This window comes from Glycomyces mayteni (assembly GCF_042428885.1).
Lineage (GTDB): Bacteria > Actinomycetota > Actinomycetes > Mycobacteriales > Micromonosporaceae > Glycomyces > Glycomyces mayteni.
Genome location: NZ_JBHMBP010000002.1, coordinates 225132 through 337439, shown reverse-complemented (window position 1 = coordinate 337439; position 112308 = coordinate 225132). Strand labels below are relative to the sequence as shown.

Annotated in this window: 106 protein-coding genes, 5 tRNA genes and 1 pseudogene (2 of these 112 running past the window's edge); 41 read left to right on the top strand and 71 right to left on the bottom strand. The window is 71.8% G+C overall.

Features of this window, described 5'->3' with window-relative positions; translation table 11 throughout:
- Positions 1-578, bottom strand: the beginning of a protein-coding gene (locus tag ACFFXY_RS08230) for a sensor histidine kinase (RefSeq protein ID WP_382348209.1). The gene continues 727 nt to the left of window position 1, outside the view; only the first 578 of its 1305 coding nucleotides appear in the window; its start codon is at positions 576-578; the stop codon falls past the left edge of the window.
- Positions 579-661: 83 nt separating this feature from the next.
- Between ACFFXY_RS08230 and ACFFXY_RS08225 the strand changes: the two genes are divergently transcribed.
- On the top strand, positions 662-1453 hold the full coding sequence (locus ACFFXY_RS08225; protein ID WP_382348207.1) for an SDR family NAD(P)-dependent oxidoreductase: 792 nt from the start codon (positions 662-664) through the stop codon (positions 1451-1453).
- A 28-nt stretch (positions 1454-1481) separates the two neighbouring features.
- Here the strand turns inward: ACFFXY_RS08225 and ACFFXY_RS08220 are convergent, their stop codons facing one another.
- The gene (locus tag ACFFXY_RS08220; protein ID WP_382348205.1) at positions 1482-3476 is read right to left on the bottom strand and encodes a glycosyl hydrolase; all 1995 of its coding nucleotides are present in this window, start codon (positions 3474-3476) and stop codon (positions 1482-1484) included.
- Between the two features lie 172 nt (positions 3477-3648).
- On the bottom strand, positions 3649-4317 hold the full coding sequence (locus tag ACFFXY_RS08215) for an O-methyltransferase (RefSeq protein ID WP_382348203.1): 669 nt from the start codon (positions 4315-4317) through the stop codon (positions 3649-3651).
- Positions 4318-4718: 401 nt separating this feature from the next.
- Between ACFFXY_RS08215 and ACFFXY_RS08210 the strand changes: the two genes are divergently transcribed.
- Positions 4719-5153, top strand: coding sequence for an SsgA family sporulation/cell division regulator (locus tag ACFFXY_RS08210; RefSeq protein WP_091043033.1), 435 nt, complete (start codon positions 4719-4721; stop codon positions 5151-5153).
- 64 nt (positions 5154-5217) lie between these two features.
- Here the strand turns inward: ACFFXY_RS08210 and ACFFXY_RS08205 are convergent, their stop codons facing one another.
- The 3 genes from ACFFXY_RS08205 to ACFFXY_RS08195 all read right to left on the bottom strand — a co-directional run bounded on the left by ACFFXY_RS08205 (position 5218) and on the right by ACFFXY_RS08195 (position 9861).
- Positions 5218-6402: an acetate/propionate family kinase gene (locus ACFFXY_RS08205; RefSeq protein WP_382348201.1), complete on the bottom strand. Its 1185-nt coding sequence runs from the start codon at positions 6400-6402 to the stop codon at positions 5218-5220.
- Positions 6403-6429: 27 nt separating this feature from the next.
- The gene (gene pta / locus ACFFXY_RS08200; protein ID WP_382348199.1) at positions 6430-8487 is read right to left on the bottom strand and encodes a phosphate acetyltransferase; all 2058 of its coding nucleotides are present in this window, start codon (positions 8485-8487) and stop codon (positions 6430-6432) included.
- Positions 8488-8715: 228 nt separating this feature from the next.
- Positions 8716-9861: a citrate/2-methylcitrate synthase gene (locus ACFFXY_RS08195; RefSeq protein ID WP_382348196.1), complete on the bottom strand. Its 1146-nt coding sequence runs from the start codon at positions 9859-9861 to the stop codon at positions 8716-8718.
- A gap of 111 nt (positions 9862-9972) precedes the next feature.
- Between ACFFXY_RS08195 and ACFFXY_RS08190 the strand changes: the two genes are divergently transcribed.
- The 4 genes from ACFFXY_RS08190 to ACFFXY_RS08175 all read left to right on the top strand — a co-directional run bounded on the left by ACFFXY_RS08190 (position 9973) and on the right by ACFFXY_RS08175 (position 14065).
- The gene (locus ACFFXY_RS08190) at positions 9973-11424 is read left to right on the top strand and encodes a serine/threonine protein kinase (protein ID WP_382348193.1); all 1452 of its coding nucleotides are present in this window, start codon (positions 9973-9975) and stop codon (positions 11422-11424) included.
- Between the two features lie 100 nt (positions 11425-11524).
- Entirely contained in the window at positions 11525-11707 is a 183-nt protein-coding gene (locus ACFFXY_RS08185) for a hypothetical protein (RefSeq protein WP_146147958.1), read from the top strand.
- A gap of 144 nt (positions 11708-11851) precedes the next feature.
- Entirely contained in the window at positions 11852-13312 is a 1461-nt protein-coding gene (locus tag ACFFXY_RS08180) for an MFS transporter (protein ID WP_382348189.1), read from the top strand.
- 108 nt (positions 13313-13420) lie between these two features.
- Entirely contained in the window at positions 13421-14065 is a 645-nt protein-coding gene (locus ACFFXY_RS08175) for a TetR/AcrR family transcriptional regulator (RefSeq protein ID WP_382348186.1), read from the top strand.
- A 40-nt stretch (positions 14066-14105) separates the two neighbouring features.
- On the opposite strand, the gene ACFFXY_RS08170 is transcribed toward ACFFXY_RS08175, so the two are convergent.
- The 3 genes from ACFFXY_RS08170 to ACFFXY_RS08160 form a co-directional block, all read right to left on the bottom strand.
- Positions 14106-14178: transfer RNA gene (locus tag ACFFXY_RS08170), tRNA-Gly, on the bottom strand.
- A gap of 89 nt (positions 14179-14267) precedes the next feature.
- Positions 14268-14927 carry a GNAT family N-acetyltransferase gene (locus ACFFXY_RS08165; RefSeq protein ID WP_382348183.1) on the bottom strand — a complete coding sequence of 220 codons (660 nt, stop codon included), beginning with the start codon at positions 14925-14927 and terminating at the stop codon, positions 14268-14270.
- A 40-nt stretch (positions 14928-14967) separates the two neighbouring features.
- Positions 14968-15615: a GNAT family N-acetyltransferase gene (locus ACFFXY_RS08160; RefSeq protein ID WP_382348180.1), complete on the bottom strand. Its 648-nt coding sequence runs from the start codon at positions 15613-15615 to the stop codon at positions 14968-14970.
- Positions 15616-15693: 78 nt separating this feature from the next.
- Between ACFFXY_RS08160 and ACFFXY_RS08155 the strand changes: the two genes are divergently transcribed.
- From ACFFXY_RS08155 to ACFFXY_RS08145, 3 genes are all read left to right on the top strand, one after another.
- The gene (locus ACFFXY_RS08155; RefSeq protein WP_382348177.1) at positions 15694-15963 is read left to right on the top strand and encodes a hypothetical protein; all 270 of its coding nucleotides are present in this window, start codon (positions 15694-15696) and stop codon (positions 15961-15963) included.
- 40 nt (positions 15964-16003) lie between these two features.
- Positions 16004-18388 (top strand): phosphoketolase family protein, encoded by a 2385-nt coding sequence (locus ACFFXY_RS08150; RefSeq protein WP_382348174.1) that lies wholly within the window; start codon positions 16004-16006, stop codon positions 18386-18388.
- 117 nt (positions 18389-18505) lie between these two features.
- The gene (locus ACFFXY_RS08145) at positions 18506-18979 is read left to right on the top strand and encodes a DUF4188 domain-containing protein (RefSeq protein WP_382348171.1); all 474 of its coding nucleotides are present in this window, start codon (positions 18506-18508) and stop codon (positions 18977-18979) included.
- Here the strand turns inward: ACFFXY_RS08145 and ACFFXY_RS08140 are convergent.
- The 4 genes from ACFFXY_RS08140 to ACFFXY_RS08125 all read right to left on the bottom strand — a co-directional run bounded on the left by ACFFXY_RS08140 (position 18976) and on the right by ACFFXY_RS08125 (position 23695).
- Complete coding sequence (locus tag ACFFXY_RS08140) at positions 18976-19953, bottom strand: phosphotransferase family protein (protein ID WP_382348168.1); 978 nt, start codon at positions 19951-19953, stop codon at positions 18976-18978. The two genes, ACFFXY_RS08145 and ACFFXY_RS08140, sit on opposite strands and share 4 nt — an antisense overlap.
- Positions 19953-20939, bottom strand: a complete 987-nt coding sequence (locus ACFFXY_RS08135; RefSeq protein ID WP_382348165.1) for a phosphotransferase family protein — start codon at positions 20937-20939, stop codon at positions 19953-19955. Before ACFFXY_RS08135 ends, ACFFXY_RS08140 begins: the two co-directional genes overlap by 1 nt.
- A 100-nt stretch (positions 20940-21039) precedes the next feature.
- Positions 21040-21753 (bottom strand): PspA/IM30 family protein, encoded by a 714-nt coding sequence (locus ACFFXY_RS08130; RefSeq protein ID WP_382348162.1) that lies wholly within the window; start codon positions 21751-21753, stop codon positions 21040-21042.
- A 52-nt stretch (positions 21754-21805) separates the two neighbouring features.
- Entirely contained in the window at positions 21806-23695 is a 1890-nt protein-coding gene (locus tag ACFFXY_RS08125; protein WP_417398522.1) for a TPM domain-containing protein, read from the bottom strand.
- On the opposite strand from ACFFXY_RS08125, the gene cas5 reads away from it, so the two are divergent.
- Together cas5 and ACFFXY_RS08115 are read left to right on the top strand one after the other, a co-directional pair.
- Positions 23613-23855, top strand: coding sequence for a CRISPR-associated protein Cas5 (gene cas5 / locus ACFFXY_RS08120; RefSeq protein ID WP_382350581.1), 243 nt, complete (start codon positions 23613-23615; stop codon positions 23853-23855). The genes ACFFXY_RS08125 and cas5 overlap by 83 nt on opposite strands.
- A 172-nt stretch (positions 23856-24027) precedes the next feature.
- Complete coding sequence (locus ACFFXY_RS08115) at positions 24028-24501, top strand: Hsp20/alpha crystallin family protein (RefSeq protein WP_382348159.1); 474 nt, start codon at positions 24028-24030, stop codon at positions 24499-24501.
- Positions 24502-24554: 53 nt separating this feature from the next.
- Here ACFFXY_RS08115 and ACFFXY_RS08110 read toward each other — a convergent pair whose 3' ends face one another.
- The 14 genes from ACFFXY_RS08110 to ACFFXY_RS08045 form a co-directional block, all read right to left on the bottom strand.
- The gene (locus ACFFXY_RS08110) at positions 24555-27161 is read right to left on the bottom strand and encodes an exo-rhamnogalacturonan lyase family protein (RefSeq protein ID WP_382348156.1); all 2607 of its coding nucleotides are present in this window, start codon (positions 27159-27161) and stop codon (positions 24555-24557) included.
- Entirely contained in the window at positions 27158-27826 is a 669-nt protein-coding gene (locus ACFFXY_RS08105) for a DUF1961 family protein (protein ID WP_382348153.1), read from the bottom strand. The genes ACFFXY_RS08110 and ACFFXY_RS08105 overlap by 4 nt, the downstream gene beginning before the upstream one ends.
- On the bottom strand, positions 27808-28509 hold the full coding sequence (locus tag ACFFXY_RS08100) for a rhamnogalacturonan acetylesterase (RefSeq protein ID WP_382348150.1): 702 nt from the start codon (positions 28507-28509) through the stop codon (positions 27808-27810). Before ACFFXY_RS08100 ends, ACFFXY_RS08105 begins: the two co-directional genes overlap by 19 nt.
- Positions 28509-29390 (bottom strand): carbohydrate ABC transporter permease, encoded by an 882-nt coding sequence (locus tag ACFFXY_RS08095; RefSeq protein ID WP_382348148.1) that lies wholly within the window; start codon positions 29388-29390, stop codon positions 28509-28511. Before ACFFXY_RS08095 ends, ACFFXY_RS08100 begins: the two co-directional genes overlap by 1 nt.
- Entirely contained in the window at positions 29390-30352 is a 963-nt protein-coding gene (locus ACFFXY_RS08090; RefSeq protein ID WP_382348145.1) for an ABC transporter permease, read from the bottom strand. The genes ACFFXY_RS08095 and ACFFXY_RS08090 overlap by 1 nt, the downstream gene beginning before the upstream one ends.
- Positions 30353-30412: 60 nt before the next feature.
- Complete coding sequence (locus ACFFXY_RS08085) at positions 30413-31933, bottom strand: extracellular solute-binding protein (RefSeq protein ID WP_382348142.1); 1521 nt, start codon at positions 31931-31933, stop codon at positions 30413-30415.
- Between the two features lie 61 nt (positions 31934-31994).
- Complete coding sequence (locus ACFFXY_RS08080; RefSeq protein WP_382348139.1) at positions 31995-32636, bottom strand: DUF624 domain-containing protein; 642 nt, start codon at positions 32634-32636, stop codon at positions 31995-31997.
- A gap of 294 nt (positions 32637-32930) precedes the next feature.
- Positions 32931-33620, bottom strand: a complete 690-nt coding sequence (locus ACFFXY_RS08075) for a glycosyl transferase (RefSeq protein ID WP_382348136.1) — start codon at positions 33618-33620, stop codon at positions 32931-32933.
- On the bottom strand, positions 33620-34516 hold the full coding sequence (locus ACFFXY_RS08070) for a carbohydrate ABC transporter permease (protein ID WP_382350578.1): 897 nt from the start codon (positions 34514-34516) through the stop codon (positions 33620-33622). Before ACFFXY_RS08070 ends, ACFFXY_RS08075 begins: the two co-directional genes overlap by 1 nt.
- Positions 34517-34539: 23 nt before the next feature.
- A complete protein-coding gene (locus ACFFXY_RS08065) occupies positions 34540-35514 on the bottom strand; it encodes an ABC transporter permease (protein WP_382348133.1) in 975 nt (324 codons plus the stop codon).
- Between the two features lie 49 nt (positions 35515-35563).
- Positions 35564-37243, bottom strand: a complete 1680-nt coding sequence (locus tag ACFFXY_RS08060; protein ID WP_382348131.1) for an ABC transporter substrate-binding protein — start codon at positions 37241-37243, stop codon at positions 35564-35566.
- A 285-nt stretch (positions 37244-37528) separates the two neighbouring features.
- Positions 37529-37602 (bottom strand) — tRNA-Cys (locus ACFFXY_RS08055).
- 49 nt (positions 37603-37651) lie between these two features.
- Positions 37652-37723: transfer RNA gene (locus ACFFXY_RS08050), tRNA-Val, on the bottom strand.
- 24 nt (positions 37724-37747) lie between these two features.
- Positions 37748-37820: transfer RNA gene (locus ACFFXY_RS08045), tRNA-Gly, on the bottom strand.
- A 134-nt stretch (positions 37821-37954) separates the two neighbouring features.
- On the opposite strand from ACFFXY_RS08045, the gene ACFFXY_RS08040 reads away from it, so the two are divergent.
- From ACFFXY_RS08040 to ACFFXY_RS08020, 5 genes are all read left to right on the top strand, one after another.
- Positions 37955-40294, top strand: coding sequence for a Tex family protein (locus ACFFXY_RS08040; RefSeq protein WP_382348128.1), 2340 nt, complete (start codon positions 37955-37957; stop codon positions 40292-40294).
- Between the two features lie 106 nt (positions 40295-40400).
- On the top strand, positions 40401-41543 hold the full coding sequence (locus ACFFXY_RS08035; RefSeq protein WP_382348125.1) for a sensor histidine kinase: 1143 nt from the start codon (positions 40401-40403) through the stop codon (positions 41541-41543).
- Entirely contained in the window at positions 41540-42211 is a 672-nt protein-coding gene (locus tag ACFFXY_RS08030) for a response regulator (RefSeq protein ID WP_382350575.1), read from the top strand. The genes ACFFXY_RS08035 and ACFFXY_RS08030 overlap by 4 nt, the downstream gene beginning before the upstream one ends.
- 107 nt (positions 42212-42318) lie before the next feature.
- Positions 42319-44433: an MMPL family transporter gene (locus ACFFXY_RS08025; RefSeq protein ID WP_382348122.1), complete on the top strand. Its 2115-nt coding sequence runs from the start codon at positions 42319-42321 to the stop codon at positions 44431-44433.
- A gap of 127 nt (positions 44434-44560) precedes the next feature.
- Complete coding sequence (locus ACFFXY_RS08020) at positions 44561-45094, top strand: HdeD family acid-resistance protein (protein ID WP_382350572.1); 534 nt, start codon at positions 44561-44563, stop codon at positions 45092-45094.
- An 86-nt stretch (positions 45095-45180) separates the two neighbouring features.
- On the opposite strand, the gene argH is transcribed toward ACFFXY_RS08020, so the two are convergent.
- The 10 genes from argH to ACFFXY_RS07970 form a co-directional block, all read right to left on the bottom strand.
- Complete coding sequence (argH, locus tag ACFFXY_RS08015; protein WP_382348119.1) at positions 45181-46581, bottom strand: argininosuccinate lyase; 1401 nt, start codon at positions 46579-46581, stop codon at positions 45181-45183.
- A complete protein-coding gene (locus tag ACFFXY_RS08010) occupies positions 46581-47792 on the bottom strand; it encodes an argininosuccinate synthase (protein WP_382348117.1) in 1212 nt (403 codons plus the stop codon). Before ACFFXY_RS08010 ends, argH begins: the two co-directional genes overlap by 1 nt.
- Entirely contained in the window at positions 47789-48346 is a 558-nt protein-coding gene (locus ACFFXY_RS08005) for an arginine repressor (RefSeq protein ID WP_382348114.1), read from the bottom strand. Before ACFFXY_RS08005 ends, ACFFXY_RS08010 begins: the two co-directional genes overlap by 4 nt.
- Entirely contained in the window at positions 48343-49266 is a 924-nt protein-coding gene (gene argF, locus ACFFXY_RS08000) for an ornithine carbamoyltransferase (RefSeq protein WP_382348111.1), read from the bottom strand. Before argF ends, ACFFXY_RS08005 begins: the two co-directional genes overlap by 4 nt.
- Complete coding sequence (locus ACFFXY_RS07995; protein WP_382348108.1) at positions 49263-50465, bottom strand: acetylornithine transaminase; 1203 nt, start codon at positions 50463-50465, stop codon at positions 49263-49265. Before ACFFXY_RS07995 ends, argF begins: the two co-directional genes overlap by 4 nt.
- Positions 50462-51364: an acetylglutamate kinase gene (argB, locus tag ACFFXY_RS07990; protein ID WP_382348105.1), complete on the bottom strand. Its 903-nt coding sequence runs from the start codon at positions 51362-51364 to the stop codon at positions 50462-50464. Before argB ends, ACFFXY_RS07995 begins: the two co-directional genes overlap by 4 nt.
- Positions 51361-52515 (bottom strand): bifunctional glutamate N-acetyltransferase/amino-acid acetyltransferase ArgJ, encoded by a 1155-nt coding sequence (gene argJ / locus ACFFXY_RS07985; protein ID WP_382348102.1) that lies wholly within the window; start codon positions 52513-52515, stop codon positions 51361-51363. Before argJ ends, argB begins: the two co-directional genes overlap by 4 nt.
- The gene (argC, locus tag ACFFXY_RS07980) at positions 52512-53525 is read right to left on the bottom strand and encodes an N-acetyl-gamma-glutamyl-phosphate reductase (RefSeq protein WP_382348099.1); all 1014 of its coding nucleotides are present in this window, start codon (positions 53523-53525) and stop codon (positions 52512-52514) included. Before argC ends, argJ begins: the two co-directional genes overlap by 4 nt.
- An 89-nt stretch (positions 53526-53614) precedes the next feature.
- Positions 53615-54265 (bottom strand): response regulator, encoded by a 651-nt coding sequence (locus tag ACFFXY_RS07975; RefSeq protein WP_382348096.1) that lies wholly within the window; start codon positions 54263-54265, stop codon positions 53615-53617.
- A complete protein-coding gene (locus tag ACFFXY_RS07970) occupies positions 54258-55424 on the bottom strand; it encodes a sensor histidine kinase (protein ID WP_382348094.1) in 1167 nt (388 codons plus the stop codon). Before ACFFXY_RS07970 ends, ACFFXY_RS07975 begins: the two co-directional genes overlap by 8 nt.
- A 115-nt stretch (positions 55425-55539) precedes the next feature.
- Here ACFFXY_RS07970 and ACFFXY_RS07965 point away from each other — a divergent pair, with 115 nt between their 5' ends.
- Entirely contained in the window at positions 55540-55947 is a 408-nt protein-coding gene (locus ACFFXY_RS07965; protein WP_382348091.1) for a YrdB family protein, read from the top strand.
- On the opposite strand, the gene ACFFXY_RS07960 is transcribed toward ACFFXY_RS07965, so the two are convergent.
- From ACFFXY_RS07960 to ACFFXY_RS07905, 12 genes and pseudogenes are all read right to left on the bottom strand, one after another.
- Positions 55925-56377, bottom strand: a complete 453-nt coding sequence (locus tag ACFFXY_RS07960) for a DUF4190 domain-containing protein (RefSeq protein WP_382348088.1) — start codon at positions 56375-56377, stop codon at positions 55925-55927. The two genes, ACFFXY_RS07965 and ACFFXY_RS07960, sit on opposite strands and share 23 nt — an antisense overlap.
- 148 nt (positions 56378-56525) lie before the next feature.
- Positions 56526-57110 (bottom strand): annotated as a pseudogene (locus ACFFXY_RS07955) (phosphatase PAP2 family protein); the annotation flags it as partial.
- Between the two features lie 31 nt (positions 57111-57141).
- Entirely contained in the window at positions 57142-58692 is a 1551-nt protein-coding gene (locus tag ACFFXY_RS07950) for a penicillin-binding transpeptidase domain-containing protein (RefSeq protein WP_382348085.1), read from the bottom strand.
- 137 nt (positions 58693-58829) lie between these two features.
- Positions 58830-61313 (bottom strand): phenylalanine--tRNA ligase subunit beta, encoded by a 2484-nt coding sequence (pheT, locus tag ACFFXY_RS07945; protein WP_382348083.1) that lies wholly within the window; start codon positions 61311-61313, stop codon positions 58830-58832.
- A 3-nt stretch (positions 61314-61316) separates the two neighbouring features.
- Positions 61317-62378 (bottom strand): phenylalanine--tRNA ligase subunit alpha, encoded by a 1062-nt coding sequence (gene pheS / locus ACFFXY_RS07940; protein ID WP_382348081.1) that lies wholly within the window; start codon positions 62376-62378, stop codon positions 61317-61319.
- Positions 62379-62409: 31 nt separating this feature from the next.
- The gene (locus ACFFXY_RS07935; RefSeq protein ID WP_382348078.1) at positions 62410-63330 is read right to left on the bottom strand and encodes a TrmH family RNA methyltransferase; all 921 of its coding nucleotides are present in this window, start codon (positions 63328-63330) and stop codon (positions 62410-62412) included.
- A 16-nt stretch (positions 63331-63346) separates the two neighbouring features.
- On the bottom strand, positions 63347-63730 hold the full coding sequence (gene rplT / locus ACFFXY_RS07930; protein ID WP_382348075.1) for a 50S ribosomal protein L20: 384 nt from the start codon (positions 63728-63730) through the stop codon (positions 63347-63349).
- 48 nt (positions 63731-63778) lie between these two features.
- Complete coding sequence (rpmI, locus tag ACFFXY_RS07925) at positions 63779-63973, bottom strand: 50S ribosomal protein L35 (RefSeq protein WP_382348072.1); 195 nt, start codon at positions 63971-63973, stop codon at positions 63779-63781.
- Positions 63974-64043: 70 nt separating this feature from the next.
- Positions 64044-64682 (bottom strand): translation initiation factor IF-3, encoded by a 639-nt coding sequence (infC, locus tag ACFFXY_RS07920; protein WP_382348069.1) that lies wholly within the window; start codon positions 64680-64682, stop codon positions 64044-64046.
- 351 nt (positions 64683-65033) lie between these two features.
- Positions 65034-65501 carry a PH domain-containing protein gene (locus ACFFXY_RS07915; RefSeq protein WP_382348066.1) on the bottom strand — a complete coding sequence of 156 codons (468 nt, stop codon included), beginning with the start codon at positions 65499-65501 and terminating at the stop codon, positions 65034-65036.
- 31 nt (positions 65502-65532) lie between these two features.
- Positions 65533-65928, bottom strand: a complete 396-nt coding sequence (locus ACFFXY_RS07910; protein ID WP_359955733.1) for a hypothetical protein — start codon at positions 65926-65928, stop codon at positions 65533-65535.
- Positions 65925-66245, bottom strand: coding sequence for a ribbon-helix-helix domain-containing protein (locus ACFFXY_RS07905; protein ID WP_382348063.1), 321 nt, complete (start codon positions 66243-66245; stop codon positions 65925-65927). The genes ACFFXY_RS07910 and ACFFXY_RS07905 overlap by 4 nt, the downstream gene beginning before the upstream one ends.
- Before the next feature lie 133 nt (positions 66246-66378).
- Here ACFFXY_RS07905 and ACFFXY_RS07900 point away from each other — a divergent pair, with 133 nt between their 5' ends.
- The 4 genes from ACFFXY_RS07900 to ACFFXY_RS07885 all read left to right on the top strand — a co-directional run bounded on the left by ACFFXY_RS07900 (position 66379) and on the right by ACFFXY_RS07885 (position 72659).
- Positions 66379-67845: an aminopeptidase P family protein gene (locus ACFFXY_RS07900; RefSeq protein WP_382348060.1), complete on the top strand. Its 1467-nt coding sequence runs from the start codon at positions 66379-66381 to the stop codon at positions 67843-67845.
- A 383-nt stretch (positions 67846-68228) separates the two neighbouring features.
- Positions 68229-70949 (top strand): aconitate hydratase AcnA, encoded by a 2721-nt coding sequence (acnA, locus tag ACFFXY_RS07895; protein ID WP_382350569.1) that lies wholly within the window; start codon positions 68229-68231, stop codon positions 70947-70949.
- 133 nt (positions 70950-71082) lie between these two features.
- Positions 71083-71538, top strand: a complete 456-nt coding sequence (locus tag ACFFXY_RS07890) for a DUF3291 domain-containing protein (protein ID WP_382348057.1) — start codon at positions 71083-71085, stop codon at positions 71536-71538.
- Positions 71539-71591: 53 nt separating this feature from the next.
- Positions 71592-72659, top strand: coding sequence for an NAD(P)-binding domain-containing protein (locus tag ACFFXY_RS07885; protein WP_382350566.1), 1068 nt, complete (start codon positions 71592-71594; stop codon positions 72657-72659).
- Here ACFFXY_RS07885 and ACFFXY_RS07880 read toward each other — a convergent pair.
- The 5 genes from ACFFXY_RS07880 to ACFFXY_RS07860 all read right to left on the bottom strand — a co-directional run bounded on the left by ACFFXY_RS07880 (position 72656) and on the right by ACFFXY_RS07860 (position 78178).
- The gene (locus tag ACFFXY_RS07880) at positions 72656-73522 is read right to left on the bottom strand and encodes an endonuclease/exonuclease/phosphatase family protein (protein WP_382348054.1); all 867 of its coding nucleotides are present in this window, start codon (positions 73520-73522) and stop codon (positions 72656-72658) included. The two genes, ACFFXY_RS07885 and ACFFXY_RS07880, sit on opposite strands and share 4 nt — an antisense overlap.
- Before the next feature lie 47 nt (positions 73523-73569).
- A complete protein-coding gene (locus tag ACFFXY_RS07875) occupies positions 73570-74496 on the bottom strand; it encodes an endonuclease/exonuclease/phosphatase family protein (RefSeq protein ID WP_382348052.1) in 927 nt (308 codons plus the stop codon).
- Between the two features lie 143 nt (positions 74497-74639).
- Positions 74640-76055 carry an FAD-dependent oxidoreductase gene (locus ACFFXY_RS07870; protein WP_382348049.1) on the bottom strand — a complete coding sequence of 472 codons (1416 nt, stop codon included), beginning with the start codon at positions 76053-76055 and terminating at the stop codon, positions 74640-74642.
- Between the two features lie 237 nt (positions 76056-76292).
- Complete coding sequence (locus tag ACFFXY_RS07865) at positions 76293-77444, bottom strand: VLRF1 family aeRF1-type release factor (protein WP_382348046.1); 1152 nt, start codon at positions 77442-77444, stop codon at positions 76293-76295.
- An 83-nt stretch (positions 77445-77527) separates the two neighbouring features.
- Complete coding sequence (locus tag ACFFXY_RS07860; RefSeq protein ID WP_382350563.1) at positions 77528-78178, bottom strand: DsbA family oxidoreductase; 651 nt, start codon at positions 78176-78178, stop codon at positions 77528-77530.
- A 161-nt stretch (positions 78179-78339) separates the two neighbouring features.
- On the opposite strand from ACFFXY_RS07860, the gene ACFFXY_RS07855 reads away from it, so the two are divergent.
- Positions 78340-78411, top strand: a tRNA-Val gene (locus ACFFXY_RS07855).
- A 90-nt stretch (positions 78412-78501) separates the two neighbouring features.
- Here the strand turns inward: ACFFXY_RS07855 and ACFFXY_RS07850 are convergent.
- Entirely contained in the window at positions 78502-78957 is a 456-nt protein-coding gene (locus tag ACFFXY_RS07850; protein WP_382348043.1) for a hypothetical protein, read from the bottom strand.
- Positions 78958-79148: 191 nt separating this feature from the next.
- Between ACFFXY_RS07850 and ACFFXY_RS07845 the strand changes: the two genes are divergently transcribed.
- The 3 genes from ACFFXY_RS07845 (at position 79149) to ACFFXY_RS07835 (ending at position 80643) form a co-directional block, all read left to right on the top strand.
- On the top strand, positions 79149-79550 hold the full coding sequence (locus ACFFXY_RS07845) for a YbaB/EbfC family nucleoid-associated protein (RefSeq protein ID WP_382348040.1): 402 nt from the start codon (positions 79149-79151) through the stop codon (positions 79548-79550).
- 8 nt (positions 79551-79558) lie between these two features.
- Positions 79559-79951, top strand: a complete 393-nt coding sequence (locus tag ACFFXY_RS07840) for a hypothetical protein (protein ID WP_382348037.1) — start codon at positions 79559-79561, stop codon at positions 79949-79951.
- Positions 79952-80142: 191 nt separating this feature from the next.
- Positions 80143-80643, top strand: a complete 501-nt coding sequence (locus ACFFXY_RS07835) for a DinB family protein (protein WP_382348034.1) — start codon at positions 80143-80145, stop codon at positions 80641-80643.
- A 39-nt stretch (positions 80644-80682) separates the two neighbouring features.
- Here the strand turns inward: ACFFXY_RS07835 and ACFFXY_RS07830 are convergent, their stop codons facing one another.
- Genes ACFFXY_RS07830 through ACFFXY_RS07820 form a run of 3 tightly spaced genes read right to left on the bottom strand, consistent with a single transcriptional unit; the run spans position 80683 to position 83380 of the window.
- Complete coding sequence (locus tag ACFFXY_RS07830; RefSeq protein WP_382348031.1) at positions 80683-81906, bottom strand: MFS transporter; 1224 nt, start codon at positions 81904-81906, stop codon at positions 80683-80685.
- A complete protein-coding gene (locus ACFFXY_RS07825) occupies positions 81903-82982 on the bottom strand; it encodes a PLP-dependent cysteine synthase family protein (protein ID WP_382348028.1) in 1080 nt (359 codons plus the stop codon). The genes ACFFXY_RS07830 and ACFFXY_RS07825 overlap by 4 nt, the downstream gene beginning before the upstream one ends.
- A gap of 56 nt (positions 82983-83038) precedes the next feature.
- The gene (locus tag ACFFXY_RS07820; protein WP_382348025.1) at positions 83039-83380 is read right to left on the bottom strand and encodes a hypothetical protein; all 342 of its coding nucleotides are present in this window, start codon (positions 83378-83380) and stop codon (positions 83039-83041) included.
- Positions 83381-83495: 115 nt separating this feature from the next.
- Here ACFFXY_RS07820 and ACFFXY_RS07815 point away from each other — a divergent pair, with 115 nt between their 5' ends.
- Together ACFFXY_RS07815 and ACFFXY_RS07810 are read left to right on the top strand one after the other, a co-directional pair.
- Positions 83496-83852 carry an ArsR/SmtB family transcription factor gene (locus ACFFXY_RS07815; RefSeq protein ID WP_382348022.1) on the top strand — a complete coding sequence of 119 codons (357 nt, stop codon included), beginning with the start codon at positions 83496-83498 and terminating at the stop codon, positions 83850-83852.
- 78 nt (positions 83853-83930) lie between these two features.
- Entirely contained in the window at positions 83931-85202 is a 1272-nt protein-coding gene (locus ACFFXY_RS07810; protein WP_382348019.1) for an MFS transporter, read from the top strand.
- Here the strand turns inward: ACFFXY_RS07810 and ACFFXY_RS07805 are convergent.
- From ACFFXY_RS07805 to ACFFXY_RS07790, 4 genes are all read right to left on the bottom strand, one after another.
- Entirely contained in the window at positions 85117-85740 is a 624-nt protein-coding gene (locus ACFFXY_RS07805; protein ID WP_382348016.1) for a copper resistance CopC family protein, read from the bottom strand. The two genes, ACFFXY_RS07810 and ACFFXY_RS07805, sit on opposite strands and share 86 nt — an antisense overlap.
- Before the next feature lie 71 nt (positions 85741-85811).
- Positions 85812-86345 carry a hypothetical protein gene (locus tag ACFFXY_RS07800; protein WP_382348013.1) on the bottom strand — a complete coding sequence of 178 codons (534 nt, stop codon included), beginning with the start codon at positions 86343-86345 and terminating at the stop codon, positions 85812-85814.
- A gap of 127 nt (positions 86346-86472) precedes the next feature.
- Entirely contained in the window at positions 86473-86784 is a 312-nt protein-coding gene (locus tag ACFFXY_RS07795; protein WP_382348011.1) for a hypothetical protein, read from the bottom strand.
- 393 nt (positions 86785-87177) lie between these two features.
- Complete coding sequence (locus ACFFXY_RS07790; protein WP_382348008.1) at positions 87178-87801, bottom strand: TetR/AcrR family transcriptional regulator; 624 nt, start codon at positions 87799-87801, stop codon at positions 87178-87180.
- A 134-nt stretch (positions 87802-87935) separates the two neighbouring features.
- Between ACFFXY_RS07790 and ACFFXY_RS07785 the strand changes: the two genes are divergently transcribed.
- The 6 genes from ACFFXY_RS07785 (at position 87936) to ACFFXY_RS07760 (ending at position 92714) form a co-directional block, all read left to right on the top strand.
- Positions 87936-88568: an NAD(P)H-dependent oxidoreductase gene (locus tag ACFFXY_RS07785; RefSeq protein ID WP_382348005.1), complete on the top strand. Its 633-nt coding sequence runs from the start codon at positions 87936-87938 to the stop codon at positions 88566-88568.
- Between the two features lie 214 nt (positions 88569-88782).
- Positions 88783-89565, top strand: coding sequence for a hypothetical protein (locus ACFFXY_RS07780; RefSeq protein ID WP_382348002.1), 783 nt, complete (start codon positions 88783-88785; stop codon positions 89563-89565).
- Between the two features lie 7 nt (positions 89566-89572).
- Positions 89573-89866 (top strand): hypothetical protein, encoded by a 294-nt coding sequence (locus tag ACFFXY_RS07775; RefSeq protein ID WP_359953863.1) that lies wholly within the window; start codon positions 89573-89575, stop codon positions 89864-89866.
- Between the two features lie 54 nt (positions 89867-89920).
- The gene (locus ACFFXY_RS07770; RefSeq protein WP_382347999.1) at positions 89921-90886 is read left to right on the top strand and encodes a hypothetical protein; all 966 of its coding nucleotides are present in this window, start codon (positions 89921-89923) and stop codon (positions 90884-90886) included.
- A gap of 2 nt (positions 90887-90888) precedes the next feature.
- A complete protein-coding gene (locus ACFFXY_RS07765) occupies positions 90889-92106 on the top strand; it encodes a hypothetical protein (protein ID WP_382347996.1) in 1218 nt (405 codons plus the stop codon).
- Positions 92107-92192: 86 nt separating this feature from the next.
- On the top strand, positions 92193-92714 hold the full coding sequence (locus ACFFXY_RS07760) for a hypothetical protein (RefSeq protein ID WP_382347993.1): 522 nt from the start codon (positions 92193-92195) through the stop codon (positions 92712-92714).
- Positions 92715-92722: 8 nt separating this feature from the next.
- Here ACFFXY_RS07760 and ACFFXY_RS07755 read toward each other — a convergent pair whose 3' ends face one another.
- Entirely contained in the window at positions 92723-93928 is a 1206-nt protein-coding gene (locus ACFFXY_RS07755; RefSeq protein WP_382347990.1) for an ROK family transcriptional regulator, read from the bottom strand.
- 173 nt (positions 93929-94101) lie between these two features.
- Between ACFFXY_RS07755 and ACFFXY_RS07750 the strand changes: the two genes are divergently transcribed.
- The gene (locus ACFFXY_RS07750; protein WP_382347988.1) at positions 94102-94473 is read left to right on the top strand and encodes a hypothetical protein; all 372 of its coding nucleotides are present in this window, start codon (positions 94102-94104) and stop codon (positions 94471-94473) included.
- Between the two features lie 5 nt (positions 94474-94478).
- Here the strand turns inward: ACFFXY_RS07750 and rocD are convergent, their stop codons facing one another.
- From rocD to ACFFXY_RS07735, 3 genes are all read right to left on the bottom strand, one after another.
- Positions 94479-95678 (bottom strand): ornithine--oxo-acid transaminase, encoded by a 1200-nt coding sequence (gene rocD / locus ACFFXY_RS07745; protein WP_382347985.1) that lies wholly within the window; start codon positions 95676-95678, stop codon positions 94479-94481.
- A gap of 14 nt (positions 95679-95692) precedes the next feature.
- Positions 95693-96061: an acyl-CoA thioesterase gene (locus ACFFXY_RS07740; protein WP_382347982.1), complete on the bottom strand. Its 369-nt coding sequence runs from the start codon at positions 96059-96061 to the stop codon at positions 95693-95695.
- 124 nt (positions 96062-96185) lie between these two features.
- Positions 96186-97028 (bottom strand): phosphotransferase, encoded by an 843-nt coding sequence (locus tag ACFFXY_RS07735; RefSeq protein ID WP_382347979.1) that lies wholly within the window; start codon positions 97026-97028, stop codon positions 96186-96188.
- Between the two features lie 53 nt (positions 97029-97081).
- Between ACFFXY_RS07735 and ACFFXY_RS07730 the strand changes: the two genes are divergently transcribed.
- Positions 97082-98221, top strand: coding sequence for a glutathione S-transferase family protein (locus tag ACFFXY_RS07730; RefSeq protein ID WP_382347976.1), 1140 nt, complete (start codon positions 97082-97084; stop codon positions 98219-98221).
- A gap of 27 nt (positions 98222-98248) precedes the next feature.
- Here the strand turns inward: ACFFXY_RS07730 and ACFFXY_RS07725 are convergent, their stop codons facing one another.
- Positions 98249-103933, bottom strand: coding sequence for an alpha/beta fold hydrolase (locus ACFFXY_RS07725; RefSeq protein ID WP_382347973.1), 5685 nt, complete (start codon positions 103931-103933; stop codon positions 98249-98251).
- A 322-nt stretch (positions 103934-104255) separates the two neighbouring features.
- Between ACFFXY_RS07725 and ACFFXY_RS07720 the strand changes: the two genes are divergently transcribed.
- Positions 104256-104870, top strand: coding sequence for a hypothetical protein (locus ACFFXY_RS07720; protein WP_382347970.1), 615 nt, complete (start codon positions 104256-104258; stop codon positions 104868-104870).
- Positions 104871-104919: 49 nt separating this feature from the next.
- On the opposite strand, the gene ACFFXY_RS07715 is transcribed toward ACFFXY_RS07720, so the two are convergent.
- Positions 104920-106122, bottom strand: coding sequence for a low temperature requirement protein A (locus ACFFXY_RS07715; RefSeq protein ID WP_382347967.1), 1203 nt, complete (start codon positions 106120-106122; stop codon positions 104920-104922).
- 189 nt (positions 106123-106311) lie between these two features.
- On the opposite strand from ACFFXY_RS07715, the gene ACFFXY_RS07710 reads away from it, so the two are divergent.
- Positions 106312-106893 (top strand): hypothetical protein, encoded by a 582-nt coding sequence (locus tag ACFFXY_RS07710; protein WP_382347964.1) that lies wholly within the window; start codon positions 106312-106314, stop codon positions 106891-106893.
- On the opposite strand, the gene ACFFXY_RS07705 is transcribed toward ACFFXY_RS07710, so the two are convergent.
- Positions 106887-107381: a GNAT family N-acetyltransferase gene (locus tag ACFFXY_RS07705; RefSeq protein ID WP_382347961.1), complete on the bottom strand. Its 495-nt coding sequence runs from the start codon at positions 107379-107381 to the stop codon at positions 106887-106889. The genes ACFFXY_RS07710 and ACFFXY_RS07705 overlap by 7 nt on opposite strands.
- 62 nt (positions 107382-107443) lie before the next feature.
- Between ACFFXY_RS07705 and ACFFXY_RS07700 the strand changes: the two genes are divergently transcribed.
- The 3 genes from ACFFXY_RS07700 to ACFFXY_RS07690 all read left to right on the top strand — a co-directional run bounded on the left by ACFFXY_RS07700 (position 107444) and on the right by ACFFXY_RS07690 (position 110880).
- On the top strand, positions 107444-107998 hold the full coding sequence (locus ACFFXY_RS07700; protein ID WP_382347958.1) for a TetR/AcrR family transcriptional regulator: 555 nt from the start codon (positions 107444-107446) through the stop codon (positions 107996-107998).
- Between the two features lie 109 nt (positions 107999-108107).
- Positions 108108-109877: an ABC transporter family substrate-binding protein gene (locus tag ACFFXY_RS07695; RefSeq protein WP_382347956.1), complete on the top strand. Its 1770-nt coding sequence runs from the start codon at positions 108108-108110 to the stop codon at positions 109875-109877.
- Between the two features lie 64 nt (positions 109878-109941).
- Complete coding sequence (locus ACFFXY_RS07690; RefSeq protein ID WP_382347953.1) at positions 109942-110880, top strand: cation diffusion facilitator family transporter; 939 nt, start codon at positions 109942-109944, stop codon at positions 110878-110880.
- A 38-nt stretch (positions 110881-110918) separates the two neighbouring features.
- Here the strand turns inward: ACFFXY_RS07690 and ACFFXY_RS07685 are convergent, their stop codons facing one another.
- Entirely contained in the window at positions 110919-111383 is a 465-nt protein-coding gene (locus ACFFXY_RS07685) for a peroxiredoxin (RefSeq protein WP_382347950.1), read from the bottom strand.
- Positions 111384-111443: 60 nt separating this feature from the next.
- On the bottom strand, positions 111444-111860 hold the full coding sequence (locus tag ACFFXY_RS07680; protein ID WP_382347947.1) for a DUF3052 family protein: 417 nt from the start codon (positions 111858-111860) through the stop codon (positions 111444-111446).
- 293 nt (positions 111861-112153) lie between these two features.
- On the opposite strand from ACFFXY_RS07680, the gene aceE reads away from it, so the two are divergent.
- On the top strand, positions 112154-112308 hold the beginning of the coding sequence (aceE, locus tag ACFFXY_RS07675; protein WP_382347944.1) for a pyruvate dehydrogenase (acetyl-transferring), homodimeric type. 2578 nt of this gene lie beyond the right edge of the window; 155 of the gene's 2733 nt are visible here — the first part of the coding sequence; it begins with the start codon at positions 112154-112156; its stop codon lies off the right edge, out of view.

The window sequence follows — 112308 nt, the reverse complement described above, 5'->3', positions numbered from 1 at the left end:
GAGTACCAGCGCAGGAACAGCTCGCCCCAGCGCCACCAGGCGACGCCGCAGCCGAGCGCGAGGGGCACGAGCATGAGGGTCTTCGCGGGGGTGTCGAAGTCGTAGAAGCCGAAGTCGTTGACGCCGGGGTTGGGCGCGGTGTGGAACAGGGTGACGAGCAGGAGCGGCTGCACGAGGTAGTAGACGGCGACGGCGAACACGCCGAGGTACAGGAGGTTGACGAGGAACCCGAGGGTCGCGTCGATGGCGAGCCACGCGAAGTCGCGCCAGGTCGCGGCCTCGCGGACGAGCAGGAGCGCCTGCTGGTCGAGGCGGGCGCGCTTGGGGCGCTCGCGGTAGGGGACGGGGATGTCGACGCCGAGCTGCTCGCCGATCATGCGCCGCTGGGAGTTGGCCCAGACGCGGATGGCGAGGAACACGCCGACGGCGACGGGGATGCCGATCCAGAAGACGACGAGGACCCCGGTGGCGATCGCGGCCGCGAGGAGCACGGCGGCGATGAGCGTGAAGCTGAACCGCAGGACCGACCAGCCGGGGAGGGCCAGTCGGCGCGTGATCGGATGTGCCGGCATCGTCATGGTGCGGCAAGCCTACCCTTACAGGGGCCGCGACCTGCGGCGCTGTCGCGGCTAGGCTGAGGCGGAGGCAGAGAGGGGTCCGGATGGGGTCGTGGGCGCTCGTCACGGGCGCGTCGTCGGGCATCGGCGCGGCGTTCGCGCGGCAGCTCGCCGCGCGGGGCATGGACGTCGCCGTGGTGGCCCGCTCGCGCGGGAGGCTGGAGGCGCTCGCGGCGGAGCTGCGGGAGGCCCACGGCGTCGAGGCGCTGGTGGTCGCCGAGGACCTCGCGGTGCCCGACGCGGCCGACCGGGTCGCCGAGGCGGTCGCGGGCATCGAGGTCGAGGTCCTGGTCAACAACGCGGGGATCGGGACGTTCGGCCGGGACGTGTCGATCGGCGCCGAGTACGGCCGCGACACCGCGATGGTGAACGTCGTGGCGGTGACGGGCCTGGTCAAGCGGTTCCTGCCGGGCATGGTCGAGCGCGGCCACGGCGCGGTCGTGAACGTCGCGTCGATGGCGGGCTTCCAGCCGCAGCCGTACATGGCGCTGTACGCGGCCACGAAGGCGTTCGTCGTGAACTACAGCCTGGGCCTGTGGGCCGAGACCCGCGGCACGGGAGTGACAGTGCTCGCGGTGTGCCCGGGGCCGGTGGACACGGGCTTCCCGATCGCGAACGGCATCAAGTACGACCGGCGCCGCCTCGGCTGGCTCCTCGCGGAGCCCGAGAAGATCGTGCGGCAGTCGCTCAAGGCCCTCGACCGCGACAAGGGGTACGTGGTCCCCGACGGGAAGAACTGGCCGGAGGCGCACCTGCTGCCGCGGCGCCCGCGCAAGCTCATGACGCGCCTGATCGGCCTGGTGCTCAAGCGGTTCGCGGACTACCAGGACCGGTGAGGCCCCGCCGGGGCGGGGCCTCGGCGGCTCACTCCGCGCGGAGGTCGTCGAAGTGGACGGTGCCGGTGGCCTGCGCGCCGCCGTACCCGAGGTACAGGTAGAACGCGGAGACCTCCGCGAGGTGCGCGGCGTCGAGGAGCTCCCCGGCGTGGCCGGTGTCCCACGGCGCGGGCCGGAAGTCCGCGAACGGCATGGCGAGGTCTTGGCCGGTCGTGTCCCCGAGGCCGGTGTTGTACTCGAAGTAGGCGCCCTTGGCGACGATCTGGAACGTCGCCCCGTTGGTGGACCCGTCGCCCCGCAGCCAGGCCTTGAACGCGGTGAACGCGGACCAGTCGGCGCCCACGGTCTTCCCGATGCCGGTGTACCCGGCGGCGGTGAAGTCGTAGGCGTACGCGAGCCCGTACCTCCCTCCCGCCTTGTGCTCGGTGGAGTGGGTGAGCGTGTTGGCGTTGACGTGGCTGTAGGCCTCCGAGAGCGAGGGGTCGTCGCCCGCGTAGGACTCGAAGTCGTCGACCCATCCGGCGGGGAGGGGCGCGACCTCGCCGAGGAGCACGTCCGCGGCGTCGGTGTAGGCGGTGCCGTCCACTTTGGCGGACACGGTGATCGCGACCTTGCGGTTGTCGAGCCAGGCCGGGTCGATGCTCCAGGTCCCGGAGTGGTAGCCGTCGGCGTCCAGGCGCAGCGCCACGGGCGTGCCGCCGTCGATCGCGTACGTGACTTTCCGCGAGGTCCCGGAGGTGAGGCGGACGCGGATCGTGGTGGAGGACCCGGTGATCCGCTGCCGGTCGGTGGGGGTGGCGAGGTGGAGGAACGGGGCGTTCGGGACCGCGGAGGTGCGGGCGTCGTACACGCCGTCGAGGTCGGACGCGAACAGCGAGTACGGGTCCTCGTGGTAGGCGACGAAGTCCGGTTCCATGGCGTGCCCGGGGAAGGGCACGTACGCGCGGTTGGTGCCGCCGAAGTTCGCCCACGTGAGCATGTGGGAGACGCGGCTCGCGGCCGGGTCGGCCTTGAGGGCGGCGAGCAGGTCGGTGAACCAGGTGAGGTCCCGTCCCTCCTCTCCGGACTCGCCGAACTCGGTGAACGCGGGGATCTTCCCGCGCTCCTCGGCGAGGCCCACGACCATCGCGAGGTCCTGGACGGTGGCGGCGAGCCACTCGGCCGAGCCGGCGGTCCCGTCGTAGGCGTCGTACCCGAGGACGTCCACGAACTCGTCGCCCGGGTAGGTCATCAGGTAGTTCGTCGGGTCGCCGCCGAACGCGGAGTTCGGGGAGTACGAGTACAGGAGGTTGCGCACGCGTTTGCGGTCGCGCAGGTACTCCACGGTGTACCGGAAGACCTCGATGAACTCCGCGGAGGTGGTGTGCCCGGCGCCCCACCAGAACCAGCCGCCGTTGTTCTCGTGGAAGGGCCGGAAGACCACGGGGATGAGCGTGCCGTCGGCGCGCTTGGCGCCCTTGACGCCCGCGGCGATCCGGTCGAGGAACGCGTTGAAGTCGGCGTGCTTGGGACCCCCGGGGAGGATCTGGCTCACCACGCGCCCGGCGGTGTCCCAGAAGTTCCCGCCGGTCACGAAGTTGTACAGGTGCGCGGAGAGGACGTTGATGCCGCCGCGCGCGTCGCTCTCCTTGAGCGCGTACGAGAGTGCGGCGATGTTCTCCTCGACGGTGCCGCCGTACACGCCGGGCTTCTGGAAGCCGTCGAGGATGAGGGTGTCCCAGCCGAACACGGCCGGGTAGTCGCCGGTGACGGCCTCCACATCGGAGGCGTACCCGTCCATCTGTCCGAACGTGAACCCGTCGGAGAGGGTGTGCTCGTGGCCGAACATGATGCCGGCGCCCTGGGTCTGGCGCAGGTACTGGAACAGGGCCCGGGTCTCGCGGGTGGCCTTGTCGTCCACGAGGTCCACGGGGGTCGGCCGGCCTGCGGCGGATGCCGGGGCCGGCAGGCCGGCCACGGCGGCCGCGGCGGCCCCCATGGCGATGACCGCGCGCCGTGGCGCGCGGGGGGAGGTGTCAGACACTTGCGTCTCCTTCTGCGGAGGGGATGGCAGGGATGTGAGCAGGCGAAACAGGCACTGAATCGGTTAAGCGACCCCATCATAGACATTGGAGTATGTCTATGTCAATGAACGGAATCGGCTCGGGCGCAGCAAAAGGGCGGCGGGAGGCCCGCCGCCCTTGGGAGTCGCAGTCCTACGCGAGGACGCGCGCGATCGACAGCCCGTCGTAGCCCTTGACGCCCACGGTCTGCACGACCGTGCCCTCCAGCCGCGGGTCCGCGGCGACCTGCTCCAGGTACGAGCGCACGCCCTGCACGTTCGGGTCGCGGCTGAGCCCGTCGGCGACGGCCCCGCCGCGCACCACGTTGTCGGCGATGATGAGGCCGCCCGGCCGGGTCAGCTTCAGCGCCCAGTCGAGGTAGACCGGGTACCCGCCCTTGTCGGCGTCGATGAACACCATGTCGAACGGCTCGCCGCCCTCCTGGGCGAGCTTCGGGAGGGTCTCGGCGGCGGCGCCGACGCGGATCTCCACGGTCCCCACGAGCCCGGCGCGCGCGACGTTGCCGCTGGCGACCTCCGCGTGCCGCGGGCTGTACTCCAGGCTCACGAGGTGCCCGTCCGCGGGCAGCGCCCGCGCCATCCAGATCGCACTGTAGCCCCCGAGCGTGCCGACCTCAAGGATGCGCTTGGCGCCCAGGGTCTTCGCGAGCAGGTAGAGGAGCTTGCCCTGCGCGGGGGAGACGGAGATCGGCGGCAGCCCGGCCCGCTGCGCGGCGGCCGTGGCCCCGGCGAGGGCGTCGTCCTCTCCCACGAGCAGCGATCCGAGGAACGCGTCGACTTCGGTCCATTGCCCCTGGCCCATTGTTCGCCCCTTCCGACGGGTCCGAGAACGTCGATGAAACGCTATCACCGCGGCCCCGCCGGACTCGCTCCGTTAAATTCGGACTTTCCAGGCGAGTAGGACGAACGCGTTATCATGTCCCAGCCTGGGGAGCGCCCGGAATGGTACCGCGAATGGGTGAAGCCTGTTGTTGTAATTACGACATTGACGGAAGATTAACGGTGGTCTTTTGTCGGATTTTGCCCCTGAATCAGCGGAACGCGCCGGGCTCGGTCTTGCCGATCGTCGTACGGCGCAACGGCTTGAATGATAGACCTGAGTCACGACTTGTTCGCGGTCGCGAAACCGGTGCTCCGGTGCGGCGGCGGGCTGGAATGACGGCCGGCTTCGGGGGAGCCGGCCGCACACTGGGGGGTAACGCTATGAGCATGGCACGATCGGCGACAGTCGATATCGGCACCACCATGCGGCTCGTCGCGCCCGATTTCGCGACGGTGAGTGTGCGCGCGAGTCTGCGATACGACCCGGACGACCCTTACGCGGTCTGCGTCATGTTCCATCCGGACGGGACGGACGCCGACCAGGTGGCCTGGTCCTTCTCCCGGGAACTGCTCGCGAAGGGACTTGAGGAGCCCACCGGCATCGGCGACGTGCGCGTCTGGCCCTGGACCACCCCGCGGGGCGAGTCGGTGGCCCTGGCGCTCTCCTCGCCCGACGGGAACGCCCTCTTCGAGATCAACCGCGGCGTGGTGCAGCGCTTCCTCCGCCGGGCGTACAGCCTGGTCCCGCGCGGCCGCGAATCGGGCTATGTGGACATGGACACCACCCTCACGAAGCTGCTCGCCGGCGGTGTGTAGCCGCCGCAGGCGAACAAGCGAAAGGGCGGACCGGGGAGACCCGGCCCGCCCTTCCGCGTCCGGGCTAGCTGCGCAGCAGCGCGGCCGTCTGGGAGGCGATCTCGCCCTCCTCGTTGGTGGGGATGACCATCACCGTGATCGGCGACTGCGGCGTCGAGATGACCGGCCCGCCCGCGGCGTTCGCGGCCTCGTCGAGGTCCACGCCGAGCGCCACCAGCGACGACAGGGCCTGCGCGCGGACCTCGGCGCTGTTCTCGCCGATCCCCGCGGTGAACGCGATCGCGTCGGCGCCGCCGAGCGCCGCGATGTACGAGCCGATGTACTTGCGGATGCGGTAGCAGTAGATCTCCAACGCCACCTGCGCCGCCCGGTCCCCCGCGGCGGCGGCCCGCTCGATCGCCCGGTTGTCCTGGTGCCCGCTCAGCGCGAGCATCCCCGACTCCTTGTTCAAGGCCGCGTCGAGGTCCGCGAAGCTCGCGCCGGTCTGGCGGTGCATGTGGAAGACGATCGCCGGGTCGATGTCGCCCGAGCGCGTCCCCATGACGAGCCCTTCGAGCGGCGTCAGCCCCATCGACGTGTCGATCGAGCGGCCCCGCTCGACCGCGGTCACCGACGCGCCGTTGCCCAGGTGCGCCACGATCACGTTGACGGCCTTGGGGCTCTTGCCGAGCATCTCCGCGGCCTTGCGCGAGACGTACGCGTGGGAGGTCCCGTGGAAGCCGTACCGGCGCACCCCGTGCTCCTCGCGCCACGCGCTCGGCACCGCGTACAGGTGCGCCCGCTCGGGCACCGTCGCGTGGAACGCGGTGTCGAACACGGCGACCTGCGGGAGCTTCGGGAAGAGCTTCCGCGCGGTGCGGATGCCCTCCAGGTTCGCGGGGTTGTGCAGGGGCGCGAGCGCCGACAGCTCGTCGATGGCGCGCTCGACCTCGTCGTCGACGACGACGGGCTGCACGAACCGCTCGCCGCCGTGGACGACGCGGTGCGCGACCGCGATCAGCCCGGCGTCCGCCAGCGGCGTCCCGGCGTCCTCGAAGGCCGCGACCATCGCCTCCAGGCCCTCGCCGTAGTCGGCGAGGCGCCCCTCCCGCACGGCCCTCTCCCCCGCGTGCCGGTGGGTGAGGACCGAATCGGACTGTCCGATGCGCTCGATCAGGCCCGAGGTCGACGCCTCCATCGTCTCGCCGTCGACCAGCTGGTACTTGATCGACGAGGAACCGGAGTTGATCACCAGGACCGGTGCGCCCATGGCACTTCCCCTCTAGAGCGCCCGCGCTCAGGCGGTCTGGCTCGCTTGGATCGCGGTGAGCGCGACCGTGTTGACGATGTCCGGCACGGTGGCGCCGCGCGACAGGTCGTTGACCGGCTTGCGCAGGCCCTGGAGCACCGGGCCGACCGCGACGGCGTTCGCCGAGCGCTGCACCGCCTTGTACAGGTTGTTGCCGGTGTTCAGGTCCGGGACGATGAAGACGGTGGCCTTCCCGGCGACCTGCGAGTCCGGGAGCTTCGTGCCTGCGACGCCGGCGTCGGCGGCGGCGTCGTACTGGATCGGTCCCTCCACCGGAAGGTCGGGTCTGCGGGCGCGGACGATCTCGGTCGCCGCCCGGACCTTGTCCACGGCTTCGCCGTGGCCGGAGGTGCCGGTCGAGTAGGAGAGCATCGCCACCCGCGGTTCCACGCCGAACTCGGCGGCGGTGCCTGCCGAGGATAGCGCGATGTCGGCGAGCTGCTCGGCATCGGGGTTCGGGTTGACCGCGCAGTCCCCGTAGACGAGGACGCGGTCTTCGAGGCACATGAAGAACACCGAGGAGACCACCGCGACCTCGGGCCGGGTCTTGATGATCTCGAACGAGGGCCGGATGGTGTGGGCCGTGGTGTGGACCGCGCCGGAGACCATCCCGTCGGCCATGCCGGTGTGGACCATCATCGTCCCGAAGTACGACACGTCGGCGACCTGGTCGTACGCGGCCTCCTCGGTGACGCCCTTGTGGGCGCGCAGCCGCGCGTACTCCTTCGCGAACCGCTCGCGGATCTCGTGGTCGCCGGGGTTGAGGATCGCGGCCCCGGCGATGTCGACGCCGAGCTGCGCGGCCTGCGAGCGGATCTCCGCCTCGGAGCCGAGGAGCGTCAGGCGGGCCACGTCGCGGCGCATGAGGATCTCGGCGGCCTTGAGGATGCGCGGCTCGGCGCCCTCGGGGAGCACGATGTGCTTGTCGAGGGCCTTGGCGCGCCCCAGCATCGAGTGCTCGAACATGATCGGCGTGACGACCGTGGGCTTGGCGAGCGCGAGCCGGTCGAGCAGGTCGTCCCCGTCGACGCCCGCGGCGAAGTCCTCCAGGGCGCGGGTGATCTTGCGCTGGCCGCCCGCGGCGAGGGAGCCGGTGACGTCGCCGACGAGGTTGGCCATGTCGAACGTGTCGTGCGGGACGAGCGCGATCGGCAGGCGCGAGTCGAGGCCGGCGACGATGTCGAGGATCTGCGGTTCGGGCCGGATGCCGCCGGTGAGGAACACCGCGGAGAGGCTCGGGGTGCCTTCGGCGAGGTGGGCGGCGATGAGGCCGAGGAGGACCTCGGAGCGGTCGCCGGGGAGGATCACGGCCTTGTCGTCGGCGAGGCGCGTGAGGAGGTTCGGGAGGGTCATGGCCGCGACGACGACGTCGCCGACGGTGCGGGTGAACACGTCGGGGTCGCCGGAGATGAGCGTGCCGTCGGCGGCCTCGATGAGCTCGCCGACGGTGGGGGCGACGAGCTCGGCGTCCTCGGCGACGACGCCGGTGCCCGGGTGGGCCTCCTTGAGGAGCGCGGCGTCGGCGGGTTCGACGCGGTTGACGACGGTGCCCAGCACCGTGGCGTGGTCGGCTTCGGCCTGCGCGGTGCCGAAGCGGAGCGCGGCGGCGATGTCGGCGGGGGTCTTGCGGTGGCCGGTGACGATGAGGAGCATCGGCGAGGCGAGGTTGACGGCGACGCGCGTGTTGTACGCGAACTCGACCGGGGAGGAGACGTCGGAGAAGTCGGAGCCGACGACGAGGACGACCTCGTGCTTGTCGGCGAGTTCGTGGTAGCGCTCGACGATCTGGGTGAGCGCGGCCTCGGCGTCGGCGCGGACGTCCGAATAGGTCACGCCGACCGAGGAGGCGTAGGAGGCGGGGAGGCGGTACTGGTCGCGGAGGAGGGTGATGATCGGGTCGCCGGCGGCCGTATGGTCGTCGCGGACGATGGGGCGGTAGACGGCGACTGAGCCGGCGCGCCTGGTGAGCAGGTCCATGACGCCGACGGCCACCGTCGATTTGCCGCTGCCGGGGTCCAGGCTGGCGAGGTAGAGACTTTGAGCCACGGCTCCAACGCTATCCACCCCGTGCGCGCCCCGCAGGCGATCTGCGCCCCGGCTCACCTGTGAGCTTCGGCGTGACCGCCCGCGGACGAGGGTGGGCGGGTGGGGACGTCCATCCCTAGCCCCCACCCGCCCGGGGAAGAGGATAGGCCCCCATCCTTCCCCCCGGGTCCGACAAGAACGGCCGCGAGCGGCCGTCTTGTCGCCCGGAAGCGGGAGCGGACGCGAGCGCTACTCGGCGAAGCCGCCTTCGGGGACCGGGACGGGCGGCGGGGTGCCGACGTAGCGGGCGCGGGGGCGGATGATCTTGGAGTCGCGGGCCTGTTCGAGGATGTTCGCGGACCAGCCGACGACGCGGCTGGTCGTGAACGTCGGGGTGAACATGGGGCGCGGGACGCCCGCGAGCTCCATGACCACGCCCGCGTAGAACTCGACGTTCGTGTAGAGCTTGCGGCCGGGCTTGACCTCGGCGAGGATCTCGACCACGCGGCGCTCCACGGTCTTCGCGAAGTCCACGATGTCGCCGCCGAACTCGTCGGCGACGTCGCGCAGGTGCAGCGAGCGCGGGTCGTCGGTCTTGTAGACGGCGTGGCCGAAGCCCATGATGCGGCGTCCGGACTCCAGTTCGCCGCGGATCCACGCGTCGATGTTGTCGGGGCCGCCGATCGCGTCGAGCGCGTCGAGGGCCCGCGCGGGGGCGCCGCCGTGGAGCGGCCCGGAGAGGGCGCCGATCGCGCCGACGAGGGCCGCGCCGGTGTCGGCGCCGGTGGAGGCGATGACGCGGGCGGTGAACGTGGAGGCGTTGAAGCCGTGGTCGATCGTGAGGATCAGGTAGTGCTCGATGGCGCGCGCGGCCTCGGGCGAGGGGACCTCGCCGGTCATCATGTACAGGTAGTTCGCGGCGTAGCCGAGGTCCTCGCGCGGGTCCAGCGGCTCCTCGCCCCGGCCGAGGCGCCACATGGCGGTGAGGATCGCGGGGGTGACGGCGCACGCGAACAGGGCGTCGTCGGCGCGGGCGGCCTCGTCGATGTCGAGGACGGGCTTCATGGGGCGGGCGGCGCACGCGGCCGACAGGGCGGTGCGCAGGCCGTCGAGGGGGGACGCGGCGGCGAGGTGCGGGAGCAGGTCGCGCAGTTGCGGGGTGAGGGTGCGGTAGGGGGCGACCTGGGCCTTGAAGGCGTCGAGCTGCGCGCGGGTGGGCAGCTCGGCGTGGGTCATGAGGTACCAGACCTGCTCGAACGAGCAGTGCTTGGCGAGCTCGACGGCGTTGTACTGGCGGTAGTGGTAGAAGCCCTCCTCGCCGCGGACGTCGCCTATCTCGGTGTCCGCGACTATGACGCGGTCGAGGCCCTTGGGGACTTCGATGAATTCGGGCATTGGGTCCTCCTCCGCTCGGTTTCGTTGCCAGCCTAGTGGATTTCGCGCCGGAAAGGCCCGAACGGCCACCCCGGACCGGCCGGCTGGCAAGCGGCCGTCAGACTGGAGCGCGTGGAACCCGGAACACTCCTCGCCGGCCGCTACCGGCTGGACCGGCCCATCGACTCAGGCGCCATGGGCGCGGTCTGGCGGGCCAGGGACGAGCGGCTCGACCGCGACGTCGCCGTGAAGATCCTCCTGCCCGGCCTCGACGGGGCCGGCGAGCGGTTCGAGCGGGAGGCGAAGACCCTCGCGAGCCTCAAGGGCCCCAACTACGTCGAGGTGTACGACTACGGCGAGGAGCTCGACGGGGACCGCACGGTGCAGTTCCTGGCGATGGAGCTGGTCGAGGGCGTCTCGCTGGCGCGGCTGCTCGCGCGCGAGGAGCGCCTGGACCCGGACCGGACGATGCGGATCATCGCCGAGGCGGCCGACGCGCTCGGCGCGGCGCACCGCCGCAAGGTGGTCCACCGGGACGTCAAGCCCGCGAACCTGCTCATCGACGCCGACGACCGGGTCCGGGTGGTGGACTTCGGGATCTCGCTGCTGGTGGACCGCTCGCGGCTGACCGACTCCAAGGAAGTGCTGGGGACCGTCCCGTACGTCTCGCCCGAGCGGCTGCGGAACCAGGACGTCACCGGCAGCTCGGACCTGTACTCGCTCGGCGCGGTCGCGTACGAGTGCCTGGCGGGGACGCCGCCGTTCCCGGCGCGCGACCCCATGGCGGTCATCCACAGCCACCTGTACGAGGAGCCCCCGGCGCTGCCGGACTCGGTGCCCGCGCCGGTCGCCTCGGTGGTCGCACGGTCGCTGCGCAAAGCCCCGGACGAGCGCTGGGAGTCGGGCGAGCAGCTCGCGGAGGCGTGCCGGGCCGCGGTGACCGGGGAGATCCCGATCCCGCCTCCCGAGGCGCCCGGGGTCCCGGCGGCTCCGGTGGACCCGGAGGAGCCCGGCAAGGGGCGGCGTCGGCGCATGGCGCTGGTGGCGGCCGCGGTCGTGCTGGCGGCGGCCGTGTTCGGGATCGTGGCGTGGAGCCCGTGGACCGGCGACGGCCCGCAGGGCGGCGAGGACGAGTCCACGGTGGAGGCCGCGGCGCACACCTCGGAGGCGGTGGAGACGACGGCCTCGCCGGACCCGACGCCGTCGGGGTCCGCATCGGAGTCCCCTGACGCGGAGGAGTCCGAGGCCGCGGGAGGCACCGAGGACGGCGGCTCCGAAGGGGACTCGGGCGAGACCAGCGGAGGCGGGGCGACCGAGGAGGAGGACGCGGACGAGCCGAAGTCCGGGACCACGGAGCTGCCCGACGTGACCGGCCGGACCACGTTCGACGCCCGCGACTACCTTGAGGGCCTTGGGTTCGGCAACGTCGTCGCCGACGTCGGCTACTACGCGATCACCCCCGAGCCCGCGCACTGCACCGTGGTGCAGCAGTTCCCGAGCGCGGGGTCCACGGTCGACTACGCCGACCAGGTCACCCTCTCGTACCACAGCCGCAACGCCGAGGGCACCTCGTGCGAGTGGTGAGCCGTTCGGGTTGACCGGCCGGGCCCCGGTCGGGATGATGGAACGGGCGACCGGTACAACAGTTCCTGCACAGTCACCCTCTGATGCGATTGGTCTGAAGATGGAAGATAATCTGGGCGCCGCTCCCGGCGTGGTCGTCGGGGTCCTGCTCATCATCGCGGCGGTCATGTGGTTCTCCCCCGGCGCGCGCCACAAGTTCCGCAAGGCGACGCTGTGGCTGGTGATCGTCGCGGTCGCGATGATCATCATCTTCGGCTACCTCAACGCCGGGCAGGAGACCTAGTTCCCGGCGTTGCAGCAGCTCGAACCCGCAGTGCGCGATCGCTGCGGGTTTTTTCGGCCCCGCTATTGGAACAGATCATTCCGCTCTGCTATAGTGGAATCAAACGTTCCGTTCCACTGAACTCGGATCAGCCGGAGGCATCCCGTGACCGTCATCGTCGAGACCCCCATCCCCGCCGCAGCGGCGGCAGCCGCGCCCGCGCGGACCTTCCCGCACCGCTGGCTCGGCCTCACCGCGATCCTCGCCGCGACCCTTCTCAACCTGCTCGACGCCTCGATCGTCAACGTCGCGGCCCCCGCGATCCGCGGCGACCTCGGCGGCACCGCCGCGACGCTCCAGTGGCTCTCGGCGGGCTACACCCTCGCCCTCGCGGTCGGCCTGCTCACCGGCGGTCGCCTCGGAGACATGTTCGGCCGCAAGCGGGTCCTCATGGTCGGCCTGGTCGGCTTCCTCGCCGCCTCGCTCGCCTGCGGCGCCGCCGGGACGATCGAGCTGCTGCTCGCCGCCCGCGTCGTCCAGGGCGAGTTCGCCGCGGTCATGGTGCCGCAGTGCTTCGGGCTCATCCGCGACATGTTCGGCCGCGACATGGGCAAGGCGTACGCGCTGTTCGGCCCCGCCATCGGGCTCGCCACGATCGCCGGGCCGGTCGTCGCCGGGGTCCTCGTCGACGCCGACCTGCTCGGCACCGGCTGGCGCTCGATCTTCCTCATCAACCTGCCGCTCGGCCTCGCCGCGATCGTCCTCGGCGCGAAGGTCCTCCCCGCCGGCGCCCCCACGGTCAAAGGCCTCAAGCTCGACCTCGGCGGCGCGCTCCTGGCCGGGGCCGGGATGTGCCTGCTGCTCGTGCCGCTCGTCGAGGGACGCGAGCTCGGCTGGCCGGCCTGGTCGGTCGCGATGCTCGTCGCCTCCGTCCCGGTCCTGGGCCTGTTCGCCTGGACCCAGGCCCGCCGCGCCCGCTCCGGCCGCACCGCGCTGGTCGAGCTGAGCGTCTTCAAGAAGCGGTCCTACACCTCGGGCATCGCCTTCGTCGTGGTCTTCTTCGGCGCCGTCACCGGGTTCTCGCTCGCGGTCGGCCTGTTCCTCCAGCTCGGCCTCGGCTTCGGCCCGCTCCAGGCGAGCCTGGCGATGGCCGCGTGGGCGGTCGGCGCGTTCGTGGGCTCGGGCTCCTCCGCGGCCCTCGCGCCGAAGCTCGGCCGCGGCGTCCTGCACCTGGGCCTCGCGACCATGACGATCGGCCTGGTCGTCCTGTGGTTCCAGTTCGGGGCCTCGGCCGCGCCCGGGACCTGGGCGCTGTCCCCGGCGCTCGGGGTCTTCGGGATCGGCATGGGCATGATCTTCGTGCCGCTGTTCGGGATCATCACCGGCGACCTGGAGGACCACGAGGTCGGCTCCGCGTCGGGCCTCCTGGAGTCCTTCCAGCAGGGCGCGTCGGCGCTGGGCGTCGCCGGGCTCGGGACGGTGTTCTTCAGCCAGTTCGCCATCGGGTCCGGCGCGGCCGAGTCGATGGGCGCCGCGCAGACGGTCACGGGCCTGACGGTCCTGCTCACGCTGGTGGCGTTCCTGGTCGCGTTCGGCCTGCCGAAGCAGGCGAAGGCCGAGCACTGACCACCTAAAGCAACCGACGCCGACCGTGCCTTCCGGCACGGTCGGCTCGGCCACGTTCGAGAGAAGCACAGCAGAATGAATTGCTCTGTTCCAGTTAGGATGCGTGCCATGACCGACAAGCCGCTCAGCGGGCGCAAGGCGCAGGCCGCCCGCAACGACAAGCTCATCCTCGAAGCCGCCCACGAGGTGTTCACCACCGACCCCGCGGCGCCGATCGCGGAGGTCGCCAAGCGCGCCGGGGTCGGCATCAGCGCGCTCTACCGGCGCTACCCGAGCAAGGAGGACCTGCTCCGCAAGCTGTGCAGCGACGGCCTGGCGCGGCACATGGAGCTGGTCCAGGAGGCGATCGACGACGACGGGGACCCCTGGGGCGCGTTCTGCGCCTTCATGAGGGCCGTCGTCGCGGCCGACACCGCGTCGATCACCGTGAAGCTCGCCGGGACCTTCACGCCCTCGCCGGAGATGTTCGCGGCCGCCGTCGAGGGCGACCGGCTCAACCACCTGCTCATGGAGAAGCTCCACGGCGCGGGCGTGCTCCGGCCCGACGCGCGGATCGGGGACCTCATCATGATCACCGAGTCGCTCGCGTCGATCAGCATCGGCGACCACGACCGGACCACCGAGCTGCGCCTCCGCAGCCTGGAGCTCCCGCTCCAGGCCCTCCGCGCCCCCGGCGGCGACCCGCTCCCCGGCAGGGCCGTCGAGGACCAGGAGATGGGCGTCCGGTGGATTCCGAAGGACGCCAAGGCATGAGAAAAGGGGCCTCCCGGACGGGAGGCCCCTTCTTCGACTGAGCGGACGACCGGGATCGAACCGGCGACCTACACCTTGGCAAGGTGTCGCGCTACCAACTGCGCTACGTCCGCATTCCGCAAGCCTTGACTTGCGGACGACCATACTGTAGCGCACCGTTCAATCGGACTTCATGGGGCCTTGGCGCCGATTGGGGCTCAGATCACGCCTGCGGAGCGCCCAGGCCGAGCATCGCGAGCGCGTCCTCGTCGAGCCCTTCGATGCGCACCTCGTGCTCGCGGTTGGCCTCCCAGTCCTCGCGCGAGAGGCGCCAGCGGTTGTCGAGGCGGCGCACGCCGCGCACCACGTGGTGCTCGATGCCGTCGGCCTTGTAACCGAGCTTGCGCGAGACCCCCGCGGACGGGCCGTTGCCGTCGAGCGAGGCGCTCGTCGCGTACTCCGCGCCGAGGCCGGTGAAGACGAACTCCAGGACGGCGGCGCGCATCTCGGTGCCGAGGCCCTTGCCGTGGTGGGCGAGGCCGAGCCACGAGCCGGTGGACGCCTCGCGGGTGAGCGCGATCTGCTCGCCATTGACCTCCTGGGTGCCGACGACCTGCCCGTCGTGGACGACGACGAACGGGAGCTGCCACTTCTCGGGCGACATCGCCGCGAGCACCCGCAGCTGCCACTGGACGGTCCCGCGGCCGCGCTGGAGCGGCTCGGCGTCCGTCCACGGCGTCAGGAACGGCATGAAGTCTGGGTCGTGCACGCCCTCGGCGGCGCGGTCGCCCAGCGCGGCGAGGTCGTCGAAGTCGGGCAGGCGCAGTTCGAGGCGTTCGGTGTGCAGCCGGATCTTGTAGACCGGCAGGTAGTCGGCGAGCATGGTCCGATTCTCGCGGGGCCGCGCCGGTGCCGCAATCGAGTTATGCGGCGCCGAGCATGGCCTCGGCGTCGCCGTCGAGCCCTTCGATGTGCACGTCGTGGCGGCGGTGCGCCTCCCAGTCGGCGCGGGTGAGGCGCCAGCGGCGGCTGGTGACGCGCTGGTCCTTGTAGACCTGGTGCTCGATGCCGTCGGGCCGGTAGCCGAGTTTCGCGGAGACGCCTTGCGAGGGGCCGTTGCCGTCGAGGGAGTCGCTGAGGGCCCATTCGGCGTCGAGGCCGTCGAAGAGGAGGGCGAGGACGGCGGCGCGCATCTCGGTGCCGAGGCCCTTGCCGTGGTGTTCGCGGCCGAGCCAGGACGAGGTGGTGGCCTCGCGGGTGAGGGCGAACTGCTTCGCGGCGAGGTCCTGCTTGCCGACGACCTGCCCGTCGTGGACGGCGACGAAGGGGAGGCACCAGCGTTCGGGGGTGATGCCGGAGAGGAGGCGGAGGTTCCAGAGGATCGCGGTGCGGCCGCGGGCGAGGGGCGCTTCCTCGGTCCAGGCGTTCTTGAAGGGCTGGAAGTCCGGGTCGTGGACGCCCTCGGCGGCCCGGTCGGCGAGGGCGGCGAGGTCGTCGAGGTCGGGGAGGCGCAGTTCGAGCCGTTCGGTGCGCAGGCGGATGCGGTACGCGGGCAGGTAGTCGGCGAGCATGTCCGCGATTGTGCCTCGGTGGTCCGACGCCGCGCGGGGCCATAGACTTTCCGGGACGTCGGACGAGGGGAGCACGGTATGAACATGGGCCAGTCGGGGATGCTGTTCGTCTTCGGGATGTCCTTGCTCGTCACGGCGATCATCATCACGGGGATCGCGTTCGCGGCGTCGGCGGCGAAGTCGCGGGCGGCGCAGGAGCGGGCCGAGGGGTACCGGGAGCTGGCGGAGAAGGCGAGCGTGGACGCGACGGAGGTCCGGGCAGCGCTGATCGAGGTCAAGGGGCGGTTGGCGGCGGTGGAGCGGCTGCTGAAGGACCGGGACCGGACCGAGCGCGAATTATTCTTGTGAATCGCGGTCAGTGGGCGGGTTTTGGGGCACGCTCTGACGCATGGACACCGCGAAGACCGATCGTTCCAGCGCGCCGCTCTCCGCTGAGGAGCTGGCGCTCGTGGACGCCTACTGGCGGGCCGCGAACTACCTGACGGTGGGGCAGATCTACCTGCTCGACAATCCGCTGCTGCGGGAGCCGCTGCGGCCGGAGCACGTGAAGCCGCGGCTGCTGGGCCACTGGGGCACGAGCCCGGGGCTGAGTCTGGTCTACGCGCACCTGAACCGGTGCATCAAGGCGCGGGGCCTGGACATGATCTACGTGTGCGGGCCGGGGCACGGGGGTCCGGCGATGGTCGCGAACACGTGGCTGGAGGGGACGTATCCGGAGCTGTACCCGTCGGTGAACCACTCCGAGGACGGGATGCGGCGGCTGTTCCGGCAGTTCTCGTTCCCCGGCGGCATCCCCTCGCATGTGGCGGCGGAGGTGCCGGGCTCGATCCACGAGGGCGGGGAGCTGGGGTACGCGCTGTCGCACGCGTACGGGGCGGCGTTCGACAACCCGGATCTGACGGTGGCGTGCGTGGTGGGCGACGGGGAGGCGGAGACGGGGCCGCTGGCAGGGTCGTGGTTCTCGAACGTGTTCCTGAACCCGGTGTCGGACGGGACGGTGCTGCCGATCCTGCATCTGAACGGGTACAAGATCGCGAACCAGACGGTGTTCGCGCGGATCTCGGACGAGGACCGGGCGAGTTTCTTCCGCGGCTGCGGGTACGAGCCGTTCCTGGTGGACGGGGACGATCCGGCAGCGGTGCACCGGGAGCTGGCGGCGGTGCTGGACGCGTGCTTCGACCGGATCGCGGAGATCCGGGCCGATGCGCGGTCCAAGGCGAACGGGTCGCCGGTGCGGCCGCGGTGGCCGATGATCGTGCTGCGCACGCCGAAGGGCTGGACGGGGCCGTCCGAGGTGGACGGGGTGCCGGTGGAGGGGACGTGGCGGGCGCACCAGGTGCCGTTGTCGGGGGTGCGGACGAACTCGGATCACCTTGCGATGCTTGAGGAGTGGATGCGCTCGTATCGGCCGGAGGAGTTGTTCGACGCGACGGGCGCGCCGGTGCCGGAGCTGCTGGGGCTGCCGCCGGAGGGCGAGGCGCGGATGAGCGCGAACCCGCACGCGAACGGGGGCCTGGTGCTGCGGGACCTGGTGCTGCCGGACTACCGGGACCACGGGGTGGCGATCGAGGGCCACGGGCGCACGGTGGGCGAGGCGACGCGGGTGCTCGGGTCCTGGCTGCGGGACGTGATGTCGGCGAACCCGGACCGGTTCCGGCTGTTCGGGCCCGACGAGGTGGAGTCGAACCGGCTGGGCTCGGTGTTCGAGGTGACGGACCGGCAGTGGCAGGCCGAGATCCTGCCGACGGACGAGCACCAGGCGCCGCACGGGCGGGTGATGGAGGTGCTCTCGGAGCACCTGTGCGAGGGCTGGCTGGAGGGGTACCTGCTCACGGGCCGGCACGGCCTGTTCACGAGCTACGAGGCGTTCATCCACATCGTGGACGCGATGTTCAACCAGCACGCGAAGTGGCTGGACTCCTCGGGGGACATCCCGTGGCGGCGGCCGATCGCGTCGCTGAACTACCTCTTGTCGAGCCACGTGTGGCGCCAGGACCACAACGGGTTCTCGCACCAGGACCCGGGCTTCATCGACCATGTGATGAACAAGAAGGCCGACATCGTGCGGGTGTACCTGCCGCCGGACGCGAACACGCTGCTGTCCACGATGGACCACTGCCTGCGCTCGCGGCAGTACGTGAACGTGGTGGTCGCCGGGAAGCAGCCCGCGCTCCAGTACACGAGCATGGAGGAGGCGGTGCGCCACTGCGAACGGGGCCTGGGCATCTGGGAGTGGGCCTCGACGGACGGCGGCGCGGAGCCGGACGTGGTGCTCGCGTGCGCCGGGGACGTGCCGACCCTGGAAGTCCTGGCGGCGGCGGACCTGCTGCGGAAGCGCCTGCCGGACTTGAAGGTCCGGGTGGTCAACGTGGTGGACCTGATGCGGCTCCAGCCGGACTCGGAGCACCCGCACGGGCTCGCCGACCGCGAGTTCGACACGGTCTTCACCGCCGACCGGCCGGTGCTGTTCGCGTTCCACGGCTACCCGACGCTCATCCACCGGCTCACGTACCGGCGCGCGAACCACGACAACATCCACGTGCGCGGGTACAAGGAGGAGGGCACCACGACCACGCCGTTCGACATGGTCATGCTCAACGACCTCGACCGGTTCCGGCTGGTCATGGACGTGGTCGACCGGGTGCCGGGGCTGGGCGCGAACGCGGCGGGCCTGCGGCAGGAGATGGTCGACGCGCGGCACGCGGCCCGGGAGTACACCCGGGAGCACGGGGAGGACATGCCGGAGGTCGCCGAGTGGAGCTGGCCGGGTTAGGTTGTCGTGCAACACAAGTGGCGCATGTCGCGGATGCGACCGCTTGACGCGTCCCGAACACGCTTCGTTAACCTGTTAGGGGAGGCTAACTACCGCTCACCCCCTGGAGGTCCTCACGTGGCGAAGGTCAGGCCCGGACGCGTCGTGGTCGACTACGGCGAGGACCTCGTGGTCTTCACCGGCGGCATGCGGATCAACCGCCTGTGGAAGGTCGGCCGGTGGCTGCCGGTCCTCATCGCGCTCCGCAAGATCCTGCGCGAGCTGGCGTCCGACCCGGAACTGGGGCTCCTGGACTCCCGGTTCGCGCTCAGCGGCCGCGTCGTCATGGTCGTCCAGTACTGGCGCAGCGGCGACCACCTGGAGGACTACGCGCACTCGCAGGAGCGCCTGCACCGCGGCTTCTGGAAGTGGTTCAACCGCACCGTGAAGGACAACGGCGACGTGGGCCTGTGGCACGAGCTGTACCAGGTGCCCGCGGGCGCGTACGAGACCTCGTACTTCAACATGCCGCCCTTCGGACTCGCGCGCGCCACCAAGGAGAAGGCCGCCGCGCGCACCGACCCCGACGACCACGGGCACCACCACCACTAGTAGCCGAGGGCCGCGAACTCCCTTTCGAGGCACCGGTACTCGCGGTCGGCGAAGAACGCCGCGTCCTCGGGCCCGTAGCCGCGCACGCCCAGCTCGCCGAGGATGAGCAGCGAGAGGTACACGCGGTACAGCGACAGGCGCCGCTCCTCCCCCGCGGTCATGGCCCGGCCCAGGAAGCCGTCCACGGTGGGCGCGAGCTCGTCGCCGGGGCTGAACTTGAGGATCACGAGCTCGGCGAGCGGGTCGCCGTAGAAGGCGCGCTCGCCGTCGATGAACGCCTCGACCCGCCAGCGCCCGTCCTCGCGGACGACGAACACGTTCCCGTCCCACAGGTCGAAGTGGACGAGGGAGGGCCGGTCCACTTCGTCGAGGAGGTCCTTCTCCCCGTTGAGTTTCGCGGTGATCGCGTCGAGGGGCAGGGGGAGCCCGGGGGTCCAGGGGCCGTCGGCGACGTCGGCGGCCGCGTCGGCGGCCATCGCGGCGAAGGCCGCGGACCAGGTGTCGGCGGCGGTGCGGCCGCTCGGGCGGCGGTAGCCGAAGTGCTCGCCGGTGGCGTCCCTGAAGCGGGCGCTGAGCGCGCCGATCTCGCGGCGCAGGCCGTGCAGCTCCTCGCGGGAGAGGGTCTCGCGGACGCTGAGGAGGGTGACCCCGGAGAGGCGGTCCATGATCATGAGGCCGCGGTCGGGGTCGCCGTGCCACAGGCGCGGCATGGGGACGCCCGCGGCGATGGCCCGCTCGAAGCAGTCGATCTCCGCGCCCATGAGGTCCGCTTCGTAGCGCTGGAGCTTGAGGCCCTTGTCGGGGGCGATCTTGACGACGAGGCGGCGCCCGTCGGCGGTGTCGAGGGCGTGGGCGGCGTTGAAGTAGCCGTCGGTGAACTCCTCGTGGGCGGTGAACTCGACGGGCCCGAGGGCGTCGCGGACGAGTCGCTCGACGCGGGCGCGGTCGAGGCGGGGGCGGACGGCGACCTCCATCAGGACCCCTGGAGCCCGAACGCGGTGAAGTCCCGTTCGAGCGTCTCGGTGGCCCACTTGAGCTGGTTGGCCTCCACTTCGGCGTCGAATCCGCGGACTTTGCACTCGGCGACCAGGATGAGCATGATGTACATCCGGTAGAGCGTGAGCCGCCGCTCCTCCCGCTCGGTCATGGGGCGGCCCAGGAAGCCGTCCACGACCTGCGGGAACTCCTCCTCGGGGACCATCCGGAGCGAGACGAGCTCGGCGAGCGGGTCGCCGTAGAACGCGCGCTCGCCGTCGATGAACGCCTCGAAGGACCAGTCGTCGCCGTCTCGCTTCACGAAGATGTTGCCGTCCCACAGGTCGAAGTGGACCAGCGCGGGCCGGGCCACCTCGTCGAGGAGGTCCCGCTCGGCCGCGAACAGCGCCCGGACGGCGGCGAGGGGGCGCGGCAGCGCGGTGTCCTGCTCCTCGATGTCGTCGAGGATGTCCTCGGTCATCGCCAGGAACGCCTCCGACCATGTCTCGGCGGCCATGCGCCCGTCCCGGTACGGGTAGCCGAAGCGTTCGCCGGTGACCGTCGCGAACTTTGCGGCCTGCGCGCCGATCTCCCTGCGGAGGGTCAGGAGCCGGTCGGTGGGGATCTCGTTGCGGGCCTTGAAGAGCGGGACGCCTTCGAGGCGGTCGATGACGAGGACCCCGGCGTCGGTGTCGGCGTGCCACACGCGCGGCATGGGGGCGCCTGCGGCGAGGCCCCGCTCGAAGCACTCGATCTCGGTGGCCATGAGGTCCACCTCGTAGCTGAGGAGCTTCAGGCCCTTGTCGGGGGCGACCTTGACGACGAGGCGGCGGCCGTCGGCCAGGTCGAGGGCGTGGGCGGCGTTGAAGAACCCGTCCTTGAACTCCTCGTGGCCGGTGAATTCGAGGTCGGCGCCGAGCGCGTCGCGGACGATCCGCTCGACGTCGGCGCGGTCGAGGCGGGGGCGGATGGCGACTTCAGACATCACGCCATTCTGGCCGCGGCGGGCCGGCGGCGCAACACGGTTCCCAGGGCGCCGAACGGCCCCGGAGCACCGCGCTCCGGGGCCGTCGGGCCGCTGGGTCTCAGCCCGCTTTGAGGGCCGCGAGGCGGGCCTCCACGTCGGCGTCGTCGCTGACGCTGTCGAGGGCCTCGAACTGGCTGTCGAGCGAGGACATGGCGAGCTCCTGGTGGCCGCGGACCTTGGCCTCCTCGCGGCGGACCTTGTCCTCGAAGCGGCTGACCTCGCTGAGCGGGTCCATGACGTCGATGGAGCCGATGGCCTCGTTGACCTTCTTCTGCGCTTCGGCGGTCTTGGCGCGGGCCGAGAGACTGGTGCGCTTGGCCTGGAGCTCTGCGAGCTTGTCCTTCATCTGGCCCAGGCCGGTCTTGAGTTTGTCCACGACCTCCTGCTGGCTCTTGATGATCGGCGCCTCGTCGGACATCTCCTTCTCGACGGCGATCTGCTTGCCGAGGGCGACCTTCGCGAGGTTGTCGAACTTGTCGGCCTCGGCGGTGTTCCCGTCCGCGCGCAGCTGGTCGGCCTTCTGGCTGGCGTTCTTGGCCTTGACGCCCCACTCGTCGGCGGCCTTCTGGTCGGCGGCGTAGTCCTCCTCCATCAGGCGCAGGTTCCCGATGGTCTCGGCGATGGCGTTCTCGGCGTCCACGATGCTGTTCTTGTAGTCGCGCTCGATCTGGGCGAGCATCTTGGCGGGGTCCTCGGCGTTGTCGATGGCGTCGTTGATGTTCGCCTTGACGAGCTGCGAGATCCTCCCGAAGATCGACTGCTTCTTCGACATGTCCACTCCTTGGTTCACAGTGCTTGCGGAAGACGGGCCTGCGGCCCGGAAGTCAGAACCGGCCCCCACCCCCTCGCCTCCCGCGGGTGCCCGATCCGCCGAACGACCCGGGTCCGCGGCGGTGGCCGCCGCCGCCCCCGCCTCCGAATCCGCCCCCGCTGAAGCCGCCGCCGCGTCCGCCGCCCCCGCCGAGGATCTGGCCCAGGAGGATGCCGCCGAGCATCGCGCCCGCGTTGCCGCCCATGGGGTTCGACCCCTTGTTCGGGTTGGACGGGGCGAGGTAGCCCTGGACGTCCTGCTGTGCGAGCTGCGCGGCGGCGTTCGCGAGCTGGTCGGCCCGCTGGGCGAGGGCGAGGGCCTGCACCGGGTCGGTGTCGGCGAGCGCGCGGGCCTGGGCGAGCTGCTGCTTGGCCTCGTTGAGGCGGGTGCGGGCCTCGGGGCCGACGGCGCCGCGGTTGGTCGTCACGTAGTCCTCGACGGCCGCGGCGGTGCTCTGCGCGCTCAGGAGCATCTGCTGGAGCTGCGCGCGGGCCTTCTGCGCGTTCTGCACGGCCCCCTGGAGGGTCCGGACCTCGTTCTCCAAGTCCAGGGAGGCCTGTTCGACGCGGCCGGTGGCCGCGAGCGGGTCGAGCGGCCCGGTCTGGGCCTCGACCTCCGCGATGACGGCCCGCAGGTTCGCGGCCTTCGCGGCGACCGCCTGGCCCCCTTGGGTTCCGGCGAGGCGCTCGGCGTCGGCGGCGTCCTGCTCGGCTTCGGCGAGGACGCCGGGGAGCTGGGCCGCGGCCGTGTCGAGCTCGGTGCCGCGGCGGACCACGGCCTGGGCCATCTGCTCGGCCTGGCCCACCGCCTCCTCGGCGGCGCGGACGAGGACCGCGGCCTTCCCGCCGTCGTCGGCGGCGACCGCGGCCTCCGCCTCGGCGAGCTGCTCCTGCGCGAAGCGGAGCCGGTCAGCGGCGTTGTCGGGGAACTCGCGGACGGTGGCAGCGGCGGTCGCGGGGTAGGCGGTCCCCATGGCGGCCAGCGCGGTCCGGGCCGCGTCGAGGTCGATGCGCCCGGCGCGGTCCTTGAGCGCACTGATGGCCTCGGGGGCGCGGCGGCCGAGGTCGCGCAGGTCGTCGAAGTCCCCGGCGACGGCGTCGAGGTCGTGGTTGGCCTTGGTGAGCCGGTCGATGATGTCGGCGAGCATCCGGCGGCGCTCGTCCTCGGTCTCGGGCTTGTCGTCGTCGAGGAGCTGACGGGTGCGGAACGACTGGGACAGCTGCTCCTTCGCGCCCTGGAGGGTGGTCGTGAAGCCGCCGGTGGCCTCGTCGCCGAACTCGGCGACGGCGAAGCCGAGCTCCTGCTCGCTGGTGCGGATGGCGTCGTCGGTCTCGACCAGGAGCCGGTTGGCCTCGCTGTTGAGGTCCTCGGTGGAGCGCTGGTCGACGGGTGTGCCGCCCTTGCCCGCGGCGCCGGGGGCGGTCTTGCGGCGGCGGCGCATCCAGACGACGGCGCCGATGACGAGCGCGGCGACGACGAGGAGGCACAGGACGACGCCGACGACGTTGGCGCCCGAGGACCCGGCTCCGGAGACGCTGTCGCCCTTGGCGGCGGCCTCGTACCCGGCGGCGGCGTCGATGGCGGCCTGCGCCCAGTCCCCGTCTTCGAGCTGCGGGGCGATGAGGGTGGAGGCGACCTCGTTGAGCTGGGAGTCCGAGAGCGGGAACGCCGAGTCGACGGACCAGGTGTAGCGGCGGTCGCCGGTGGCGACGGCGAGGAGGAGGTCGTCGGAGCCGAGCCCGGAGTCGACGGCGCTGGTGTCGGCCCAGGTCTGCGGGGAGTAGGAGTCGAAGCTGTCGATGTAGGCGACGTAGAGGCCGATGCCGGTGGAGGAGGCGAGGTCGTCGATGGCGTCCTGGACGTCGCCGGTGCGGTCGCCGAGCGCGCCGACCTGGTCGGTGATCGGGCCCGAGAGGGTGATCGGGGCGGCGGGCGCGGCGGCCGCGGGTCCGAGGAGGACGGCGGCGGCCAGCGCCGCGGCGGTCAGGGCCGCAGCCGTGCGGCTTCCCATGCGGGTCATCGCGGACCGCACCCCCGTTCGGTCGGAAACGAAGTCAGTCTAGGAGCGCGTCGTCGCAGGTCGGGCGCTTTTGGAGAACTCCTCGGGTCCCGGATGGACCCCGCGAGCCCGGTGACGCCGGTCACGGCTGAAATATTCGGCGGGGCGCGGGCGTCGTATAGGTCGTTAGCACTCAACACCCGAGAGTGCTAACGCAGAGGGCTAAGGAGACCATCATGATCGTTCGCTACCAGCACCCCTATGCGGCGTTCCGTCAGTTCGACCGCGAGTTCGAGCGTCTCGTGCGCCTGGGCTTCGGCCGCGGCGCCGTGCAGTACTCCCTGCGCGCCGACGTCTACACCGAGGGCGAGGACCTGGTCGTCCGCGCCGCGGTCCCCGGCGTCAGCGCCGAGGACGTCACGGTCGAGCTCGAAGGCCGCCGCCTGTCCATCACCGCCGAGCGCAAGGCCCGCGAGTCCGCCGAGGGCGACCGGTACCTGGTGCGCGGCCTGTCGGCCGGTTCGTTCCGCCGCGAGTTCACCCTCCCCGAGGGCGTCGCCGCCGAGCAGCTCGCCGCGGAGGTCGCCGACGGCATCCTGACGGTGCGCGTCGCCGGAGCGGTCAAGCCCGCCCCGACGGCGCAGCGCATCCCCGTCACGGGCGCGCCCGTCGAGATCGAGGCCGAGGCGAAGGACGCCGAGACCGAGTAGTACGAGTACAGCGGAAGGCCCCGGAGCGATCCGGGGCCTTCCGCGTGTCCGCTTCAGCGCAGGCGGTGCCCGATGAGGGCGAGGTTCTGGATCGTCGCGAGCCCGCACTGGGCGGCGTCGTTGGTGGAGAGGGTGCGGGCCTCGTCCACCGGGGCCAGGACCTCGGGCGGGAGGATCGGGACGGTGCGGAACGCGTCCTCCCCCATGAACTCCCCGCCCGCGAAGTAGGCGCGCCAGGCCCGGTCGGCGAGCGCGTCGTCCCCGAGGCGGTGCGCCGCGTACGCGGTGAGGCGCGAGTGGGCCTGCTCCAGGTGGATGCCGGAGGGCGCGGTGCCGAGCTCGGCGCGCTGGGCCTCGGGGTCGGCGAGGTAGAGGCGGCAGTACTGGAGCCAGGCGTCCTTGAACCCGGGGGCGTCGATCTGCCCGGCGTCGATGAGGGACACCAGTTCGCTGCACACCTCGACGAGGCCGAACACGGCGGAGAGGTGCGAGACCGAGACGCGGTCGCGGGCGGTGTCGAAGCGGCCCGCGTCGAGGTCGTACAGGGCCTCGCCGGTGAAGAAGCCCTTGGGGAGGGCGCCGATGTCGCGCATCGTGCCGACGAGGCGGTCGCGGGACCGTTCGTTCCCGGTGGTCTCCCAGTCCGCCAGCCAGGTCGCTGCGAGGGCGCTCCAGTCGGTGCCGAGGCCGACGGCGAGCGCGCCGCGCTCGGGGCGGTAGGTCGCGGCGTCGGCGCGCACTTTGCGCGTCGGGTCGAGCGCGAGGAACGTGGCGTCGGAGTCGCGCTGCTCCAGCATGCGGTCGCGGGTGTGCTCGTCGCCGGTGAGGAGGTAGTGGACGCGGCGGTACGCGGGAGTGGAGATGCGGACCTGCTTGGCGCTGCACCCCCAGTGCTGCACGTTGTGGCGCGTGCCGAGGCCCCGCCAGGGGCCAGCGTGGTAGACGTCGACGTCGCCGGTGTGGCGGGTCATGCGCTCGGCGAGGCGGAAGACGTCGGCGCGGCCGGTGCGCAGGAACGAGGTCCACAGCCACAGGTCCGGGGAGAGCTCGGAGTTGTCCCAGGCGTAGCCGCCGACGTCGTAGCGCCAGGTGTGGCGGTCGGCGTCGTAGGCGTGCATGACGTCGCCGAAGTTCCAGAACCCGTACCAGGAGCGCTGCTCGACCTGCCCGACGTAGAAGTCGAGGAGGAAGTCGAGGCGGTCTTCGAGGGCGGCGCGCGCCGGGTCGGTGCGGTCGGGCAGGTCCCAGTCGCCGAGGACGCCTTGGAGGGCTTCGGGTGCGGCCGCGAGCTGGGGGCGCAGGACGGTGCCGCGGGCGAGGCGGGCGAGGTCGGCGACGGGGGGCGTGGCGGCGTACGGGGTCACGGTGAGCTCGTGGGTGCGGGCGATGCCGTGGGCGGTGCCGAAGCCGGGCTCGTAGTCCTCGTAGGTGATCTCCAGGGCGTCGAGCTGGTCGGCGTAGGTGTCCTGGCCGAGGCCGTCGTGGTAGAAGCGCAGGTCCATGGGTTCGGCGTCGGGCGACCAGAGCCAGAGGGTGAGCGTCGCGGCCTCGGTGTCGGCGGCGCGGACGTCGAGGCCGGTGGGGTGGGACTGCCAGAACCCGGTCAGGCCCAGGGCGAGTCCGCCGCCGGGGTCGCCGACGTAGGCGAGCCCGTCGGCGCGGGTGCCCTGGGCGGCGTCGATCCAGGGCCGGTCGGCGGCGGTGCGCTTGCGGATCGTGTAGCCGTTGGCGTTCGGCTGGCGGAGCGTGTAGTCGGGCCAGGCGGGGATCCAGCGCGACAGGCGGGCCACGTCGTGGTCCCACGTGGACGGGTCGGGGGCGGGGCGGCCGTCGAGCTGCGCGGCGCGGACCTCCGCGCCGGGGTCGCGGCGCAGGCCGGTGAGGCCGCGCACGGCCTCGCGCAGGAAGCCGCCGTCGGCGCCCGCGAGGCGCACGTGGCGGTCGTGGAGGGCGGCGCGCAGCGGCACGGTGAACCGCAGGCCGAGCGAGGAGAGGAAGTCCCGTTCGGGGTCGCCGTCCCAGGTGAAGGAGTGGACGATCCGGAACGTCGCGGCCCCCGCGGCGAACACGAGCCGCACGGTGAACGGGAGCCATTCGCGGCCCGAGTCCTCGCGGTGGACGCCGGTGACGCGCACGACCGCGCGCAGCGGCCCGTGCTGCTCGACCTCGCAGCCGGTGACGTGCCCGGCGGCGTGCGTGCGGCCGGGGACGTCGGGCTCGGGGCGGTCCTGACGGCTGGAGACGAGGCGGCCGGAGGCGGCCACTACGGCGTCGCCGACGCGGACGGCGCGGACGAGGTCGGTCCCTTTGCGGGACAGCGTGATGCGGGCCGCGCCGGTGTCCACTTCGACGGCGTCGGGAGTCTCGGTCACGGTGACCTGCACGGCCGGTGCGGGCCCTGGGCCGCGCACCACCCGGTAGCCGTCCGCGGGCTCGCCCGCGCCGAGCGCGATCCCCGCCCATTTGACGCTGCCGTCGGGCCAGGCAGCGAGCCGCCACGCCTGGGCGGGGACCGGCGTCCCCGAGTCGTCCACTACGGACAGTTCGGCGGGGTCGGCGACGGCGCCGGGGGCGAGCGGGACGCCGCAGGAGGCCCCCGCGAGCGCGAGGTCGGGCGCGGCGTCGTCGAGCCAGCGCAGGGGTATATCCACAGTGGTCACAGTGCGGTCACCTCAAGGTCGCGGTAGTGGGAGACGAGCGGGGCCATCTGCCGGAAGCCGATGCGGCCCGCGCCGAGCGGTTCGGGGTCGTGGAAGGTGAGGAGCGTCAGGCCGTCGATCGCGAACGACACCTCCGGGCCGCGTTTGGCGACGCGGACGCGGTAGTGGCCGTCGGCGTCCTCGGGACCCGGCAGCGGGTCGGCGCCTTGCGCGACGAGGTGGAAGCCGGGGCTCTTGCGGAGGTTGCAGGTGCGGAAGCGGCGCTCGGTCGGCCACTTGCGGCGCAGGTAGGACACGTGGAGGGTCTGGACGTCGCCCGAGTGGTACTGCGGGTAGAAGCCGGTGCGCGCCTCCAGCGCGGGGTCGAACAGGTCGCGGCCGCCGGTGCCGGCCGCGGCGAAGAACAGCATGGCGAGTCCTTCGCCCGCGAGGGGTCTGAAGTCCCATTCGATCGCGACGTCGGCGGGGAAGACCTCGGGGCACCAGAGGGTGAAGTGGGCGTGGTCGCCGCGCCCGGACTCGTGGAGGGCCGCTTCGTCGGCGGTGCTGGAGAGCACCAGGCCGCCGTCGGCGTGCGCGGTCCCGGCGGGGCCCTCGGCGATCCAGCCGTCCAGGTCGGCCGGGCCCGCGAGCGGGTTGCGGTAGGTCACGGCCGGACCAGCCACTGCCCCAGCGGCTCCTCGTCGTCGCCGACGCCGTCGAGGGCGTGCAGGTGCTCGGCGACGAACCGGGCGACCGCGGCGGCGCCGGCGGTCGTGTAGTGGGTGTTGTCGTTCCTGAGCTTCTCGTCGACCTCCACGTGCAGGTCGGCGGCCGCGCCGTGGACGAACAGCGCGGCCGACTCGTCCTCGCCGAGCCAGGTGTAGAGCCAGCGCGTGAACGGGGTGAGGTCGATGACCGGGACGTCGAGCTCCTTGCCGAGGGCGCGCACCGCGGCCGGATAGGGGCCGTGCGAGCGGCGCAGGGCCCCGTCGCGGAACATGCGGCGCTCGACGCTGGTGGCGAGGACGGGGCGGGCCCCGGCGGCGCGGGTCTCGGCGACGAAGGCGGCGAGGCGCTCGCGGTAGCCGCCGTCGGCGGCGAGGGTCTCGGGCTCCTTCTGGTCGTTGTGCCCGAACTGGATCACGACGGTGTCGCCGGGCCGCAGGTCGGCGGCGAGGGCGTCCCAGCGGCCCTCCTCGCGGAAGGACCGGGTGGTCGCGCCGCCTTTGGCGTGGTTGCGGACCGGTTCGGCGGTGAACGCCTGGAGCTCGTCGCCCCAGCCCAGGAGCGGCAGGTCGGGGCGGCCGGAGGTGGCGCCCGCGTCGGTGGGGGCGACGGTGGAGTCGCCGGCGAGGTGGATCGTCATCAGCCCTTCACACTTCCTATGAGCATGCCTTTGGCGAAGTGCTTCTGGAGGAACGGGTACGCCAGGAGCACGGGAATGGTCGCGATGATCACGACCGCGAACTTGATCCCCTGCGCGGGGGGCGGCACGTCGGTCGCCATCTCGTCGGCCGAGAGGGACGCCGCGGCCGTGACCTGCCGCAGGATCATCTGGAGCGTCCACTTGCTCGTGTCGCTCAGGTACAGCAGCGGGGAGAGGTAGTCGTTCCAGATGCCCACGGCGTAGAACAGCGCGAACGTGGCCAGGACCGGCTTGGACAGCGGGAGGATGACGTGCCGCAGGACCTGGAGCTCGTTGGCGCCGTCGATCTTCGCGGACTCTTCGAGCTCGGGCGGGAGCTGCTGGAAGAAGTTCTTGATGATGATGAGGCTGAACGGGTTGATCGCCAGCGGCAGGATGAGCGCCCAGTAGGTGTCGAGCAGGCCGAGGTCCTTGACGACCAGGAACGTCGGGATCATCCCGGCGCTGAAGACCATCGTGAACACGACCAGGGCGAGGATCGTGCGCCGCCCGGGGAGGTCGGCCTTGGCGAGCGGGTACGCCATGAGCGCGGTCAGGGCGAGCTGCACGAGGGTGCCGACGAAGGTGACGGCGACGGTGGTCGCGAAGGCGCGCACGAACACGTCGGAGGACAGGATCGACGCGTACGAGGCGGTGGTGAACTCGTTCGGCCACACGAAGAACGGCCGGGTCGTGATCTCCAGCTCGGTCGCGAAGGACCCGGCGAGCACGTACAGGAACGGCAGGATCGCGAGCAGGCCGACGCCGGTGAGCAGGACGACGTTGAGGACGTCGAAGGCGCGTCCGGCCCGGGTGTTGAACCGCTGGTGCGTCGTGGACATCAGAAGATCCCCTGCTGGTTGAAGCGCTTGGCGAGCCAGTTGGTGCCGAAGATGAGCACCAGGCCGACGATGGCCTTGAACAGGCCCACGGCCGTGGAGTAGCTGTAGGCGCCCTGCTCGATGCCCGCGAAGTAGACGTACGTGTCGAACACGTCGGCCACGGTCCGGTTGAGCGAGTTGGACATCAGGTAGATCTGCTCGAAGCCGGTGTTGAGGATCTGCCCGGTGTGGAGGATGAGCAGGACCGTGATCGTCGGCAGGATCGAGGGGATCGTGATGTGGCGGACGCGCTGCCAGCGGCCCGCGCCGTCGATGACGGCGGCCTCGTACTGCTCCTGGTCGACACCCGCGAGCGCGGCGAGGAAGATGATCGTGCCCCAGCCGGTGTCCTTCCAGACCATCTGCATGAGCACGAGCGGCCGGAACCAGTCGGGGTCGGCGAGCATGTTCGCGTCGGTCCCGAGCAGGCCCGCGAAGAACGTCCACAAGGGGCCGGTGTCGATCGCGAACAGGAGCGCGGTGATCGAGACGACGACGGTCCACGACAGGAAGTGCGGGATGTAGACGAGGGTCTGCACGGTGCGCTTGAGGATGTGGAGCCGCAGCTCGTTGAGCAGCAGCGCGAGCACGATCGTGAGCGGGAACGCGACGAGGAGGCTGAGCGCGGCGATCACCAAGGTGTTGACGAGCAGCCGCGGGAAGTCCGGGTTCGACAGGAACGCCTGGAAGTGGGCGAAGCCGACCCACTCGCTGCCGTCGATGCCGAGGAAGGGGATGTAGTTCTTGAACGCGATCCGCGCCCCGTACATGGGCCAGAAGCGGAACAGCGCGAAGTAGAGCAGGCCGGGGAGCATGAGCAGGAACAGCCAGCGGTAGCGGACCGTGTCGCGGCGCAGGCGCCGCAGGCGGCCGGGGCCGCGCACGAGGGGCGGTTCGCGGTCGGCCGCGAGGGCGGTCGTCATCGCAGTCTCCTTGGGGGTTCGGGGGGTGCGGGGCCGGGCGGACCGGCCCCGCACGGGCGGTCAGTTCAGGTCGGCGTACAGGTCGTTGATCTCCTGCACGACGTCGTCGCCGCCGCTGGAGCGCCACGTGTCGACGGCCGCCTGGAGTCCGGCGTCGTCGATCTGGCCCGCGATGTACTGGATGCGGGCGTCGGCGATGATCGTGTCGAGCTGCGCGCCGCTGGTGGTGTAGGTCGGCGACACGAACCCGGCGGCCGGGTTGAACACCGCGTTCGCGAGGTCTTCGGCCTGGAGGTCGAGGCGCCGCTGGTAGAGGGCCTGGTCGTACTCGGTCTCCTCCTGGATCGGGTAGGCGTCGTACCCCGCGACGTTCATGCCGAGCTGCGCCCAGGCCCCGGTGACCTGGTCGGTGAAGTCCTGCTTCGCGGCGTCGAACACGGCCTCGCCGTCGACGACCGTGTAGTTGTCGCCCTCGATGCCGTGGTTCATGAGGTTCTGGGCCTCGGTGGTGTTGAGCTCGTTGAGGGCCGAGAGGACCTGCTTGAGCTGGTCCTCGGTCTGGACGCCGGCGCGGGGGACGGCGAGGAAGCCGGAGTACCCGGAGGTGGGCAGCGCGTAGGTCCCGTTGGGTCCGTCGAGCTGGCCGACGAGCGCGACGTACTGGTCGTAGTTCTCCGGGTCCTGCTCCTTGAACAGGCCCGCGAGCTGGGTCGCGCGCGACTGGACGTCGATGATGATGCCGCCCTTGCCGTTGAGGAACGGCTCGTTCCAGGTGGCGGGGTCCATCGTGGCGTAGTCGGCGTTGACGTAGCCGTTGGCGACGAGGTCGCGCTCGTACTGGAGGGCCTGGAGCCACTCGTCGGTGGTGAACGCGGGGACGAGTTCGCCGCCCTCCTCGCGCCACAGGTTGCCCGAGCCGTACCAGGTCTCGATGGCGTCGTAGGGGCTGCCGTTGCCGATGCCGCCCCAGGCGGGGTTGATGATCCCGTAGGTGTCGTCCTCGCCGTTGCCGTCGGGGTCGTCCTCGGTGAAGGCGCGGGCGATCTCGTAGAGGTCGGCGGTGGTCTCGGGCTGGGCGAGCCCGAGGTTGTCGAGCCAGTCCTGGCGGAGGATGACGCTGGTGCGCACCACGTCGCGGGCGCGGTAGACGCCGTAGACCTTCCCGTTCACGCTGGAGGCCTCCTGCACCTGCGGGTTCTCGGTGACGAGGTTCGGGTAGTCGCCGGAGGCGAGGTACTCGGTGAGGTCCCAGAACCCGCCCGCCTCGGCGGTCTGGACGAACGACTGGTCCTTGCCCTGGATGACCATGACGTCGGGGATGTCGTCGCCCGCGAGGACGGTGTTGGTCTTGCTGCCGTAGTCGGTGTTCGGCACCCACTGGACGCTGAGGTCGAGCCCGGCGAGCTCGCTGAGCGCCTGGTCGACCGGGTCGTCCTCCTCGGGCGGGACCGCGGAGAAGAACGGGGCCATGATGGTCAGCGACTCCAGCGGTTCACCGCCGTCGCCGCCGTCCGAGCACGCGGTGAGCGCGAGGCCCGCGACGGCGAGCAGCGCGATCGGCATGCGCTTTCTTTTCAACATGGGGGTCGTCCTTTCGGAAGGGGATTTCGGTTGCGGTCCGGCCGGCGGCGCCGGCGGGACGTCAGGCCGCGCCCGGCAGGCTCCGGTCGTTCGCGGCGAAGAAGGAGAGGCACAGCGCGGTGCACAGGTGGATCCACACGCCGACCGACAGCACCGGCAGGAGCCCGGGGACGAGCGCGGTGACGGCCCCGACGAGCGCGGTCGTGGCGGCGAGGAGGAGCGGCGCGCCGGGGAAGCGGAGCAGGAACTCCCAGGCCAGGCGCAGGCACCGGCCGCGGCGCAGCTCGTAGTGGGCGTCCATCGCGAGGGCGAGGAGCAGGTGCGCGACGGCGAGGGCGAGGGCGGCGGCGAGCGCGGCCCGCAGCCAGAGGGGCTCGGCGGCGGCGAGGTTCCATCCGAGGGCGGCGATCGCGAGCGCCGAGGGGGCCGCGAGGAGGTTGGCGTGGACGAACCGGCCGCGCCACTGGGAGGCGAAGGCGCGCACGAGGTGCTGGGAGTCGCCGCGCAGGCGGGTGCGGCTGCACGCGGTCGCCGCGGCGAGCGCCGGGGCCCAGCCGAGGACGACGCCGCCCGCGAGGGTGGAGGCGATCACCAAGAGGTTGAGCGCGCCGACGTAGGCGATCGCGTCGAGCCGGCCGTGCCAGCGCTCGGTCCGCGAACCGCCGGGCGCCGCCGGACCGCGAGGGGTGTCCAGTGTCGTCATGCGCGTACTCCACATCTCCGTCGATGCGTCCGGGCGAGGGGCCCGGCGAGGGGTGCCGCGTCAGGGAGGCGCGGCCGTTACACAGATTTGAAAGGATTCAAACGTGATAGACACAATAGTTAACGATCAACTCCGCGTCAACACTGCGCAGGTATCGCCCGCAAGGCCCCGAAACGGACCACTGTGGAGGGGTCTTCGCCGCGTCGGCCTTGAATCGGTTCAACCGCGGCCCGGACCGGCCGGAGGAGACGAGGAACGGGCGGGAGGCGCTGCCTCCCGCCCGTTCCCGGATTCCTAGGGCTGCTTGGTGAACCGCGCGGTCACGTCGTCCATGGCGGGGCGGACGACGAGCCACAGGCCCGCGGCGAGCGCCCACCCGGCGAGCAGGAGCACGGCCTCGGAGCCGGTGACGACGACCGCGGCCGCGATCACGAGGAGCGCGAGGATGCCCAGGGAGGTCTTCCAGGAGAGGAAGAACTCGGCGGCGGCCACGCGCAGCACGTCGCGGAAGCGGAACGAGAAGAACGACGTCACGGTGAGCATGTGGCCCGACCAGACCGCGAGCGCGACGAGCAGGACCGCGGCGGCCGGGCGCAGGACCGCCCCGCCGGGCACGGTCCCCCCGAAGAGGACGTTCACGGCCAGGACCGCGGTCAGCGCGAGCACCGGGACCCACCACGCGAGGGTGTCGCGCAGGTTCAGGCGCAGGCCCCTCAGGAGCGGCCGGGCCGGGCTCAGGTCCGGCTCGGCGGCCCAGGCGCGCTGCGCGTACAGGGCCGCCGAGAGGGCGGGCGCGACGGGCAGGAGCGCGGCGGTGAACAGGACGGCGTTCCCGGCCTCGGGCGCGAGGAGCGTCCACAGCGCCACGGTGGGGAGCCCCGCGAGCGCGAGGAACGCGCCGAGGACGAGGTACCGGTAGACCGCGGCGGTGGCCCGGGAGAGCGTCCCGGGTCCCACTTCGTCGGCGTCGGTGCGCATCGCCATCACCCCTTCACCGATCCCAGCATGACGCCCGTGACGAAGTAGCGCTGCACGAACGGGTAGACGCACAGGATCGGGATCACGGTGAGGATCATGGTGACCGCCTGGATGTTGGAGGACACCAGGGCGGTCGTGGTCCCGGCCGCGGCGGCCCCTTCGGACGCGGAGGTGGAGGCGCCCGCGATGAGGTTGCGCAGGAACAGGGTCACGGGGAACAGCTCGCTCTTGTCGAGGTACAGGAACGCGGCGAACCAGTCGTTCCAGAACGCGACCGAGTAGAACAGCACCATCGTGGCGATGACGGCCTTCGACAGCGGCAGCACGATGCGCCCGAAGATCCCGTACCAGCCGAGGCCGTCGATCTGCGCGGCCTCTTCGAGCTCCTTGGGGAGGTTCTCGAAGAAGGACTTCATGACCAGCAGGTTGAAGACCGAGATCGCGCCGGGCAGGACGATCGCCCACATGGTGTTCTTCATCCCGAGGGAGGAGATGAGCACGTAGTTGGGGACCAGGCCGCCGTTGAAGAACATCGTGAACACGGCGATGCCGATGAGGGCCTTGCGGCCCTTGAGGTGCGGCTTGGAGATCACGAACGCGTAGCTGGTGGTGAGGACCATGGCGATCGCGGTGCCCACGACGGTGTACAGCACGGAGTTGCCGTAGTTGCGCCAGAACGTCTCGTTCTGCATGACCGCGGCGTACGTGTCGGTGTTGAAGCCGACGGGCCAGAACGACACCTGGCCGGCGTTGATGGCGCCGGGCGAGGAGAACGACTGGGCGAGCACCGTGACGAACGGGTAGAGCATCACGAGGCACAGGAGGACCAGGAAGACGGCGTTGACCGCGCCGAAGGCGCGGGTCCCGCGGGTCTCGGCGCCGCGGCTGGGGCCGCGGAGCACGCGTTCGGGGTCGATTCTCGTCGTCACCACAGGCTCGTCCCCACCGTCCGCCGCGAGATCAGGTTCGCGGAGAGCACCATCACGAGGCCGATCAGGGCCTGGAACAGGCCGATCGCCGCCGCATAACTGAGATTGTTCGACACCAGGCCGACCCGGTACAGGTACGTCGAGATGACGTCGGCCGTCTGGTAGGTCAGCGGGTTGTACAGGAGCAGGACCTTCTCGAACCCGACGTTGAGGAACGTCCCGATGTTGAGGATGAGCAGCGTGATCATCGTCGGGCGGATGCCCGGGAGGGTCACGTGCCAGGTCTGGCGCCACCGGCCGGCGCCGTCGATGCGCGCGGCCTCGTAGAGGGAGTCGTCCACGGAGGTGAGGGCCGCGAGGTAGAGGATCGTGCCCCACCCGACGGTCTGCCACACCTCGGAGCCGACGTAGACGGTGCGGAACCACTCGGGGCGCTGGAGGAAGGGGATGCCCTCGCCGCCGAACGCGCCGATGATCTGGTTGACGGTGCCCTGCAAGGAGAGCAGTTGCATGAGCATGCCGACGACGATGACGACCGACAGGAAGTGCGGCAGGTAGGAGATCGACTGCACGATCTTCTTGAAGTGCCGCTTGCGGACCTCGTTGAGCAGCAGCGCCAGGACGATCGGCAGCGGGAAGCAGACCACCAGGGTCAGGCCGCCGAGGATCGCGGTGTTCGTGAAGACGTGCCAGAACGACGGGTCGTTGATGAACATCTCGATGTAGCGGAACCCGACCCACTCGTCGCCGAAGATGCTCCCGCCGGGGCGGAACCTCCGGAACGCGATGACGTTGCCGACCATGGGGCCGTACTTGAAGATCGCGAAGAAGATCAGGGGCAGGAGCGCGAGGCTGTAGAGCTGCCAGTCGCGGCGGAAGGCCTCGCGCCAGGTCTGGCGGCGCTTGCGGCGCCGCGGCGGTGGAGGGGCGGCGGGCGCGGGGGCCGGCCGCTCGGTGCTGGTGAGGGTCATGCGTGCACCTCCGATCGGCGCCGGGGCCGGTGCGGCCCCGGCGGGCGGATCAGGAGTTCTCCTCCTCGAAGCGGGTCCGGGCCCCGTTGACGAGGTCGACGTACTGCTGGAGGCCCTGGGCTTCGAGCTCGGCGACGTAGTCGTCCCACTCGGCGATGTCGCGCTCGCCCATGATGAAGCGCAGGGTGTTGGTGTCCACGGTGTCCTTCAGCGGGGTGGCCAGGAGCGAGGCCTGCTCCAGCTCCATCTCGTCGAGGGGCGCGGGCGGGTTGGGGTCGCGCGGGGTGCGCGTGGAGAGCACGGAGTCGATGTACTCGACGAACGTGGGCGTGTTGTAGGACTCCTTGAGGGCGCGGGCCTCGGTCGAGTCGGCGAACACGGCGTTGGACCAGCCGAGGTCGGCCTGGATGTCCGTGGCCGCGCCCGGGTTGATGTTGTAGGCGTCGAGGGAGAACTCCGGCTTGAGGGTGATCTTGCCGTCGGCGTCCTTCGTGTAGGTCTCGTCGAGGACGCCCCAGCGGATGAGCTCGCGGGCGTCGGGGCTGTAGTAGAGCCAGTCGAGGAACTGGAGGGTCGCGAGGAAGTACTCGGACTCGGCGGCCTCGGCGTTGAGCATGAAGCCGTTCCAGAAGTTCCGGGGCTCCACGATCTGCCCGGCGGGGCCGCCGGGCGGGGCGATCTGGAGGACCTCGTAGTTGCCGGGGCCGACCGTCGCGTCCAGCGCCTGCGCGAACTCGATCGCGGTGCCGCTGGAGCCGGACGCGGCGAAGACGAGCTCGTTGGCGAACTTCTCCGCCACGCTCCCGCCGCCGGAGCCGTCGTTGGCCGCGGTGAGGGAGTCGGTGTCGAGCAGGCCGTCGGCGACGAGGCCGCGGAAGTACTCGACCATCTGCTTGTAGCCCTCGGACACGGCGGTGTACTGGAGGCCGCCGTTGCCGTCGTCCATCATGCCGTCGCCGAAGCCCCAGCCGGCCTGCGCGCCGAAGCCGTGCGAGGCGTAGTTGAGCATGGAGGCCGCCTCGAACCCGTCAGCCAGGGGCGAGGAGTCGGGGTAGGCGGCCTTGATCTTGACGAGGGCTTCGCGCATCTCGTCCCAGGTCTCGGGGATGCCCCCGGCGACGGTCTCGAAGACGTCCTTGCGGACCACGAGCGTGAACACGGGGACCGAGACCTCCTGGAGGCCCGGCAGCATGTAGTACTTGCCGTCGGCCTGCTTGAGGTTGTCGATCATGCCGCCGAGGTCCCACTCCTCCACGTACTTCTGGAAGTTCGGCATGTGCTCGATGTAGTCGCTCATCGGGACGATGGCGCCCGAGGACACGAACGAGTCCTCCTCGCCGGTGTACACCAGCGGGATGACCGAGGGGGCGTCGCCCGCGCTGAGCAGCAGACTGCGCTTCTCGACCGCGTCGCTGAAGGGGATGGTGGTCAGCTCGAACTTGACGTTGGTGCGCTTCTCGATCTCCGAGAAGAACGTCCAGGAATCGGTCACCGGCAGATCCGGCCACTCCGTCCACAGCAGCGACAGGGTGAACGGCTCGGTCGCGGTGAACTGCGTGTCGGCCTTGAAGTCGTCCATCGCGCCCTTGGACTGGGCGTCGATGTCCACCTCGCTGTCGCCGTCGTCGCTGCACGCCGCGAGCGCCATCGCGCCCGTGGCGGCCACCGAGAACCCGATGAGCCCGCGGCGGGTCGCCTTGAAGGGCGTTCGCCCGTACACGTCCGACATGTGTCTCCTCCTTGAGATCGGCCCGGTTCCGCCCGAATGCGCACGATCACACGACGACTTCGACCGAAACTTTCGGAACCTTTACCGGTAATTTCCAGAGCTTAATTCCGACGGGCAGTGATGTCAATAAATCTCCGCGCCGAGCCGCAAGCGCGTGCCGGGCAACGGCCCCAAAACGGGCTTCCAGAGGACGAAAGAGAATGGGGGTATACGGAATTGATGCACAAGAAGGAGGGCAAGGAAAAAGCCCGGTCGCCCGGGCTTCGTTCCTCGATGTTCATTCGATGGAGGTGGGTACGGGATTCGAACCCGTGTGCACGGCTTTGCAGGCCGTTACCTAACCGCTCGGACAACCCACCCTGATGTGGAAAAGACCCAGGCCTTGCGAACCTGGGCCTTTCACTTCGGTGGACGATACTGGGATTGAACCAGTGACCTCTCCCGTGTCAGGGGAGTGCTCTCCCGCTGAGCTAATCGTCCGGGATAGCGCTCTTTCGAGCTCCGAGCGGACGACCGGGATCGAACCGGCGACCTACACCTTGGCAAGGTGTCGCGCTACCAACTGCGCTACGTCCGCATGTCTTCCAGGAGTTTTTCCGTTCCCCCGGCGACGGGATAGAACTTTACCCAACGGGTCGGAGACCGTCCACCGGGGGGTCGGGTCGTGCGGCTCGCCCCGGCGTTGTCGCAGCGCTCTGGCAGAATCCTCCCGTGGCTCAAGCTATCGATCAACGCATCGCCGAAGAACTCTCGGTCGGCGCCCACCAAGTCCGCTCGGCCGTCGCGCTCCTCGACGACGGCTCCACCGTCCCGTTCATCGCCCGGTACCGCAAGGAGGCCACCGGGGGCCTCGACGACGAGCAGCTCCGCTCCCTCGAAGAGCGCCTCGGATACCTGCGGGAGCTGGAGGCGCGGCGCAAGGCGGTGCTCGAATCGATCGGTGAGCAGGGCAAACTCACCGAGGCGCTGGCGGCGCAGATCGACGCGGCCGACACGAAGGCGCGGCTCGAAGACCTCTACGCGCCCTTCAAGGTCAAGCGCCGCACCAAGGCCCAGATCGCCCGCGAGGCCGGCCTGGAGCCCCTCGCCGAACTCCTGCTGAGTGATCCCTCACAGGACCCGGAGACCGCCGCCGCGGCGTTCCTCAACCCCGAGAAGGAGGTCGCCGACGCGGCCGCCGCGCTCGCGGGCGCCCGCGCGATCCTCACCGAGCGGTTCTCCGAGGACGCCGACCTCATCGGCGACCTGCGAGAGCGCATGTGGCGCAAGGGACGCGTGGTCGCGAAGGTCCGCGACGGGGCCGAGGAGAAGGGCGCGAAGTTCTCCGACTACTTCGACTTCGCCGAGACGTTCACCACCCTCCCCTCCCACCGCGTGCTCGCGCTGTTCCGCGGCGAGAAGGAAGAGGTGCTCTCGCTCGCGCTCGAACCCGGCGAGGCCGAGACCGACGGGGTCGACTGCGAGGCCGTGATCGCCGCGAAGTTCGGGATCAGGGACTCCGGGCGGCCCGCCGACCCGTGGCTCGCCAAGACCGTCTCGTGGGCCTGGCGCACCCGCATCCTCGTCAAGCTCGGCGTGGACCTGCGGATGCGCCTGTGGCAGCAGGCCGAGGACGAGGCCGTGCGCGTCTTCGCCGCGAACCTCAAGGACCTGCTCCTCGCCGCCCCGGCCGGGCCGAAGGCCGTCCTCGGCCTGGACCCGGGCTACCGCACCGGCGTCAAGGTCGCCGTGGTCGACGCCACCGGGAAGGTCCTCGACGCCACCGCGATCTACCCGCACCAGCCGCAGAACCGCTGGGACGACTCCCTCGCCGTGCTCGGCGCGCTCGTCAAGAAGCACGGCGTGCAGCTCATCGCCATCGGCAACGGCACCGCCTCCCGCGAGACCGACCGGCTCGCCGCCGACCTCGTCAAGGCGTTCGCGGGCACCGCGGAGATCGCCAAGATCGTCGTCTCCGAGGCGGGCGCCTCGATCTACTCGGCCTCGGCCTACGCCACCAAGGAGCTCCCGGGCATGGACGTGTCGCTGCGCGGCGCCGTCTCGATCGCCCGCCGCCTCCAGGACCCGCTCGCCGAGCTCGTCAAGATCGAGCCCAAGCACATCGGCGTCGGCCAGTACCAGCACGACCTCACCGAGTCCAAGCTCACGCGCTCGCTCGAAGCGGTCGTGGAGGACGCCGTGAACGCCGTCGGCGTGGACCTGAACACCGCCTCCGTGCCGCTCCTGTCCCAGGTGTCGGGCCTGAGCGAGTCCGTCGCCGCGAACATCGTGGCCTACCGCGACGAGCACGGGCGCTTCGCCGACCGCAAGGGCCTGCTCAGCGTGCCCCGCCTGGGCCCCAAGGCGTTCGAGCAGGCCGCCGGGTTCCTGCGGGTGCCGGGCGGGGACAACCCGCTCGACGTCTCCGCCGTCCACCCCGAGGCGTACCCGGTGGTCGAGCGGATCATCGCGGCCACCGGCGCCTCGGTCGCCGGGATCGTCGGCGACGCGAAGACCTTGCGCAAACTCAAGCCCGGGGACTTCGCCGACGACCGCTTCGGCGTCCCCACGGTGACCGACATCCTCGCCGAGCTGGAGAAGCCCGGCCGCGACCCGCGGCCCGAGTTCAAGGCCGCCGCGTTCAAGGAGGGCGTCGAGAAGGTCGCCGACCTCAAGCCCGGGATGCTCCTCGAAGGGGCCGTGACGAACGTCGCCGCGTTCGGCGCGTTCGTCGACATCGGCGTCCACCAGGACGGCCTCGTGCACATCTCGGCGCTCGCCAACCGGTTCGTGGAGGACCCGCGCGAGATCGTCAAGCCCGGCGACGTCGTCAAGGTCAAGGTCCTGTCCGTGGACCTCCAGCGCCAGCGCATCTCGCTGACCATGCGCCTGGAGGACGAGCCCGAGGCCGGCGGCGGCCAGGGCCAGCGCCGCCAGGGCGGCGGCGGGGACCGGAACCAGAAGGGCGGCAAGGGCGGCGGACGCCAGCAGCCGCGCCAGGGCGGGGGCCGCCAGGCCGCGCCCGAGAGCGCGATGGCCGAGGCCCTGCGCCGCGCGGGCCTGACGAAGTAGACGGCGGGAGCGCCCGGCGGAGGCCGGGCGCTCCCCCGCGGAACGGCGCTCGTCCGGCCCGCCCGACCGCCGTTCCCCCTGCGCGCCAGGGCCTAGAGTTGGCCCTGTGAAACCACCCGCTGCACTGTTCCGGCCCGGCGACCTCGTCGCGGGGGCCGTGAACGCGGTCGTCGTGCTCACCTGGTCGTTCGTGCAGTGGGAGCTGCGGATCACCGACACGCAGGGGCTCAACGAGGGCCTGGCGTGGGCGATGATGGGCGTCTCGATCGTGGCGCTGTTCTTCCGGACCCCGTACCCGCTCACGGTCACGCTCGTGACGTGGGCGGCGACGCTGGTGTACTACCCGGCGTCCTCCACGGACGGGCCGATGCTCTCGGCGTTCGTGGTGTCGCTGTACACGCTCGCGGCGTTGGGGCGCCTGGTTGCGGCGTCGGTGATCGCGGCGAGCACGTTCGCGATCGTCGTGGTCTCGGAGATCCTCGCGGACTTCGCGCACATGACCGCCAGCGAGACGTTCATGCTCTCGGGCTGGATCATCGCGGTCCCCGCGATCGGCGCGGTCGTGGCGCACCACAGGCGGTACCGGGCCGAGACGCTCGTGGCCCTGGAGGAGACACGGCGCCGGTCGGTGGCCGAGGAGCGCATCCGGATCGCGCGGGACCTGCACGACGCCGTCGGGCACCACCTGTCGCTCATCAACGTGCAGGCCACGGCCGCACTGCGCAAGCAGCGCAAGGACCCCGCGTTCGCGACCGGGGAGGTCCTGGAGGTCGTGGCCGAGACCAGCCGCATGTCGCTGCGGGAGCTGCGCGCGATGGTCGGGGTGCTGCGCGAGGCCGGGGAGGACGCGCCGACCGGGCCGGGCCCGAGCATCGGGCAGCTCCCGGCGCTGGCGGAGGCCGCGCGGGCGTCGGGCCTGGAGGTGGACCTGCGCGTGGACGGGACCGCGGAGGTGCCGGTGGCCGTGGACGCGGCGGCGTACCGGGTGGTGCAGGAGTCGCTGACGAACGTGCTGCGGCACGCGCGCGCCTCGCGGGTGCAGGTGAACGTCGTCATCGGGACCTCGACGCTGGCGATCAGCGTCGCCGACGACGGCGTCGGGGATGCCAAGGGCGCGAACCGGGCCGGGAACGGACTGGCGGGGATGCGCGAGCGCGCGGAGGGCCTCGGCGGTACCTTCGACGCGGGGCCGCGCGAGGACGGCGGCTTCACCGTGGAGGCCGCGTGGCCGTTGGAGGTGCCGAAGTGATCCGGGTGATGCTCGTCGACGACCAGCGGCTGGTGCGCGCCGGGTTCGCGTCGATCCTCGGCGACGAGGAGGACCTGGAGATCGTCGCCGAGGCCGGCGACGGCGCGGAGGCCCTGGAGCTGGTGCGCTCCAAGCGTCCCGACGTGGTGCTCATGGACATCCGGATGCCGCGCATGGACGGCCTGGAGGCGACCGAGCGGATCGGGCGGGACGCGAAGCTCGACGGCGTCAAGGTCGTGATCCTGACGACGTTCGACGAGGACGACTACGTGTACCGCGCGCTGCGCGCGGGCGCGAGCGGGTTCCTCGTCAAGGACACCGACCCCGACGAGCTGGTCCACGCCATCCGGGTGGTCGCGGCGGGCGAGGCGCTCATCTCCCCGAAGGTGACGCGGCGGCTCATCGCCGAGTTCGCGGGGCGCGTGGCGCGGCCCGAGCCGAGCTCGAAGCTCGGCGCGCTGACCGAGCGGGAGACCGAGGTCCTCAAGCTGGTGGCGACGGGCATGAGCAACGACGAGATCGCCGGGGCCCTGTTCCTGTCGCCCGCGACGGCGAAGACGCACGTCAGCCGCATCATGTCGAAGCTGACGGCGCGCGACCGGGCGCAGCTGGTGGTGACCGCGTACGAGGCCGGGCTCGTCCGTCCCACGTGGACCGACGGGCAGTGATGCTACCGGGGTGGTACGGGCCCGCGGGGGCCTGATCCCGCGGGGGTAGCGCGAATGCCGCTGCCGGGACGATGCGCCGCGGGGCCCGCCGCGGCGATAGTCGCCGCATGGAAGCAGATCCCTCCCCCGCCCGCTCGCGCATGACCCGCCTGTCCGACTGGACCCAGCGCCGCCCGCTCGTCGCGCTGTTCGCCTGGGTCCTCGTGTTCGCCGCTGCGATCGGCGCCGCCATGGCCGCCGGCTCGGCGTTCGACGACGACTTCTCGATGCCCGGGACCGAGTCCCAGGAGCTTTCCGACCTCCTCGCCGACCGCGCCCCCGACGCGGACCCGGTCACGGTGCAGGTCGTCTTCGCCGCCGACTCCGTTGCGGCCGAGCAGGACCGCGTCAACGCGCTCCTCCGCGACCTCGCCGCGATGCCCGGCGTCGGGGCCGTCACCGACCCGTACGCCGAGCCCGGCGCGATCAGCGGGGACGGCACGGTCGGGTACGCGACCGCCGCGTTCGACGGGACCGCCGAGCAGGCCGCGGACCTGCTGCCGCTGGCCGAGGACGCGGCCGGGGACGGCCTGCGCGTCGCGCTCGGCGGCGACCCGGTCCGCGAGGCCGAGGAGGGCGGCGGCGGGGCCGCCGAAGGCGTCGGCATCCTCGCGGCGCTGGTGGTCCTGGTGCTCATGTTCGGGTCGTTCCTGGCCGCGAGCCTGCCGCTCATCACCGCCGTGTTCGCCGTGGGGACCACGTTCGGCCTCGCGCAGCTCGTGTCCCACGTGACGACCCTCCCGACGTACCTGACGCCCATCCTGTTCCTCGTGGGCCTCGGCGTCGGCATCGACTACGCGCTGCTGATCTTCGCGCGCTTCCGCTCCGAGCTCCTCGGCGGCGCGGCCAGGCGCGACGCCGCCGCGACCGCCCTGGACACCGCGGGCCGGTCCGTCCTGTTCGCCGGGTCGGTCGTCATCGTGGCGCTCATCGGCCTGTACGCGCTCGGACTCGGTGCGCTCCAGTCGGTCTCGATCGCCGTGGCCCTCGTGGTGCTGGTGACCATGCTCGCGTCCGTGACGCTGCTGCCCGCGCTGCTCGCCATGTTCGGCAAGCGGATCGAGAAGCGGGTGCGCAGGCACGCGGCGAAGGCCAAGGGCGCCCCGGGGCGGCGCTGGAACGCGTGGTCGCGGCTCGTGGAGCAACAGGCGTGGCTCGCGATCGTGCTCGTCACCGTCGGCCTCGTCGCGCTCTCGGCGCCGCTGGCGGGCATCCGGCTCGGCTTCGCCGACGCGGGCACCGAGTCGGAGGATCTCCAGAGCCGCCAGGCGTACGACATGCTCGCCGACGGCTTCGGGAAGGGCTTCAACGGGCCGCTCCTGGTCGTCACGGACGGGACCGAGGCGGAGGCTTCGGCGGCCTACGACGCCGTCGCGGGGCTCGATGCGGTCGAGTACGCGACCCCGGCGTTCCCCATCGGCGAGGACCTGTGGATGTCCACCGTGTTCGGCACCGGCGGGCCCAGCGACGAGGCCACCGTGGACCTCGTCCACGAGCTACGCGGGGACCTCGACGCGGTGGCGGGCGACCAGTACGTCGGCGGCGCGACCGCGGCCGCGATCGACTTCAGCGACATCATCGAGCAGCGCGCGCCGCTGTTCCTGATCCTCGTCGTCGGCCTCTCCATGCTCCTGCTCATGGTCGTGTTCCGGTCGGTCCTCATCCCGGTCAAGGCCGCGATCCTCAACCTGCTCACCATCGGCGCGAGCCTCGGGCTCGTCACGTGGATGTTCCAGGACGGGGCCCTCGGCGCCGAACCGGGCCCGATCGAGGCGTTCGTGCCGGTCATGTCCTTTGCGATTATCTTCGGGCTGTCGATGGACTACGAGGTGTTCCTCATGTCCCGCATGAGAGAGGAATGGGTCCGCGGCGGCGACGCCCGCGAGGCGGTCCGCAAGGGCCTCGCCTCCACGGGCGGGGTCGTGACCGCGGCGGCCGCGATCATGATCGCCGTGTTCGGGGCGTTCGTGTTCAGCGAGTCGCGGATGCTCCAGCAGTTCGGCGTCGGCATGGCCGCGGCGATCTTCCTCGACGCGTTCGTGATCCGGGTGCTCCTGGTGCCCGCGATCATGAAGGTCCTCGGGCGCTCGGCGTGGTGGATGCCGAAGTGGCTCGACCGGGCCCTGCCGCACGTCACCGTCGAGCCCGAGCGCGAGGCGGCCCCCGAGCCCGCACGGGTCTAGGAACAGGGAGCGCAGGGCCCCGGCGCTGCGCCGGGGCCCGTTTTCGTGCGGAAACCGCGCGTTCGGCCCCGGTGAGGGCTAGCGTGGCAGGTACAGGCGTTATCGCAGGTGGAACGGGGTGGACGGCATGCTGGAACTGCTCGCCAAGAACTGGGCATGGGTCCTGGTGCGCGGCATCTTCACGATCGTGTTCGGCGCGCTCGCGGTCTTCTGGCCCGGCATCACGCTCCTCGCGCTCGTGATCCTGTTCGGCGCCTACGCGCTCGTGGACGGCGTCACCGCGATCGTCATGGGCTTCCGGCGGCACACCGGCCGCGGCTTCCTCATCTTCATGGGCGTCCTCGGCGTCATCGCGGGCCTCATCGCGCTCGTGTGGCCGGGCATCTCCGCGCTCGCGCTGCTGTACGTGATCGCGTTCTGGGCCATCGTCACCGGCATCGGCTCGCTCGTCAACGGCTTCGGCCTCACCGGCGACGCGGGCGGGCGCTGGCTGTTCATCCTCTCCGGCCTCGCCGGGATCGTCCTGGGCATCCTGCTCCTCGCCAAGCCCGGCGAGGGCGCCATCGCGCTGGTCGTGACGATCGGGTTCTTCGCGATCGTCTGGGGCCTGCTCACGGTCATCACGAGCGTGCGGCTGCGCCGCCTCTCCAAGGAGATCTGACCGGCGTATGCGAAGCGGCCCGCGCCGAAGCGCGGGCCGCGAACGCGGACCCTATATCCTATAGGATATACGATACAGGATTTGTCCTATGTGGTCGCTGACCAGTCCTGCCAGGACGCGATCTGGTCGCGGACCTGGGCGAGCTGGTCGGCGACGGCCTTCGGGCCGGTCGAGCCGGGCGTGGTGCGGCCCGCGAGCGCGCCGTCCACGTCGAGGACGGCTTTGACCGACGGGTCGAGGTGCGGGGAGATCGACGCGAAGTCCGCGTCGGCGATCTCGTGCAGCTCGATGCCGCGGGCCTCGCAGTGGGCGACGCAGGCGCCCGCGATCTCGTGCGCGGAGCGGAACGGGATGCCCTTGCGCACCAGCCAGTCCGCGATCTCCGTGGCGAGGCTGAACCCCTTCGGGGCCGAGGCCCGCGGGACCTCGACGTTGAAGGTCATGGTCGCGACCATGCCGGTCACGGCGGGCAGCAGGAGCGCCAGGTTGTCCAGGGAGTCGAAGACCGGCTCCTTGTCCTCCTGGAGGTCCTTGTTGTACGTGAACGGCAGGCCCTTGAGCGTCACCAGCAGGGCGGTCAGGTTGCCGACGAGGCGCCCCGACTTGCCGCGGGCGAGTTCGGCGACGTCCGGGTTCTTCTTCTGCGGCATGATCGACGAGCCCGTGGAGAACGCGTCGTCCAGGGTCACCCAGCCGAACTCCTGGCTCGACCAGAGGATGACCTCCTCCCCCAGGCGGGAGAGGTGGACGCCGATCATCGAGCAGACGAACAGCAGCTCGGCCGCGAAGTCGCGGTCGGAGACGCCGTCCATGGAGTTCGCGACGGGCGCGTCGAAGCCGAGCTCCTCGGCCACGGCGACCGGGTCGAGCGGCAGCGACGAGCCCGAGAGCGCGCCCGCGCCCAGCGGGGACACCGCGGCGCGCTTGTCCCAGTCGCGCAGGCGGTCCAGGTCCCGCAGGAGTCCCTGGGCGTGCGCGAGGAGCTGGTGCCCGAGGGTCACCGGCTGCGCGTGCTGGAGGTGCGTCATGCCCGGCGCGGGCGCGTCCACGAGGCCCGCGGCCTGACCGGCCAGCGCATCCACGAGCGCGGTGACGTCCGCGGCGAGTCCGCGGGCGTGGTCGCGGCAGTAGAGGCGCAGGTCGGTGGCGATCTGGTCGTTGCGGCTGCGTCCGGCGCGGAGCTTGCCGCCGAGGTCGCCGAGGCGCTCCACCAGGCCGCGTTCGAGCGCGGTGTGCACGTCCTCGTCCGCGACGGTCCCGGTGAAGGTCCCGTTCGCGACGTCCGCGCCGAGCGAGTCCAGGGCGGACAGCATCTGCGACAGCTCGTCGGCGGTGAGGAGCCCGGCGCGGCCCAGCACGCGCGCATGGGCTTTCGAGGCCTTGAGGTCGTACGGTGCGAGCCGCCAGTCGAACCCGATCGAGGCGTTGAGCGCTTCGAGGGCCGCGGCGGGGCCGCCGGTGAAGCGGCCTCCCCACAGTTTCGCCATTACTCGGCCTCGGCCTTGATCCGCTCGTTCCGGGCGGCGGCGAGCTTGGCCGGGAGGCTCCACAGCTCGACGAAGCCGCGCGCGTTGGACTGGTCGAACGCGTCGCCCTCGTCGTAGGTGGCGAGGTCGAAGTCGTAGAGGCTGGTCTCGGAGCGGCGGCCGGTGACGGTGGCCTTGCCCGCGTGGAGGGTCAGCCGGACCTCGCCGGTGACGTAGGTCTGGACGTCGTTGACGAAGGTCTCCAGGCTCTGCTTGAGCGGGGAGAACCAGAGGCCGTCGTAGACGAGTTCGCCCCAGCGCTGGTCGACGGTGCGCTTGAACCGGGCCTGCTCGCGCTCGATGGTGACGTTTTCGAGTTCCATGTGGGCGGCGATCAGGGTGATGCCGGCCGGGGACTCGTAGACCTCGCGGGACTTGATGCCGACGAGCCGGTCCTCGACCATGTCGATCCGGCCGATGCCCTGGGCGCCGGCGCGCTCGTTGAGCTCCTTGATGAGCTGGTAGGCGGTCTTCTCGACGCCGTCGAGGGCGACGGGCTTGCCGGAGACGAAGGTGATGACGACCTCGTCGGGCTCGCGCTCCTCGGCCGGGTTCTGCGTGTAGTCGTAGATGTCCTCGATGGGGCCGTTCCAGATGTCCTCAAGGAAGCCGGTCTCGACGGCGCGGCCCCACAGGTTCTGGTCGATCGAGTACGGGGACTTCTTGGTGACGTCGATCGGGAGGTTCTTGGACTCGGCGAACGCGATGGCCTTGTCGCGGGTCCAGGCGAAGTCGCGGGCGGGCGCGACGACCTTGAGGTGCGGGGCGAGGGCGGCGAGGCCGGCCTCGAAGCGGACCTGGTCGTTGCCCTTGCCGGTGCAGCCGTGGGAGACGATCGTGGCGCCGTGCTTCTCGGCGGCGGCCACGAGGTGCTTCACGATGAGCGGCCGGGAGAGCGCGGAGACGAGCGGGTAGCGGTCCATGTAGAGGGCGTTGGCGGCCACGGCGGGGAAGCAGTAGTCGGCGGCGAACTCCTCGCGCGCGTCCACGATCTCGGCGGCGACGGCGCCGCAGCCGAGGGCCCGCTGCTTGATGACGTCCATGTCCTCGCCGTTCTGGCCGACGTCGATGGCCACGGCGATCACTTCGGCGTCGAGCTGCTCGGCCAGGTACGGGATCGCGACGGACGTGTCGAGGCCGCCGGAGTAGGCGAGCACTACCTTCTCGGTCATTTCTGGTTCTCCTTGCTTCCTTTAAAGTGCATGGCGTCGATGGTGTTGGCGTGGTACGGGTCCGGGCCCTGGCCGGCCCAGTTGAGCATCTGGTCGGCGACGTGCCTGCCGGTGACGCCGTCGCGGGCGATGACGGCGATCGTGTCGTCTCCGGCGATGGTGCCGATGACGTCGGCGAGGCCGGAGCGGTCGATCGCCGAGGCGAGGTACTGGGCGGCGCCGGGCGGGACCCGCAGGACGGCCATGTTCGACGAGTGGTCGGCGCCGACGAGCAGTTCGCGCAGGAGGCGCTGGAGCCGGTCGGGGGCCGCCTCGGCGTCGCGGAGGGGCCGTTCGCCTTCCGCGAAGATCGAGTAGACGGCGGAGCCGCCGTCGGTGCCGCGGACCTTGACGGCGCCGAGCTCTTCGAGGTCGCGCGAGAGCGTGGCCTGGGTGGCCTCGATGCCGTCGGCGGCGAGGAGCGCGGCGAGTTCGGTCTGGGAGCGGACGGCGCCGTTCGAGATGTGCCCGACGATGCGCGCCTGGCGTGCGGCCTTGGTGGTCGGCTGGTTCATGAGGACTCCTTGAGGAGCCACGCGAGGAGGGCCTTCTGGGCGTGGAGCCGGTTCTCGGCCTGGTCGAAGACCCGCGACTGGGGGCCGTCGATGACGTCGTCGGTGATCTCCTGGCCGCGGTGGGCCGGGAGGCAGTGGAGGACGATCGCGTCGTCGGCGGCGTGCGCGAGAAGCTGCGAGTTGAGCTGGTAGCGGCCGAGGTCGGCGAAGCGGCGGGCGCTGTCGTCCATGCCCATGGAGATCCACGCGTCGGTGGAGACGACGTCGGCGCCGGTGACGGCTTCGACGGGGTCGGCGGTGACGGTGACCGAGCCGCCGGTGGCCGCGTTGATCTGGGCGGCGCGCTCCAGGACCTCGTCGGCGGGCTGGTAGCCCGCGGGGGCGCCGATGCGCACGTGCATGCCCGCGAGGGAGGAGGCGATCACGGTGGAGTTGCCCATGTTGAACGCGGCGTCGCCGACGTAGGCGATGCTCGTGCCCTTGAGGGGCTTGTGCTCGGCGATGGTCTGGAGGTCGGCGAGGAGCTGGCAGGGGTGCCAGCCGTCGGTGAGCGCGTTGACGACCGGGACGGCGGCGTGCTCGGCGAGCTCGGCGATCCGGTCGTCGCCGAAGGTGCGGATGACGATCGCGCTGACGTACCGGGAGAGGACCCTGGCGGTGTCGGCGATGGACTCGCCGCGGCCGAGCTGGGTGGACTGGGCGTCGAGGACGACGGAGTGGCCGCCGAGTTCGGCGATGCCGACGTCGAAGGACAGCCGGGTTCGGGTGGAGGGCTTCTCGAAGACGACCGCGACGGACTTGGGGCCCTTCAGGGCCGGGTAGGCGTAGCGGTCGGCCTTGAGCTTCGCGGCCAGGTCGAGGACCTCGGCCTGCTGGGCGGTGGTGAGGTCGTCGTCTTTAAGGAAGTGCTTGAGGGTCACGGTCGTCCTCCGGGTGCGGGGGTGAGGGCGTCGAGGACTGCGATGAGCTTGTCGCAGAACAGGTCGATCTCCGTCCGGGAGACCGTCAGCGGGGGCGCGATCCGGATCGTGTCGGGCCGGGGGGCGTTGGCGAGGACGCCGAGGCCGATGAGGTGGCGCACGACGTCGGCGGCGACGGGCTCGGTGAGGTTGATGCCGCGCCACAGGGCCTGGCCGCGGACCTCGGTGACCCGGGGGTCGGCGAGGAGCCGCGCTTCGAGGTGCGCGCCGAGGGCGAGCACGTTGTCGAAGAGGTGGTCGCGCTCGATCGTGTCGATGACGGCGAGGGACGCCGCGCACGCGATCGGGTTGCCGCCGAACGTGGAGCCGTGCGTCCCGGGGGTCAGGAGCGCGGCGGCGGCCTCGGTGGCGAGGACCGCGCCGATCGGGACGCCGCCGCCGAGGCCCTTCGCGAGGGTCACGGCGTCGGGGACGATGCCTTCGGCGTGGTGGGCGAACCAGGCACCGGTGCGCCCGAACCCGGACTGGATCTCGTCGAGGATGAGCAGCGCGTTGCTCGCGGCGGTGAGTTCCCTTGCGGCCTTGAGGTATCCGCCGGGCGCGGGGACCACGCCGGTCTCGCCCTGGGTGGGTTCGAGGAACACGGCGGCGACGGTGTCGTCCACGGCGGCCTTGAGGGCGTCGGCGTCGCCGTAGGGCACGAACACGACCTCGCGGGCGAAGGGCCCGAACGGCTCGCGGATCGCGGCCTTCCCGGTGATCGAGAGCGCGCCGAGGCTGCGGCCGTGGAAGCCGTGCTCGGTGGCGACGATCTTGGCCTTGCCGGTGGCGTTGCCGTGGAGGATCGCGAGCTTGAGCGCGGCCTCGTTGGCCTCGGTCCCGGAGTTGCACAGGAACACCCGGCCGGGGTTGCCCCACAGGTCGAGGAGCTTCTCGGCGAGCTCGACCTCCTTCTCGTGCAGGAAGAGGTTCGAGGTGTGCGCGAGCCGCGCGGCCTGGCCGCTGATCGCCTCCACGAGCGCGGGGTGGTTGTGCCCCAGGCTGGAGACGGCGATGCCGCCGATCATGTCGAGGTAGGCGTTGCCGTCCACGTCGGTCACGGCGGTGCCCGAGCCCTCGCGGATCGCGACGGGCGGGAGGCCGTAGTTGCCCATGAGCGCCTTGGCGTACCGGGCCTTGATCTGCTCCAAGTAGCTCACTGCTCCTCCATCACCATCGTGCCGACGCCGTCGGTCGTGAAGATCTCCAGCAGGGTCGAGTGCGGGACCCGCCCGTCGATGACGTGCGCCTGCGGCACGCCGCCCTTGACGGCGCGCAGGCACGCCTCCATCTTCGGGACCATGCCCGCCTGGAGCGACGGGAGGATCTCGGCGAGCCGGTCGGTGGAGATCTGCCGCAGCAGCGAGTCCTTGTCCGGCCAGTCCTCGTAGAGCCCCTCGACGTCGGTGAGGACGATGAGCTTCTGCGCGCCGAGCGCCTCCGCGAGCGCCGCGGCGGCCGTGTCGGCGTTCAGGTTGTAGAGGATGCCGTCGTGGTCGAGCGCGACCGTGGAGACCACGGGGATGCGCCCGGCGGCGATGAGGTCGTCGATCGCGGCGGTGTTCACCGACGCGACGTCGCCGACCCGGCCCACGTCGACCTGCTCGCCGTCCACGTCGGCCCAGCGGCGCTTCGCGGTGAACAGCTGCGCGTCCTCGCCGGACATGCCGACCGCGAACGGGCCGTGGTTGTTGATGAGGCCCACCAGCTCCCGGCCGACCTGGCCGACCAGGACCATCCGGACCACGTCGGCGGCCTCGGGGGTGGTGACCCGCAGGCCGCCCTTGAACTCGGAGGCGATGTCGAGCTTCTTCAGCATCGCGGAGATCTGGGGCCCGCCGCCGTGGACGACGACCGGCTTGATGCCGACGTAGTGCAGGAACACCATGTCCGCGGCGAACGCGGCCTGGAGCTCGGGGTTGATCATGGCGTTGCCGCCGTACTTGACGACCACGATCGAGCCGGTGAACCGCTGGAGCCACGGGAGCGCCTCGATGAGCGTCTCGGCTTTGCCAAGGGCCGCTTGGAGGTGCGGGGCGAGTTCGCTGATGTCCGTCATGTGCTGTACGCCGAGTTCTCGTGGACGTAGTCGTGGGACAGGTCGTTGGTCCAGATCGTGGCCGACGCGGCGCCCTCGTGGAGCTCGATGTCGATCGCCACCTCGCGGCCCTTGAGGTCCACCAGGTCGCGCGGCTCGCCGGCGGCGCCGGCCTTGCAGATCCACACGCCGTTGACGGCCACGTCGACCGCGTCGGCGTCGAACGGCGCCTTCGCGGTGCCGACGGCGGCGAGGATGCGGCCCCAGTTCGGGTCCGAGCCGAACAGGGCGGTCTTGACGAGGCTGTCGCGGGCGACGATCCGGGCCACCTCGACCGCGTCGTCCTCGGTCACCGCGCCGGAGACGGTGATCGCGACGTCCTTCGTGGAGCCCTCGGCGTCCGAGAGCAGCTGGTGCGCGAGGTCCTTGCACAGCTCGGTGAGCGCCGAGATGAACTCGTCTGCGGCGGCCTCGACGCCGGAGGCGCCCGAGGCGAGCAGGAGCACGGTGTCATTCGTGGACATCGACCCGTCGGAGTCGAGCCGGTCGAACGAGTACCGGCACGCGGTGCCCAGCGCGGCGTCGGCGAGCGGCGCGTCCACGACGGCGTCGGTGGTGAGCACGACGAGCATCGTCGCCAGGCCCGGCGCGAGCATCCCCGCGCCCTTGGCGATCCCGCCGACGCTCCAGCCCGCGGGGCTGGCGACGACGGCGTTCTTCGCGACGGTGTCGGTGGTCATGATCGCCGTGGCGGCCTGGGGGCCGCCGTCGGCGGCGAGCGCGCCCGCGGCGGCCTCGACGCCCGGCAGGAGCTTGTCCATGGGGAGCCGCTCGCCGATGAGCCCGGTCGAGCAGACCGCGACCTCGACCGCGCCGCAGCCGAGGACCTCGGCGGTCTTCTCGGCGGTGGCGTGCGTGTCCTGGAAGCCCTCGGGACCGGTGCACGCGTTCGCGCCGCCGGAGTTGAGGACCACGGCCTTGAGCGCGCCGGTGGTGAGCACCTGCTGCGACCACTTGACCGGGGCGGCCTTGACGCGGTTGCCGGTGAACCGGCCCGCCGCGACCTGGAGCGGGCCCTCGTTGACGACCAGGGCCATGTCGGGCCTGCCGGAGGCCTTGAGCCCGGCCGTGACGCCGGATGCCTTGAAGCCCTTGGGAGTCGTGATGGTCACGGCGCCACTCCGTTCACGGTGAGCCCGGCGGCCTCGTCGAGGCCGAGCATGAGGTTCGCGCACTGCACGACCTGCGCGGCCGCGCCCTTGCCGAGGTTGTCGATCGCGGCGGTCACGATGATCCGCCCGGAGTCCTTGTCGGCGCCGCCCTGGAGCAGGACCGCGTTGGTGCCGTAGACGGCCGCGGTGGAGGGCCACTGGCCTTCGCGCAGGACCCGCACGAAGTGCTCCCCCGCGTACGCCTTGGTCAGGGCCTCCCGCACGTCTGCCGCCGAGACGTCGGCGAGGGGCTTGGCGGTGACCGTGGAGAGGATGCCCCGCGGCATCGGGGCGAGCAGCGGCGTCATCGAGAGCGAGACGGCCCCGCTGGCCTGCTTGATCTCGGGGACGTGCTGGTGCGCGCCGACCTTGTACGGGCTGATCGCGCCCATGACCTCGGACGCGAGGAGGTTCTTCTTCGGGGCGTTCCCGGCCCCGGACGTCCCGGAGGCGGCCACGACCACGACGTCCTCGGCCGAGGCGATCCCGGCGTCCAGGAGCGGTCGCAGCGCCAGGATGGTGGCGACGGCGTAGCAGCCGGTCGCGGCGACCCGGTCGGCCGCGGCGATCCGCTCGCGCTGGCCGGGGAGTTCGGGGAGGCCGTAGGTCCAGGTCCCGGCGTGCGGGCCGGAGTAATAGGACTCCCAGGCCGCGGCGTCTTCGAGCCGGTGGTCGGCGCCGAGGTCCACGATCTTCTGCCCGGCGGGGAGCTGCGCGGCGAGCGCGGCGGACTGGCCGTGCGGGAGGGTCATGACGACGAGGTCCGCGTCGGCGAAGGCCTCCGGGGTCGTCGGGGTGAAACGTCGGTCGCCGTACGCGGAGAGGTGGGGGTGGACTGCGGTGATGTACTCACCGGCGTTGCTGTGCGCGCCCGCGGCGACGACGTCGAGCTGCGGGTGGTCGGCCAGCAGCCGGAGCACCTCGCCTCCCGCGTAGCCGCTGGCTCCCGCCACGGCGACCTTGAACGTCACTGGAAACCTCCGTCTTGAATGACTATGCAGAGAACTGTATCAGCATTCAGAGGAGGCGTGAAAGGGATATTCCGCTGGGTGGGATGTGACTATCGCCCCTGTTCACGCGCAAAGATGGCGGCCTGGACCCGGTTCGCCAGGCCCAGCTTGGCGAGCACGCGCGTGACGTGGGACTTCACCGTGGCCTCGGCCATGCCGAGGTCCGCGGCGATCTCCGCGTTCGACATGCCCTCGCCGATGAGGGCCAGCACCTCGGTCTCGCGCGGCGTCAGCGCCGCCAGACCCGCCGCGTCCGCCTCGATCGGCGCGTACGCGGGCCTGGAGCGCGCGAACTCGGCGATGAGGCCGCGGGTGACCGCGGGCGAGATGAGGCCGTCCCCGCGCGCGATGGTGCGGACCGCCTCCACGAGCGTCGCCGCGTCGGCGTCCTTGAGCAGGAACCCGCTCGCGCCCGCCCGCAGCGCGTCGAACACGTTCGCGTCGTCGCCGTACGAGGTGAGGACGAGGACGTCGGCGACGCCGCGCAGCTCCGCGGCCGCCGCGATCCCGTCCTTGCGGGGCATGCGGATGTCCATGACCACCACGTCGGGCCGCAGCGCCTTCGCCAGCGCGACCGCCTCGACCCCGTCGGCGGCCTCGCCGACCACCTCGATGCCCTCCTCGGAGCCCGCGCTCTCCAGGAGCATCCGCAGTCCGGCGCGCACCGCGCCGTGGTCGTCGGCCAGCAGGACCTTAATCATCCGTAACTCCTGTCGGGATCTCGGCGCGGACGGCCCAGCGGTCGCCGTCCGGTCCGGCGTGGACCTGTCCGCCCAGGAGGCGGACGCGCTCGGTCATGCCGACCAGGCCCGATCCGGCTCCGGGCACCGCTTCTTCCTTGTCGCCCAAGGCGTTCACGACGGTGACCACCAGTGTCCCCGGTCGGTACTCGATCGCGGCGACGGCGTCGCGGCCGTATTTGAGGGCGTTGGTGAGCGACTCCTGGACGACCCGGTACGCGGTCAGCTCGACCTCGCCGGGCAGCGGGCGGGCCGGGCCCTCGGTGCGGAACTCGACCTTGAGGCCGACGGCCCTCATGCGCTCGGCGAGTTCGGGGATCTGGTCGATGCGGTAGGACGCGAGCTCCTCGCCTTCGTCTCCGGCGCGGAGGATGCCGATGATGCGGCGCAGTTCGGCGAGGCCGTCGACGCTGGAGGCGCGGATCGCGGCGATGGAGGTGCGCACGGCGTCGGAGTCGAGGTCTTTGCGGGACTGGAGGGCCGTGGACTGGAGGGCGATCGCGGAGAGGTAGTTCGCGACGGTGTCGTGGAGTTCGCGGGCCATGACGGTGCGCTCGCGCAGGACCGCTTCGCGGCGGCGCACGTCGGCGAGGCGGGCCATCTGCTCGGCGCGCTCGCGTTCGAGCTGGGCGCGGTCGTGGGCCTGGCGGACGATGATGCCGGTCGCGATCGGGGACAGGAGGACGACGGCGAGGATCGCGAGGGTGGTGAGGACCGCGGCGGTGTCGGCGCCTTCGAGGAGGACGAGGCCGCCGAGGGCGAGGACGCCGGCGATGACGGCCGGGGTGAGGATGCGCAGGCCGCGGCGCGGCCCGTAGCGCGCGAACGCGTAGAGGTTGTCGGTGTAGACGCAGATCGTGGCGAACGTGACCCCGATGGCGATCTCGGTGCCGAAGCCGAGGGTGCCGAGGGCGAGGCACAGGCCCGGGGAGGCACGACGGACCACGACGCCGAGGCAGGTGAGGCCGAAGGGCAGGAACCGCACCCACAGCGGCAGGTCGACCATGTACGGCTCGAAGACGCCGAGCCCGATGAAGAGCGATCCGAGGACGAAGATCACCGCGGCGGCGATGAGGTCGCCTCTGCGGATGCGCCGCAGGAGGCCGGGCGGACTGGTCATGCCCCCATCCCATCACGTCCCGGGGCGCGCGGCCTCGGTCCGGGAGGGGAGCCGGGCTCCGACTTTGGTCGCACCCAACGGTCCCCACGCGTCCCGGAGGGTTCATCATGTTCGGGTGACCCAGGTGAATCCTCCCCAGTTCCGTCCCGAGTGGGAACGGTACAGCGGGGTGCTCCGCAACCTCGTGATGGCCAACTCGTTCGTCGCGCTCGTGCTCGAACTGGCCCTGTTCGTCTTCGTCGCCTGGTGGGCGCTCGACCTCGACCACGCGCTGTGGACGCGGCTGCTCATCGCCGTCGCCGCGGTCGGCGCGCTCATCGCCCTGTGGGGCGCGTTCGCCGCGCCCAAGGCCCGTGTGCCGCTGCCGGTGGCCGGGACCGTGGCGGTCAAGGCCGTCGCGTTCGGCGCGGGCGCGTTCGCGCTGTGGGGGCTCGGCCTGCCCGCCGCGGCGATCGCGTTCGCGGTGCTCGCCGCCGCGAACACGGCCGCCGTCACGTACTTCAGGCGGCCCCGAGGAGCGTGAGGACCACGCTGTAGTCCCAGTCGGTGGGGTCGCTCGTCGGCAGGTCGTCGATGTGGTCGACGATCGTGCCGACCGTGGTGACCCAGAAGATCACGTACAGGATCCAGAACACGATCGAGGCGACGCCGATCCAGCCGAGCACGATCCCGGTGGTGGCGAAGCCGTCGCCGCCTTCGCCGCGCTCGGCGATCTGGCGCTTGGCGATCATCCCGAAGATGAGGCCGAGGACGCCGACGGGGTTGCACGCGCCGACGATGCCGAGGACGAGCGCGGCGATGGACATGCCGTTGACGGGCGGCGGCGGCGTGTAGTACCCGTAGGGCGGGGGGTACGGGACCTGCGGCGGGTACGGCGGCGGCGGGTAGGCCGCCGGGCCGGGCGACTGCGCCTGCGGCGCTTGGGGGTCGGGCGTGGGGTCGGGCGTGGACATCAGGCACCTCTGCTGCTGCGTGCTTCGGGTATCCAGCCGAGCGTAAGGCACCGGGGCCACCGGCGTCGGTCGTCACGGGCGCGTCCACGGCCTCGCGGTCGGCGCGCTCGCGGTCGAGCAGTGGCGTGCACGCGAACCACACGAGGGCGGCGACGGCCCATCCGGCGGCGGCGCCCGCGATCGTGTCGGTGAGCCAGTGGGCGTGCTGCCAGGTGCGGGCGCCCATCATGAGGACCGTGAGGAACACGGCGATCGGCCACCAGGTCTTGAGGTGGCGGGCGGGGATCCAGACGACGGCGACGATGACGACGAACGCGGCCATGCGCGCGGCGTGACCGGACGGGAAGGCCCAGGAGCCGGTGTCCACCATGACGTCGAGGGGCCGGGGCCGCTCCCCCACGCGCTTGACGACGTCCACGACGAGCGAGGTCGCGGCGACCGCGGCGCACGCGAACACGGCGGAGCGCCAGCGCTTCGCGATGAGCAGGGCGACGACGGCGATGGCGAGGAGCGCGAGGCCCGGTTCGCCGCCGAGGCGGTTGAGGAGCTGCGCGAGCTGCCAGCGGACGCCGTCGGCGGGGCCGCCGACGAGGGTGTTCCAGCGGTCGTCGAGGCCCTGCAACGGCGGCGTCCCGGCGAGGCGGATCCAGATCGCGTCCCCGAGGACTCCAAGGGGGACGAGGACCGCCAGGGCGAGCGCGGTGCGCGACTTCGGGAAGCCGTTGGGAGTCATGGGCTGCATGGTAGGGCCTGCGGAGGCCCGGTCAGCAGAAGGGCCAGCTGGTGCACTCCTCGCTGGTGGTCTCCTCGGGCGATGAGGTGGTGGGTTCGGGCTCGGGTTCGGAGGAGGTGGTGGGCTCGGGTTCGGGCTCCTCGCTGGTCTCCTCGGCCTCGCTTGAGGACTCGGCCTCGGTGGGGCTCTGGGACGCGGCGCACGCGGCCTCGTCGGGGTGCGCCCGGCAGTACTCGCCGTCGGGGTCCATGGAGCCGTCGTCCTCGATGCCGTCGGTGAGGTCCTCGCCTTCGCCGGAGGCGCCGGGGAGCCGTTCGGCCTCGTACCCCTTGGTCTCGATGGCGGTGTCGATGACGTTGCGCCACAGCGGCATGCCGCCGTCGGCGGCGGCGGAGCCGTTGGCCCAGGCGGCGACGCTGAGCTGGGGTATGGCGCCGACGTACCAGGACTGGGTGGTGGAGCCGTGGAAGTCGGCGCCGATGCCGAAGAAGTCGCGGTCCTCCATGGCGTCGGCCTCGCCGAGGCCGATGAACTGGAGGTCCTGCGCGGTGGTCTCGGCGATCGCCCGGTTGGTGCGGAGGTCCTGCTGGGCGCGGATCTGGCCGCCGCCGGAGTCGAGGACGGCGTCCACGAGGTGGGTCTCGGCGTACTCGCCTCCGGCGGCGATGGTCGCGTAGACGCCGGCCATGTCGATCACGGGCACGGGGTAGGTGCCCAGTCCGGCGGGGTCGAGGCCGTCGTAGTCGCCCGCGGCGAGGTCGCGGAGGGTGCCGTCGGCGTCGGCCATCGCGGTGAGGCCCATGCCGTTGGCGGTGGCCAGGACGGTGTCGGCGCCGTACTCGCCGGCCATGGTGTCCATGGCGCCGTCGCGGTTCTGCTGCACGGCTTCGGCGAGGGTGACGTCCACGTCGTCGTCGCTCCACCAGGAGTCGATGGACGCGCCGGATTCGAGGGCGGTCGCGGCGGTGATCATGTCGAACACGGAGGAGGAGGGGTGGGGGGCGGCGGAGCCGACGAGGTCGGCGCCGGTCTCGGCTTCGGCGCCGTAGTAGCAGAGGACGGCGCCGGTGCCGGGTTCGACGGCGACGACGCCCGCTTCGCCGGAGGTCTCCTCGGCGGCGTCCTGGAGCGCCCGGTCGAGGGTGAGGACGACGCGGTAGCCGTCGGGGCGGGCGTCCTCGTCGTAGAGCTGGTCGGCGGTGATCCCGTAGCGCGCTTCCAGTTCGGCGTGGATGCGCTCCACGAGGGACGGGTGGGCGTCGGCGAAGTCGGCGGGGAGGGCGCGGCCGTCGTTGTACAGGAGCGCGGCGTCGTCGGCCCCTTCGCCCGCGCCGCCGCCTCCGGGGAGGTTGCCGAGCACGATGGACGCGCCGATGGCGACGACGAGCGCGGCGGCGCCGCCGACGGCGAGGTGCAGCCTGGTGAACTGCATGTCGCGCAACCGGTCCGGGAGGGGGAGGTTCCACGCGGCGCGGCGCGCCCCGCTGTACGCGAGGCCCGCGCGGTGGCTCCCCGGGGGTCCGCCTTCGGAGCCGGACCGCCTCAGGCGCCTGCCGATGCGAGAGGGGTTCCCGTTATTCACACCACGTACCTTAAAAGGCGCGGACCATGCGACATGCCGCGGCTCCGGCCTTACTCCGAAATCACGCCGTACCGGGACACGCAGTAAGGGCGCGGTGCCACACTGGTGACACCGCGCCCCGAATGATCGTGCGGCCGCTATCCGCGCAGGCCCGCCCCGAAGCGCTCGGCGGCGACCGCGACGGCGGCGTCGCGCACGGCCACGCCCTCCTCGTTGGTGAGGGTCCGGTCGTTCGCGCGCAGCTCCAGTTTGAACGCGAGGGACTTGCGGCCCTCGCCGAGCTTCGCGTCCCGGTACACGTCGAACAGGCGCAGCGAGTCGAGCAGCTCCCCCGCGCCCTCGCGCAGCGCGGCCTCGACCTGCCCGGCGGGGACGGCCTCGTCGACGACCACGGCGACGTCGATGAGCGTCGCCGGGAAGTGCGAGACCACCGGCGCGGGCGCGAGGCCCGGCAGCGGCAGCGCGGTCAGGTCCAGCTCCATCGCGGCGGTGCGGCGCGGCAGGCCGAGGCGCTCGCACACCTCGGGGTGCAGCTCCCCGGCGTGGCCGACGGCGACGCCGTCCACGCGCAGCTCGGCGCAGCGGCCCGGGTGCCACGGCGCGGCCTGGCCTTGGGCCGCTTCGAGTTCCACGCCCGCGGCCCGGGCCACGAGTTCGGCGGCCTCGACCGCGTCGGCCCAGTCGACGGCCCGGCCGGGCGCGTCGACCCCGGCGGGCACGGCCTGCCCGCACAGGACCGCGGCGACGTGCCGCGGCTGCACCGGCAGCCGCCGGATCGCGGCCGCGATGGCCTCGTCGTCGGGGCGCTTGGACACGGGGAGCACGACGGCGTCGAGCTCGGTCCAGCCGCCGGCGGGCTCGAAGACCAGGCCCTCCTCGAAGACCGCGAGGTCCTTCGCGCCGCGCGCCAGGTTGATGCGCACGGCGTTGACGAGGGTCGCGAGGACGGTGGTGCGCAGCAGCGGCGCGGCGTCGTCGAGCGGGTTGAGCACGGCGACGGCCTCGCGCTGCGGGTCCTTCTCGTCCAGGCCCAGCTCGTCGGCGCGGTCGCGGGAGACGAACGGGAACGTGTAGGTCTCCACGAACCCGCCGTCGGCCAGCGCGCGGGCGACGCGGCGGCGGCGCCGCTGCGCGGCGGTCAGGCCGGTCCCGGCGATGGCGCGGGGCGTCGCCGAGGGCACGTGCGCGTAGCCGTGCAGCCGCACGACCTCCTCGACCAGGTCGACGGGGTCGGTGATGTCGGTGCGCCAGGACGCGGGCACGACGCTGAGCACGTCCCCGTCGCCGTCCACAGTGCACCCGGCGGCTTCGAGCATCGCGACGACCGTGGCCCGGTCGTACTCGACGCCCACGGTGCGCGAGGGCAGGTCCACGGGCAGGCTGATCGCGGGGATCGGCTTCCGGTTGTCGAGGTCGGCGACCTCGTCCACGAGGTTCCCGCCGCCGTACTCCACGAGCAGGTCGGCGGCGCGCTGCGCGGCGATCATGCTCAGGGCCGCGTCGGCGCCGCGCTCGTACCGCTTGGACGCCTCGGAGGTGAGCTTGTGCCGCCGGGAGGTGCGGGCGATCGACACCGGGTCCCAGTGGGCCGCTTCGATGAGCACGTTCCGGGTGCCGGGCACGACCTCGGAGGTGAGGCCGCCCATGACGCCCGCGAGCGAGAGCGGTCCGGTGGCGTCGCAGATGACCATGTCCTCGGGGTCGAGCGCGCGCTCGACGTCGTCGAGGGTCTTCAGCGTCTCGCCGGGCTGCGCGCGGCGCACGACCAGGACGTCTTCGAGCGCGTCGCGGTCGAAGGCGTGCAGCGGGTGCCCCAGTTCGAGCATGAGGTAGTTCGTGACGTCCACGGCCAGACCGAGTGGGCGCATGCCCGCTTGGACGAGGCGCCGGGCCATCCACTCGGGGGACTCGGCGTTCGCGTCCACGTCGCGCACCTCGCGGAGCGTGAAGCGGGTGCAGCCGTCGGTCTCCACGCGCACCGGGTACGGCGGGTGCTCGGTGGCCTTGGGCTCCGCGGCCTTCGCGGCCGGGTCGGTGAAGGCCACGCCGAGGCGGTGGGCGACCTCGCGGGCGATGCCGCGCACGGAGAAGCAGTACCCCATGTCGGGGGTGATCGCGAGCTCGAAGACGACGTCGTCGAGGCCCACGACCGGGCGGGCGTCCTCCCCCACCGCGGTCGTCTCAAGCACGGTCTCGGGGAGGACGATGATGCCCTCGTGGTCGTCGGAGACGCCGAGTTCGCGGGCGGAGCAGATCATGCCGTCCGAGAGGCGCCCGTAGGTCTTGCGCGAGGCGATCTTGAAACCGCCGGGCAGCTCGGCGCCGGGCAGGGCCACGACGACGAGGTCGCCTTCGGCGAAGTTCCGCGCGCCGCAGATGATCGAGCGGGGCTCGGCCTCGCCGACCTCCACCTGGCAGTGGCGGATCGGCTTCTTGAACTCGGTGAGCTCCTCGATGGACGCGACGCGACCGACGACGAGCGGGCCGGTCACGCGCCCGCGCAGGTCGTCCACCTCTTCGACTTCGAGCCCGGACTCGACCAGCGCGGCGTCGAGCGCCTCGGTGGACAGGTCCGCGGGCAGCGCGGCGTACTCGGCGAGCCAGGAAACGGGAATCCTCATCGTCTACTCCTCCACTCGCAGGCCGGCCGGGAACCGGACGTCGCCGTCGATGATGTCGCGCAGGTCGGTGATGCCGTGGCGCAGCATGAGCGCCCGCTCCACCCCCATGCCGAACGCGAAGCCCGAGTACACGTCGGGGTCGATGCCGCAGGCGCGCAGGACGCGCGGGTTGACCATGCCGCAGCCGCCCCACTCGATCCAGCGGGCGCCGTCCTTGTGGGCGGCGAACCAGACGTCCACTTCGGCGCTGGGCTCGGTGAACGGGAAGTACGAGGGCCGCAGGCGGGTCTTCGCGTCGGGCCCGAACACGGACTTCGCGAAGTGGTCGAGGGTGCCCTTGAGGTCGGCCATGGTGATGCCCTTGTCGACCACGAGGCCCTCGGTCTGGTGGAACACCGGCGAGTGGGTCGCGTCGACCTCGTCGGTGCGGTACACGCGGCCGGGCGCGACGGTGTAGATCGGCGGCTCCTGCGTGAGCATCGTGTGGATCTGCACCGTGGAGGTGTGGGTGCGCAGCACCATGTTGGAGCCGTACCCGCCGTCGCCGTCGGCGATGTGGAAGGTGTCCATCATCGTGCGGGCCGGGTGGTCGGGGTGGATGTTCAGCGCGTCGAAGTTGAACCACTCCAGTTCGACCTCGGGGCCCTCGCCAATGGCGTACCCCATGGCGGCGAACAGGTCCGCGATCCGGTCCATCTGGACGTTGATCGGGTGGCGGGCGCCCTGGCGGCGGCGGGGCGTGCGCGCGGTGACGTCCACGGTCTCCTCGCTGAGGAACCGGGCGGCCTCGGCGGCCTTGAGGATCTCTTCGCGGGCCTCGTACACGGCGGTGATCTCGGTGCGGGCGGCGTTGACGTTGCGCCCGGCCTCTCCGCGCTCGGGGCCGGGGATCGAACCGATCGCCCTTCGGGCCAGCGACACCGGGGCCTTGTCGCCGAGGACGGCGGACTTGGCTGCGGCGAGTGCTTCGAGGTTTCCGGCCGCTTCGATCGCGGCGGCGGCGTCTTTCACGGCCCTCGCGAGGGCCTCGGGCTGGAGCAGGCCAGCCTCGTTCTCAGTGCTCATTCGTCTCTCTCCTGGCGGGACCATCAGCAGTCTAGAAAAGACGCGCGGCGCGGCCGCAGCCCGCTGGGGAGGAGTGGTCGGCTAGCCGCCCAGCCCGCACCCGGCGGGCTGGATAAATTCGCGGCGACCGTAAGACATGAGCCCATTCTAACTTCCTGCGCTGCGCCGCGGCACTCGCGTAGAGGCACACCCCGGCGGCGACGGCGAGGTTCAGGCTCTCGGCCCTCCCCCAGATGGGGACGCCGACGCGGCGGTGGGCCAGCGCGGCGGTCGCCTCGTCGAGGCCGTGGGCCTCGGAGCCGAACAGCCACACGGTGGGCGCGTCGAGATCCCCGGCCGCGTCGAGCGCGTACAGGTCGTCGCCTCCGGCGGCGGCGGCGAGGATCTGGGCGTGGGCGAACACGTCGAGGAGGTCGGCGGTGTCGGCGGCGCGCACGACGGGCAGGTGGAAGAGGCTCCCCGCGGAGGAGCGCACGCACTTGCCGTTGTACGGGTCGACGGAGTCGGTGCCGAAGACGACGCAGTCGGCCCCGGCGGCGTCGGCCGCGCGGAGCACGGTCCCGGCGTTCCCGGGGTCGGTGATGCCGTGGAGGACCGCGACGAGCTTCGGGTCCTCGGGGAGGCGCTGGTCCAGAAAACGGCAGACGGCGACGAGTCCCTGCGGGGTGACGGTCTCGGCGAGGGCGGCGAGGCCCTCGTCGGTGCAGGGGTGGACGTGCGCGCCCGCGGCGACCGCGGCGTCGATCAGGTCCGAGTGGCGGGTGTCGGCGTCGAGGTCGTAGAACAGGTCGGTGACGACGCCCGCGCTGATCGCCTCGCGCACGGCCTGGGGGCCTTCGGCGAGGAACCGCTCGGCCTTGTCGCGGCCGCGGCGGCGCTGGAGCTTGCGGGCGTTGACGACCCGGGACGAACGCGCGGTGTACGCGTCCGGCCCGGGCTCATCTGTGCTCATTTAAGAACGCCTGCATCTAGGCTTCGACCGGGGCGTTGACGTCCTCGGGGAGGGCGGCCTTGGCGACCTCGACCAGGGCGGTGAACGCCGCCGGGTCGGAGACGGCCAGCTCGGCGAGGATCTTGCGGTCCACCTCGACCTCGGCGAGGGCCAGGCCCTGCATGAAGCGGTTGTAGGTGAGGCCGTTCGCGCGGGCCGCGGCGTTGATGCGGGTGATCCACAGCTTGCGGAACTCGCGCTTGCGGGCCTTGCGGTCGCGGTACGAGTAGGTGTACGAGTGGAGCAGCTGCTCCTTGGCCTTGCGGTACAGGCGCGAGCGCTGCCCGCGGTAGCCCTTGGCCTCTTCGAGTACGACGCGGCGCTTCTTCTTGGCGTTCACCGAACGCTTGACGCGTGCCACAGTTGGTCTCCTTGCGGTTAAAAGCGGTTGGAAGTCAATCGGGTCGGGCTACATGCCCAGCAGCTTCTTGACCTGCTTGGTGTCGGCAGGGGAGACCGCCTGGTCGCCCGACGCCTTGCGCTTGAAGCGGCCGCTCTTGGCCAGCATCAGGTGGTTCTTGCCGGCGCTGCGGCGCATCAGCTTGCCCGACCCGGTCACCTTGAACCGCTTCTTGGCACCGCTGTGGGACTTCATCTTCGGCATTGGTTTCTCCTTGTCTCAACCGGACGGGTCGGGCGCGTCGCCGCGCCCGGCACCTTCCGTTCGCACGGGTCTAGGACTCGGGCGTCTCGTCGGGCTTCTCGGCGGGGGCCTCGGCCGGGGCGTCGGCCTGGACCGGCTCGGCCTGCTCGTCCGCGGGGGCCTGGTCGGCCTCGCCGCGCTCGCGGCCCTTGCGTCCGCCGCCCTTGATCTCGCTCTTGGGGCGGATCGGGGCGACGACCATGATCATGTTGCGGCCGTCCTGCTTCGCGGCGGACTCGATGACCGCGAGGTCCGAGATCTCCTCCGCGAGCTTGTCCAGCAGGCGGCGTCCCAGCTCCGGTCGCGACTGCTCGCGGCCGCGGAACATGATGGTGATCTTGACCTTGTCCCCGGCCGTGAGGAAGCGCACGATGTGACCCTTTTTGGTCTCGTAGTCGTGCTTGTCGATCTTCGGCCGGAGCTTCATCTCCTTGATGACCGTCTGCTGCTGGTTGCGGCGCGAGGCACGGGCCTTCTGTGCGGACTCGTACTTGTACTTGCCGTAGTCCATGAGCTTGCAGACCGGCGGACGGGCGGTGGGTGCGACCTCGACCAGGTCCAGGTCGACGTCCGCGGCCAGTTGCAGGGCCTTGTCGATCGACACGATGCCGACCTGCTCACCCTGCGGGCCGACCAGACGCACTTCCTTGGTCCGGATCTGGTCGTTCACGCGCAAATCGCTGATGGGGCCTCCTTGGTTGCGATGCTCGCCGACGCGTTCGCGCCGGCGCCCCTGTGGCTTTCGGGTCGTCGTCGGCGCGGGTGCGCCGGCGGCTCGTCGCGCAAGCGTGACCCAGCGGCCTCGGGCATGAGGTCCCAACAAAGAAAGACCCCAGCGTATGCCAGGGTCCACTCCAAAGCACGGCGGACGTCATCCGCCGTCTTGTGACCCGGTCGCCAGTCGGTCCTGAATCGCGAGGATTCGATGGACCCGGCTGCGGGTGGGAGCTGGACTCCGCTTGCTAGCACCGCACGCGGCTCGAAGGAGCAGCGCGGTGCGATCGACAAGCCATGGTAGCACCTAGCTGCGGGACTGCTCCAAGAGCGCTCGCAGGTGTTTGATCGCCGCCACAGCCCGGTCCTTGTCGCTGACCTGGATCGCCATGATCGACATCTCGTCGTCGTCGGCCAGTTCCACGGTCGCCCAGGTCATCTTGTCGGTGAAGTTGACGGCGGTGACGACCTGCCAGGGGAAGAAGCGGGTGGCCGTGACGTTGCGCACCTCGATGCCCTTGTCGTCGGCGCGCACGCGCAGCCGCAGGAAGCTCAGGGCGATCCCGGCGCCGATGACGCCCAGGCCGATCATCGCGGCCTGGTCGGCGAGGGTGACCGCGCCGCCCTCGACGGTGGTCGTCCCGAGGGTGAAGGACAGGGCGGTGAACCCGAAGAACGCGACGGCCGCGCCGATCCACGCCCCGATGCGGGAGTTCCGGGGCCGGTATTCGAGCGGGCCGGTGGTGGTCATGGACTGCTCCTGTACGGCGGTCACGCTGCTCCTCTATTGTCCCTCGTCCGGCCCCTCACGGGAGCTGGTCGATCTCCAGGCTCGCATCGAATGCAAGCAGGGTCTTCGGCTCCCCGGTGACGATGGGCCACCCGGGGCGGTTCAGGCCACACCAGGCGACGTGCCCGGCGGCGATGTTCCCGTGCTGGCGCGAGCGCGACAGCATGAGCCCGACGTCGCGGGCGGACTTCTGGTCCAGGTCCATGATCACGGTGACGGGCAGGCCGAGCAGGACCAGGAGCGCGTCCCGGTCGCGGCGGCGGGCCTGCGACCACGCCTCGGCGAGCGCGCCGGAGGGGATCGCGAGGACGACGTTCTGCTCCAGGGCGGTGAAGACGACGGCCTGGGGGTAGGGCATGGAGGTGGCGAACCCGACGATGGCCGAGACATCCAGGATGCGGCCGCCGATCATGGGCGGGCCTCCCCGTCGTCCTTCCCTTCGGGCCTGCCCTCGACGCCGAGGACCTCGCGGGCCCAGGCGAGGTGCTCCGCGCTGGGGCCCTGGCCCTTGCGCTCGAACAGGTCCTGGAGCTCGGTGAGGGAGCGGTCGCGTTCGAGGCGCTCGGCGACGGCCGCGCCGACGTACTCGTCGACCGAGCCCGCCCGGCCGACCGCGACCAGGCGGCGGATCTGCTCCAGCTGCGCTTGGGGGAGGGTGACGCTCGGCCGCGACGGCGCCGCCCCCGTGCCGGAGGGCGGGTTGAGCGACGAATTGGCGCGATCGGTCACGATTCTCAGGGTAGCGGGGCCGCTGCGCACCGCACGAGCGGCCAGGACCGTCATGGGTCGTTCACGAACGCGGTACCGTCATCTGCGAGCGCCCCTAGTCGCGCGACAAGTGAGTCGATGGAAAGGAACGGCGATGGCCGAGACGAAGTCCGGGGAGCGACCCCACGACCCGAAGTTCCCCGAGAAGTTCCTGGAGTTCATGCGCTCCGGGTGGGGACCGCTGGACCTGGACGCCGCCCCGCTGCCGCAGGCGGCCTACACCGCCCGGCGCCGCGAGGCGCTCTCGGCGGCCTTCCCCGGCGAGGTCCTCATCGTCCCCACCGGCGAGGAGCAGCGGCGCTCGAACGACACCTTCTACCCGTTCCGCGCGGGCTCGGACTTCGTGTGGCTCACCGGCGACCAGGACCCCGAGGGCGTGCTGGTCCTGCACCCGAGCGGCGGCGGCCACGAGGCGGTCCTGTACCGCCGGCCCCGCAAGGGCACCGACTCCGACGAGTTCTTCCGCTCCGCGAAGTACGGCGAGCTGTGGATCGGGCGCAAGCACTCGCTCGACGAGACCGAGGTGCGCCTTGGCTTGCCGTGCAAGGACGTCGAGGGCCTGGACGAGGCGCTCAAGGGCGCCGACCCGGCGCGGACCCGCGTGCTGCGCGGCTTCGACGCGGCCCTGGACGCGCGCTTCCCCGAGGGGGACGCCCCCGAGGAGGGGCTGACGCGCGACGGCGAGCTGGCGGCGGTCCTGTCGGAGCTGCGGCTGCGCAAGGACTCGTGGGAGATCGAGCAGCTCCAGGACGCCGTGGACATCACCGTGCGCGGCTTCGAGGACGTCGCGCGGATCATCCCGGCGACCGGCTCGGTCTCCGAGCGGCTCATCGAGGGCGTGTTCCGCTCGCGCGCGCGCCTGGAGGGCAACGGCCTGGGCTACGACTCGATCGTGGGCGCCGGGTCGCACGCGACGACGCTCCACTGGATCACCAACGACGGCGCGACCAAGACCGGCGAGCTGCTGCTCATGGACATGGGCGTGGAGAACCACCACCTCTACACCGCCGACGTCACCCGCACGATCCCCGTGGACGGGCGGTTCACGCCGCTCCAGAAGCAGGTCTACGACGTGGTGCACGCGTCGCAGCAGGCGGGCATGGACGTCATCCGGCCCGGCACCGAGTTCCAGGAGATCCACCAGACGTGCATGCGGGTCCTCGCCGAGGGCCTGAGCGACCTGGGCATCCTGCCCGGCTCGGTGGACGAGGCGCTCGACAAGGACTCGCTGATCTACCGGCGCTGGACGCTCCACGGCTTCGGGCACATGCTCGGCCTCGACGTCCACGACTGCGCGGCCTCGCGGCCCGAGCACTACTACAAGGGCGCGGTCCAGGAGGACTTCGTGCTCACCGTGGAGCCGGGGCTGTACTTCCAGGCCAACGACGAGCTGGTCCCCGAGGAGCTGCGCGGCGTCGGCATCCGCATCGAGGACGACGTGCGCGTGACCGCCGACGGCTGCGAGAACCTCTCAGCCGGGCTCCCGCGCAGCTCCGACGAGGTCGAGACGTGGCTGGCCGAGCAGCGCGAGGCCGGGCCCCGCATCGCGGGCGCGCACTAGCCGCAGTCCCGCTCGGAACCGCAGGTCGCTCCGGGCGTCGCAGGGCCGGTGACGGCCCCGCGGACCCGGAGCGTATAGTCCGATTTCAGGCTTATATCCACCGCACCGGGCCGGCGGCGGGGGCATCACCGCACACAACCGCTCCCCGCCGCCGGCCTTCAACGTTCCCGTTGCGGTCCCCCTCTTGGCGATCCATGCCACTCGATCCCTCTTAGGCTCGGCTGAGCACCGCTGGACCGAACGCGGGTGCTACAGTTGGAACCGTTAAATAAGACGGACGTACTGTTTAAGAGTCGGCGGCTCTGCCCGACCGTGGTCCCCGACCTCCCGGGTTGCGGCAGACTGAGACCGACCTTCAGTTCTGAATTCGAGGAGCTCTCATGGTGAGTACGGACTCCTTCGGCGCCCGCGACACGCTGCGGGTCGGCGAACACGACTACGACATCTACCGCATCGACAAGGTCGAGGGGCACCAGCGGCTGCCGTACAGCCTCAAGGTCCTCCTGGAGAACCTGCTGCGCAACGAGGACGGCGCGGACATCACCGCCGACCACATCCGCGCCCTCGGCTCCTGGGACCCGAACGCCAAGCCCAGCACCGAGATCCAGTTCACGCCCGCCCGCGTGATCATGCAGGACTTCACCGGCGTCCCCTGCGTCGTCGACCTCGCCACCATGCGCGAGGCCGTCCGCGACCTCGGCGGCGACCCGGCCCAGATCAACCCGCTCGCGCCCGCCGAGATGGTCATCGACCACTCCGTGATCGTCGACTTCTTCGGCCACCCCGACTCCTTCCAGCGCAACGTCGAGCGCGAGTACGAGCGCAACCGCGAGCGCTACCAGTTCCTGCGCTGGGGCCAGACCGCCTTCGACGAGTTCAAGGTCGTCCCGCCCGGCACCGGCATCGTCCACCAGGTCAACATCGAGCACCTCGCGCGCGTCGTCATGACCCGCGACGGCCTCGCCTACCCCGACACCTGCGTCGGCACCGACTCCCACACCACCATGGAGAACGGCATCGGCGTCCTCGGCTGGGGCGTCGGCGGCATCGAGGCGGAGGCCGCGATGCTCGGCCAGCCGATCTCCATGCTCATCCCGCGCGTCGTCGGCTTCAAGCTCTCCGGCGACCTCCCGCCCGGGACCACCGCCACCGACCTCGTCCTCACCATCACCGAGATGCTCCGCGACCACGGCGTCGTCGGCAAGTTCGTCGAGTTCTACGGCGAGGGCGTCTCCTCCGTGCCCGTCGCCGACCGCTCCACGCTCGGCAACATGGCCCCCGAGTTCGGGTCCACCTGCGGCATCTTCCCGATCGACGAGCGCACCGTCGACTACCTGCGCCTCACCGGCCGCTCCGAGGAGCAGATCGCCCTCGTCGAGGCGTACGCCAAGGCCCAGGGCATGTGGCACGACCCGAAGCAGGAGGCCGAGTACTCCGAGTACCTCGAACTCGACCTCTCCACCGTGGTCCCCTCCATCGCCGGGCCCAAGCGCCCGCAGGACCGCATCCAGCTCGACAACGCCGGGCACCAGTGGCGCCGCGACGTCGCCAACTACGTGGCCGACGAGCCGGGCATCGAGTCCTTCCCGGGCTCCGACGCCCCCGCGCAGGCCCCCAACGGCTCGCGCCCGCACAACCCGCAGACCGTCAAGACCGACGACGGCGAGTTCCAGCTCGACCACGGTGCCGTCGTGATCGCCGCGATCACCTCGTGCACCAACACCTCGAACCCGTACGTCATGGTCGGCGCGGGCCTGCTCGCCAAGAACGCCGTCGAGGCCGGGCTCCTGTCCAAGCCGTGGGTGAAGACCTCGCTCGCGCCCGGGTCCCAGGTCGTCACCGGGTACCTCCAGCGCGCCGGGCTCTCCCCCTACCTCGACAAGCTCGGGTTCAACCTGGTCGGCTACGGCTGTACCACCTGCATCGGCAACTCCGGCCCGCTCCCCGAGGAGACCTCGGCCGCGGTCCAGGCCGGCGACCTCGCCGTCGCGGCCGTCCTGTCGGGCAACCGCAACTTCGAGGGCCGGATCAACCCGGACGTCAAGATGAACTACCTCGCCAGCCCGCCGCTGGTCGTCGCCTACGCGCTCGCCGGGACCATGGACGTGAACCTCACGACCGACGTCATCGGCCAGGGCAAGGACGGCCAGGACGTGCACCTGCGCGACATCTGGCCCTCCGCCGAGGAGATCCGCGAGGTCGTGGACGGCCACATCGGCCGCGACATGTTCCTCACCGAGTACGCCTCCGTGTTCGACGGCGACGAGACCTGGCAGTCCCTGCCGATCCCGACCGGCAACACCTTCGAGTGGGACGAGTCCTCCACGTACGTGCGCAAGGCCCCGTACTTCGAGAACATGCCCGCCACCCCGGACGCCGTCGAGGACATCCACGGCGCCCGCATCATGGCGAAGCTCGGCGACTCGGTCACCACCGACCACATCTCCCCCGCCGGGTCCATCAAGGCCGACTCGCCCGCGGGCGAGTACCTCAAGGCCCAGGGCGTGGGCCCCAAGGACTTCAACTCCTACGGCTCGCGCCGCGGGAACCACGAGGTCATGGTCCGCGGCACGTTCGCGAACATCCGCCTGCGCAACCAGCTCGCCCCCGGCACCGAGGGCGGCTGGACCCGCGACTTCACGCAGGCCGGCGGCCCCGTCGCCACGATCTACGACGCGTGCCAGAACTACGCCGCCGAGGGCACCCCGCTGGTCGTCCTCGCAGGCAAGGAGTACGGCACCGGCTCCAGCCGCGACTGGGCCGCCAAGGGCACCCGCCTCCTCGGCGTCAAGGCCGTCATCGCCGAGTCCTACGAGCGCATCCACCGCTCGAACCTCATCGGCATGGGCGTCCTGCCGCTCCAGTACCCGGAGGGCGAGTCGCACCAGAGCCTCGGCCTCACCGGCGAGGAGACCGTCGCGGTCACCGGCGTCACCGCCGTCAACGAGGGCATCCCGGACACGGTCACCGTGACCGCCACCGGCCCCGACGGCACCGTCACCACCTTCGAGGCCGTCGTCCGACTCGACACCCCCGGCGAGGCCGAGTACTACCGCAACGGAGGCATCCTCCAGTACGTCCTCCGCGGCCTGCTCGCCAAGTAGCGCAACGAAAGCGAGAAGGGGCGGGCCCGCCGGGCCCGCCCCTTCTCGCTGTGGAAACCCAGTCGACTGGGGTCCTACCTGGATTCCGGGGCGGGCGTTGACGGTGGGGGGCGGGCGCTGGCAGTCTCGGGGGATGAGTGCGGGTTATGAACTGGCGCAGGTGAACATCGGGCGGATGCGCGCGCCCTTGGACTCGCCCGTGATGAAGGACTTCATGGACGGGCTGGCGGAGGTCAACGCGGCGGCGGACGCGCACGAGGGGTTCGTGTGGCGGCTGGCCGACGGGGAGGGCGAGGGGGCGACCGGGTTCCGGTTCTGGGGCGACGAGTGGCTCATCGTGAACATGTCGGTGTGGGAGGACCCCGAGACGTTCCGGGCCTTCGTGTACGGCGCGGTGCACCGGCCGTACCTCCAGCGGCGCCGCGAGTGGTTCGAGCACCTTAAGGAGGCCGTGACGGTCCTGTGGTGGGTGCCCGCGGGCGAGCGGCCGACCGTGGAGGACGCGGAGAAGCGGCTGACGATGCTGCGGGAGAAGGGGCCGACGGCGGACGCGTTCACGATGAAGGAAACGTTCCCCGCGCCCGAGTGAGGGCCCTCACCGGGTGGAATCCCCGGCCCCGCCGGGGCGTTTCGCCTGGTGTGATCCGGGAAGTGGACGTCGTCGTGATCGGGGCCGGGCAGGCCGGGCTGTCGGCCGCGTACTTCCTGCGGCGCCGCTTCGAGCCCGGGACCGGGTTCGCGGTGCTCGACCACGCGCCGCACGCGGGCGGGGCGTGGCAGTTCCGGTGGCCGACCCTCACGTTCAAGACCGTCAACGGCGTCTACCAGCTCCCCGGCATGGCGGTCCCCGAACCCGACGAGTCGACCCCGGTCGCCGGGGTCATCTCCGAGTACTTCGCCGCATACGAGCGCGAGTTCGACCTGCGCGTCGAGCGGCCCGTCTCGGTCCGCTCCGTGCGGTCCCTCCCCGACAAGCGGCTCGAAGTCGCCACCGACCGCGGCACGTGGATCGCGAAGGCGCTCATCAACGCCACGGGCACCTGGGAGCGGCCGTTCTGGCCCCGCTACACCGGGCAGGAGACCTTCCGGGGCCGCCAGACGCACACCGCGCAGTACCGGGGGCCCGAAGCGTTCGCGGGCGAGCGCGTCGTGGTCGTCGGCGGCGGGATCTCCGCGATGCAGCACCTCATGGAGATCCACCCGGTCGCGGCCGCCACCACGTGGGTGACGCGGCGCGAACCGCAGTGGCGCAGCGGCGACTTCAACCCCGACCGGGGCCGCGAGGCCGTCGCGATGGTCGAGGAGCGCGTGCGCAAGGGCCTGCGGCCCCAGTCGGTCATCAGCGTCACCGGCGTCCCGCTCACGCCCGAGATCCGGGCCGCGCGGGAGGCCGGAATCCTGGACCGGAACCCCATGTTCGACCGGATCGAGCCCGACGGCGTCGCCTGGGACGACGGGCGCTTCGTGCCCGCCGACACGATCCTGTGGGCCACCGGCTTCCGGGCCGCGCTCGACCACCTGGCGCCGCTGAAGCTGCGCGGACCGGGCGGCGGGATCGTCATGGACGGCACCAGGGTCGCGGCCGACCCGCGCATCCACCTCGCGGGCTACGGCCCCTCGGCGAGCACGATCGGCGCGAACCGCGCCGGGCGGTCGGCGGTGCGCGAGATCCGCGAGTACCTCGACGGGCTCGCCTCGGGACCGGCCTAGCGGCCGATCGTGAACACCGCCTGGACCGGCCAGTGGTCGGAGGGCGTGAGCCCGTCCCCGGTCCGGGTGTTGACACCGGCCCTGTGGACGGTGAGCTCCTGGCGCTTCGGTCCGGATTTCACCATGATCCAGTCGATGCGGCGGCCGTCCTCGGCGGGCGTGGTCTTCCAGCGGTTGAAGGTGCCCCAGTCGGGGGTGAGGCGCAGGGCCGCGGCGTCCCAGGCGTCGTCGAAGTCGCGGGCGAGGATCGCGTGGGCCTCGGAGTCGGGGCGGCAGTTGAAGTCCCCGGCGAGGACCGCCGGGCCCTGGAAGCCGCGCATGAGGTCGCGGCACATCGCGGCGCCCTTGCGGCGGGCCTTCTCGGAGCGGTGGTCGAGGTGGACGTTGACGACGTGGAAGTCCTTGCCGGTCGCCTTGTCCTCGAAGCGGACCCAGGTGAGCATCCGGACCGAGCCGGTGCCCCAGGCGCGCGAGCCGATCCGGTCGGGGTGGCGCGAGAGCCAGAGGTGGTCGTAGGCGACGGGCACGACCCGCGCGGCGTCCCACAGGATCGCGGTGGACCCGGAGCGGGAGCCCCCGGCGCAGCCGAGGTGGACCCAGTCGTAGCCGTCGAGGTCTTCGCGCAGCTCCCGGAGCTGGTAGAACTGTCCCTCCTGTGTGCACAGGACGGTGGGGCGCTCGTCGCGCACGACCTGCGCCACGAACGGGCGGCGCTTCCACCACGAGTGCGGGGCGCGGCCCGAGGCGGTCTTCAGGTTGTAGGTCATGACCTGGATCTCGGGGGCCGCGACCGGGCCGACGAGCGGGACGCCGGCGAGCGCGGGCGGCTGGTCCGGCGGGGCGGCGTTCCGAACGGTGTCCATGGTCGCGACCATAGCGCCGGGTCCACCGCCCCGCTGGACCTTCGCGTTTACGGCAGTTCGATCAGCGCCTGGGCGGGCCAGTGGTCGGACGGGGTGAGGCCGTCCTTGGCGTAGGTGTTCACCCCGGCTTTGAGGATGCGGACGCCGGGGGTCGCCAGGATCCAGTCGATGCGGCGCTCGGTCTCGCTGGGGACGGGGTTCCACCCGTTCCACGTGCCCCAGACCGGCGTGACCTGCTCTTCGGCGGCGAGCATGGTGTCGACCAGGCCGCCGTCGGTGAGGATCGTGTAGGTCGGGGTCTCGGGGACCTGGTTGAAGTCGCCCGCGGCGATCACGGGGAGTCCGGCCTCGACCCACGGCGCGATGACGTCGAGGTTCATCTGGGCGCCCTTCTGGCGGGCGTCCTCGGACTGGTGGTCGAAGTGGTTGTTGACCACGGAGAACTCCTTGCCCGTGCGCAGGTCCAGGAAGCGGACCCACGTGAGCATCCGCACCACGTTGTTGCCCCAGCCCTTGGAGCCGATGAGCAGCGGGGTGTCGGAGAGCCACTGGTGGTCGTACTCGACGACCTTGAGGCGCTTGGTGTTCCAGTAGACCGCGGTGGCCTCGGACCTGGAGCCGCCCGTGCGGCCCAGGTGGATCCAGTCGTGGTGGTCGCCGAGGTCCTCGCGCACGTCCTGGAGCTGAGGGTAGATCCCCTCCTGGGTGAACACGACCGTGGGCTTCTCGCGCTTGAGGACGGTCTTGACGAGGGCCCGGCGCTCGTCCCACGTGTGGGGCGAGGCGTCGCCGCCCTCGAAGCGGAGGTTGAAGGTGAGGAGGTGGAGCTGGTCGCCGCGCGGCTCCCCGATGAGGGCGCCGCCGAAGGACTCCTGCGCTTGCGCGGCTGGGGAGAAGGCGCCGGTGGCGACGGCCGTCGCGCCGACGGCGAGGCCGGCGCCGAGCACGCCGCGTCGACTGAGGACGTTTGTCATTGAACCTCTATATCTCAGGATGAAACCGGGTGGAATGCAAGTTCACGACAAATGCCCCTTGAGTGCAACCCCAAGGGGGTGAACGCGGAGCGAACTCGCGTCGGACGGCCGCCGCCGTCCCGGTTCCCTGGGTGCGAGGTCTGTCAGCGCTTCCCGGCGTGCGACTCCAGGTAAGCCGCGATGGCCGCGGGGTCGTCGGGCCCGGCCCAGCCGATGTAGCCGTCGGGGCGCACGACGCGCGCCGTGCCGTCCGGTGCGGCGGTGGCGAGGGCGTCGGCGGCGGCAATGTCGTTGAAGGTGCTGTCGAGGACGACGAACCGTCCGCCCCTCAGGGCCTCGTAGAGCCGCGTGCCGTCGGCGAGCGCGAGGTCCGCGGCGCGGGCGCCGGTGAGGCGGTGCTCGCCGTGGCCGTGCGGGTAGTGGACGTCGATGCCGCTGATGAGCCCGGTGATCTTGTGCTGCACCGGGTCGAGTTTGAGGGCGGTCCCGAGGACGGCGCCGCGGACGGCCCCGACGACGCGGGACTTGTTGGCGGCCACGCGGATGATGCGGCCGCTGGCGCGCAGGACCGCCTCGCCGACCGGGTGGCGCTCGGCCGCGTAGGTGTCGAGCAGCGCCGGGTCGGCGCCGCGCAGGACGGCGGCGAGCTTCCACGACAGGTTCGCGGCGTCCTGGATGCCGGTGTTCATGCCCATGCCCCCGGCGGGCGAGTGGCAGTGCGCGGCGTCTCCCGCGAGGAACACGTTCCCGGCGCGGTAGGCCGTGGCCTGGCGCTCGTCGGAGTGGAAGCGCGAGGACCACTTCGGTTCGCGCATCCCGAAGTCGGTGCCGAACGCGAGCTTGAGGGCGGTGCGGATCTCGTCGGAGGAGACCGGCGCGTCGTCGTCCTGCTGGTCGGCGGCGTTCCAGCCGATGACGCGCCACAGGCCGCCGCCGAAGTCGGCGAGGAAGCAGAACGCGCCGTTCGCGCCGCTGACGGCGGGGCTGTCGGCGGGCGGCTCGTCCAGTTCGACGTCGGCGAGCATCATCGAGCGGAGCACGGCCTCGCCGGGGAAGTCGATGCCCACGGCCTGGCGGACGGCGGAGCGGACGCCGTCGGTGCCCACGACGTAGGCGGCGGTGAGGTCGCCCTGGTCGGTGCGCACGGTGGCGCGGCCCTCGGTTTGGTCGAGGCCGGTGACCTTGCAGCCGAATCGGAACTCGACCCCGGCGCGCTCGGCGCGCTCACGGAGGACGCGCTCCACGTTGTACTGCGGGGTCATGAGCACGTACGGGAAGCGGGAGTCGAGGACGTTGAGCTTGACCTTGGCGCGGCCGAAGAGGAACAGCTCGCCGAGCTTGCGGCCGCCGAGGGCGAAGAGGTCCTCGGCGAGGCCGCGGGCGTCGAGGACTTCGAGCGTGCGGGCGTGGACGGCGAAGGCGCGGGAGAGGTTCGAGATCTCGGCGCCGCGCTTCTCGACGACGGTGACGCGGACGCCGGCGGCGGCGAGGTCGCCCGCGAGGAGGAGCCCGGTGGGGCCTGCTCCGACGACGATGACTTCGGTCTGCTGCTCGTTCATGACGTTCTCCTCGGGGGTGGGCCGTGGCCGGAAATTCATCACTTGATGAATTCAATGTATGTTGAATTCCGGCGGAAGGGAAGAGGGCGCGCCGCAATGTGACGCAGGAGATGATCGGGCGCAACGGATTCGGGGCCCGGGAACGCAGTTAGGGCCGCGAGAGGTGAGAGACTCGCGGCCCTAGTTCGAACTGCCGAGGATAGGTTAGCATAACCTAACTATCGACTCAAGGGGCCGTCACCAGCGCAGGATCGCCCCGACGCCTCCGGCGTCCTTCCCCAGGTCGACGCCCTCGCCGAGGATCGACACGCGGGCGTCGGACGCCAGCGCCATCTCGATCATCGCCTCGCCGAGCTGCGCTTCGGCGACGGCCGCGGCGACCTCCGGCTCCCCGGGCGCGACGGCGTCGGCGAGCACGGCGCCCTCGGGGATGCGGCGGGCGCTCCACACGGAGTCGCGCTCGATGAGCAGCCGGTCGACGCGCCCGGCTTGGAGCGCGTCGAGCACCTCTTCAGACCCGATGGCGGCCTTGGGGAGCGCCTCGGCGAAGTCGGCGGCGAGCCGCGCGTCCCTCGCGTGCCTGGCGGCGGCGATCTCGGGCGCGACGGCCTGCTGGATCATCGCGGGCGACTTCTGGCTGAGGACGAGCTGCGAGGGCACGACCTCGGCCTTGACGCCGTTGCGGAGGTGCTTCGAGGCGGCCTCCACGAGTTCGGGCTCTCCGGTGACGACCAGGAGCTCCCAGCCGTACTCGCTGACGTGCTCCTCCAAGGTGGCGTGCGCGGCGGAGAGGAACTTCTGGAGGTGCTCGGCGACTCTGAAGTCGAACAGGTCGTACTGGGTGGAGGTGCTGTGGAAGTCGCGCCCGCGCCCGCCGGGGCCCTTCATGACGCGCCAGTCCTCGGTGGCGAGCTCGAAGGAGAGCCCGGAGACCTCTTCGCAGACGCCGAAGCGGCTGTCGAGCAGGCGCATGCCCTTGCCGTCCACGACGGCGACGCCCGCGGGCGAGCCTTCGGCCCACGCGCCGAACATCGGGGCGATGTGGGACCTGGGGGCGAGGGCGACGCGGTCGGTCAGGGGCGTCTGCATTGCGACGCTGTAGGTCTCGCCGGTGCCGAGGGCGACGAAGAGCGCCCGTCCGATCCCGGGCGAGCCGGGGTGGACGAGCGCTTCGATGTCGATCTTGAGGTCGTCGACGCGGCGGCCGAGCATGGAGCCGGTGCCGTTGCCGACGGCCTCGCGGAGTTGTTTGAGGCCCTGGTCGAGCCGGGTCTTCCAGGGTGGGGTCGTGCCTTCCTGCCGGGGGTCGGCGTTGACGTAGAGCGAGAGCACGCCGGCGTCGTCCCGCAGGTTCACCAGCTTGAGCTGCGTCTCGCGATCCATGGGCATGGCTACCGCCTCCTCGTTGTCGGAATTCGCCTCAGGATATGCCGGGGCGCGCCGAATCGTGAAGGTTTCGCCAGTTCCGCCCGCTAAGCTGCGGGCTGCCTTTCGTCCCAGGCCTTTTCGAGGACTTCCGCGAAGAGGGCGGTCGGCTGCGCGCCGGACACGCCGTACTTCTCGTCGATCACGAAGAACGGCACGCCGGTGGCCCCGAGCGCGGCGGCCTCGGCCTCGTCGGCGCGCACGGCCTCGCGGTACCGCTCGGGGTCGTCGAGCACGGCCACCACGTCGGCCTCGGCGAGCCCGGCGGCGACGGCCACCTGGACGACCCGCTCGCGCTCGAAGATCGACGCCTCGTCGGCGAAGTTCGCGGCGTAGAACGCCTTCCAGACGGGAGCCTCAAGGCCCTGCTCGGCGGCGAGGTGGAGGATGCGGTGGAGGTCGAAGGTGTTGCCGTGATCCCTGTTCTCGGTCCGGTACTCCAGCCCTTCCAGCTTCGCCAGGTCCCCGAGCTTGTACTCGTTCGCCTGGGCCTGGGCGGGGCTGATGCCGTACTTCTTCGCGATCATCGGCACGACGGCGTCGACGTCCCCGGGCTCGCGGTCCGGGTCGAGCTCGAAGGACCGGTGCCGCACCTCGACGGCGACCTTCCCCTCCAGCGCCTCCACGGCCTTGTCGAACCGGGCCTTTCCGACATAGCACCAAGGGCAGGCGATGTCCGACCAGATGTCCACTCGCAGCGCGTTCTGTAGCTCAGTCACCCCAGTGCCAACACTTGAAGCTTCCACCGGATTCCGCCTGTGCACCATCTCTCGCCACGCCCCCGCCGCGCCCCGCACTCGCGCCCAAGCCCCCGTTCAGGTACCCTTTCTCAGGCTCGGCGCGCCCCCACCGCGCCCCAGGGTGCTTAGCTCAGCGGTAGAGCACCTCCCTTACAAGGAGGTGGTCACAGGTTCGATCCCTGTAGCACCCACCGATTCCTGTCAGCGTTCGGCTTTGTGCCGGGCGCTGTTTTTAGTGGGTGGCCGCGGGCCGGGTCGGCCCGCGGCTGGCGGGTTTTCGGTCAGTTGGCGGCCGGGCGGGCCGACCACTGGGTGCGCAGGGCCGCGAACATGGGCTTGCGGGACGGGGACTCGGTGAGGCCGCCGTGGAGCATCGCCGTGATCGCCGCGGTGGCCGCGGCGTTGTCGGCGGCGCTGACGCCCTGGGCGAACATGGTGAGGACCTCGTCGGCGGCGGCCGCCACGAGGTCGGCGTCGCCCTTGCGGGCCGCGCGGGAGAACTCGACCGCGAGGTCCTTGTCGCCGTTGATGTTCCGCGCGGCGCACGTGTGGAGGCGCTGCCCGTAGCCGATGCCCTCGATCCAGCATTCGGCGAGGTAGACGAGCTCGCGGGCCGACTGGTCCCACCGCAGGTCGCTGCCGATCAGCTCCGACAGGGCCGGGAGCTGGCGCGCTTGGGGATAGGACGATTCGAGGAGCGCGTCGGCGTCGGCGTCGGTCAGGTATCGATAGGTCATCCTTGAACGGTAGCCCGCCGGGAGGCCGCCGCCGCGCTGCGCCGGGGGTTATCTGCCTCGCGGGGGCGTGCGGGGACGCCGAGATCACTCTCCGCGGCCGCGCCGGTGCGCCCCGGCGCCTCGCGGCGGACGGTTTCGGATCGAATGACCGGGATACGATGAGTCGGTTTCGTGAACTAGAGGGAGAGCCCATGGCCGAGGCAGACGAGAACGCGCGGCGACTCGCGGAGGCGCGAGCCGCGCTCGCGCAGGTGAGCGCCGCGCCCGAGCAGGCGCAGGCCGAGCCCGTGACCGTGGAGGCCGCGAAGGGCCGCATCCGGGTGACGCTCGGCGTCGACGGGCGGGTCGCGGAGATCTTCGCGGACCCGAAGGCGGTCAAAGAGGGCACGGACTACATCGCCGAGCACGTCCTCGCCGCGCTGAACGAGGCGCTCGACAAGCGGGCGGCGATGACCGCCTCGCAGGACGCCGCGCCGGACCTGGCCGCCCTCACCGAGTCCCTCGCGGCCGTGCAGGACGCCGGGGTGCGCCGGTTGCAGGCGTTCACCGCCTCCATCGGGCAGGTCATGACCAAGCTCAACCGGGACGGCTAGGGGGCCGGATGTTCGGAGAGGACCAGATCGCGCAGCAGCTCTCGGCCGCGCGCGACACGCTCGCGCAGGGACCCGGCACCGCGAGCGGCCAGACCGAGCCGATCCTGGCCGAGGGGGCCGGCGGCCGCATCAAGGTCACGCTGGGGACGAACGGCCGGTTCGAGCGGATCAAGATGAGCCTCAGCGCCCTCAAGGACGGGCCCGAGGCGCTCCTGGACCAGCTCGCCTACACGCTCAACACCGCGCTCGACGAGCGGAGCGAGCGGACCGCCGTCCCCGGTCCCGCCGCCGACATGGCCGACGTCAACGAGCGCGCCGCCCGCATGCAGGACGCCTCGATCCGGCAGTTCAAGGACATGGACGCCTCGATCCGCGACCTCATGCGCCGGGTCCACGGCTGACGCCGCGCGGCGCCGGGTGCCGGCCGCGCCCTGCGCCGCGCGGGCGACCGCTAGACTCGGACCGAACCCAAGCGACGGAAGGGAGGTGGCACACGTGTCGAGTCCGAACGAACCGGTGTCCCCCTCCCGTAGCGTGCGCTGACGCAGCGGCTCCACGGGCGGGACGGCACCCGCGAACCTGGAGTACACGCATGAGACGCCAACAGGCGCAACATCAGCCGATTGACGAGCGCACCGCCCTCTACGAGCGGCTGCGCTGGCAGCGGCAGACCGTCCGCAAGAAGGCCGAGGGGCTCGCCGAGCCCGAGGCCCACCGGTCCTACCTTCCCTCACCGCTCATGACCGTGGCGGGACTCGTGTCCCACCTGCGGTGGAACGAGCACGCCTGGTTCGAGGTCTCCCTCCTCGGCGAACCCGACCGGGGGCCGTGGACCGACGAGGACCCCGACGCGGAGATGCGCGTCGAGGGCGTGCCGCTCGCGCGGCTGCTCGACGAGTACGACGAGCAGTGCGCGCGGTCGGTCGCGATCGCCGACTCGATGGCGCTCGACGCCCTTGAGCGGGGCGCGCCGCCGGACAGCGAGCCGTGCTCGCTGCGGTGGGTCCTGCTGCACATGATCGAGGAGACCGCCCGCCACAACGGGCACCTCGACGTCATCAGGGAGCTCGCCGACGGCGTGACCGGCGAATAGTCAAGGGGGCGGCACGCCGTGCGGCGCGCCGCCCCCGTCTCAGTTCACGGCCGCCGCGACCCGCGGGACCGGTTCGGGGGCGCGGGGTCCGGGGGCCAGCGCGCGGACCGCGAGCGCGCCCGCGAGGCCGGTCGCGATGAGGACGAGCCACGGGAGCGGGCCGCCGGTGCGGTCCAGGGCCGCGCCGAGGAGGAGGTTCCCGGCGGCGATGGCGACGCCGGTGATCGTGGAGTAGCAGCCGTAGTAGGTGGCGGTGCGGCCGTTCGCCATGGCCGAGACCGTGTCCATCTCGAACGGGTAGGCGATCATCGTCCCGGCCGCGAGCAGGGCCGCGCACAGCACCGCGGCCGCCGTCCGCCATCCGAGTCCCGTGTGGACGACAAGGAGCGGCGGCAGGAACGCCGCGGCCATGACGGCGAGGCCGAGGGGCATCGCGCGGCGGTGCCCCAGGCGCCGCCTGCACCACGCGGTGGTGCGGGCCTGGCCGAGGATCGTGACCAGGGCCGAGGCCGCGAAGAGGCCGGTGACGGCGAGCGGTGCGCCGCCGACGAGCCACGGCAGGGCCAGGTACACCTGGAATCCGAGCACGTAGGACGCGGCCATGGCGAGGCTGAACGCGAGGAAGCGCCGGTTCGCGGCGACCGCGCGCCAGTCGGCCCACACGGTGGTCGGCGGGCCAGCGGGGCCCGCGTCCTGCGCGGGGAGGCGGCGCGCCTGCGCGACGGTGAGGACCGCGAAGACGCCGGCAGCCGTCAGGCACGCGTACCGGAAGTCGAAGGCGGTCAAGGCGACCCCCACGATCGGGCCCGCGAACAGGCCCGCCTGGTAGAACACGTTGAACAGCGCGAACGCCTCGACGCGGTCGGCCCCTGCGCGCGCGGCGATGTACCCGCGCACGGCCGGGTTGAACAGGGCCCCGGCGACGCCGGTGGCCGCCATCGCCGCCACGAGGACCGGCACGTTCGCCGGGAGCGCCAGAGCCGCGAACGCGGCCGTGCGCAGGGCGCACCCGGCGACGATCATCGGCTTGTGGCCCAGGCGGTCCGCGATCGTGCCGCCGACGAGGAACAGGCCCTGCTGGCAGAGGTTGCGCACGCCGAGAAGGAACCCGGCCGCGCCCACGGCCATGCCGACGTCCCCGGTCAGGTACGCGAGGAGGTACGGCATGAGCATGTAGAACCCGAGGTTGATGCCGAACTGGTTGACGCACAGGAGCCGCACGGTCGGGTCGGCGGCCCGCAGGCCCGCGGCGAGGCCCCTCACGCCCGGCCGCCGAGCGGGTCGACCACGGTGGCGCAGCGGGTCCATTGCAGCACTTCGCGTTCCGCGGGATGCGCGATCACCGCCGGTTCGGGCGGCGGCGTGCCGAGGAGCCCGTTGGCGCGGCAGTACTCGTCGTTGAAGACGGTGTCGGCGTAGCGGTGCGGGCCGTCGGGGAAGACCGCGGCGATCACCGTCTCGGGCGGGAGGGTCCGCGCGAGCCAGTCGGCGACCAGGGCGACGGCGCCGACGCTCCACCCGCCGGAGACGTACGCGCCGGAGGCGAGGCGGCGGCTGGTCGCGACCGCGGCGGCCGCGGGCACCCAGTGGACCTCGCTGAACGCGGCGTAGTCGACGTTGCGCGGGTGGATACTGGAGCCGAGGCCGCGCATGAGGCGGGTCCGGGCGGGCTGGCCGAAGATCGTGGAGCCGCAGGCGTCCACGCCGACGAGGCGGCACCCCGGCGAGAGCCGCCGCAGCACTCCGTGGGTCCCGGCCGAGTGGCCGCCGGTGCCGACGGCGCACACGAGGACGTCGATGCGGCCGAGCTGGTGCGCGAGCTCGACGGCGAGGCGCCCGTACCCGGTGACGCAGTCGGGGTTGTTGTACTGGTCGGGGCACCACGAGCCCGGTTCGGCGGCAAGGAGTTCGGCGACGCTGCGGCGCCGGGCCTCCTGCCAGCCGCCGTCGGGGTGCGGCGCGGCGACGAGGTCCACGGTCGCGCCGTAGGAGGCGAGGAGGCGGCGCGTCGGCGGCTCCAGGCCCGGGTCGGCGACGATCGTGAGCGGGTGCCGGTAGGTCATGGCGGCCAGCGCGAGGCCGAGCGCGAACGTGCCGCTGCTGGACTCGACGATCGGCGCGCCGGGCGCGAGGTCCCCGCGCAGGCGCGCGCCCGCGACCATGTGGAGGGCGGCGCGGTCTTTGATGCCGCCGGGGTTGGCGCCTTCGAGCTTGGCCCAGTAGCCGCGGCCGGGCCCGGCCTCCATGCGGAGGACGGGGGTGTCGCCGACGAGGGCGACGGGCGTGTGGTGGACGCCGGCGCCGCGGACGGCGGGCAGCGTGAATTCGGTGGTGGACATGGAGACGCTCCGGTTTCGTGTGCTGGCGGTTGGATCTGGTCGACGCGGAGGTCGGCCTAGATCCGCCAGACGCAGAGCGCTGCGGTGTCGGGGGCGAGGAGGGGGTCGGCTGCTGCGGGGCGGGCGCGTTCGGTGCCGTGGCCGGGCCGGGGGCCGGTGGCGGCGGCGTCGGGGGCGTCGGTGTCGTAGGCGTTCGGGAGGTTCGCGGCAGAGGCTGCGGCGGTCTCGTCGTGGCGCTGGTGGTGCTCTCGGCAGTCGGTCGGCGCGGCGGTCGCGGCGGTCGCGGGGTGGGCCTCGGCGCGGTGGAGGCCGCAGAGGTCGGCGGCGGCCAGGAGCAGGAGGAGGACGGCGGCGAGGACGGCGAGGCGGCGGTGGGTGGGGTGGCGCGCCGCTGTCATGTGGCCGAGGCTAGCGGCCCCGGGGCGCGGATCAGGCCGACACGCCGTGGCGGGGCGCGGGAACGGCGGCGCGCGTTTGCGGTTGCGGCTTCCGGCCGGACGTAGAATCGGGGCCATGCCCGATCGCGAATCCACTGCTCCTGCAAGCGGCTTGCACCATGCTCCGAGCGGGGAGCAGTTCGCCGCCGCGGCGTCGGTGTTCGCGCTGCTCGCCGATCCGACGCGGCTGCACCTGCTGTGGGTGCTCGCGGAGGGGGAGGCGGACGTGACGGCCCTGGCGGAGCGGGCGGGCGCGGCGCGTCCGGCGGTGAGCCAGCATCTGGCGAAGCTGCGGCTGGCGGGGCTGGTGCAGCCGCGGCGGGAGGGGCGCCGGGCGGTGTACTCGCTGACGGACGGGCACCTGCGGCGGCTCGTGGTGGAGGCGCTGAGCCGGGCGGACCACCAGGTGACCGGGGAGCCCTGGCACGCCTAGAAGCGTTCGACGTGTGCGCAAGTGCGCACACGTATGCTACGGTCGGGGTCCCTGCTCCCCCGCACCGAGGAACCGCCCGTGCTCGCCGTGCTGCGCCACCGCGCCTACCGCCGCCTGTTCGCCGCGCAAGTAGTGGCCCTGGCCGGGACCGGGCTCGCCACGGTCGCGCTCGGCCTCCTCGCCTACGACCTCGCCGGGGCCCGCGCGGGCGCGGTCCTCGGGACGGCGCTCGCCGTCAAGATGCTCGCGTACCTGCTCGTCGGCCCCGCCGCGACGGCCCTCGCCGAACGGCTGCCGCGCCGGACCCTCCTCGTCGCCATGGACGTCGCGCGGGCGCTGGTCGCCCTCGCGCTGCCGTTCGTGACCGAGGTGTGGCAGGTGTACGGGCTGGTCCTGGTGCTCCAGTCCGCGTCGGCCGCGTTCACGCCGACGTTCCAGGCGGTGATCCCCGAGATCCTGCCCGACGAGGCCGACTACACGAAGGCCCTGTCGCTCTCGCGCCTCGCGTACGACATGGAGAGCCTGTTCAGCCCCGCGCTCGCCGCGGCCCTGCTGTCGCTCGTCGGATACCAGTGGCTGTTCACCGGGACCGCGGCAGGGTTCGCGGCCTCGGCGCTGCTCGTGGTCTCGGTGGTCCTGCCGAAACTCGCGCCGCGCGGGAAGGTGAAGCGCGCCAACGGGTTCCGGCTGTATGCGGCCGTGCCGCGGCTGCGGGGCCTCATCCTCGCGCACCTGGCCGTGGCCGCCGCGACGGCGATGGTCGTGGTGAACACCGTGGTCCTGGTGCGGGACGTGCTCGGCCGCGGCGACGGGGACACCGCGGTGGCCCTGGGCGCGTGCGGGACCGGGTCGATGCTCGCGGCGCTCGCGCTGCCGCGCCTGCTCGCGCGGACCGGCGACCGCGCCGTCATGCTCCCGGCCGCGGCCGTCCTCGCCGCGGGACTGTCGGTCCTGGCGGCCGCGCTCCGGTGGGAGCTGCTGGGGTGGACGGGCCTGCTGGTCCTGTGGGCGGTCCTCGGGGCCGCCACGGGCGCGATCCTCACGCCCACCGGGCGGCTCGTGGCCTCGGCGGCGGCCCCGCACGAGCGCCCCGCGGCGTTCGCCGCGCAGTTCTCGCTCTCGCACGGCTGGTTCCTGCTCACCTACCCGGCCGCGGGCTGGCTCGCGGCCCAGGCGGGGACGGGGACGGGCGCGGCCGCACTCGCCGCCGCGGCCGCCGCCGCGTGGATCGCGGGGACCGTGGTCTGGCCCGCGGAGCCGGTCTCTACGCCGCGGACTTGCGGCGACGGTTCACCAGGACCGCGACGCCGATCGCGACGGCCAGCAGCACCAGGAGCGCCCCGGCGATGACCGCCGCGTTGTTCCCGGAGTCCTCTTCGGCGGCGGCCTCGGAGGTCGACCCGGTCTCGGCGGGCTCGGACGCGGCGGTGGTCTCGGCGGCGCTCGTCTCAGTCTCGACCGGGTTCAGCGACAGCTCGTCGGGGACCTCGGAGACAGTGAAGCTCACCGCGCCGTCGATGCGGTGGCCGTCCTCGGAGATCACCCGGTAGGCGACGGTGTACTCCCCCGGCTCGCCGTAGAGCATCGGCTGCGTGAACGTGTCGCCCTCGAAGACCGGATCCCCGGCCTCGATGACGGCGCCGTCGGGGCCGGTCACGGCGATCTCGGTGGAGGGCCCGTCGAGGTTCTCGGAGAACGTGGCGGTGACGGCGGCGGGCGCGGTGTCGAGCGCCGCCCCGTCCTCGGGGTCGGTGCCGACCAGACCCGCGTGGGCGGAGGCCGGGGCGGCGAAGGCCAGCGCGAGCGCCAGGCCCGAAGCGGCGGTGAGCGCGGTGCGGACGGTGGAACGGAACGTGGCGCGCACGGCGGTGCGGCGGATTGCGGTCATGTCTGGTGCCTCAAAAGGTCTCGGAGCGGTCGCCCGCCGCGGCGGCGGGGGCGGTCGGCGGTGCCGCGGGGCTAGCCCGCGAGCGCTCCGAGGGGCGGCCCGCGCCGCGGCGCGGCGGCGGCGAAGAGGCGGGGCCGCGGGCGCGGGGCCGCGCAGACGGGCTCGGTCCGCGCGGGCGCGACCGGGACGGCCGCCGTGAGCAGGGCCAGGGCGGGGGCGGCGAAGAGGGTGAGGAGGTCGGCGAGCGCGGCGAGGGCGGCGTCGCCGCGGGCGAGCCACACGGCGGTCGCGGCGGCGGCGAGGAGGTGCACGCCGGTCATGGCGACGCCGGGGTCGAGGTGTTCGAGGTGCCCGGAGGCGAGGGTGAACCACACGTGCAGGACCGCTTGGGCCGCAGTGCAGGCGGCGATGAGGGCGAGGGGGCCGCGCTGGCGGTTCCCGAGCGGGACGGCGGCGGCGGCGACGGCCGCGACGGCGGCGGCAAGGTGGCCGGGGGCGAAGACGTGGCCTCCGGCGGCGAAGTGGAGGACGGCGGTGACGCCGGTGCAGGCGACGGCGAAGACGAGGGCGCGGAACCCTCGGATCAACGGCCTGCCGACATGCACCGAGCGATTCTCGCACAACGTCGCGCAGACGACACGAAGCGACCGCTCCCTGTGAACGGGTCCGCCGGCCGGCTGGAGCGCCCCTCCTCGGGGCGCTCCCTCCCCAGCCGGTCCGGCGGGTTCCCCATCAGGAAGCGGTCGGGGCGCCGACCTTGGCCGCCGTCACCACGGGCGGGTCGAGCGCGGTGTCGCTGTGGCTCTCCTTCCACCAGCGCACCAGGTTGCGGATGTAGATGACTTGGAGTCCGATGACGAGCGGGGCGAGGCCCCACACGTCCCAGACCACGATGAAGGCGATCCACGGGATGCCCCCGAGGACGCCGAGGAGCCAGCCGAGGTTGTTCTTGTTGCCCGCGAGCCAGTAGGCGATGAGCTGGTTCGCGCTGAGCAGTATGGCGACCGCTTGTCTGACGAAGTCGCCGTCGAAATCGAGTGCCATCTAGACCTCCTGGGTCCAGCAGGTCATGCCACCGGCGGGTGCCGCGGCGGTGGAGGGCGCCGGCGGTCCGGCGAGGGTCCGACCGGGTGTACCGGCGGAGGTGTTGGTGTCGGCCGGTCGGTGGACCGGCTCCGGCGGGGGAATGTTGGCGGGGACCATGATCGAATCCTATGGAGGATTCCGGAAAGTGAGTGTCAGGTTACTCACTACGGGTGATGTCGGATCATGGACGCAAGCCGTTCCGGGCATTTCGGGAGGGGCTTCGCTACTGCCGCACGGGGACTCAGGGGCCTCGGCCGTGACGTGCAGTCCTCCAACATGTGTTGTCGGAATGCGCAAGCAATGTGGATCAGCGTAGCGCTCCGGACCCCGAAAAGCGAGACCGTCCGGGGGTTATTTCGGGCCCGCCCGGAAGAGGCGTTCGACCAGGTCCTGCCAGGCGTCGGCGAGCCGTTCGGCACCCCCGTCACGGGCGTCCCCGGGGGCCCGCGGAGACGACACGTACAGCAGGAGCGGGCCTTCGAGGGCCGCGGCGAGCTGGAGGGCGAGGCCCTCGGTGTCGCGCACGCCGATGTCCGCCTGGTTCAAAAGCATCCGGATGTGCAGGAGCGTCAGGTCGACCTCGACGGCGGGGGCGGCGGTGTCGCGGTCCATGGCGGCGCGGGCGACGGCGAGGTTGTCGGTGAGGAAGCCGATGCGCACGCGCCCGTACGCGATGAGGCGCTCGGCGGGGCCGGCGCCGGGGCCCAGCGGCGGGGGGCCGGAGAGCACGAGCTCCTGGAAGCGGTGGGCCTCCTCTTCGAGGAGGGCCTTGAAGATCCCGGCGCGGGTGCCGAAGCGGCGGAAGACGGTGCCCTTGCCGAGCCCGGCGCGCTCGGCGAGTGCGTCCATCGTCACATGCTCGGGCCCGCACTCGTCGAGCATCTCGCGCGCGACGGCCAAGAGCCGCAGGCGGTTGCGCTTGGCGTCCGCGCGCTCGGCGCGCGGCCTGCCCAGAGGTACGACGGGTCGGTCCACGGGATCACTCTACCGGCCGGAAATATAAACGGGGTAAAGTCCGTTTAGTTGGCGAGGGGCCCGACGGCGTGCCCCTCCCGAGAACGACCGCCCCGCCCGCGGGCGCGGTCCACCCGCTTCAAGGAGCCATCCGCATGAACCTGTTCCGCCTGGACGCCAGCATCCTGCCCGGCGCCTCCACCAGCGCCGAGATCGCCGACCTCGCCGAGGCCGAGTGGGCAGCCGCCCACCCCGGCGGCACCGTCGTCCGCCGCCACCTGGGCACCGACCCGCTCCCCGCCGACGCGTGGACGAACGCCACCGTCGGGGCGTTCACGCCCGAGGACCAGCGCGCCGCGGCCCACACCGAGGCCCTGAGCCTGGCTGCCGCGCTCGCCGAGGAGCTCCAGGCCGCCGACGCGGCGATCCTGGCCGTCCCGCTCTACAACTACGGCGTCTCGCAGCACTTCAAGACCTGGGCCGACCTGGTCATCTCCGGCGCCGGGCCGACCACGCCGGTGCTCAAGGGCACGCCCACCGTCCTCGTCACCTCGCTCGGCGGCGGCTACGGCCCCGGCGCGCCCCGCGAGGGCTGGGACCACTCCACGCCGTACCTCCAGCGCGTCCTCGGGGACATCTGGGGCGCGGACCTGACGATCGTCAAGCGCGAGCTCACCCTCGCCGCGACGACCCCGGGCATGGAGGCGCTCCGCGACCTCGCCGCCGACCAGCACCGCCGGGCGCTCGACGCGGGCCGCGAGGCCGGCCGCGCGTTCGCCGGGAACTGAACGCGGGCGCCACGGGGCAGGGCCCGGCGGGTCGACACCCGCCGGGCCCTTCCCCGTCCCCAACCGGCGCAACCGAATCCACTCCCTTAAATCGTCCCTTGTGTTCAAACGGAACGTGAACTGCCACAAGGGATCTGCGCGCCTTCGCCTGGCATCGGCGGTTTATCCTCTTAGCAGCCCCTTCGCCGATGCCTGACAGGGACGGAGACCCCCCTTGACTGACACCGACCCCCCGCCGCCGCCGACGCACACCAGCGCGGACGGCGGCGTCACCGTCGTCGACGGCAACGGCACCCCCGTCGTCCACCTGACGATCGACGCCCTGCGCCTGCCCGCCCGCGAGCTCGCCGAACTCGTCACATGGACCGCGCGCGAGGCCGCCGACGCCGTCAGGGCCGCCGAGGCCCACGAGTCCCGCTCCGCGGCCGACGCCCTCGCCGAGCTGAAGAACCTCCGCGACGGCCTGCGCCAGGACGGCCTCGAAGCCGTCATCGAGCGCAAGCGCGCCGAGTACGGGGCCGACGCCGACGACCTGCCGCCCGAGGACCCGCGGGCCATGTCCCGCATGGGCCTCGCGGGCGAGATCCCCACCGCGGGCCTCGACGCCGCGATCCGCATCCTGGAGCGGTTCCAGCCGCGCCCCGGCGCCCCCACCGAGCTGGTGCCGGTCACCGGGCGCGCCACCGGCCCCGACGAGACCGTCACCGTCGAGTCCACCGGCGAGTACCCGATCGCGGGCGTCCTCCTCGGCATCCACGCCCGCGCGCTGGGGCCCGAGGCGCTCGGCAAGGAGATCACCGAGACCGCCGCGAAGGCCATCGCCGACCTGAAGGACCGCCAGCGCACCCAGATCGACGGCCTCGACCTGCCGCTCACCATGGACCAGGTCGACGGCCTGCCCGGGGAGATGGACGCCTACGGGCAGAAGGTCCGCGGCCAGTACGAGTACCTGCGCCGCCAGCACGACGACATCATCCGCCGACTGCACGGGAAATGAGGACGCCATGACCAGGATCGACCCCGCCGCACTGCGGCAGCTGGGCACCGACATCCAGGCGAACGTGACGCCGACGCTGGAGGAGGCCAACGAGATCCTCCCGAACCTGCGGAGCATCGACCAGACGCTGTACACCTCCGTCGCGCCGTCCCTCGCGATGGTCTACACGACCGCGGTGAGCTACATGAACGAGATGGTCCAGGGCGCGGCCGAGTGCTTCACCACGATGAACGAGAACCTCGACGCCTGCGCGACCACCTGGGAGGACACCGACCAGGCGTGCGCCTCCCAGTTCAAGTGACCGCCCGAACCCGCACCTAGAGCCCCGCCTCCCGAGCCGCAAAGGAACCCGCGCATGTCAATCGGCGCACCCGATCCCAAGAGCTTCCAGGGCATGATGGACACCTTCGCGATCGTCGCGCCCGCCGCGGCCGTCGAGATCGTGCTGCCCGCCTTCACGTTCGGGCCCTCCTGCACCCAGATCGCCCGCATCGTCTACATGAACCAGTGCAACCCCGGCCAGCTCATGATGGTCGGCGCGTACTGGTTCCAACTGGCCGAGAAGTACATCACCGCGGGCAAGGGCCTCGATGAAGAAGTGTCCGCTATGGACTCCGAGGCGTGGGAGGGCGACGACTGCGATGCCTTCCACGAGCAGTCGGGGAAGGTGAGCACGCAGCTGTTCACGATCGCGGCGTTCGCGATCGAGGTCGGCGTGGGCCTGTTCACCATCGCGGCCCTGCTCGCGGTCATGGTCACCGCCTACGCGGCACTGGCGACCTGCCTCATGGCGATGGCCGTCGTGTACTGGCCGCTCCAGGCCGTCCCGTTCACCGCGCCCGCGGCCGCCGCGGTCCGGACCGCGGCCATGTCGATCGCCGCGATGGGGCTGGGGGTGCTGCAATCGCTCGACAGCGCGCTCAAGGTCACCGGCAACTCGATCGCCGCGGCCATCGGCGGGGGCATGACCGTCTCGTGGACGGTGCTCGCGTCCCAGGGGAACGTCGTCAACCCCCTGGAGATGGTGGGCCCCACGGCGTTCAACATGATCCAGGGCCTCGCGCAGCTCGGCCTGCGCAACGCCGCCGCGCCCTCGGGCGGGCGGCACGTCGCGGGCGGCCTCGGGCACCTGTTCGTCGGCGGCCAGGGCGCGTACAACGCGGGGCTCAACGCGAACGACATCGCCGGGGACGGGGACGTCAACGGCGCGGAGGACCCGCGCGCGAAGTACGGCCTGGACCCGGGGAACCTCGACTTCATCCCCGCGATCGACCCGCCGGAGTGGGCCGACGACGACGCGCCCGACTGGGGCGGGCGGTAGCGATGGCGTTCGCACTGGCCTGCGGCGTGCTGCTCCTGGCCTGGCCGGTGCTCCCGGGGCTGCGGCGCCTGGCCCCGTTCAAGGCGTTCCCTCCGTTCCGCGCCTGGGCCGCGCGGCCGCACCCCGATGCGGCCGTGCCGGTACGGGCCGGTCGGCGGCTCGACGAGCGCACCGACCCCGCGGCCGCGGTCGTGGTGGTCCGGACCGCGTGGCGCAACCAGGACTCGCGCGAGGCGCGGCCCTCGCTGCGCGCCTCCCGGCCGCTCGTCCCGGTCGTGAGCGTGGACGGCGTACCGGCCTCGTGGGGCTGGGGCGCGACGGAGCTGACGCTCGCCCCCGGCCCGCACCTGGTCGCGGTCGCCGCGGGCCACTCCCGCTGCTACCGGCGGGTGGACCTCGCGGCGGGCGAGCGGCTCGAACTCGACCACAAGGGCATCCTCGGCGTCGCCGCCGACCGGTTCGCCCTCGCCGGGGAGCTGCGGGACCCGGTGTCCTTCAAGGAGCGGCGCCGCCCCGAGGCGGTCGGCCGGTACTACCTGCTGCTGCTCGCCGGGGCCGCCGCCGCGGCCGCACTGACCTGGACCGTCCTGTCGAACCCCGGCGCCCTCGCCGCGGCCCCCGCCGCCGCGGTCACGGTGGGACTCGGCATCGGGGCCGTCGCCGTCGCCTCGGCGCTGCGGAAGCAGGCGCGGCTGCGGCGCGTCGCCGTCGCCGCTCCGCCGGCCGCGGGCGACTCCCCCGTGGTCCTCGACGCCGACGAGCCCGCCCGCACGGCCCCCGCCCCCGGCTGGGCCGGGCTCGGCCTGCACCTGCGGCACTCGCTCGACCGGTACCCGCCCGAGGCCGTCGCGGCCCTCGCGGGCGGGACGCCGAACCTGTTGCAGCGCTGGCGGACCGTCAGGATCGGCGAACCGGAGGCGCCCGAGTGCCGCCCCTGGGTCCCGGCCCCGGAGGTGCTCCTCGACGGGCGGCCCCTGGACGCGGGCTGGACGCGCTCCTGGACGCAGCTCGCGCCCGGCGAGCACGAGCTCATCGTGCGCGTCCCGGCCTCGGGCCAGGCCGGGCCCGGCACTGATGTGGACCTGAGCCGCGCCGAGCACCGGACCGCGTTCCGCGCCGAGGCCGGGGAGACGACGTGGATCGCCGTGCACGCCGCCGTGGCCGCCGTTCCGGCCGCGCACGGCCCGCACCTGGCGTCGTACGCCCCGGTGCTCCACTAGCGGGCCGCGCCACTAGCAGACCGGGGCCGCACCCCGCCGAGGTATCGATACCATCCGTGTTCGCACACGTGTGCTTGAATACGCGCGTGCATGGAGAGAAACTCGGAGCCGTGATCGGCTTCATCGGCGGCCTGGTCTTCGTCCTCGTGAACGCGGGCGGGCTCCCCGGCCCGCTGCCGCTGGTCGCCCGGATCGTCGGCGTCGCGGCGTTCCTGGCCGCCATGTGGGTCGTGATGCGCCGCAAGCTGCCCGCGGCCGTGCCCCCGGCGCGCGAGTCGCTGCGCACGTACTGGATCGCCGTGGCCGCCGAGGTCGTGGCGATCATCGCGGGCGCCAACGTCATCAACCGCGTGTTCGAGCAGCCGGACCTGACGGTGTGCTGGGTGGTCCTCGTGGTGGGCGTCCACTTCCTGCCGTTCGCGAAGGCGTTCGACGCGCCCGTGTTCACGCCGCTCGCGTGGACCCTCGTCGCCCTCGGCCTCGCCGGCGGGGCCCTGACGCTCGCGACGACGGCGACCGCCGCCGCGGCCACCGCGGTCCTCGCCGGGTTCGTGCTCCTCGGGTTCTCCTCGCTCGGCTCGCTCCGCAAGGCCCCGGAACCGGCCTAGGACGGGCCCTAGAGCGCGGGCAGGACCCGGGTCGTCACCAGGCCGACGTCCCGCATGAACCGCTCCAGGGCGACCGCGGCGATCCCCTCCATCCCGGAGCTGCGCGACAGCTCGATCCCGAGCTCGGCCGCGGCGTCCCCGGGGGCGTCGGCGCGCACGCGCTCGCGCACGGCCGGGAGCAGGCGCTCCCCCAGCGGGAACGTGGTCCAGCCCGCGAGCGCGAGGTGCTCGGGGTTGACGATCGCGACGAGGTCGGCCAGCGCCGCCCCGAGGAACTGCGCGGTCCGGTCGACGGCCGCGAGGGCGGCCGCGTCACCGGCGTCGGCGGCCTCGCCGAGCGCCTCGACGAACTTCCCGCCCTGCACGTCGGCGATCGGGTGCCCCGGTTCGGTCTCGGCGAGGGTGCGCCGGATGCCCGGCACGCCCACGTACGCCTCCACGCACCCGCGGCGGCCGCACTGGCATTCGCGGCCTTCGAACACGAGCAGCGAGTGGCCCCACTCGCCCGCGGTGCCGGTCGCGCCGCGCAGGACCGCGCCGTCCTGGACGATCCCCGCGCCGACGCCCTCGCCGAGGTTGACGACGACGAGGTCCGCGAAGCGGCGGCCCGCGCCGAGCCACAGCTCCGCGGTGGCGACGGCCTTGAGCGGGTTGTCGACCACGACGGGCAGGCCGAGGCGGTCGCGGAGGCGGTCGAGGTGGAGCCAGATCGCGTCGGAGGCGAACGCGGACTTGACGGGCCGCTGCATGCCGCCGGGCAGGAGCACGCCGACGCCGAGGAGGTCCTCGCGCGCGGCCCCGGCGTCCCCGAGGGCCGCGTCGAGGATGCGGGCGGTCCACTCGATCACCGCGTCGGCGGTGCCGACGGGCTCGGTGGCGCGGATGCGGACGTTCGCGAGGCGCTTGAGGGACGTGTCGAACACGGTGGCCTGGAAGTAGCGGTCCTCGACGTAGACCCCGGCGACGAGGCCGCGGTCCGCGTTGAGCCGCAGGCCCGTGGTGGGCCGCCCGATGCCGCTGCTGAGCAGGCCGGTCTCGGCGGCGATCCCGTATTTGAGGAGGTCGCCGACGACGGTGGAGACGGTGGCGGCGCTGAGCCCGGTGTCGTCGGCGAGCTCGTTGCGGGTCGTCTCGCCCGCGGCGAGGAGCGCGCGCACGACGATGAGGCGGGACTCGCTGCGGATGTCGCGGGACGTCCGCCTGGCGACGGGCATGGGTGCTCCACATGGCTCGGTTCGCGGTGACGGGGAAGCCTAGCAAACCGCGCGGAGGCGCGGCGGCGCTCGGACGACCCCGACGGGGGACGCCACTTGGGGGCGGACCGGGCCGACCGGGTACAAATAGGGGGAGCGGATCAACCGTCAGGTGGGGGGAAGCGAGCACACCAATGCACGGCATCGGCGATTTCAGAGACCATTTCGGCGACGACCGGTACCGGACCCCGGTGCGCCCGACGTACGCCCCGCGCCGCGTCCCGCTCGACGAGCCGGAGCGCGAGGGGCGCCTCGGGGACCCGCAGACGCGGGCGCGGCGCATCGCCGCCGCGGCGGCGGCCGTGTGGAACCACGACGGGGTGCAGCTCGGCGGCGCCGACTACGCGCACCCGGTGGACCGGTCCTGGGCCATGGAGACCACCGGGCCGGTGGTCGCGGACCTGCTCGCCGTCCTCAAGGAGCACGGCTGCGACGTGGACGACGAGCAGATCCAGGACGCCGCGGGCGCCTTCGCGATCCTCGCGGCCCGCAACTCCGCCGACTGACCCCGCTAGCCCTCGATCGCGCGTTTGAGGATCGCGATCCCGCGGTCGATCTCCTCGGGTTCGATGACCAGGGGCGGCGCGATGCGCACGGTCGTGACGTGGGTCTCCTTGCACAGCAGGCCGAGCCGCGCGGCCCGCTCGCACACCTCGCGGGCGCTGGGGCCTCCTGCGGCGAGGTCCACGCCCGCCCACAGCCCGCACACCCGCACGTCGTCCACCGTGGACGGGTCGAGTGTGGCGAGGGCCTGCTCCAGGTGCTTGCCGAGGTCGCGGGCGCGGGCCTGCCACTCGCCGGTGGCGAGCATGGCGACGACCTCGGCGCCGACCGCGGCCGCGACCGGGTTGCCGCCGAACGTGGACCCGTGGGTGCCGGGGGTGAACACATCCATGACCTCGCGGTCGGCCACCACCGCGGAGACGGGGACGACGCCGCCGCCGAGGGCCTTGCCGAGGAGGTAGACGTCGGGGACGACGTCCTCCCGGTCGCACGCGAACGTGTGCCCGGTGCGGGCCAGGCCCGACTGGATCTCGTCGGCGATCATGAGCACATTCGCGGCGTCGCAGGCGGCGCGGACGGCCCGCAGGTAGCCCGCGGGCGGGACGACGACGCCCGCCTCGCCCTGGACCGGCTCGATGAGCACGGCCACGGTGTCGGGCCCGATCGCGGCCCGCAGGGCCCCGATGTCGCCGTAGGGGACCGAGTCGAAGCCGCCGTCGTAGGGCCCGAAGCCCTCGTAAGAGTCGGGGTCGGAGGAGAAGCCGACGATCGTGGTGGTGCGGCCGTGGAAGTTCCCGTCGAACACCACGATCCGGGCCTTCCCGGCGGGCACGCCCTTGCGGGTGTAGCCCCATTTGCGGGCGGCCTTGATCGCGGACTCGACCGCCTCGGCGCCGGTGTTCATCGGCAGCACCGATTCCTTGCCGCACAGCTCCGCGAGAGCGGCGAGGAACGGACCCAGCACGTCGGTGTGGAAGGCCCTGGACGCCAGGGTGATCCGGTCGAGCTGGGCCTTCGCGGCCGCGACGAGCCGCGGGTGCCGGTGCCCGAAGTTGACCGCCGAGTAGGCGGCGAGCCAGTCGAGGTACCGCCTCCCGTCGGTGTCGGCCACCCACGCGCCCTCGCCCTCGGCGAGGACCACCGGCAGCGGGTGGTAGTTGTGCGCGCCGTAGCGGTCCTCAAGTGCGGTCGGGTCGGTCGATTCCATGTACTCCCCTTCGGTCAGCCTTGCGGCGCTTCAAGATCGGTCAACGGTTCGGCGGCGACCATGTGGAACAGGCCGCGCACCGCCTCCCGCCGCTCCCCCGTCCGGAGGGTCTCGGCGACCACGACCACCGACACGGTCATCGAGCGGCGCCCGCGCCGCTCCACGACCGCGGTGGCCTCCACGAGGTCGCCGGGGCTGATCGGCTGCGAGAACGCGATCCCGTCCGCGCCCGCGCACACCACGTCCCCGCGGGCCTCGCGGCTCGCGGCCACGAACGCGGCCCGGTCCATGAGCGCCATCGCGGCCCCGCCGAACAGCGTGCCGCGGTGGTTGAGCTGCTCGGGGAAGACGACGTCGGCGATCGTCGGCCCTGCTGCGGTCATGGTGGCCCCTTCCGGTCGGCCCCCAGTATGCGCAGCGGGGATTCGCGCCGGAAGCGTTGCGGATGAGGTTTGTTGTGGAATCTTTCCGCGGGTGTTGTCAACGTTGTGAACACCGCGGGCGGGGTCAGCCCGCGAGCAGCCGCTCCAGGGCGGCGTCGCCCGCGGGGAGCCAGGTCGGCTTGCCTCCGGTCCACCCGTTCACGCCCGCGATGCCGATCTGCCGCAGCCCGAGCGCGCGGCGCAGGGCCCAGCCGCGGGAGCGGCGCACGGTCGCCTCGTCGGCCTCGTAGTGGTCGAAGAGCGCCGTCGGATTGGGGAGGAGCAGCCAGGCTGCGCACAGGTCCGCGGCCGGGTCGCCGGTGCAGAGGTCGCCGAAGTCGATGACGCCGGAGAGCGCGCCGCCCGCGGTGACGACGTTCGCGGGGTGCAGGTCGGCGTGGAGCCACACCGGCGGGCCGTCCCACTCGGGGGCAGCGAGCGCGTCGTCCCAGACCGCTTGCAGCGCAGGGTCGCCCAGGTCCATCGTGAACGTCTTCAGCGGCACGCCGCGGTCCGAGTCCACCGCGGCCTCCTCCGGCGCGGGCCGGTGGAGCGCGGTCAGGAACGCCCCGAGGGCCGCCGCGGACGCGGGGTCGGCGACGGGCGCGGCGTCGGCGGGGGCGCCCTCGACCCAGGTGGTGACGATCCAGTTCGTCGGGAACGCCGCCGTCGGGGCGCCGAGGAACTCGGGGACCGGCACCGGCAGGGGCAGCAGCGGCGCCAGGCCCGGCAGCCAGCGGTGCTCGCGCGCCAGGAGCCGCGGCGCGTCCTCGGTGCGCGGCAGGCGCAGCGCCAGGTCCGGGCCGAGTCGCCACATGCGGCAGCCCCAGCCGCCGTCCACGAGGCGCAGCTCCAGGCCCGCGAGGTCGGGGCGCTGGTCGTGCAGCAGCGAGCGGACCACGGCTTCGTCGGTCGTCAAGTCGTCCAAGGCGAACCCTTTCTGCGGCGTCCGCCTGAGCCTACTTGCGTAGGCTGGGGGCCATGGGAGAGCAGCACGAGCCGTCGCGCACGGCGGGCACGGAGCATTCGACGGCGGGCGCGTACGTCACCGGCGGCGAGTTCACGCGGGACACCAACTACATCGAGGACCGCATCGTCGCCGACGTCGACGCGGCGCTGGCCGCGCCCGTCGAGGCGGCCTCGGCGATCGGGGACCCGCGGATCGCCGGACTCACGGAGGGCTCGGCGGCGTGGCCGGTCGAGGCGGGCCGGTACCGCCTGGTCGCGGCGCGGGCGTGCCCGTGGGCGCACCGGTCGATCATCGTGCGCCGCCTCCTGGGCCTGGAGGACGCGATCTCGCTGGCGACGCCGGGCCCGGTCCACGACGTGCGGTCGTGGACGTTCGACCTGAACCCCGACGGCCGCGACCCGGTGCTGGGCACCGAGCGGCTCCAGGAGCACTACTTCAAGCGGTTCCCGGACTACCCGCGGGGCATCACCGTCCCCGCGATCGTGGACGTCCCCTCCGGGCAGGTCGTCACCAACAACTACCCGCAGATCACCTTCGACCTCTCGACCCAGTGGCGCGCGCTCCACCGCGAGGGCGCCCCGGACCTGGTGCCCGCGGGGCTCGTCGAGGACATGCTGCCGGTCGTCAAGCGGGTGTTCACCGAGATCAACAACGGCGTGTACCGGGCCGGGTTCGCCGGTTCGCAGCGCGCGTACGAGCTCGCGTACAAGCGGCTGTTCGCGGCGCTCGACTGGCTGGAGGACCGGCTCTCGGCGAGCCGGTACCTGATGGGCGCGCACCTCACCGAGGCGGACGTGCGGCTGTTCACGACGCTCGTGCGGTTCGACCCGGTGTACCACGGGCACTTCAAGTGCAATCGCAACAAGCTCACCGAGATGCCGAACCTGTGGGCGTACGCGCGGGACCTGTTCCAGACCCCCGGGTTCGGCGACACGGTGGACTTCGACCAGATCAAGCGGCACTACTACGTCGTCCACGAGGACATCAACCCGACGCAGGTCGTCCCGGCCGGGCCGGACCTCGCGAACTGGCTGAGCGAGCACGGCCGCGAGCGCCTGGGCGGCTCGCCGTTCGGCGAGGGCACCGCGCCGGGCCCGGTGGCCGCCGCTGAGCGGCCGCCGGGGGCGAACCCGCTCTACAGCGCTCCTTAAAGACAGCGCTCCTTAAGACAGCGCCCCCTAGGACAGCGACGCGAGGTAGGCCTGGAGCTCGGCGGCGTACTTCGCGGGGTCCTCGTTCCAGGTCGCGGTGTGGCCGGACGCGGACTCCACGAGCGTCGCGCCGTCGAGCATGTCGGCGAATTCGAGGGTGGCCGTGTGCTCCACGGTCTGGTCGGCGGTGTCGACGAACAGGAGCACCGGCATCCCGAAGTCGCCGGCGAAGTTCCGCTGGTCGAGGTCGTGCAGGCTGATGTCGGCACGGAATTCCACGACGCGCTTGGCGGCCCAGGTGATCGGGTCGATGACGTTCCGGTCGGCGGCCTGCATGTCGAGGGTCGAGTTCCAGTCGATGCACGGAGAGTCGAGGACCAGGCCCTTGATGACGGACGGGTCCTCGATCTTGCGCGCGGCCGTGGCGACGGTGGACCCGCCCATGGAGACGCCGTGGAGGATGACGTCCTTCGCGCCGTTGGCGAGCGCGTAGTCGATCGCGGCGATGACGTCGTCGGCCTCGTACTCGCCGAGGCTCATGAGCCCGTTCTCGGCGGCGGGCGCTCCCTCGTCGTTGCGGTAGGTCACGTCGAGCACGGGGTAGCCGAGGCCGTGGTAGACCTCGGTCGAGCGGAGCATCTCCTCGCGGGTGGCGTTGCGGCCGTGGACGCCGATGACCCACGTGTCGCCGTCGGCCGGGACGAGCCACGCGGGAGCGTCGCCGAGGTCGGTGGGGATCTGCACCTCCTCGAACGCGAGCCCGAGCGCGGTCTGGGGGTCGCCGCGGTAGCCGTACATGTCCATGCGGACCTTCGTGCCCTCGGCGAGGTCGCCGAAGAGGACGCCCTGGAGGGTCCGGGTCACCGTGTCCTCGTCCTCGGCCACGACGTCGCCGACGACCGCGTGCCCGTCCTCCCAGGCCAGGCCCCACACGCCGCCCTTCTCGGAGTCCTCGTCGCGGGTGATCGTCACCGTCGCCCCGTCCACGGACTCCACGGTCAGCGAGTACTCCGAGGGCGAGTGGTCGGGCACGAGCACCTCGTTCGAGAAGTACCACCCGGCCCCGCCGAGCCCCGCGACGGCGAGCACGAGCACCACCCCCAAGGCGATGAACGTACCGCGCAGCCACTTGCGGCGCCTGCGGACCGGGGATTCGGGATTGTCGATGTCGATGGCGGTCACGTCGGGTCCTCGGGGGCTCGAAGGGCGGTGGTCGCTCGATCCTAATGCGCCCCGTAATATCCCAGGGGGATGGTCGGCCGCAGCCCAGCGGCGGTGGAACTCGGGCCAGGTGGTCGTGCCGCCGCGGACGCGCTGCTGGCGCTGGAGGGCCTTGCGCAGCCGGGTCTGCGCCTGCTGCTCCGCGCCCGAGGAGACCGCCAGGAGAAACTCCTTCTCCCTCGGGTGCAGTTTGACGCTCGTTTCGAGGGCCACGGCGAAGACCTCGGCGTCGAGCTGGGACAGTGCTTCGAGCGTGCGCCTCCACGACGGGAGGTCGAGCCGACGGAGCACAGCGCCGACGGCGCCCCTCCAGTGCTGGCCCAGGGTGTACCGGTGGCTCCTGGTCCGCCATGGGGCGGTCGCGACGTAGGCGGCACCGTCGAGGAGAAGGTCGCTGGCGCGGTCGAGGTCGACCGGCGCCAGCCGGGCGATGAGGAATCCGAGCGGGGCGATGCGGTGGACGTCGCCGGAGCTCCCGTGGGGGACGGTCATCGCAACGGCCGCGGTGACCGTCGCCGCCCGTTCCGCCGGGGATCGGATCGGACCGCTGTGGCAGTAAAGGTCGCGGAGCAGCTCCCTCGCACGGATCCTCGCCCCGGCGGTGACGGCGTCCGACTCGGCCAGCGAAGCGAGCAGGCTGCTCGCCTCGTCGAAATCGGACCCCTCCTGCCAACGCTCGGTGTAGTCGTCCAGCCCGGTCCGCAGGATGTCGAGGACCGGGTTGAGCGCTTCGGTCTCGTTGCGCAGGCCGGTGAGGATAAGCCCCGTCGGCACCAGCGGCTCTGCTTCGGGTGTGGAGAGCAGGCTGTAGCCGTACCGTCTGACCTTGGGGTCCTTCGCCTCCTGGACGACGGATGACGCGATCTCCACGACCTTTGGAACGTAGGTCCGGACCGCCGGCTCGCCCGCCGATGCGCGGAACAGTCCGAACGCGCCTTCGAGGAACTGGCAGTCGCCCTCGACCAGTGCGTCCTGGATCAGGTGGTCGAGCGCCTCGGTCCTGGTCGCCGACAGCAGTTTGAGGCGGTACACGATGATCTTGCGGATCTCCCTGGCCGGTTTGCCGGCTGCTGGGGCGGATCGGCCGCTCCACTCCGCGAGGACCGCGGCCGCCGTCGGGTGGCCGCCGATCGCCGCGGCTGGGAGCAGTGCAACGAGCCCGTCCTTGAGGCTCCACACGTTCACCCGGCGCTCATCGGAAAGCACCGAAGCGACCGCGTCCGGTTCAATCCGGGCGTGTTCGAGCGCATCCCGGTAGATCGCCGGGCGGGTCCGGGCGCCGTTGCGGCCGAAGGGCTTGCCGGGCAGGCTCCGCAGGGCGGTCAAGCACTGCTCTAGTACCCACGCCGCGGCCTCGTCCCCGCGGGTTCCAGGATCGAGTGCGGCCTCGATGAGGTACCGCAGCAGGTTGTCGGCGACATCGGACTGGAGCCGCGGTCTGCCGCTTCCGAGCAGTTGCGACACCACTCGGGCGGTGACGCCGACACCCCGCCCGACAAGCCGCGCCGCGAGCGCGCGCAGCATGACGCGCCGGTCGAGCGTGTAGCCCTCGTCGGGGAACGCGGCGATCTCGGCAGCGATGGCCTCGCAGTCGCGGCCTTCGTCGTTCCACAGACTCCGGTGGAGGTCCGCGAGCGCCGCTTCGAGTTCATGGATGCCGATGACCTTGGTCGTGGGCATCGGCGGCGGACTGGAGATCAGCGCCTGCTTCGCAAGCCGAGAGGTGACGATCCGCGCAGCGGTCGCGAGCACGTCAGCGAGCGCCTCGCGGGAGGCGGTCCCCTGCGGGATCACGGCGGCCAGGCGCAGCAGTTCCGCTGTGGCCCAGTCCCGGTCCTGTCCGGCGAGCCCTTCGATGAGGTCGAGCAGGGGGCGGCGGTGCGCGCGGATCTTCTCCGGTCCGAGGTCGTGGTACCAGCGGAGCACGTCGCTGCGGCGGTCGGCCGGTCGCTTCAGGAACTCCACCATTTCGGCCGGATGGGCTGCGGAGAGCCGCCGGAACACGGGGAGCATCTCTATTCGGATGCGCTCACCGGCATTCTTCCAGATCGAGGTGAGCTCGCTGAGTACCAGACGGACATCGTGGTGGCGGACCGTCGTGACATTGCGCAGATAATGGCGTTCAAGTCCGGTGTCGTTGGCGCTGAGCAGCATCAGCGCAGTGGCGTTGGTCAGTGGACCCCGGTGTTTCGCCTGTGCGAGTGCCGCCACCGCGGTCTGCCTGGTGCCTTCCTCGGCGCTGGTGAGCATGTCGCTGAACGCCTCGTCGAACGCCTGCCCGGGGGTGCGCTCGCTGGAGGCGTACACGATCGTCTGCTGCGCGACGGCGGCGAGGAACAGGTCGTCGGCCAGGGCCGCAGAGTGGCGCAGCATCCCCGCGGCGGCGTCGTCGCCCATGCTCAGGCACGCTCTCGCCGCGGCGTACTCGAAGAACGTCTGGTGGAAGAACTCGTAGGTGGCGCCGTCGCTGAGCCGGTGGAGCACCGAACGGCGCACCAGGGTCTCCGCGGCGTCGGCGGCGCGCTCGCGCGCGGCGGCGTCGAGGTCGGCGGTCGCGGCGAGCGGCAGGCCCCTGCTGACCATGCTCACCGCGAACTCGGCGACGAGCAGCGACAAATCGGCCCCGCTCCCAGGCCCCACGCCTAGGCGGCGGTCGTCCTTGACCCTGGTGTCCCAGTACCGGTGGTACAGGTCGGTGATGTCCATCTCATCGTTGAAGTCGTCCGGGTCCATCGCCGTCTCGAACAGCATCCGGAGCGTCAGGGGCCGGCGGCACACGTCCGATATGGGCAGTCCCCGGGTCACCGCGGTCAGGACCCGGCCGTGGATCTCATGGGCCTCGTCGCTGTCGGCATCCAGAAACGACCTGCTGTACGCGTCGACCGCCTGTGGCAGCTCCTGCTCATCGAACATGTCGAGTTCGATCTCCGCCATGTCCACCTGCGCCCGGAACCTGTCGAATAGGACCGACTCCCTGACGCGGCAGGTGAGGATCAGCGCACCGAAATGGGCCTTCGCCCCCGCGATCAGGTTCGCGAGGAGTCCCGGCACCTCGCCCTGCTGGAGCAGGAGGTCAACGGTGTCGATCATGAGCACGCCGGGCAGGGCCGAGGGGTCGTCCAGCCCCTTCCAGATCGGGTCGGCGTCGACGTGTTCTCCGGAGGGGAGATCGGTGGCGCGGATCATCGCGAACCGCCGACCCGCGTCCTCCAGTCGCCGCGACAGGTTCCAGAGCATGCTCGTCTTTCCGGCGCCCGGCTCGCCGACGACCAGGGTGAGGCCGGGCCCGTTCAACCTCCCGAGGATCTTGTCCTCGGGTGCGGACCTGGTCACGTACAACTGGTCGAGCGTGATGTTCCTCGACTCGGCCACCGTGTTCGCCTCGTCCCGCGTAGCCCGGGTCGCCATGTCGAGCCAGTGCTCACTGGTGGACGGAACCGGCCCGGTTGGTGTGAACCCGGGCAGGGCGGCCTCGGGAGGCGGTTCCGTGCGGAGGAACTCCCTTGCTGCGAGCGACGCCGCGTAGAAGTACCAGCGGCGGGTCTCGATGGGCGATCCGGTCGCACCGACTTTCCGCAGTGCGGCTCCCACGAATGTGAGGTGGTGCTGGCGACGCCACTCGGCGACGGTGTCCCTTGCGACCGCCCAGCTCGCGGCCGCGGTGTCGATCGCCCTGACAGTGTCGGCCACGGTCCTGAACGCGTCGGGGACCGGTTCGGGGGTGCGGCCTCCAGTAGCGGCGATCTCGGCGAGCGCGGCCGCCAGCGCCGCGTCGCCGAGGGCCCACGGGTTGAAGGAGATGAACCGCTCGACCGCGGAGAGGACGAGTTTCACCGGGTCCCTGGAGATCGCGGCCTCGTCGGAGAAGCGCCCGAGGTCGATGAGGCGGTATGCTGTCGATCCCGCGGCAGAGTCCGGGGCGACGAGGATGTTGTCGGCGTGGAGGTCGCCATGCCCGTTCCCGTGGAGGATCAGCGTCGGTGCAGCCGTGATCGTGCCGCGCAGGAGCGCGAACGGGTTCGGCAGAGAGACCTGCATCCTGGCCGAACGCCATTCGGGGTGCGGGTTCTCGTATGAGAAGCCTTCAGCGGCCGCGTACTGCCGCAAACCGTCCACGAGCGGTTCGTAGGCGCACACGAAGTCATTGAGGAACGCAGCGGGGGGCCGCGGCTCGGACCAGGGGTCGCGGTCGTGCTTGTTCCAGTCGACGAGGACCGAGGCGAGGATGGCAGCGCATCTGATCCCGAAGTCGGGTGTGCTCGCGAAGTGCGAGAGCGGGACCATCGGTTCGACGAACCGCTGGAGATGCAGTCCCCATCTGGAGCCGGGGAGCAGGTCCGTCGCCTCCATCGGGACGAGGTGGTCGTTGACGAACGCGGCGGGCGACGCCATGGCGGCCGCGATGTTCCGGGTCTCCTCCGCCACGCGAGGCTGCGGGACGAGTTTGAGGACGCCGCCCCACATGGGCCGGTTCCGCGGGGAGACGATCACTTTCGCGATCCGCGCGCCGCTGGCACTACCTTCGGTGATCCATCTGGAATGGCCGATGTCGCAATGGCGGCTGTCGGCCCATTCGACGAGATCGTCGAACACCTGCCCGGGAAGGGCCTCGCGCCAGATCCGCTCGTCGCGGAGTCGTCCTCCGTACGAGGCGAATGCGCGATTCTCACCGCCGGATGCTCCGCCCCGGTCCGCGAATGAGTCTCCCATGAGAGCAATGTACCTGCGCTAGAATGAAAAGCTCTACCCCGATCCATCAACGTCGATTTCGATCGGGTCGACAGCGCACCGATCGGACGCCGAGGAGCCGGAGATGAACCCACCCGATTCACCGCCCCGACAAATGATCATGCCGGCCGAGACGCGGATGACGGTCGAGCAGGAACTGCAATTGGTCATGTGGCACCTCGATCGGTTCGACCGGCTCCGCGGGTCGACCGCCAGCCGCGCATCGGTGACCTTAAGCGCCGCAGCGATCCTGTCTGCGGGCAACGCGGTCGCGTTGTCGCAGCTTTTCAGCAGCTTCCGGTTCGCAGCGCCCTTTCCGCTGCTGGTGTTCCTGTCGGTCACCGGCGCCGCCAGCGCAGCGCTCGTCGTCATCGCGATGCTCCGGGCCACGAGTGTGCTCGTGACGCTCAAACCCAGTCGGGAATGGCTGCCGAAACACGACCATGTCCCTTCCGGAAGCCCGTTCAACGGACACGATGTCATCATCGAGCATCCGACGTTCGACTCGTTCCGACTCAAGGCATTCGGTCGCCCGATCGAGGCGACGATCCTCTCCGCGCAGGCCGAACTCTGGATCTGCATTCAGCAGCACCGGCACCGCTACGGCCGACTGCGAAACGCGGTGTTCCTATTGCGTCTGGCGGCCTTCGCTTTCATGATCGACTTGGTATCGCTCGTATTGGCAAACCTCGCTCTGTAACTCGAATTCACTCCAGTCCCGAATTGCCGACGGTTGACGGAGCGCCGTTCTATGCCTCCGCGGGGACGAGGCGGTGCTGTTCCACGACGCCGTAGACGACGAGGCCGGTGAGGGCGAGGGCGGTGACGACCGCCGCGCCCTGGATGGTGATGGCGGGGGCGAGGAGGGCGGCGCCGATCGCCACGGCGGAGGCGGTGAGTTTGGCGGCGACGTGGCCCGGGGCCATGCCGTGTTCGCTGACGGTCTCGATGAGGAGGGTGACGAGGAGGAGGATCGCGACGGCAACGGCGGGGATGAGGGCGACGGCGCGGTCGCCGAGGTGGACGTGGTGCGGGTCGGTGATGCGGGCGACCGCGAGGGCGATGCCCGCGCCGAGGGCGGCGACGGACGCGAAGACGAGGTAGTGGGCGTACGCCCACACGTAGACGGTGCGGGGGCCGCGGTCGAAGGCGTGGCCGCCGCTGAAGTCGAAGTAGATCCACCACAGGGCGAACACGATGACCAGGCCCGCGGCGGCGAGGGTGAGAAGCGGGGCGGTGTCGAAGTCGAGGCCCGAGTCCACGGCCCCGGAGACGGCGATCGTCGCGGCCGAGACGGCCTCGCCGAGGACGATGATCGTGAACAGGCCGTACCGTTCGCGGATGTGGCCCCAGTGCCCGCCCAGGCGCGGGTCCCAGCGGGCGATGACGGGCACGGCGAGGTCGAGGGCGAACCACACGATCCACGCCTCGACGCGCAGGTCCACGGGCACCAGGAGGAACGCGACCCAGCCGAGCTGCACGAAGGTCGTCCACGCCATCATCCTCAGCGCGAGCGGGCGCATGGCGGGGTCGCCGGTGCGGTAAACCCGGCCCCACTGCGCGACGTACGCCAGGCGCATCACCACGTAGGACACGACGAAGATGCGGAAGTCGAGGTGCGCGGCCTGCGGGACGCCCGCGGCGAGGCCGAGGGACCCGGCGATCATGACCATCATGAGGAGCCGGTAGGGCACGTCGTCGGTGTCGAAGAAGTTCGCGAACCACGTGAACGAGACCCAGATCCACCAGATCGCGGCGAACGCGAACGCGTACCCGAGGAGCCCGTCCCCGACGTGCCCCTCTGCTGCGGCGTGCTCGAACTGGAGCGCGGCCTGCGCGACGGCCACGACGAACGCGAGGTCGAAGAACAGCTCCAGCCACGTGGCCTGGCGGTGCCCCTCGGTGTGGTCGCGGGTCGCGATCGGCACTCTCCAGCGCTTGGCCTCCACCATGGCCCGTCCTCCCTGTCCGCACGCACGGTCAGCGCACAGTATCCCCCGCTCGGCCGACCGCCGCGACCCGGCCGGGGACGCCGGGCCCGGCGCCGCCCGCGGCTCGGATTCGGGGCGGCGCGGCGGGACCGCGGGGGCCCGAACGGTGGGACGATGGAGTCCCCCTCCCTTCGGCCCGAAGGACTCCCCATGCCCGACGTCGAGCGCATCGCCGACCGCCCGCACCTGCGCGACGCGGCGCGCACCGCCGCGGGCTCGCTCATCGCGGCCGGCGCGGTCGTCGCCGCCGAGGCGGGGACGAGCGTCGGGTGGCCCCTCGCAGTGGTGATCGCCGCGGCGGCGCTGGCCTGGCCCGGGGCGCGCTGGAAGCGCCTGGCGGCGAAGCCGGTGGTCGCCGAGTTCGACCGCGGCGGGGTGCGCCTGTACCCCGAGACCGCCGAGGGGAGGCACACCCGCAAGCTCGGGCCGTCGGTGGACCTGCCGTGGCAGGAGGTCCGCGGGGTCTACTTCTGGCGGCGGCGACGGGGCCCGGTCGCGGTCACGATGATCGGCGTCGAGCCGGTCCGGCGGGACCCCGGGCCCGACGCGCCGCCGGGCGGGGCCGACCGGCGGGGCGTCCCGGCGCACGTGTCGACCGCGCTCGCGCGCCGCTCCGTCCCCTTCAGCTCCCTGGGCCTGGGCGGCGCCGAGGCCGCCGCGAAGCGGTTCACCGTGCGCGCCAGGGTGGTCGACGCGAGGAGGGCCCCGGCGAAGCGGCGGCGGGTCTACTGAGGCTTCAGCTCCAGGACCCAGTCCTGGCCGTTGAGGTCGTGGCCGAAGCGGTGGAAGGGCTCCTCCTTGGCGAGGGCGAACCCCTCGGCCTGGTAGATGCGCCGCGCCGAGGCGAGCACGTCCACGGTCCACAGGACCACCCGCTCGTACCCGGCCCCGCGCGCGAAGCCGAGGCACTCCCCGACCAGGCGCGCGCCGAGGCCGAGGCCGCGGGCGGCGGGGTCGACGTAGAGGACGCGGAGGCGGGCCGTGCCCGGGGCGGCGTCGTCCACGAGCGCGACGCTCCCGGCGCGCTCGCCGTCGACGTCGGCGATCCAGGCCGCCTCGCGCTCGGGGTCGAGGTCGGCGAAGCCGGCCACGATCGCCGCGACCATCGCCTCGTACCCGGTGGACCAGCCGAGCGCCTCGGCGTAGTACTCGCCTTGGGACTTGACGATCCAGCCCAGGTCACCGGGGCGGTCTGCCCGCCGGAGTTCGGTGTGCGCCATGGGAAGCCCTCCATACTCGCGATCGACTGAAACAATCGTTTCAGTGGCTTTATGCTAGACCTGTGACCCAGGACCGCACCAGAGCCTCCGCCCGCCGGACCGAGCTGCTCGAAGCCGCGTACGCGTACGTGCTCGCGCACGGCCTCACCGACATGTCCCTGCGCCCGCTGGCCGCCGCGATCGGCTCCAGCCCCCGCGTGCTGCTGTTCCTGTTCGGCAGCAAGGACGGCCTCATCCGCGAGCTGCTGGCCCGCGCCCGCGCCGAGGAGCTGGCGCTGCTCGACCGGCTCGGGGAGCCCGCGGGCCTCGCGGGCGCGGCGGAGCGGTTGTGGGAGTGGGCCGCCGACCCGGGGCACCGGCCGCTGCTGCGGCTGTGGACCGAGGCGTACGCGCGCTCGCTCGTGGAGCCGGACGGGGCCTGGTCGGGCTTCGCGAAGGCCACCGTGGACGACTGGCTCAAGGTGCTCGCCGCGTGCGAGCCGGGCGCCGACCCGGCGCGGCTGACGCTCGTGCTCGCGGTGCTGCGCGGGGCGATCCTCGACCTCGTCGCGACCGGCGACGAGGAGCGGACCGGCAGGGCCGTCCGGCTCCACGTCGAGCGGCTGGCCCGGATGTGAGATACACGAGTATTCCTATCGTTTAAGTTGACATTCCCTGAGGGTGGCGATACCGTTCGGGACGTGCCATAGTGCACACCCCCACATACCATCCCGAAAGGCACCTGCAATGCCTCAGACCCAGGCGCCGACCCGCGGCGCTTCGACGAAGTCCTTCGCCGCGGTCGCGGCCGCCCTCACCCTGGCGGTCGCGGGCTGCGGCGGCGGCGACGAGGCGGGCGCGACCGGCGTCGGCTTCGAGGACTGCATCACCGAGCCCACCACCTGCAACTCCGGGGAGCGCGCCGACGGCGGCGACCTCGTGTGGGCCGTCGACGGCAAGTGGGAGGCGTGGGGCCAGGCCGACATCTACGGCTCCAGCCTCGCCACCTCGATCATCAACCAGCCCCTGCGGCCCACGGTGTTCTCGTTCGACCAGGACGGCGTGATCCACTACAACGACGGCATCTACGCCGAGGCCCCCGAGCTCCTCGCCGAAGCGCCCCTGACGGTGGCCTACCACCTCAAGCCCGAGGCGACCTGGGGCGACGGCGTCGCGATCGGCATCGACGACTTCCTGTGGCACTGGCGCGCCACCTCCGGCGACGAGGCGCAGTGCCAGGGCTGCACGCCCGCGAGCAGCTACGGCGCGAGCGTGGCGTCCATCGAGGAGGCCGAGGACAACACCGTGGTCGTCACCTACGTGGACGGCTACCTCGACTCCGAGTGGTACTCCGCGGGCGTCATCACCCACCCCGCCCACATCGCCGAGGCCCGCGGCCACGCCGAGTGGCGCACCGACCCGGCCGTCATGGCCGCCTCGGTCGCGGACTTCTCCGAGAACCCGCCCCTCGACTACAGCGCCGGGCCGTTCAAGATGACCGAGGGAGTGCTCGGCGAGTACGCGAAGTACGTGCCGAACCCGGAGTGGACCGGCTCGCAGCAGTCCACGCTCGACTCCCTGACGCTCAAGTACATCGGCAGCGCCGACGCCATGGCGACCGAGCTGCGCCAGGGCACCATCGACGGGGCCGCGCCCTCCAGCTTCGACCCCGAGGTCCTCGACCAGCTCGCCTCCGACGAGAACCTGAAGTACAGCGTCGCGCCGCAGTCGGGCTGGTCCCACATCGACGCGAACCTGAAGAACCCGTTCCTGTCCGACGAGGCGCTGCGCCAGGCCGTCTTCACCGCGATCGACGCCGACGACGTCAACCAGCGGGCCTACGGCGCCGCCTACCCCGACATCGAGACGATGCAGAACGTGCTCTTCCGGCCCGGCTCGGAGTACTGGACCGACCAGCTCGCCGACTCCGCGCTCGGCTCCGGCGACATCGAGGCGGCCCGCGCGATCCTGGAGGAGGCAGGGTACACCTGGGACGACGAGCAGCTGCTCACCCCCGCGGGCGAGCCCGTGACCCTGCGGTACCGCACCGGCATCGAGGGGAACGCGTTCACCCCGATCATCCAGGACCTCGTCATCACCTACCTGGCCGAGATCGGCATCGAGCTCCAGGTGGACCCGATTCCCAACGGCGAGCTCAGCTCCGTGCTCGACGAGGGCGACTGGGACCTCATCCAGTTCTCGTGGATCGAGACCCCGCTGTTCGCGGCCTCCGCCGCCGACTACTGGGGCGAGGGCAACCACACCGGGTTCCAGGACGACGAGGTCGACGCCATCGTGGACGAGCTGGCGACCACCCTGGACCGCGACCGCGCCGCCGAGCTGAACAACCAGGCCGCGCAGATCTCCCTGGACGAGGCCGTGCAGCTCCCGCTCGCGTGGACCCCGGCGCTCGTCATGGTGGACAAGGACGTCGTGAACGTCCGCGACAACTGGGCGACGACGATGCGCGTCTTCTCCAACGTCGGCGAGTGGGGCTTCCTCGACGAGGACGCCTAGCGCCCCGCCCCCGGCGGGACCGGTTCGGTCCCGCCGGGGGCGTTCGCTCGCATAGGCTCTCGGGGTGAGCGATGCGACCGCAGTGAAGTCGGAGAGCGTCCTGACCGTGCTCGTGGCGGGCCTGATGAACCTCGCCATCGCGGTCGCGAAGCTCGTCGCCGGCATCCTCTCCGGATCGGCGGCCATGGTCTCGGAGGCCGCGCACTCCGCGGCCGACACCGTCACCGAGATCATGCTCTACATCGCGCTCCGCAACAGCGCCAAGCGCCCCGACGAGGCGCACCCCTTCGGGTACGGCTCGACCGCGTACATGTGGGCGGCGCTGGCGGCGGCGTTCACGTTCGTCGCGGGCGGCCTGTTCTCGATCACCCACGGCTTCCACTCGATGGACGCGGGCGGCGAAGCGGACTTCCTGGTGTCCTACGTGGTCCTGGCGATCTCGTTCGTCCTGGAGGCCGTCTCGTTCGGGCGCACCATCGTCCAGCTCCGCAGCGAGTCCCGCGAATGGGACGTGCGCCCGCGCCGCTTCCTGAAGTACACCCCCGACACGTCCCTGAAGGCGGTGTTCCTGGAGGACGCCGCGGCCCTCATCGGCCTGCTCCTCGCGGCGGGCGGCCTGGCCCTCACGGAGGCCACCGGCGACCCGCGCTACGACGGCACCGCGTCGGTCCTCATCGGATGCCTGCTCCTGGTGGTCGCGGTGCTCCTGGGCCACGCGAACCTCTCGCTCCTCATCGGCCGCAGCCTCCCACCGAAGTTCCGCGCCGCGGTCCTCGCGGAGCTGGAGTCCGGCGACGAGATCACCGCCGTCCAGGAACTCCTCACCCTCCAGCTCGGCCCCACCTCGGTCCTCGTCGCGGCCCGCATCGACTACCGCGACAGCGCCGACGGCGCCCGCATCGAAGCCGCCAGCCGCGCCCTCGAAGCCCGCCTCCGCGCCAGGTACCCGATGGTCACCTACGTCTTCCTCAGCCCCTGGGGCGACGCCCCTCTGGACCGGTAGCGGGCGCGCCGGTCTCCCGGTGCGCCCGCGTCGCGGTGCTAGCCCTGGAGGTCGGCGAGGGCCTTCTGCCACCGGGACTGGTCGCGGGCCTCGCCGGGGAGGTTCATCTCGGCGAAGCGGACGACGCCGTCCTTGTCGATGACGAAGGTGCCGCGGTTGGCCATGCCCTTCTCGTCGTTGAAGACGCCGTAGGCCTGGGCGACGGCGCCGTGGGGCCAGAAGTCGCTCAGGAGCGGGAACTCGAAGCCCTCGCGCTGGGCCCAGACCTTGTGGGCGAACGGGGAGTCGACGGAGACGGAGAGGACCTGGACGTCGTCGGTCTGGTAGGCGCCGAGGTTGTCGCGGATGCCGCAGAGCTCGCCCTCGCACACGCCGGTGAACGCGAACGGGTAGAAGACGAGGAGGACGTGCTTCTCACCGCGGAAGTCCGCGAGCGAGACCTCCTGGTTGTTCTGGTCCTTCAGGGTGAAGGCGGGGGCCGCGGTTCCGGGTTCGATGGGCATGCGCGCTCCTTGCGACGGGCCCTCGCGGAGGAGGGCCTGCGGGTGTTGACGCGCTGAACGTTAGCGGCGGGCGACGACCATCCGCGACGCGACCCAGTCGGGGGAGGCGTTCAGGGTCTTCGTGGACTTCAGGCCCGCGAGCGCCGCGGACTCCTCGACGTCGGCGGGGTCGATGTGGCCGGGCCGCCCGGCCTTGGGGGTCAGGAGCCACACCACGCCGTCGTCGGCGAGGGGGTCGCGGGCGTCGAGGAGGAGGTCCACGAGGTCGCCGTCCTCGACGCGGCACCACAGCAGGACCGCGCCGACGATCTCGTCGGAGTCCTCGTCGAGGAGCTCCCCGACCGCCTCGATCACCGCCGTGCGCAGTGCGGCGTCCACGTCGGTGTCGAAGCCGATCTCCATGACCGCCTCGACGCCGTCGAGCCCGAGTCGCTGCACCACGCTCGACACGTCCACCGGGCTGCTCGAAGCGTTCACCTTGTCCCCTCCAGAGGTCGGTTGCCAGAGCGCTCGCTCTGTGAACCACAGCATATGGAGTAGAGCATATTCGGTGGGGCATATGGCGGAGTCGCGCGCCCGTTCGCGAGCCTTCCTCGGCAAACGATGGCAGGCCCCGGGCCTGCGGGTGCGCAGAGTGTGGGCACCGTCGCATCAACCCGGGTGGGCGGCCGAGCGTCGCGGTAGATTCGGGGGAAGATGGTAGCGAACGACGACACTCTGCTGCCTGAAGAAACCCTGCAAAGCCGCAGTCTTAGAACGAGGGATCGCCCGTGACCACGGAACAGAACCGGCCGCCCATCAGTGACGGATTGCCGACCCAAGTACCGGACACTGACCCCGGGGAGACCAGCGAGTGGCTGGACTCCCTCGACGGCCTCCTCGACGCCGGCGGGCGCACCCGTGCCCGCTACGTCATGCAGCGGCT

Coding starts and splice junctions, on each gene's coding strand:
- ACFFXY_RS07695 (WP_382347956.1), top strand. CDS start 108,108: ATGCCTCAGACCCAGGCGCCGACCCGCGGCGCTTCGACGAAGTCCTTC.
- ACFFXY_RS08160 (WP_382348180.1), bottom strand. CDS start 15,615: ATGCTCGCCGACTACCTGCCCGCGTACCGCATCCGCCTGCGCACCGAA.
- ACFFXY_RS07875 (WP_382348052.1), bottom strand. CDS start 74,496: ATGACAAACGTCCTCAGTCGACGCGGCGTGCTCGGCGCCGGCCTCGCC.
- ACFFXY_RS08155 (WP_382348177.1), top strand. CDS start 15,694: ATGAACATGGGCCAGTCGGGGATGCTGTTCGTCTTCGGGATGTCCTTG.
- argH (WP_382348119.1), bottom strand. CDS start 46,581: ATGGCGAAACTGTGGGGAGGCCGCTTCACCGGCGGCCCCGCCGCGGCC.
- ACFFXY_RS07960 (WP_382348088.1), bottom strand. CDS start 56,377: ATGTCCACGCCCGACCCCACGCCCGACCCCCAAGCGCCGCAGGCGCAG.
- ACFFXY_RS07840 (WP_382348037.1), top strand. CDS start 79,559: ATGTTCGGAGAGGACCAGATCGCGCAGCAGCTCTCGGCCGCGCGCGAC.
- ACFFXY_RS08135 (WP_382348165.1), bottom strand. CDS start 20,939: ATGTCTGAAGTCGCCATCCGCCCCCGCCTCGACCGCGCCGACGTCGAG.
- ACFFXY_RS08010 (WP_382348117.1), bottom strand. CDS start 47,792: ATGACCGAGAAGGTAGTGCTCGCCTACTCCGGCGGCCTCGACACGTCC.
- ACFFXY_RS07795 (WP_382348011.1), bottom strand. CDS start 86,784: ATGGCACTCGATTTCGACGGCGACTTCGTCAGACAAGCGGTCGCCATA.
- ACFFXY_RS08185 (WP_146147958.1), top strand. CDS start 11,525: ATGGAAGATAATCTGGGCGCCGCTCCCGGCGTGGTCGTCGGGGTCCTG.
- ACFFXY_RS07730 (WP_382347976.1), top strand. CDS start 97,082: ATGGGAGAGCAGCACGAGCCGTCGCGCACGGCGGGCACGGAGCATTCG.
- ACFFXY_RS08080 (WP_382348139.1), bottom strand. CDS start 32,636: ATGACGACACTGGACACCCCTCGCGGTCCGGCGGCGCCCGGCGGTTCG.
- ACFFXY_RS08130 (WP_382348162.1), bottom strand. CDS start 21,753: ATGTCGAAGAAGCAGTCGATCTTCGGGAGGATCTCGCAGCTCGTCAAG.
- ACFFXY_RS07775 (WP_359953863.1), top strand. CDS start 89,573: ATGACCAGGATCGACCCCGCCGCACTGCGGCAGCTGGGCACCGACATC.
- ACFFXY_RS08175 (WP_382348186.1), top strand. CDS start 13,421: ATGACCGACAAGCCGCTCAGCGGGCGCAAGGCGCAGGCCGCCCGCAAC.
- ACFFXY_RS08210 (WP_091043033.1), top strand. CDS start 4,719: ATGAGCATGGCACGATCGGCGACAGTCGATATCGGCACCACCATGCGG.
- ACFFXY_RS07845 (WP_382348040.1), top strand. CDS start 79,149: ATGGCCGAGGCAGACGAGAACGCGCGGCGACTCGCGGAGGCGCGAGCC.
- ACFFXY_RS07705 (WP_382347961.1), bottom strand. CDS start 107,381: ATGGCGCACACCGAACTCCGGCGGGCAGACCGCCCCGGTGACCTGGGC.
- ACFFXY_RS08075 (WP_382348136.1), bottom strand. CDS start 33,620: ATGGCGATGCGCACCGACGCCGACGAAGTGGGACCCGGGACGCTCTCC.
- ACFFXY_RS08090 (WP_382348145.1), bottom strand. CDS start 30,352: ATGACGACCGCCCTCGCGGCCGACCGCGAACCGCCCCTCGTGCGCGGC.
- ACFFXY_RS08150 (WP_382348174.1), top strand. CDS start 16,004: ATGGACACCGCGAAGACCGATCGTTCCAGCGCGCCGCTCTCCGCTGAG.
- ACFFXY_RS08115 (WP_382348159.1), top strand. CDS start 24,028: ATGATCGTTCGCTACCAGCACCCCTATGCGGCGTTCCGTCAGTTCGAC.
- ACFFXY_RS07710 (WP_382347964.1), top strand. CDS start 106,312: ATGCCCGACGTCGAGCGCATCGCCGACCGCCCGCACCTGCGCGACGCG.
- ACFFXY_RS08100 (WP_382348150.1), bottom strand. CDS start 28,509: ATGACGATCCACCTCGCCGGCGACTCCACCGTCGCCCCCACCGACGCG.
- ACFFXY_RS07975 (WP_382348096.1), bottom strand. CDS start 54,265: ATGATTAAGGTCCTGCTGGCCGACGACCACGGCGCGGTGCGCGCCGGA.
- ACFFXY_RS08195 (WP_382348196.1), bottom strand. CDS start 9,861: ATGCCCGAATTCATCGAAGTCCCCAAGGGCCTCGACCGCGTCATAGTC.
- ACFFXY_RS08065 (WP_382348133.1), bottom strand. CDS start 35,514: ATGACCCTCACCAGCACCGAGCGGCCGGCCCCCGCGCCCGCCGCCCCT.
- ACFFXY_RS08205 (WP_382348201.1), bottom strand. CDS start 6,402: ATGGGCGCACCGGTCCTGGTGATCAACTCCGGTTCCTCGTCGATCAAG.
- ACFFXY_RS07755 (WP_382347990.1), bottom strand. CDS start 93,928: ATGCCCGTCGCCAGGCGGACGTCCCGCGACATCCGCAGCGAGTCCCGC.
- rocD (WP_382347985.1), bottom strand. CDS start 95,678: ATGGAATCGACCGACCCGACCGCACTTGAGGACCGCTACGGCGCGCAC.
- ACFFXY_RS08085 (WP_382348142.1), bottom strand. CDS start 31,933: ATGTTGAAAAGAAAGCGCATGCCGATCGCGCTGCTCGCCGTCGCGGGC.
- ACFFXY_RS07785 (WP_382348005.1), top strand. CDS start 87,936: ATGAACCTGTTCCGCCTGGACGCCAGCATCCTGCCCGGCGCCTCCACC.
- ACFFXY_RS07820 (WP_382348025.1), bottom strand. CDS start 83,380: ATGACAGCGGCGCGCCACCCCACCCACCGCCGCCTCGCCGTCCTCGCC.
- ACFFXY_RS07825 (WP_382348028.1), bottom strand. CDS start 82,982: ATGTCCACCACCGAATTCACGCTGCCCGCCGTCCGCGGCGCCGGCGTC.
- ACFFXY_RS07815 (WP_382348022.1), top strand. CDS start 83,496: ATGCCCGATCGCGAATCCACTGCTCCTGCAAGCGGCTTGCACCATGCT.
- ACFFXY_RS07850 (WP_382348043.1), bottom strand. CDS start 78,957: ATGACCTATCGATACCTGACCGACGCCGACGCCGACGCGCTCCTCGAA.
- cas5 (WP_382350581.1), top strand. CDS start 23,613: ATGCCGGTGGAGGAGGCGAGGTCGTCGATGGCGTCCTGGACGTCGCCG.
- ACFFXY_RS08060 (WP_382348131.1), bottom strand. CDS start 37,243: ATGTCGGACGTGTACGGGCGAACGCCCTTCAAGGCGACCCGCCGCGGG.
- ACFFXY_RS07685 (WP_382347950.1), bottom strand. CDS start 111,383: ATGCCCATCGAACCCGGAACCGCGGCCCCCGCCTTCACCCTGAAGGAC.
- argB (WP_382348105.1), bottom strand. CDS start 51,364: ATGACGGACATCAGCGAACTCGCCCCGCACCTCCAAGCGGCCCTTGGC.
- ACFFXY_RS08140 (WP_382348168.1), bottom strand. CDS start 19,953: ATGGAGGTCGCCGTCCGCCCCCGCCTCGACCGCGCCCGCGTCGAGCGA.
- ACFFXY_RS08020 (WP_382350572.1), top strand. CDS start 44,561: ATGCTGGAACTGCTCGCCAAGAACTGGGCATGGGTCCTGGTGCGCGGC.
- ACFFXY_RS07935 (WP_382348078.1), bottom strand. CDS start 63,330: ATGAGCACAGATGAGCCCGGGCCGGACGCGTACACCGCGCGTTCGTCC.
- ACFFXY_RS07910 (WP_359955733.1), bottom strand. CDS start 65,928: ATGATCGGCGGCCGCATCCTGGATGTCTCGGCCATCGTCGGGTTCGCC.
- rpmI (WP_382348072.1), bottom strand. CDS start 63,973: ATGCCGAAGATGAAGTCCCACAGCGGTGCCAAGAAGCGGTTCAAGGTG.
- ACFFXY_RS07765 (WP_382347996.1), top strand. CDS start 90,889: ATGGCGTTCGCACTGGCCTGCGGCGTGCTGCTCCTGGCCTGGCCGGTG.
- ACFFXY_RS07970 (WP_382348094.1), bottom strand. CDS start 55,424: ATGACCAGTCCGCCCGGCCTCCTGCGGCGCATCCGCAGAGGCGACCTC.
- ACFFXY_RS07740 (WP_382347982.1), bottom strand. CDS start 96,061: ATGACCGCAGCAGGGCCGACGATCGCCGACGTCGTCTTCCCCGAGCAG.
- ACFFXY_RS07865 (WP_382348046.1), bottom strand. CDS start 77,444: ATGCCCATGGATCGCGAGACGCAGCTCAAGCTGGTGAACCTGCGGGAC.
- ACFFXY_RS07900 (WP_382348060.1), top strand. CDS start 66,379: ATGGCCGAGACGAAGTCCGGGGAGCGACCCCACGACCCGAAGTTCCCC.
- ACFFXY_RS08225 (WP_382348207.1), top strand. CDS start 662: ATGGGGTCGTGGGCGCTCGTCACGGGCGCGTCGTCGGGCATCGGCGCG.
- ACFFXY_RS07805 (WP_382348016.1), bottom strand. CDS start 85,740: ATGACCGCAATCCGCCGCACCGCCGTGCGCGCCACGTTCCGTTCCACC.
- ACFFXY_RS07715 (WP_382347967.1), bottom strand. CDS start 106,122: ATGGTGGAGGCCAAGCGCTGGAGAGTGCCGATCGCGACCCGCGACCAC.
- ACFFXY_RS08005 (WP_382348114.1), bottom strand. CDS start 48,346: ATGAACCAGCCGACCACCAAGGCCGCACGCCAGGCGCGCATCGTCGGG.
- pheS (WP_382348081.1), bottom strand. CDS start 62,378: ATGAGCACTGAGAACGAGGCTGGCCTGCTCCAGCCCGAGGCCCTCGCG.
- ACFFXY_RS07750 (WP_382347988.1), top strand. CDS start 94,102: ATGCACGGCATCGGCGATTTCAGAGACCATTTCGGCGACGACCGGTAC.
- ACFFXY_RS07835 (WP_382348034.1), top strand. CDS start 80,143: ATGAGACGCCAACAGGCGCAACATCAGCCGATTGACGAGCGCACCGCC.
- ACFFXY_RS08215 (WP_382348203.1), bottom strand. CDS start 4,317: ATGGGCCAGGGGCAATGGACCGAAGTCGACGCGTTCCTCGGATCGCTG.
- ACFFXY_RS07870 (WP_382348049.1), bottom strand. CDS start 76,055: ATGAACGAGCAGCAGACCGAAGTCATCGTCGTCGGAGCAGGCCCCACC.
- ACFFXY_RS08095 (WP_382348148.1), bottom strand. CDS start 29,390: ATGTCCACGACGCACCAGCGGTTCAACACCCGGGCCGGACGCGCCTTC.
- ACFFXY_RS07880 (WP_382348054.1), bottom strand. CDS start 73,522: ATGGACACCGTTCGGAACGCCGCCCCGCCGGACCAGCCGCCCGCGCTC.
- ACFFXY_RS07720 (WP_382347970.1), top strand. CDS start 104,256: ATGAACCCACCCGATTCACCGCCCCGACAAATGATCATGCCGGCCGAG.
- ACFFXY_RS07890 (WP_382348057.1), top strand. CDS start 71,083: ATGAGTGCGGGTTATGAACTGGCGCAGGTGAACATCGGGCGGATGCGC.
- ACFFXY_RS08165 (WP_382348183.1), bottom strand. CDS start 14,927: ATGCTCGCCGACTACCTGCCGGTCTACAAGATCCGGCTGCACACCGAA.
- ACFFXY_RS07770 (WP_382347999.1), top strand. CDS start 89,921: ATGTCAATCGGCGCACCCGATCCCAAGAGCTTCCAGGGCATGATGGAC.
- pheT (WP_382348083.1), bottom strand. CDS start 61,313: ATGAGGATTCCCGTTTCCTGGCTCGCCGAGTACGCCGCGCTGCCCGCG.
- ACFFXY_RS08025 (WP_382348122.1), top strand. CDS start 42,319: ATGGAAGCAGATCCCTCCCCCGCCCGCTCGCGCATGACCCGCCTGTCC.